The 115,343-nt window shown below is 63.9% G+C and carries 106 protein-coding genes and 4 pseudogenes (2 of these 110 only partly in view); 59 read left to right on the forward strand and 51 right to left on the reverse strand.

Annotation, left to right across the window (positions count from 1 at the left end):
* The 11 genes from FZI91_RS06775 to FZI91_RS06825 all read right to left on the reverse strand — a co-directional run.
* Positions 1–892: the 5' portion of an MCE family protein gene (locus tag FZI91_RS06775; RefSeq protein ID WP_166548237.1), read on the reverse strand. It extends 209 nt beyond the left edge of the window; the window shows 892 of its 1,101 coding nt (coding positions 1–892); the start codon lies at positions 890–892; its stop codon lies off the left edge, out of view.
* Positions 889–1,932: an MCE family protein gene (locus FZI91_RS06780; RefSeq protein WP_155938074.1), complete on the reverse strand. Its 1,044-nt coding sequence runs from the start codon at positions 1,930–1,932 to the stop codon at positions 889–891. The genes FZI91_RS06775 and FZI91_RS06780 overlap by 4 nt, the downstream gene beginning before the upstream one ends.
* 10 nt (positions 1,933–1,942) lie before the next feature.
* Complete coding sequence (locus FZI91_RS06785; RefSeq protein ID WP_166548238.1) at positions 1,943–2,986, reverse strand: MlaD family protein; 1,044 nt, start codon at positions 2,984–2,986, stop codon at positions 1,943–1,945.
* 4 nt (positions 2,987–2,990) lie between these two features.
* Complete coding sequence (locus FZI91_RS06790; protein WP_155938075.1) at positions 2,991–4,448, reverse strand: MlaD family protein; 1,458 nt, start codon at positions 4,446–4,448, stop codon at positions 2,991–2,993.
* Position 4,449: 1 nt separating this feature from the next.
* Positions 4,450–5,310, reverse strand: a complete 861-nt coding sequence (locus tag FZI91_RS06795) for an ABC transporter permease (protein WP_155938076.1) — start codon at positions 5,308–5,310, stop codon at positions 4,450–4,452.
* Between the two features lie 3 nt (positions 5,311–5,313).
* Positions 5,314–6,183: an ABC transporter permease gene (locus FZI91_RS06800; RefSeq protein ID WP_155938077.1), complete on the reverse strand. Its 870-nt coding sequence runs from the start codon at positions 6,181–6,183 to the stop codon at positions 5,314–5,316.
* Positions 6,180–7,055: a hypothetical protein gene (locus FZI91_RS06805; protein WP_155938078.1), complete on the reverse strand. Its 876-nt coding sequence runs from the start codon at positions 7,053–7,055 to the stop codon at positions 6,180–6,182. The genes FZI91_RS06800 and FZI91_RS06805 overlap by 4 nt, the downstream gene beginning before the upstream one ends.
* Positions 7,056–7,227: 172 nt before the next feature.
* On the reverse strand, positions 7,228–7,848 hold the full coding sequence (locus tag FZI91_RS06810) for a TetR/AcrR family transcriptional regulator (protein WP_155938079.1): 621 nt from the start codon (positions 7,846–7,848) through the stop codon (positions 7,228–7,230).
* A gap of 97 nt (positions 7,849–7,945) precedes the next feature.
* Positions 7,946–8,221 (reverse strand): cytochrome C oxidase subunit IV family protein, encoded by a 276-nt coding sequence (locus FZI91_RS06815; RefSeq protein ID WP_155938080.1) that lies wholly within the window; start codon positions 8,219–8,221, stop codon positions 7,946–7,948.
* A gap of 6 nt (positions 8,222–8,227) precedes the next feature.
* Complete coding sequence (locus FZI91_RS06820) at positions 8,228–8,839, reverse strand: cytochrome c oxidase subunit 3 (protein WP_155938081.1); 612 nt, start codon at positions 8,837–8,839, stop codon at positions 8,228–8,230.
* A 97-nt stretch (positions 8,840–8,936) separates the two neighbouring features.
* On the reverse strand, positions 8,937–9,812 hold the full coding sequence (locus FZI91_RS06825; protein WP_162526579.1) for a LysR family transcriptional regulator ArgP: 876 nt from the start codon (positions 9,810–9,812) through the stop codon (positions 8,937–8,939).
* A 71-nt stretch (positions 9,813–9,883) separates the two neighbouring features.
* Here FZI91_RS06825 and FZI91_RS06830 point away from each other — a divergent pair, with 71 nt between their 5' ends.
* From FZI91_RS06830 to FZI91_RS06870, 9 genes are all read left to right on the forward strand, one after another.
* On the forward strand, positions 9,884–10,477 hold the full coding sequence (locus FZI91_RS06830) for a LysE/ArgO family amino acid transporter (RefSeq protein WP_162526580.1): 594 nt from the start codon (positions 9,884–9,886) through the stop codon (positions 10,475–10,477).
* Positions 10,478–10,544: 67 nt separating this feature from the next.
* The gene (locus tag FZI91_RS06835) at positions 10,545–11,012 is read left to right on the forward strand and encodes a DUF4334 domain-containing protein (RefSeq protein ID WP_155938082.1); all 468 of its coding nucleotides are present in this window, start codon (positions 10,545–10,547) and stop codon (positions 11,010–11,012) included.
* Positions 11,009–12,076: an NAD(P)-dependent alcohol dehydrogenase gene (locus tag FZI91_RS06840; protein WP_162526581.1), complete on the forward strand. Its 1,068-nt coding sequence runs from the start codon at positions 11,009–11,011 to the stop codon at positions 12,074–12,076. The genes FZI91_RS06835 and FZI91_RS06840 overlap by 4 nt, the downstream gene beginning before the upstream one ends.
* Before the next feature lie 41 nt (positions 12,077–12,117).
* The gene (locus FZI91_RS06845; RefSeq protein ID WP_203448874.1) at positions 12,118–12,663 is read left to right on the forward strand and encodes a TetR family transcriptional regulator; all 546 of its coding nucleotides are present in this window, start codon (positions 12,118–12,120) and stop codon (positions 12,661–12,663) included.
* 68 nt (positions 12,664–12,731) lie between these two features.
* On the forward strand, positions 12,732–13,706 hold the full coding sequence (locus tag FZI91_RS06850) for an ABC transporter substrate-binding protein (RefSeq protein ID WP_162526592.1): 975 nt from the start codon (positions 12,732–12,734) through the stop codon (positions 13,704–13,706).
* Between the two features lie 147 nt (positions 13,707–13,853).
* Positions 13,854–14,570: a queuosine precursor transporter gene (locus FZI91_RS06855; protein WP_155938083.1), complete on the forward strand. Its 717-nt coding sequence runs from the start codon at positions 13,854–13,856 to the stop codon at positions 14,568–14,570.
* A 63-nt stretch (positions 14,571–14,633) separates the two neighbouring features.
* Positions 14,634–15,245, forward strand: a complete 612-nt coding sequence (locus FZI91_RS06860; protein ID WP_162526593.1) for an allophanate hydrolase subunit 1 — start codon at positions 14,634–14,636, stop codon at positions 15,243–15,245.
* Entirely contained in the window at positions 15,242–16,117 is an 876-nt protein-coding gene (locus FZI91_RS06865; protein ID WP_155938085.1) for a biotin-dependent carboxyltransferase family protein, read from the forward strand. Before FZI91_RS06860 ends, FZI91_RS06865 begins: the two co-directional genes overlap by 4 nt.
* Positions 16,118–16,138: 21 nt before the next feature.
* Positions 16,139–16,690 (forward strand): GNAT family N-acetyltransferase, encoded by a 552-nt coding sequence (locus FZI91_RS06870; RefSeq protein ID WP_162526594.1) that lies wholly within the window; start codon positions 16,139–16,141, stop codon positions 16,688–16,690.
* Between the two features lie 56 nt (positions 16,691–16,746).
* Here FZI91_RS06870 and FZI91_RS24185 read toward each other — a convergent pair.
* The 4 genes and pseudogenes from FZI91_RS24185 to FZI91_RS06885 form a co-directional block, all read right to left on the reverse strand.
* Positions 16,747–17,355 (reverse strand): annotated as a pseudogene (locus FZI91_RS24185) (VC0807 family protein); the annotation flags it as partial.
* A 15-nt stretch (positions 17,356–17,370) separates the two neighbouring features.
* The gene (locus FZI91_RS06875) at positions 17,371–18,039 is read right to left on the reverse strand and encodes a VC0807 family protein (protein WP_162526582.1); all 669 of its coding nucleotides are present in this window, start codon (positions 18,037–18,039) and stop codon (positions 17,371–17,373) included.
* A gap of 20 nt (positions 18,040–18,059) precedes the next feature.
* Entirely contained in the window at positions 18,060–18,716 is a 657-nt protein-coding gene (locus tag FZI91_RS06880) for a VC0807 family protein (protein WP_162526583.1), read from the reverse strand.
* A 136-nt stretch (positions 18,717–18,852) separates the two neighbouring features.
* Positions 18,853–19,821, reverse strand: a complete 969-nt coding sequence (locus tag FZI91_RS06885; RefSeq protein ID WP_155938087.1) for an acyl-ACP desaturase — start codon at positions 19,819–19,821, stop codon at positions 18,853–18,855.
* A 408-nt stretch (positions 19,822–20,229) separates the two neighbouring features.
* Here FZI91_RS06885 and FZI91_RS06890 point away from each other — a divergent pair, with 408 nt between their 5' ends.
* From FZI91_RS06890 to FZI91_RS06900, 3 genes are all read left to right on the forward strand, one after another.
* A complete protein-coding gene (locus tag FZI91_RS06890; RefSeq protein ID WP_375234391.1) occupies positions 20,230–20,967 on the forward strand; it encodes a cutinase family protein in 738 nt (245 codons plus the stop codon).
* Between the two features lie 185 nt (positions 20,968–21,152).
* Positions 21,153–24,338 carry a cytochrome P450 gene (locus tag FZI91_RS06895; protein WP_155938089.1) on the forward strand — a complete coding sequence of 1,062 codons (3,186 nt, stop codon included), beginning with the start codon at positions 21,153–21,155 and terminating at the stop codon, positions 24,336–24,338.
* 84 nt (positions 24,339–24,422) lie between these two features.
* Positions 24,423–25,157, forward strand: coding sequence for an isochorismatase family protein (locus FZI91_RS06900; protein ID WP_155938090.1), 735 nt, complete (start codon positions 24,423–24,425; stop codon positions 25,155–25,157).
* 67 nt (positions 25,158–25,224) lie between these two features.
* Here FZI91_RS06900 and FZI91_RS06905 read toward each other — a convergent pair whose 3' ends face one another.
* Together FZI91_RS06905 and FZI91_RS06910 are read right to left on the reverse strand one after the other, a co-directional pair.
* Positions 25,225–25,752, reverse strand: a complete 528-nt coding sequence (locus FZI91_RS06905; RefSeq protein ID WP_155938091.1) for a carboxymuconolactone decarboxylase family protein — start codon at positions 25,750–25,752, stop codon at positions 25,225–25,227.
* A 1-nt stretch (position 25,753) separates the two neighbouring features.
* Positions 25,754–26,341 carry a peroxiredoxin gene (locus FZI91_RS06910; protein ID WP_162526478.1) on the reverse strand — a complete coding sequence of 196 codons (588 nt, stop codon included), beginning with the start codon at positions 26,339–26,341 and terminating at the stop codon, positions 25,754–25,756.
* 94 nt (positions 26,342–26,435) lie between these two features.
* On the opposite strand from FZI91_RS06910, the gene FZI91_RS06915 reads away from it, so the two are divergent.
* Positions 26,436–27,374, forward strand: coding sequence for a hydrogen peroxide-inducible genes activator (locus FZI91_RS06915; protein ID WP_155938092.1), 939 nt, complete (start codon positions 26,436–26,438; stop codon positions 27,372–27,374).
* Here FZI91_RS06915 and FZI91_RS06920 read toward each other — a convergent pair.
* A complete protein-coding gene (locus FZI91_RS06920) occupies positions 27,371–28,135 on the reverse strand; it encodes an isocitrate lyase/phosphoenolpyruvate mutase family protein (protein ID WP_155938093.1) in 765 nt (254 codons plus the stop codon). The two genes, FZI91_RS06915 and FZI91_RS06920, sit on opposite strands and share 4 nt — an antisense overlap.
* 107 nt (positions 28,136–28,242) lie before the next feature.
* Here FZI91_RS06920 and FZI91_RS23920 point away from each other — a divergent pair.
* The 10 genes and pseudogenes from FZI91_RS23920 to FZI91_RS06970 form a co-directional block, all read left to right on the forward strand.
* Positions 28,243–28,705: pseudogene (locus tag FZI91_RS23920) on the forward strand (tartrate dehydrogenase); the annotation flags it as partial.
* A gap of 109 nt (positions 28,706–28,814) precedes the next feature.
* Complete coding sequence (locus FZI91_RS06930; RefSeq protein WP_155938095.1) at positions 28,815–29,087, forward strand: hypothetical protein; 273 nt, start codon at positions 28,815–28,817, stop codon at positions 29,085–29,087.
* Between the two features lie 61 nt (positions 29,088–29,148).
* Complete coding sequence (locus tag FZI91_RS06935; protein ID WP_155938096.1) at positions 29,149–29,958, forward strand: hypothetical protein; 810 nt, start codon at positions 29,149–29,151, stop codon at positions 29,956–29,958.
* A gap of 45 nt (positions 29,959–30,003) precedes the next feature.
* On the forward strand, positions 30,004–31,929 hold the full coding sequence (locus FZI91_RS06940) for a fumarate reductase/succinate dehydrogenase flavoprotein subunit (RefSeq protein WP_155938097.1): 1,926 nt from the start codon (positions 30,004–30,006) through the stop codon (positions 31,927–31,929).
* A gap of 1 nt (position 31,930) precedes the next feature.
* Positions 31,931–32,680, forward strand: coding sequence for a succinate dehydrogenase/fumarate reductase iron-sulfur subunit (locus FZI91_RS06945; RefSeq protein ID WP_162526479.1), 750 nt, complete (start codon positions 31,931–31,933; stop codon positions 32,678–32,680).
* A gap of 41 nt (positions 32,681–32,721) precedes the next feature.
* Positions 32,722–33,330 carry an SRPBCC family protein gene (locus FZI91_RS06950; protein ID WP_155938098.1) on the forward strand — a complete coding sequence of 203 codons (609 nt, stop codon included), beginning with the start codon at positions 32,722–32,724 and terminating at the stop codon, positions 33,328–33,330.
* 95 nt (positions 33,331–33,425) lie between these two features.
* Positions 33,426–33,581 carry a hypothetical protein gene (locus tag FZI91_RS06955; RefSeq protein WP_155938099.1) on the forward strand — a complete coding sequence of 52 codons (156 nt, stop codon included), beginning with the start codon at positions 33,426–33,428 and terminating at the stop codon, positions 33,579–33,581.
* A gap of 83 nt (positions 33,582–33,664) precedes the next feature.
* Positions 33,665–33,982 carry a helix-turn-helix transcriptional regulator gene (locus FZI91_RS06960; RefSeq protein ID WP_155938100.1) on the forward strand — a complete coding sequence of 106 codons (318 nt, stop codon included), beginning with the start codon at positions 33,665–33,667 and terminating at the stop codon, positions 33,980–33,982.
* Positions 33,979–34,518, forward strand: a complete 540-nt coding sequence (locus FZI91_RS06965; RefSeq protein WP_162526480.1) for an SRPBCC family protein — start codon at positions 33,979–33,981, stop codon at positions 34,516–34,518. Before FZI91_RS06960 ends, FZI91_RS06965 begins: the two co-directional genes overlap by 4 nt.
* A gap of 11 nt (positions 34,519–34,529) precedes the next feature.
* Positions 34,530–35,132, forward strand: coding sequence for a flavodoxin family protein (locus FZI91_RS06970; RefSeq protein ID WP_155938101.1), 603 nt, complete (start codon positions 34,530–34,532; stop codon positions 35,130–35,132).
* On the opposite strand, the gene FZI91_RS06975 is transcribed toward FZI91_RS06970, so the two are convergent.
* On the reverse strand, positions 35,129–35,596 hold the full coding sequence (locus tag FZI91_RS06975; RefSeq protein ID WP_155938572.1) for a helix-turn-helix domain-containing protein: 468 nt from the start codon (positions 35,594–35,596) through the stop codon (positions 35,129–35,131). The two genes, FZI91_RS06970 and FZI91_RS06975, sit on opposite strands and share 4 nt — an antisense overlap.
* 89 nt (positions 35,597–35,685) lie before the next feature.
* On the opposite strand from FZI91_RS06975, the gene FZI91_RS06980 reads away from it, so the two are divergent.
* Positions 35,686–36,384, forward strand: coding sequence for an SDR family oxidoreductase (locus FZI91_RS06980; protein ID WP_155938102.1), 699 nt, complete (start codon positions 35,686–35,688; stop codon positions 36,382–36,384).
* 1 nt (position 36,385) lies between these two features.
* On the forward strand, positions 36,386–36,820 hold the full coding sequence (locus FZI91_RS06985) for a tautomerase family protein (RefSeq protein WP_155938103.1): 435 nt from the start codon (positions 36,386–36,388) through the stop codon (positions 36,818–36,820).
* Here FZI91_RS06985 and FZI91_RS06990 read toward each other — a convergent pair whose 3' ends face one another.
* A complete protein-coding gene (locus FZI91_RS06990) occupies positions 36,821–37,309 on the reverse strand; it encodes a flavin reductase family protein (protein WP_155938104.1) in 489 nt (162 codons plus the stop codon). It abuts the gene before it with no gap.
* Positions 37,310–37,337: 28 nt separating this feature from the next.
* Between FZI91_RS06990 and FZI91_RS06995 the strand changes: the two genes are divergently transcribed.
* Entirely contained in the window at positions 37,338–38,135 is a 798-nt protein-coding gene (locus FZI91_RS06995) for a crotonase/enoyl-CoA hydratase family protein (protein WP_155938105.1), read from the forward strand.
* 74 nt (positions 38,136–38,209) lie between these two features.
* Here the strand turns inward: FZI91_RS06995 and FZI91_RS07000 are convergent, their stop codons facing one another.
* Positions 38,210–38,521 (reverse strand): hypothetical protein, encoded by a 312-nt coding sequence (locus tag FZI91_RS07000; protein ID WP_155938106.1) that lies wholly within the window; start codon positions 38,519–38,521, stop codon positions 38,210–38,212.
* Positions 38,522–38,717: 196 nt separating this feature from the next.
* Between FZI91_RS07000 and FZI91_RS07005 the strand changes: the two genes are divergently transcribed.
* Positions 38,718–40,508, forward strand: coding sequence for a serine/threonine-protein kinase (locus FZI91_RS07005; RefSeq protein WP_155938107.1), 1,791 nt, complete (start codon positions 38,718–38,720; stop codon positions 40,506–40,508).
* Here the strand turns inward: FZI91_RS07005 and FZI91_RS07010 are convergent.
* Positions 40,505–41,077 carry a DinB family protein gene (locus tag FZI91_RS07010; protein WP_162526481.1) on the reverse strand — a complete coding sequence of 191 codons (573 nt, stop codon included), beginning with the start codon at positions 41,075–41,077 and terminating at the stop codon, positions 40,505–40,507. The two genes, FZI91_RS07005 and FZI91_RS07010, sit on opposite strands and share 4 nt — an antisense overlap.
* A 268-nt stretch (positions 41,078–41,345) precedes the next feature.
* On the opposite strand from FZI91_RS07010, the gene FZI91_RS07015 reads away from it, so the two are divergent.
* From FZI91_RS07015 to FZI91_RS07025, 3 genes are all read left to right on the forward strand, one after another.
* Complete coding sequence (locus FZI91_RS07015) at positions 41,346–43,181, forward strand: acyl-CoA dehydrogenase (protein ID WP_155938573.1); 1,836 nt, start codon at positions 41,346–41,348, stop codon at positions 43,179–43,181.
* A 95-nt stretch (positions 43,182–43,276) separates the two neighbouring features.
* On the forward strand, positions 43,277–44,230 hold the full coding sequence (locus tag FZI91_RS07020; RefSeq protein WP_155938109.1) for an alpha/beta fold hydrolase: 954 nt from the start codon (positions 43,277–43,279) through the stop codon (positions 44,228–44,230).
* A 22-nt stretch (positions 44,231–44,252) separates the two neighbouring features.
* Positions 44,253–44,936, forward strand: a complete 684-nt coding sequence (locus FZI91_RS07025) for a DUF1361 domain-containing protein (RefSeq protein ID WP_155938110.1) — start codon at positions 44,253–44,255, stop codon at positions 44,934–44,936.
* 160 nt (positions 44,937–45,096) lie between these two features.
* Here FZI91_RS07025 and FZI91_RS23925 read toward each other — a convergent pair.
* Together FZI91_RS23925 and FZI91_RS07035 are read right to left on the reverse strand one after the other, a co-directional pair.
* Positions 45,097–46,371, reverse strand: a pseudogene (locus FZI91_RS23925) (aminotransferase class V-fold PLP-dependent enzyme); the annotation flags it as partial.
* Between the two features lie 33 nt (positions 46,372–46,404).
* A complete protein-coding gene (locus FZI91_RS07035) occupies positions 46,405–46,845 on the reverse strand; it encodes a shikimate kinase (protein ID WP_162526482.1) in 441 nt (146 codons plus the stop codon).
* 66 nt (positions 46,846–46,911) lie between these two features.
* Between FZI91_RS07035 and FZI91_RS07040 the strand changes: the two genes are divergently transcribed.
* Positions 46,912–48,393 (forward strand): molybdopterin-dependent oxidoreductase, encoded by a 1,482-nt coding sequence (locus FZI91_RS07040; RefSeq protein ID WP_155938111.1) that lies wholly within the window; start codon positions 46,912–46,914, stop codon positions 48,391–48,393.
* Between the two features lie 198 nt (positions 48,394–48,591).
* On the opposite strand, the gene FZI91_RS07045 is transcribed toward FZI91_RS07040, so the two are convergent.
* Positions 48,592–49,986 carry an acetyl-CoA C-acetyltransferase gene (locus tag FZI91_RS07045; RefSeq protein ID WP_155938112.1) on the reverse strand — a complete coding sequence of 465 codons (1,395 nt, stop codon included), beginning with the start codon at positions 49,984–49,986 and terminating at the stop codon, positions 48,592–48,594.
* 74 nt (positions 49,987–50,060) lie between these two features.
* Here FZI91_RS07045 and FZI91_RS07050 point away from each other — a divergent pair, with 74 nt between their 5' ends.
* From FZI91_RS07050 to FZI91_RS07070, 5 genes are all read left to right on the forward strand, one after another.
* On the forward strand, positions 50,061–51,419 hold the full coding sequence (locus FZI91_RS07050; protein ID WP_155938113.1) for a 3-oxoacyl-ACP reductase: 1,359 nt from the start codon (positions 50,061–50,063) through the stop codon (positions 51,417–51,419).
* A gap of 4 nt (positions 51,420–51,423) precedes the next feature.
* Positions 51,424–52,278, forward strand: a complete 855-nt coding sequence (locus FZI91_RS07055; RefSeq protein ID WP_155938114.1) for a MaoC/PaaZ C-terminal domain-containing protein — start codon at positions 51,424–51,426, stop codon at positions 52,276–52,278.
* 195 nt (positions 52,279–52,473) lie between these two features.
* Positions 52,474–53,040, forward strand: a complete 567-nt coding sequence (locus FZI91_RS07060) for a TIGR03086 family metal-binding protein (protein WP_155938115.1) — start codon at positions 52,474–52,476, stop codon at positions 53,038–53,040.
* Positions 53,041–53,138: 98 nt separating this feature from the next.
* Entirely contained in the window at positions 53,139–54,257 is a 1,119-nt protein-coding gene (locus FZI91_RS07065; protein WP_162526484.1) for a sulfate ABC transporter substrate-binding protein, read from the forward strand.
* Positions 54,258–56,033, forward strand: a complete 1,776-nt coding sequence (locus FZI91_RS07070) for a SulP family inorganic anion transporter (RefSeq protein ID WP_155938116.1) — start codon at positions 54,258–54,260, stop codon at positions 56,031–56,033. It abuts the gene before it with no gap.
* A gap of 4 nt (positions 56,034–56,037) precedes the next feature.
* Here FZI91_RS07070 and FZI91_RS07075 read toward each other — a convergent pair whose 3' ends face one another.
* Positions 56,038–56,661: a TetR/AcrR family transcriptional regulator gene (locus FZI91_RS07075; protein ID WP_155938117.1), complete on the reverse strand. Its 624-nt coding sequence runs from the start codon at positions 56,659–56,661 to the stop codon at positions 56,038–56,040.
* Between the two features lie 175 nt (positions 56,662–56,836).
* Here FZI91_RS07075 and FZI91_RS07080 point away from each other — a divergent pair, with 175 nt between their 5' ends.
* On the forward strand, positions 56,837–57,724 hold the full coding sequence (locus FZI91_RS07080) for a TerC family protein (RefSeq protein WP_162526485.1): 888 nt from the start codon (positions 56,837–56,839) through the stop codon (positions 57,722–57,724).
* Here the strand turns inward: FZI91_RS07080 and FZI91_RS07085 are convergent.
* A complete protein-coding gene (locus tag FZI91_RS07085) occupies positions 57,721–59,016 on the reverse strand; it encodes a cytochrome P450 (RefSeq protein WP_239001891.1) in 1,296 nt (431 codons plus the stop codon). The genes FZI91_RS07080 and FZI91_RS07085 overlap by 4 nt on opposite strands.
* Positions 59,013–59,903, reverse strand: a complete 891-nt coding sequence (locus tag FZI91_RS07090) for a metal-dependent hydrolase (protein ID WP_155938119.1) — start codon at positions 59,901–59,903, stop codon at positions 59,013–59,015. The genes FZI91_RS07085 and FZI91_RS07090 overlap by 4 nt, the downstream gene beginning before the upstream one ends.
* 81 nt (positions 59,904–59,984) lie before the next feature.
* Between FZI91_RS07090 and FZI91_RS07095 the strand changes: the two genes are divergently transcribed.
* On the forward strand, positions 59,985–60,725 hold the full coding sequence (locus FZI91_RS07095; RefSeq protein WP_155938120.1) for a MerR family transcriptional regulator: 741 nt from the start codon (positions 59,985–59,987) through the stop codon (positions 60,723–60,725).
* A 2-nt stretch (positions 60,726–60,727) separates the two neighbouring features.
* Here FZI91_RS07095 and FZI91_RS07100 read toward each other — a convergent pair whose 3' ends face one another.
* The 3 genes from FZI91_RS07100 to FZI91_RS07110 all read right to left on the reverse strand — a co-directional run bounded on the left by FZI91_RS07100 (position 60,728) and on the right by FZI91_RS07110 (position 63,453).
* Positions 60,728–61,090: a YciI family protein gene (locus FZI91_RS07100; RefSeq protein WP_155938121.1), complete on the reverse strand. Its 363-nt coding sequence runs from the start codon at positions 61,088–61,090 to the stop codon at positions 60,728–60,730.
* Position 61,091: 1 nt separating this feature from the next.
* Positions 61,092–61,451: a YciI family protein gene (locus FZI91_RS07105; protein ID WP_155938577.1), complete on the reverse strand. Its 360-nt coding sequence runs from the start codon at positions 61,449–61,451 to the stop codon at positions 61,092–61,094.
* A 151-nt stretch (positions 61,452–61,602) separates the two neighbouring features.
* A complete protein-coding gene (locus tag FZI91_RS07110; RefSeq protein ID WP_155938122.1) occupies positions 61,603–63,453 on the reverse strand; it encodes a fatty acyl-AMP ligase in 1,851 nt (616 codons plus the stop codon).
* A gap of 304 nt (positions 63,454–63,757) precedes the next feature.
* Between FZI91_RS07110 and FZI91_RS07115 the strand changes: the two genes are divergently transcribed.
* Both FZI91_RS07115 and FZI91_RS07120 read left to right on the forward strand, forming a co-directional pair.
* Positions 63,758–65,098, forward strand: a complete 1,341-nt coding sequence (locus FZI91_RS07115; protein WP_155938123.1) for a cytochrome P450 — start codon at positions 63,758–63,760, stop codon at positions 65,096–65,098.
* Between the two features lie 58 nt (positions 65,099–65,156).
* A complete protein-coding gene (locus FZI91_RS07120; RefSeq protein WP_155938124.1) occupies positions 65,157–66,446 on the forward strand; it encodes a cytochrome P450 in 1,290 nt (429 codons plus the stop codon).
* Here the strand turns inward: FZI91_RS07120 and FZI91_RS07125 are convergent.
* Complete coding sequence (locus tag FZI91_RS07125) at positions 66,443–67,573, reverse strand: glycoside hydrolase family 3 N-terminal domain-containing protein (protein ID WP_155938578.1); 1,131 nt, start codon at positions 67,571–67,573, stop codon at positions 66,443–66,445. The genes FZI91_RS07120 and FZI91_RS07125 overlap by 4 nt on opposite strands.
* Before the next feature lie 18 nt (positions 67,574–67,591).
* Positions 67,592–68,818 (reverse strand): RNA polymerase sigma factor, encoded by a 1,227-nt coding sequence (locus FZI91_RS07130; RefSeq protein ID WP_162526486.1) that lies wholly within the window; start codon positions 68,816–68,818, stop codon positions 67,592–67,594.
* An 87-nt stretch (positions 68,819–68,905) separates the two neighbouring features.
* On the opposite strand from FZI91_RS07130, the gene FZI91_RS07135 reads away from it, so the two are divergent.
* Positions 68,906–69,238, forward strand: coding sequence for a TfoX/Sxy family protein (locus FZI91_RS07135; protein ID WP_155938125.1), 333 nt, complete (start codon positions 68,906–68,908; stop codon positions 69,236–69,238).
* A gap of 78 nt (positions 69,239–69,316) precedes the next feature.
* Here FZI91_RS07135 and FZI91_RS07140 read toward each other — a convergent pair whose 3' ends face one another.
* Together FZI91_RS07140 and FZI91_RS07145 are read right to left on the reverse strand one after the other, a co-directional pair.
* On the reverse strand, positions 69,317–70,993 hold the full coding sequence (locus tag FZI91_RS07140) for a sulfatase-like hydrolase/transferase (protein WP_155938126.1): 1,677 nt from the start codon (positions 70,991–70,993) through the stop codon (positions 69,317–69,319).
* Positions 70,994–71,050: 57 nt separating this feature from the next.
* Positions 71,051–72,121: an NADase-type glycan-binding domain-containing protein gene (locus FZI91_RS07145; RefSeq protein ID WP_155938127.1), complete on the reverse strand. Its 1,071-nt coding sequence runs from the start codon at positions 72,119–72,121 to the stop codon at positions 71,051–71,053.
* Positions 72,122–72,462: 341 nt separating this feature from the next.
* On the opposite strand from FZI91_RS07145, the gene FZI91_RS07150 reads away from it, so the two are divergent.
* Both FZI91_RS07150 and FZI91_RS07155 read left to right on the forward strand, forming a co-directional pair.
* Entirely contained in the window at positions 72,463–72,636 is a 174-nt protein-coding gene (locus tag FZI91_RS07150; RefSeq protein WP_155938128.1) for a DUF2613 domain-containing protein, read from the forward strand.
* A 50-nt stretch (positions 72,637–72,686) separates the two neighbouring features.
* Entirely contained in the window at positions 72,687–76,967 is a 4,281-nt protein-coding gene (locus FZI91_RS07155) for an alpha-(1->3)-arabinofuranosyltransferase (RefSeq protein ID WP_155938129.1), read from the forward strand.
* On the opposite strand, the gene FZI91_RS07160 is transcribed toward FZI91_RS07155, so the two are convergent.
* Positions 76,850–77,971, reverse strand: coding sequence for an acyltransferase (locus tag FZI91_RS07160; RefSeq protein WP_155938580.1), 1,122 nt, complete (start codon positions 77,969–77,971; stop codon positions 76,850–76,852). The two genes, FZI91_RS07155 and FZI91_RS07160, sit on opposite strands and share 118 nt — an antisense overlap.
* Positions 77,972–78,241: 270 nt before the next feature.
* Between FZI91_RS07160 and FZI91_RS07165 the strand changes: the two genes are divergently transcribed.
* Together FZI91_RS07165 and FZI91_RS07170 are read left to right on the forward strand one after the other, a co-directional pair.
* On the forward strand, positions 78,242–79,423 hold the full coding sequence (locus tag FZI91_RS07165) for a DUF3068 domain-containing protein (protein ID WP_162526487.1): 1,182 nt from the start codon (positions 78,242–78,244) through the stop codon (positions 79,421–79,423).
* A 49-nt stretch (positions 79,424–79,472) separates the two neighbouring features.
* Entirely contained in the window at positions 79,473–81,131 is a 1,659-nt protein-coding gene (locus tag FZI91_RS07170; protein WP_162526546.1) for a hypothetical protein, read from the forward strand.
* On the opposite strand, the gene FZI91_RS07175 is transcribed toward FZI91_RS07170, so the two are convergent.
* Positions 81,118–82,380: a glycosyltransferase family 4 protein gene (locus FZI91_RS07175; RefSeq protein ID WP_155938131.1), complete on the reverse strand. Its 1,263-nt coding sequence runs from the start codon at positions 82,378–82,380 to the stop codon at positions 81,118–81,120. The two genes, FZI91_RS07170 and FZI91_RS07175, sit on opposite strands and share 14 nt — an antisense overlap.
* 70 nt (positions 82,381–82,450) lie before the next feature.
* Here FZI91_RS07175 and FZI91_RS07180 point away from each other — a divergent pair, with 70 nt between their 5' ends.
* From FZI91_RS07180 to mmsB, 6 genes are all read left to right on the forward strand, one after another.
* Positions 82,451–83,221 carry a class I SAM-dependent methyltransferase gene (locus FZI91_RS07180; RefSeq protein WP_162526488.1) on the forward strand — a complete coding sequence of 257 codons (771 nt, stop codon included), beginning with the start codon at positions 82,451–82,453 and terminating at the stop codon, positions 83,219–83,221.
* Between the two features lie 126 nt (positions 83,222–83,347).
* Positions 83,348–84,532 (forward strand): phosphotransferase family protein, encoded by a 1,185-nt coding sequence (locus FZI91_RS07185; RefSeq protein WP_155938133.1) that lies wholly within the window; start codon positions 83,348–83,350, stop codon positions 84,530–84,532.
* On the forward strand, positions 84,529–85,656 hold the full coding sequence (locus tag FZI91_RS07190; RefSeq protein ID WP_155938134.1) for a hypothetical protein: 1,128 nt from the start codon (positions 84,529–84,531) through the stop codon (positions 85,654–85,656). The genes FZI91_RS07185 and FZI91_RS07190 overlap by 4 nt, the downstream gene beginning before the upstream one ends.
* Positions 85,653–87,113, forward strand: coding sequence for an aldehyde dehydrogenase (locus FZI91_RS07195; RefSeq protein ID WP_155938135.1), 1,461 nt, complete (start codon positions 85,653–85,655; stop codon positions 87,111–87,113). Before FZI91_RS07190 ends, FZI91_RS07195 begins: the two co-directional genes overlap by 4 nt.
* 92 nt (positions 87,114–87,205) lie before the next feature.
* Complete coding sequence (locus tag FZI91_RS07200) at positions 87,206–88,585, forward strand: MFS transporter (protein ID WP_155938136.1); 1,380 nt, start codon at positions 87,206–87,208, stop codon at positions 88,583–88,585.
* Between the two features lie 15 nt (positions 88,586–88,600).
* Entirely contained in the window at positions 88,601–89,512 is a 912-nt protein-coding gene (gene mmsB, locus FZI91_RS07205) for a 3-hydroxyisobutyrate dehydrogenase (RefSeq protein WP_155938137.1), read from the forward strand.
* On the opposite strand, the gene FZI91_RS07210 is transcribed toward mmsB, so the two are convergent.
* Positions 89,500–90,483: a cytochrome c oxidase assembly protein gene (locus FZI91_RS07210; protein WP_239001892.1), complete on the reverse strand. Its 984-nt coding sequence runs from the start codon at positions 90,481–90,483 to the stop codon at positions 89,500–89,502. The two genes, mmsB and FZI91_RS07210, sit on opposite strands and share 13 nt — an antisense overlap.
* Positions 90,484–90,638: 155 nt before the next feature.
* Between FZI91_RS07210 and FZI91_RS07215 the strand changes: the two genes are divergently transcribed.
* Positions 90,639–90,863, forward strand: coding sequence for a hypothetical protein (locus tag FZI91_RS07215; protein WP_155938138.1), 225 nt, complete (start codon positions 90,639–90,641; stop codon positions 90,861–90,863).
* Positions 90,864–90,932: 69 nt separating this feature from the next.
* On the opposite strand, the gene FZI91_RS07220 is transcribed toward FZI91_RS07215, so the two are convergent.
* Complete coding sequence (locus FZI91_RS07220) at positions 90,933–91,766, reverse strand: LLM class F420-dependent oxidoreductase (protein ID WP_155938139.1); 834 nt, start codon at positions 91,764–91,766, stop codon at positions 90,933–90,935.
* Between the two features lie 60 nt (positions 91,767–91,826).
* A complete protein-coding gene (locus tag FZI91_RS07225) occupies positions 91,827–92,480 on the reverse strand; it encodes a response regulator transcription factor (RefSeq protein ID WP_155938140.1) in 654 nt (217 codons plus the stop codon).
* 177 nt (positions 92,481–92,657) lie between these two features.
* Here FZI91_RS07225 and FZI91_RS07230 point away from each other — a divergent pair, with 177 nt between their 5' ends.
* Positions 92,658–94,055, forward strand: coding sequence for a sensor histidine kinase (locus FZI91_RS07230; RefSeq protein WP_239001897.1), 1,398 nt, complete (start codon positions 92,658–92,660; stop codon positions 94,053–94,055).
* 6 nt (positions 94,056–94,061) lie between these two features.
* Here FZI91_RS07230 and FZI91_RS07235 read toward each other — a convergent pair.
* The 4 genes and pseudogenes from FZI91_RS07235 to FZI91_RS07250 all read right to left on the reverse strand — a co-directional run.
* Positions 94,062–94,274, reverse strand: a pseudogene (locus tag FZI91_RS07235) (WhiB family transcriptional regulator); the annotation flags it as partial.
* Between the two features lie 110 nt (positions 94,275–94,384).
* Positions 94,385–94,954 (reverse strand): hypothetical protein, encoded by a 570-nt coding sequence (locus tag FZI91_RS07240; RefSeq protein ID WP_162526489.1) that lies wholly within the window; start codon positions 94,952–94,954, stop codon positions 94,385–94,387.
* Between the two features lie 17 nt (positions 94,955–94,971).
* Entirely contained in the window at positions 94,972–95,535 is a 564-nt protein-coding gene (locus FZI91_RS07245; RefSeq protein WP_155938142.1) for a hypothetical protein, read from the reverse strand.
* An 18-nt stretch (positions 95,536–95,553) separates the two neighbouring features.
* Complete coding sequence (locus FZI91_RS07250) at positions 95,554–96,210, reverse strand: MspA family porin (RefSeq protein ID WP_155938143.1); 657 nt, start codon at positions 96,208–96,210, stop codon at positions 95,554–95,556.
* 728 nt (positions 96,211–96,938) lie between these two features.
* Between FZI91_RS07250 and FZI91_RS07255 the strand changes: the two genes are divergently transcribed.
* Positions 96,939–98,288: an MFS transporter gene (locus FZI91_RS07255; protein ID WP_155938144.1), complete on the forward strand. Its 1,350-nt coding sequence runs from the start codon at positions 96,939–96,941 to the stop codon at positions 98,286–98,288.
* Positions 98,289–98,350: 62 nt separating this feature from the next.
* On the opposite strand, the gene FZI91_RS23645 is transcribed toward FZI91_RS07255, so the two are convergent.
* The 5 genes from FZI91_RS23645 to FZI91_RS07275 all read right to left on the reverse strand — a co-directional run bounded on the left by FZI91_RS23645 (position 98,351) and on the right by FZI91_RS07275 (position 103,907).
* Complete coding sequence (locus tag FZI91_RS23645) at positions 98,351–98,710, reverse strand: hypothetical protein (protein ID WP_166548240.1); 360 nt, start codon at positions 98,708–98,710, stop codon at positions 98,351–98,353.
* A 300-nt stretch (positions 98,711–99,010) separates the two neighbouring features.
* Entirely contained in the window at positions 99,011–100,831 is a 1,821-nt protein-coding gene (locus tag FZI91_RS07260) for a phosphoenolpyruvate carboxykinase (GTP) (RefSeq protein ID WP_155938145.1), read from the reverse strand.
* A gap of 180 nt (positions 100,832–101,011) precedes the next feature.
* Positions 101,012–101,359: a DUF6802 family protein gene (locus FZI91_RS07265; protein ID WP_155938584.1), complete on the reverse strand. Its 348-nt coding sequence runs from the start codon at positions 101,357–101,359 to the stop codon at positions 101,012–101,014.
* A gap of 8 nt (positions 101,360–101,367) precedes the next feature.
* Positions 101,368–102,834, reverse strand: a complete 1,467-nt coding sequence (locus FZI91_RS07270) for a hypothetical protein (protein WP_155938146.1) — start codon at positions 102,832–102,834, stop codon at positions 101,368–101,370.
* Positions 102,831–103,907: a hypothetical protein gene (locus FZI91_RS07275; protein ID WP_155938147.1), complete on the reverse strand. Its 1,077-nt coding sequence runs from the start codon at positions 103,905–103,907 to the stop codon at positions 102,831–102,833. Before FZI91_RS07275 ends, FZI91_RS07270 begins: the two co-directional genes overlap by 4 nt.
* A 129-nt stretch (positions 103,908–104,036) precedes the next feature.
* Between FZI91_RS07275 and trmB the strand changes: the two genes are divergently transcribed.
* The 4 genes from trmB to FZI91_RS07295 are packed head-to-tail and all read left to right on the forward strand — an operon-like array spanning position 104,037 to position 109,151.
* A complete protein-coding gene (gene trmB, locus FZI91_RS07280; RefSeq protein WP_203448864.1) occupies positions 104,037–104,828 on the forward strand; it encodes a tRNA (guanosine(46)-N7)-methyltransferase TrmB in 792 nt (263 codons plus the stop codon).
* 14 nt (positions 104,829–104,842) lie between these two features.
* Positions 104,843–105,508, forward strand: a complete 666-nt coding sequence (locus FZI91_RS07285) for an NYN domain-containing protein (RefSeq protein ID WP_155938586.1) — start codon at positions 104,843–104,845, stop codon at positions 105,506–105,508.
* Between the two features lie 37 nt (positions 105,509–105,545).
* Positions 105,546–108,548: an MMPL family transporter gene (locus tag FZI91_RS07290; RefSeq protein ID WP_162526490.1), complete on the forward strand. Its 3,003-nt coding sequence runs from the start codon at positions 105,546–105,548 to the stop codon at positions 108,546–108,548.
* Positions 108,549–108,557: 9 nt separating this feature from the next.
* A complete protein-coding gene (locus FZI91_RS07295; RefSeq protein WP_155938148.1) occupies positions 108,558–109,151 on the forward strand; it encodes a hypothetical protein in 594 nt (197 codons plus the stop codon).
* Here the strand turns inward: FZI91_RS07295 and FZI91_RS07300 are convergent.
* Both FZI91_RS07300 and FZI91_RS07305 read right to left on the reverse strand, forming a co-directional pair.
* A complete protein-coding gene (locus FZI91_RS07300; protein WP_155938149.1) occupies positions 109,148–110,974 on the reverse strand; it encodes a DUF2339 domain-containing protein in 1,827 nt (608 codons plus the stop codon). The genes FZI91_RS07295 and FZI91_RS07300 overlap by 4 nt on opposite strands.
* Before the next feature lie 86 nt (positions 110,975–111,060).
* Entirely contained in the window at positions 111,061–111,723 is a 663-nt protein-coding gene (locus tag FZI91_RS07305; protein WP_309224173.1) for a TetR/AcrR family transcriptional regulator, read from the reverse strand.
* 609 nt (positions 111,724–112,332) lie between these two features.
* Between FZI91_RS07305 and FZI91_RS07310 the strand changes: the two genes are divergently transcribed.
* Positions 112,333–115,343: the 5' portion of an MMPL family transporter gene (locus tag FZI91_RS07310; RefSeq protein ID WP_155938589.1), read on the forward strand. Its footprint extends 40 nt past the window's final position; only the first 3,011 of its 3,051 coding nucleotides appear in the window; the start codon lies at positions 112,333–112,335; its stop codon lies beyond the right edge, outside the window.

Consider the following 115,343-nt stretch of genomic DNA (forward strand, 5'->3'; position numbering starts at 1 on the left):
TGTCCAGGGTCAATGGGGCGAGGTCGAAGAACTCGGCCGTTTCGCGGCGATAGTCGACGAGAGCTTGGGTAATCGTTCGTGCGTCTTTTGTCGTGGATGTCAGTCCGTCTCGGTTCATTTCGAGCACCGATGCCACCCTCATGAGAATCTGGTTGATCTTCGCGCCGGTCGTTCCAGCGCCGAGGCTCTCATCGGCGAGGATTGTGCTGAGCTGGTGGATATTTGACCCAAACTCGCGAATCGTCTGCTCGTTCTCCGCCGCTGATTGACTGAGAACGTCGAGGCCGGATGCGATTCGGCTGATGTTCTCCTTAGTACGTGCGCCATGATCCGATCCCAGTCGCAGGGCCGAGGACAGCTCACTCAGGGTGCCCTTGATGTCATCGCCGCTTTTGGTAGCGATCTGCGCCCCGACGTTCACCAGGCCAGACAGTGGGCCGGCACCGGCTCCGTCGCCGCGTAGTGCCACCGCCAGCCGGTCGATCATCGCCAACGTCTTTTCGAACTCCACGGGCGTGCGGGTCCGGCCGAGGCCGATGATGTCTCCGTCGCGTAGCCTCGGTCCGCTGCGGTAAGGGGGCGTGAGTTCCACATGCCGGTCGGTGAGGATGGACGTGGAGACGGTGACAGCCTGGACATCGGCAGGTAAGTCGACTGCCTCGTCGAGCACCAATGTGGCCTCGACGGAGTCGCCCTGCGGTGTGATGCGGGAAACGTGGCCCACCGTCATGCCCAACACCGCCACGGTATTGCCCTCGTATAGCCCGATGGCATCCTGGAAATGCGCGGTGATCGTCATCGTTTTGGCCTCGGCGCGGGTGATCATCATGGTCACCGCGACGGCGACAGCGATGACCGTCGCTGTCAGTGAGATAGCCGCTCTTTTACTCATGCGCAATCCTCGAAGTACTCGACTAAACCGAACTGTTTGGCGCGTCCACTTATCGCGCACATCCACGAATCGATCAGGGGGCCCGATGTGAATGTTCCGTCCACCGCGGTGCCGCTACCAGAGGCGTTGGCGGCATTCCGCAAGGCAATCGGCAAGACCTGCAACGTATTGCGGAACAATGCGTCATGTTCGGCGATCATCCGAGAGAAGTCGCGAACGCTTGCCAGCATGTCGTTGAGGGCGGGTGCGTCGTCGAGGATTCGGGACAGCGTGGCCACCATGGCGGTGGTGCCAGCGAACAATCGTTCAACCGCTGCACGGCGCGAGGTGATTTCCTTGAGCAGGTCGCGGCCTTGCGTCACCAGCAGCCCGAGGTTGGCCTTTTGGTTCAGGATCGTTGTGGTGAGCGTGTCGGTGCTGGCCAGCAGGGTGCCGAGCTGATCTCGCCGATCCGAGACAACTTTAGATAGCGACCGCAGGTTGCGCAGAGCGTCCGGGAGCGCTTCGGGCAGGCCCTGGAGACTGCGGGAGGCGGTGGTCATGGACTCGGCGATTTGATCGGCGTCTATTTGATCGAATGTTGTTGTGGCATCGGCTAAAGCAGTTTGCAGGTTGTAGGGTGCCGCGGTGTTCTGCAAGGGGATCGTGCGGTCTGTGAGGTCCCCCGCGCGCCCGGGAGTCACCTCGATGTAGCGGGACCCTAGGAGGGTCGTCAGCCTGATGTCCGCCCTGGTGTCGCTGCCAAGGAGGACGTTGTTGTTGATCGACAACCAGATATCGACGCGATCACCGGCGAGTTTCAGGGATTCGACCTTGCCTACCGGGATGCCCGCGATCGTGACTTGATCGCCCTTACGAACGGAGGCTGCCTGCAAGAACTCGGCCCGGTAGATGGTTTTCCCAATATTGACGGCGCCGACTAGGCTGATTGCACCAACCACAACAGCGATGCTGGCTAGGGCGACCAGACCCAGTTTGACCCTGTTGTAGTCCTCAAGGGCGCCTCTGAGCTTCAGGCCGGCGAATGCGCGTTTGATCATAACGTGTGACCTACCTGCATATCGGTGTGTTTTTCATGGTGTTCCCGGGTGTCGCTGCCCGCACGATGTCGGGAATCAGTCGGCCGAGGAAGTCGAAAATGGTGACGTTGATATCGCAGGGATACACATCGGCATAGGTCCCGGATTGCATCGCGCGGGCCACACCCTTGAGCATGGCCGGTAGGTTGGCGCCGAAGTACGCGAACCGGTCGCGCGCATCGGCGGTGAGATAGCGGGTGAGACCGGGTTCGCGGGCCATCAGTTCGTTGATATCCGGCTGGATGCTTCCGGCGATCGTGGACAGTCGGTTCACGGTGGAGTTAATGGAGCCGACCGATGCGACGAGTTCGGAACGCCGAGTTCCCAACGCCACCATCAACTCTCGGGTGCGTGAAATGACTAGCTGCAGATTCGTGTTCTGGTTCGCCAGGATGCTTACCGTGTCGTTCAGGTTGGTGATGACATCCCCGAGGATCTGATCGGGGCCGGCGAATAGTTCTGCCAGTGCCGAGGTCTGTGTGATGAGCGTCAGTACCGAACTGCTATCTCCTTGCAGCGCTTGGACAATTCCTTTGGTGAGGTTGTCGACTTGCTGTGGGTCCAACAACGCGAAGAGCGGTTCAAATCCACGCAGAAGCTTCGTGATGTCGAAGGAGGGCTCCGTACGCTCGACGGGTATCTGGCCGCGATCGGTCAGAATCAGTCTCTTCTCATCTCGCCCGGGCGCCAAGCCGAGATAGCGCTGTCCCACTATGTTTTGGTACGTCACCGATGCCACGGTGTCGGTGTAGAGGGTCTGTTCCCGATGTACCTGAAATGTCACATTTGCCAGTGCGCCATCCCCCAAGACGATCTTCTCCACCCTGCCGACGCGCACTCCGGCGACCCGGACGTCATCACCGGCATGCAGTCCCGCCACGTTGGTGAACACCGCCGAATAGGTATTCACCGGCCCGGTGACCGTGCGCAGCAAGGTCACCGATACCAGCCAGGTAACCGATACACACAGCACTAGGAAAAGGGCCAGGCCGATGGATGCTCTGCGAATGTTCACCGCGTTACCTCTCCAAGTCTGGTGCGATATGCACCGCAGTGCCACGTACCACGGGTCCCAGCAGCAGGCGATCTGAGGAACTTGCTTGGTGGCCGACGATCTGACTCAATTGGGCACCCTCGGTCGGCCCGCCGACCGGGCCGACCGTGCCGCCGAACTTCGCAGGCTGGGGTTGGGCTTCGGCGTGGTCAGCCGTATCCGGACTCGGGGGTGGGATCGGTGCGGGAGACGCGGTCGCGCCGACCCCGCCTGGTACCTCGCCGGCATGCCGAACGGAATCGCGTGGCGGCGCCCGGTTGGGGCGGTTCTCGTTGGCTCCCGGCGGAGGTGGAATGCCCATCGAGGCCAGGGCCGGGAATAGATCCGGAGCAGTTGGTACCTCTGGGGCCGTTTGGCAGCTGGGGCCCTCAAGCTTGCCGTAGCGGGGGCAGTCGGCGCGGACATACTGCCGGTAAGGAGCCAGGGTCACGATAACTTTGATGACGTAGTTGTGCCGGTCCGTGTCGTAGGTGTCCTCGACGCGTTCGGCCATCCGACTCATGCGGGTGGCAATTGGCGCGAACTTGTCAGCGTTGTCGGCAAGGACCCCGACGACGGGCGTTAGTTGGGTGGTGATGGCGATGAGTCGATCTGTTTGGTTGTCGAATGCGTCGCCAAGCGTTCCGGTCGTGCGCACGCCGGCCGATAGCAGGCCGGTCAGCTCAGATCGTGTCTCGGCGAGGGCTCGCATCGGTGCGACAGCGTTCTGCAACGCGTCACTCAAGCCTGGTTCGGCCTGCCGCAGTGCTTGGGTAGCGGCAGCCAGAGCGGATAGGGAGCTCGGCTCGTCGTTTCCTCCTACGACCGTATTCAGTTGACTGACAATATCTTTCAGGTCAGCTCCGGCGGCCCGCAACATACTGCCGCGACTCTCGGTAGCGCCACTCAGCGCCGCTAGCACTCCGACGGTGTTGTCGGCGGGTTCTCGGCTCACAGACTTGAGTAGCTGTCGAATCTTCGTCAGAAGCGACTGAAATAGAACGGTCGGCAAGCTGGTGTCTTCGTGAATCACCGAGCCCGAGCGCAGCGGCAAGACGCGCGGCCCATTCGAGACGAGCTGTACCGAAGAAACCGCGAAAACATTCGATGGGACAACGCGCGCAGTGACGGTGTCGGGAATCCGGGATGCGTAGCGCGGCTTGAGGTTTATTCTTACCGTGTTCGGTTGGCCGTTTCCGTGCAGCTGCACCTCGGCCACCTCACCCACCAACAGGCCGCGGAACTTCACATCCGATTTGGCCGGCAGACCGTCGCCCACGTTGACCAACTCAGCGCTTACACGCACGATATCATCAAGTCTACCTTTGGATTTCATCAGACACAGCTGGATGACGCCGGCGACGATGGCGCAAAAGCACACGCCAGCGACAAACAGGCGCCGGTTAGACGGTCCACGAAAGTCTGAGTCGAATGAGTTTGGCATGCTATCCGCCGAACCTTGCGCCCGAGTCGACGCTCCACAGCGCCATAGTGAGCAGCATGTTCACCACAATCACGACAGTGATGCTGGCGCGCATCGCACGCCCGGCCGCCACCCCCACACCCGCAGGACCGCCGCTGGCGTAGTAGCCGTAGTAGCACTGCATCGTAGAGGCGGTGAACACGAAGACGACGGCCTTGATGACCGCGAAGAACACGTCGCGTCCGCTGGTGGCCAGGTTGAAGTAGTGAAGGTAGGTGCCCACAGACTGGTCCCCGACGACACCCGCCACGACCTGAGCAGTCAGATACGCGGCGGCAAGACAGATCAGGAACAGCGGGATGGCGGCCGCGACCGCCGCCGCTACGCGGGTGGTGACAAGGTACGCAATGGAATTGATGGCAAGGGCATCCAGGGCGTCAATCTCCTCATTGATGCGCATCGCGCCCAGCTGCGCCGTGAAGCGGCAACCGGCCTGGGTTGCGAACGCCAGAGCGATCATGACCGGCGCGAGTTCACGCGTCCCAACGAATGAGGAAATCAATCCGGTGGCCGGCCCCAGCCCGAGCAGGTTGAGGGCGTTGTAACCCTCCACGCTGATGAGTGCACCGGCGGTGGCGCCCAGCACGATCGAGACCCCGATCGTACCGCCGCCTACCACGATCGCCCCGTTGCCCCACGAGATGTCGGCCAGTACTCGGATGAATTCCTTGGAGTATCGCCGTGCCACGAAGGGTATGGAAATTAGAATGTTCCGAAAGAAGTAACTGATGTGGCCGCTCTTGGCTACCAGCATTCCCGCGGCCCGCGCGGTGGTGACTACCGGCCGCAATATGGGAAACGGGTGATGAGTCGATGCAGTCATGTCTCAGAAACTCGCTCGGGGAAAGATGACGATGTAGAGCTGGGTCATCACGACGTTGACGATCATCAGCAGCAGAATCGATTCGACCACCGCGGCGTTGACGGAGTTGGCCACTCCCGCTGGCCCACCACGAGTACTTAATCCCTTGTGGCAGCTCACAATTGCCACGATGCAGCCAAACACCACAGCTTTAGCCAGTGCCAGCATGAGATCCCCGAGCGTTGCGAACGAGGAGAAGGTCGCCACGAATGATCCCGGGGTGCCGTTTTGCATGTAGACGTTGAACGTATAGCCAGCGAGAAAGCCGACAAAACTAGTTAGACCGGTCAGTGCCATCCCCACGACGATGACCGCCACAAAGCGCGGGACGACCAGGCGGTGAATCGGGGACACACCCATCACCGTCATGGCATCGATTTCTTCACGCATTGTCCGGGAGCCCAAATCCGCGCATACCGCCGAACCGACAGCGGCCGCCAGCAGCACGGCTGCCACCAGTGGCGCACCCTGTCGGATGACCGCAAGGCCGGTCGCAGCACCCGCGAGAGATGTCGCGCCGACCTGTCCGGCCAGCAGGCTGAACTGGATAGCCAATGTGACGCCAATCGGTATCGTCACGAAAATTGTTGGTACGAAAGCAGTTGAGGCCATAAACGCCGCTTGTTGCACGAACTCTCGGAACTGCAGGCGTCCGGCGACAATATCTGCGAATAGGCACTGCACCGTCCGAATTGCCAGCACGACCTGCCCCCCTACGGTGTCCAGGGACATGACTGGATGCGAAGCGATGTACCGCCGTCCCCAGCCGATCACCTCACTGCTGACGTCACGCTCCAGGGGTGGTCGAGCGTCGTAGTCGCTCTGCGTAGTCATCGGCACCTTCTGAACTCACGCGAGACGGATCTGGGCATTGCCTGTGCCTCCTTTTGCTCAAGCTGTACTGAATCTCCTTGCGCCGCCATGCGACTCTGTGCGCTATGCGGCGTATCGACTGTGCCTACGGTTGGTGTGCACGAACCGAAGGGCTGAGCTGCCCGATCGACCGTTACCCCACCGATCCGACCGGCGCTCGACCACAGCACCCTGGCCGTGATGCAAACCCAGATGAAGAACATCGGGACGATGAAATAGAACGAGACTCCTCCGTTCCATCCGAACATCCCCCCTTTCGGCATGAAGAACACCACCCCCGCGGGGGCCGTAATGAACGCTTGCCATAGCGAGTACCACGCATACCAGCGGGGAAAGACAGTCTGCGATCGATCCCGGAACGCGGCAACGGCGACGACGACCATTTGGACATCACCCAGAAACGGAACGCCAATGAGCAACAGCCACAACACATCCATCCAGAACTGATATGTCTCGGGTGCCCTATCCCGAAGAGCCACGGCACCGACGACCGCCATCAGTACGCCTGCGAACGTGTAGTTGATGGCACCCAACTGCACCTGAAAGTAGGTCAGCGGACTGTTCTGCCCTTCGCACCTGCGGACAAGGGCCGAAAGCACCGCCGGATATCCAGTGCTCAAGGTGGTGCCAATCACCGCCAAGACCACCCCCATCCGAATGTTGGAGCTATTCGATTGCCACAGATGTGCGATCTCCGCCGTCGACGCGCTCGGGGAGGGCGGCGGAATGAATCCCATGATGACCAGGCCGCCCGCGAACATCGCAATACCGAGGAGCGCGACCACGATGCACCCGCGCATCACTCTTCGGTCGACCGTCGCCTCGATGTTCACCGTTGGGGCCCTTCATGATCCATACAAAAATACGTTATCGTTCTTTTATTACGGATGATAGTAAGGGTGCTTGCGGCTGCCGTCAATAGCGGTGCCAAACTATTACAAAGAGGCTTGAAAGCTCGGCGTCCGCGACTTAAACACGTTGCGGCGCAGGGAGTTCAGATATCGATCAGATGTCGGTGCGGTAGAGCGCGCGCACGATGAAAACGATGTCGTCCTCGAGCTCGAGCATCTGCTCGATCCGCCCGCTAAACATGTTGGCGACGACCAACTCGGTTAGTGCGGCGATGACCGCACGGTCAATCGATCTGAGTTCAATGGGTTCGAGGTCACTGCCAACCGCAGTGCCGTTCACCAAAGCCCGCAGCAACGCTGCATATCGCTTGTAGGCTTCCTGCCGGAGTCGCAGTCCGTCGTCACCCACCGCGTACAGCTCGATACCGAAGCATCGGATGAACTCCGACTCTTCCGTGACCAACTGCAGGTAGGCGCGCATGGCGCCGCGCAGTTCTTCTCCCGGCTCTGCGCCCTGGGCGCCAGCAACGATCCTCTCGAAGATCAACTCAGCGCCGTCCTGCGCCGTTGCCAAAAAGCAGTCTTTCTTATGGCTGAAGTGCTCGTAGAAGACCTTCCGCGAGACGCGCGCGCGGGTGACGATGTCCGCGACAGTGACTTCGGCATAACCTTTTTCAGCAATCGCCGATACCGCGGCACGCAGCATCCGGCGGTACTGCGCTTCTTTTATGACACTCTCAGGCAGCTTCCCTCGACCACGCGGGAGGGCCGGCATGTCGGCACCGTGCGTTCCCGACAACACGGAACGGCGTGAGGAGGCCACAAGCCCGTAGTATATCGATACCGCCGGACCTCACCGATTACCCGCTTGCTCACGCCATGGCTAGGACCACCGCCGAGAGCGCGATCAATGCCAACATCGCATATATTTCCAGCATTCGCCGAAGCCAGCGCGGGGCATCCGCGACTTCCATGAAGTAGCGACCTATTAGGAACGCCTTGAGAAGACCCACCGTAATAATCAAGATGTTCGGAATAGTCGCGTCGATCATCGACAGTCCGGGCGCACGACCGAGCCACCAATTGGCCGCTGTGGCGACCACGAGAGCTAGCCAAACAACCATGATTCGGTCGCGAACGAGCGTCATATCGCATCACCTCATGAAGTAGAGCAACGGGAAGATCAGGACCCACAGCAGGTCCACCATGTGCCAGAAAAGTGCCGAGCACTCGATATAGTTCATGCGCGAAGGTGCCTCTTGGGGACGAAGCGACTCCCATTGCATGTAGCCGAGCAGTGCCATCCCCAGCAATACGTGTAGTAGATGCAATCCGGTGAGGACGAAGTACCAAGACCAAAATCCGTCGCTGCCCAACGAATCGCCGGAACTCACATGCGAATACCATTCGACGGCCTTGAGTGACACGAATGCGGCAGCACACACCTGTGCCCCCGCGAATACTCGTGCGCCCCCACGTTTTTCACGAACCCCTTGAACCCCTCGCACCACCAGCAATGAGCTGGCCAGCAGCAGGAGCGTCATTACCGCCCCGTACCCGACCGCAAGTTTGCGTTCGCCCGCGACGAAGATGTCGTGATCATGCGCGCGTTGCCCCAGATACAGGGCGAAAAACAGGGTGAACGCGCTGAGGTCACCGAAGATGATCACCCAGAAGCCCGGTTCACCGGGCACATGCCCTGCAGAACCCGCTTGGACCGGCCTCTCCTGTGGAGTCGAACGATTCCAGAACACGGTGGACGTCATGCGAACCCTTTCCCGCACAGCGCTGTACGATTAAAGAACGCATACGTTCTTTTGAGTGACCTTATACGACGCTTGCTCCAGGCGTCAACGCAGTGGGTCAGCCTTGGCGGCGCAGCACCACGGCCGCATCGCGGACCGCCGACGTGATCGCGTTGAGCGTGGCCGACTCGAATTTCCAATGCTGCCAGTACAGCGGCACATCGAGATACCGCCCGGGAGCCACGTCGACGAGGCCGTCCCGATCCAACTGCTCGGGCATCATTCCCCAGCCCAGACCTACCCGCAGCGCGTCGGTGTTTCCGGCAGTCGTCGGCACGTAGTGTTCGGGAACGACGATATCTCGACGGAAAAGCTTGCGCAGGAACTGATCCTGCAGTGCGTCACGCCTGTCCCATCGGATCATCGGCGCCCGTCGCACCGCATCAAGGCCCGCCTCCAGAATCCCACCCGGTAGGTGTCGCTGGACATACGCCGGTGACGCCATCCCGACGTAGCGCATGGAGCCCAACGATTCAGAACGACATCCGGCGATGGGTTTCGGCTCGGTGGTCACCGCCGCCATCACGACACCCGCACGCAAGAGCGCGGCCGAATGGTCCTGGTCCTCGATACGGATATCGACAAGCACTCCATCGGGAACTCGTGACAACACCGACCGCATCCAGGTGCCGAACGAGTCGGCATTCACCGCGATCGCAACACGTATCGGCGCGCCGTCACCGCCCATCTCCCGCAGTGCCTCGCGTTCCAGCGTGCCGACCTGCGCCGCCAATCGCATCAACGAGGCACCGGCATCGGTTGCCATACAAGGCTTTTCTCGACGAACGAGCACCTGACCCACCGCCTGCTCCAGCGCCTTGACGCGTTGACTGACCGCCGACGGGGTGATGATCAGCCGCCTCGCGGCAGCATCAAAGCTGCCTTCCTCGATGACGGCGGCGAAGGCAACAAGCTGCTGCGAGTCCAGACTCACATTAGCGATTCTAATGCAACCTAAGAATCATTAGCTGTACCGCATCACCCAGGGACCCTAACGTCGCAGTCGTGACCGTTGTCTTCCTGGGTTTCCTCACCGGAATGTCCCTCATCGCCGCCATCGGCGCTCAAAACGCCTTCGTGCTCCGTCAAGGGATTCGCAGTGAGCACGTGCTGCCGGTAGTCGCCGTGTGCATCACCGGTGATTTCCTGCTCATCGTTGCGGGCATCGGTGGCCTCGGCGGCCTGATCGCCGCTACTCCGAGTCTGCTCACCGTGACCAAAGTGGGCGGTGCCGCGTTTCTGATCGGCTACGGATTGCTGGCCGCCCGCCGCGCATTACGTCCCGGAATTCTGGTGCCGGCCAACTCCACTCCGGCCCGCCTCGGCGCGGTGCTGTTGACCGCGCTGGCCATCACCTTTCTGAACCCGCATGTCTACCTCGACACCGTGGTGCTGCTCGGCTCACTCGCCAACGCACACCAGGACGCACGCTGGCTCTTCGGTGCGGGCGCCCTGATCGCAAGTGTCATCTGGTTTGTCGGACTCGGTTTCGGCGCGCGGTACCTCGCCGGGGTGTTCCAACGTCCGGGAACCTGGCGCGTACTCGATGCCGTCATCGCCGTCGTGATGACCGCGCTGGGCCTCTCACTGATCATCTGATCACCCTTGCCGAACCATTTGGTTCGGTGTTAGCGTCCTTCCCGAACCAACTGACTTGGGAGAGACAATGGATGCCGACAAGGCCCGCACCCGTTTCGCCGAACTTCGCAGCCAACGGGACGTCAGCCCCACCGACCTCGACGAGATCTGGGCCGCCCTCGACACCGTCCGCCCCGAAGACATGCTGGGCAGCTGGAAGGGCGACGAGTTCCACACCGGGCACAAGATGAACGGCCAACTGGCCGCCGCACGCTGGTACGGCAAGGTCTTCACGTCCATCAACGATGTCGAACCCATCGTCTGCTACGACGACGACGGAAACCTGTTCTCCAACAATGCACTGAGTCTCGGCGGCGCGACCCTGTGGGATATCGAGTTCCGGGGCGAGGTCACCGGAACCATGGTGTACGACGGACAGCCCACCTTCGATCACTTCAAATGGGTCGACACGAACACACTGATGGGCATCATGAACGGCAAGCGCCAGCGTGCCAGCGGAAACTACCTCTACTTCATCCTCGAACGTGATCAGTGAAAGTCACCGCAGCACTTAGTCGCTCAGCCGATTCGCCCTTCACACTGGAGGAAGTCGAACTTGACGAGCCACGCGCCGATGAGGTGCTCGTCAAGATGCACGCCACCGGCCTGTGCCACACAGACCTGACGTTCAAGTCGCAGGCCCCGATTCCGGCAGTGCTGGGCCATGAGGGCGCGGGAGTCGTTGAAGCGGTCGGCGATCAGGTGCCCGATATCCGACCAGGCGATCATGTGGTCTTGAGCTACCGCAGCTGCGGCGAATGCCGGCAATGCGGTTCGGGTGAACGGGCCTACTGTTCGCGCAACGCCCGGCTGAATCTCTCCGGGGCTCGACTAGACGGCTCGTCGACGTTGTCCCAGAACGGAGATCGCCTCTTCGGCTCGTTCTTCGGGCAATCCAGCTTCGCCCAGTTCGCGCTCACCGCCGCCGACAACACCGTCGTGGTGGACTCCTCGACCGATCTCGCCACCGCGGCACCGCTCGGGTGCGGTCTCCAAACTGGCGCCGGTGCGGTCCTCAATGTGCTGGCACCCCAGCCGGACTCGCGCCTGGTGATACTCGGCGCGGGAGGCGTCGGCCTGGCTGCGGTAATGGCCGCCAAGGCGATCGCCGTGCAGACAATCATCGCCGTCGACCCGGTGGCCTCACGCCGCGACAAGGCCGTCGAACTGGGCGCGACCCACACCGTCGACCCGAAGACCGAGGACGTGACCTCCGTTGCGCGCGGCGCCAGCCATGCGCTCGACACCACGGCGAACCCCGATGTCATCTCCACGGCGCTCGGGCTGCTGCGGCGGCGCGGCGTGCTGGTCCTGGTCGGACTGGGCGCTTCCCGCGGAACGATCGATCTCACCGACCTGATGTTCGGCGGCAAGGTGATTCGCGGGTGCATCGAGGGGGACGCGAACCCGCAAGAGTTCATTCCCGAACTGTTGCGGATGCACGCACAGGGTCGCTTTCCCATCGAATCGCTGATCAGTCGGTACCCGGCACGCGATATCGATCAGGCCGTCGCGGATGCGCGATCCGGCAGGGCGATCAAACCAGTGCTGCTCTGGTGAGTGCCATGCGCGCTGCGGGCCAGGCCACCCACGACCGGATCATGGCCGCGGCCAAAGCCGAGTTCACCGAGTACGGCTTCGCCGGCGCTCGGTTAAACCGAATTGCCACCAACGCGAACGCCAGCAAGGAAAGACTGTACAGCTACTTTGAGAGCAAGGAGCAGCTGTTCGAAGCCGTTGTAGCGCAATGGATCAATGACGCGCCGTACAAGATGCCATTCAGCGCCGGGGACGTACCGGGTTACGTCGCGGGACTATTCGACAATATCGTCGCCGACCCGCAGGGCGCACGGCTGCAGCGCTGGATCGAGCTGGAGGCCCCTGACGGGATGTTCGACAACCACGTGCTGCGCAGGATCTTCCAGGCGAAGCTCGACGAGGTACGCCACGGACAGCAGTCCGGGCTCATCGACCCGGCCTGGGACCCGATGAGCCTGCTCATGATGTTGATCGATATCGCCTACTCGATGGCAGCGAGTGGTTTCGGCATCCACCGGATCGTAGGTGAGCCGTTGAGTGACGACACGCTCGCGGATCGCCGCGCAGCGGCCGCCGAGGCGGCACGACGACTTGTGGGCCGTTCGTAGGACACCCACGCGAATTGCGAAGCCCCCGGGTTGACCTCGACAGCTAAGCTCGGGATGTGCCGACCGCGATACTGACCCGCCGCGGATTCCTTGCCGCCACCGCCGCCCTGGCCACGGGCGCTGCGCTGGCCGCCTGTTCCGACAACTCGGCCTCCACCTCGGAAAGCAACGGCGCCGTCGTCATCAAGCACGCGTTCGGTAAGACCGAGATCAAGGCCCCGCCGCAGCGCATCGTCAGCGCGGGATACACCGAACACGACTATCTACTGGCCCTCGGGATCATCCCGATCGCGGTCACCGAGTGGTACGGCGGCTTTCCCTTCGCGACCTGGCCGTGGGCCACCGACCGGCTCGGCACCGCCGCCCCCGAGGTACTCACCCTCACCGATGGGCTGATGGTCGACAAGATCGCATCGCTGAAACCCGATCTGATCCTTGCGGCCAATGCCGGGCTGGACCAGGACACCTACAACAAGCTCGCAGGCATCGCGCCGACCATCGCGCAGTCGGGCAAGTATGCATTCTTCGAACCCTGGAAGGACCAGGCCAAGGCTATCGGCCAGGCGGTGTTCAAGCCGGCCGAGATGGATGCGGCGGTGCGGGCCGTCGACGCCAAGTTCAGCACCGCCGCGACCGCGCACACCGGCTTCAAAGACAAGAAGGCCATCTACCTACAAGGAACTCTCCAAGACGGCCAGGCCGCGGCCTACCGCTCCGGCCCCAGCACCGCCTTCCTGACATCCCTCGGATTGATCGTGCCCATCGACGGCGCCGTGCAGAGCGTCGAGCCCCAGAACATTCCTGCCGATCAGCTCGCCTCCGTGCTCGGGCAGGCCGACGTACTGATCTGGGGAACCGAGTCCGATGAGCAGACGACCGCCCTCAAGGCCGATCCTGCCTTCGCGAAATTGAGCTCCTCGCTGCTGAATCGCAGCATCTTCGCCGGTAACGAGCTGACCGGCGCCGTCAACTTCAGCTCGCCACTGAGCCTGACGTACGTGGCGGACACCCTGGTCCCCCAGCTCGCGCGCATCCTGGGCTAACGGCCTCATCGGACTTGCGGTCGTCCTGTACCTGGCCGCGGTGACGATCCCGATCTATTCGGCTGTCACCATGCCCCAACGCCCACCGCCCCTGTGCGATGAATCCACCCGCACCCCAGTGTGTAAAGGCGCCCTAGACTTCGCGGAATGACGACGAGCGACGAGGTCCAAGAACGTCCCCAGGATCAGGTGGTCTTCGCGCAGGTGGGACGCAGCTATTACCCATTGCTGTCGGCCGTCTTCGTCAGCGTGGTGCTCATTTCGAATGTGGCTGCCACCAAGGCAATTGGATTCGGCCCGGTCGTCGGCGATTGGTCGCTGATTACCGACGGTGCGTTTCTGTTGTTCCCACTGAGCTATGTGATCGGCGATGTGCTCAGCGAGGTCTACGGGTATCGCGCCACCAACCGGGTGATCCTGCTGGGGTTCGCGATGGAAGTGCTGGCGTGCCTGGTGTTGTGGACCGCCAAGGTGCTCCCCCCCGCTGACTTTTATCCCAACCAGGAGGCCTTCGCGACCATCGTAGCGAGCATCACCACGCTGATGGTCGCCGGCCTGGCCGGATACCTTGTCGGACAAACACTTAACTCACTTGTCGTGGTGTGGATGAAGAAGCGCACCAAGGAACGCCACCTGTGGGCGCGTCTCATCGGCTCGACGGTCGTCGGCGAGTTCGCCGATTCGCTGGTGTTCTGCTCGATTGCGGCCACCGCACTGGGTATCCATACGTTCGGTCAGCTGGCGACCTACACGGCGCTGGGCTGGATCTTCAAATCTGTCGTCGAGATCGTGATGCTGCCCGTTACCTATCGCGTGATCGCGTACATCAAGAAGCACGAGCCGACTTATACACAGGCGGGATAAATGCGCCCCTAGGCGGGGCCTCGGGAGTACCGTCGAAATATGAGTACCGCAACGGATTTGAAGATGCGGGATCACGGGGACCGGGCATTGTTACTGGAGTGCACATCCGTGCAAGAAGTGCTGGCCTGGACATCGGCGTTACAGGCCGATCCGATCGACGGCGTCACCGACATCGTTCCAGCCTCCTGCACGATCCTGCTGAAACTAGACAGCCCGGGAGACCAGGCCATAGTCCGTCACCGGCTGAGGCAGCGCACGGTGACTGCCGGGGCGCTGCCTGCCACCGAGTCGCCCCTGATCACGATCCCCGTCCAGTACGACGGTCTTGATCTCGAAGAGGTCGCTGAATACACCGACCTGGGTGTCGACGGCGTCATCGCGGCACACACCGGAACGGTCTGGACGGTCGGATTCTGTGGATTTTCACCGGGTTTCGCGTATCTCGTGGACGGTGACCCACGACTCGCCATCCCCCGCCGGGCCGAGCCGCGCACCAAGGTACCCGCAGGTTCCGTCGCCCTCGCCGGGGAATTTAGCGGGATCTACCCACGCGAATCCCCCGGCGGCTGGCAGCTCATCGGCACCACGGAGGCCGTCATCTGGGATCTCGATCGCAACCCACCGGCACTACTCACCCCCGGTACCCGCATCCAGTTCCGGGAGGTGATCACATGAGACCCACCCTAGAAGTCATGCGCACCGGCCCGATGGCCCTGGTCCAGGACCTCGGTCGTATCGGCAAGGCGGCTATGGGTGTCGGACGGTCGGGCGCCGCCGACCGCAGATCCCATTCCCTGGCCAACCGGCTAGTAGCCAACCCCGACAATCTGGCCACCGTCGAGGTCACCCTGGGCGGCATGTCTTTCCGGGTTCTCGGCGGCGATGTCGTGGTGGCCGTCACGGGCGCCGATACCGATCCATCGGTCAACGGAATCCCCTTCGGCACCAACAGCATTGCGCAGGTTCAGGACGGCGACATGGTGTCACTAGGCGCGCCCCGCAGCGGGCTGCGCAGCTACGTGGCGGTGCGCGGCGGCATCAGCGTGGCGCCGGTGATGGGCTCACGCAGCTTCGACATCATGTCCGGTATTGGCCCTAGGCCGCTGCAGGCCGGGGACAGGCTGCCGGTCGGACCGCGATCCCCGTCGTTCCCGGAGGTCGAACAGGCACCGGTCGCGACGATCTCCGATGACATCGTCGAGCTCAAGGTGGTGCCGGGCCCGCGCGACGACTGGTTCACCGACCCGGATGCGCTCACCCACGGGGACTGGATCGTCTCGGACCGCAGCGATCGGGTCGGCACCCGGCTGATCGGCAAGCCCCTGGAGCTGCGCGACCCGGCCAGGCAGCTGCCCAGCGAGGGTGTGGTGCGCGGCGCAATCCAGGTGCCACCGGGTGGTCAACCGGTTATTCTGGGGCCTGACCACCCGGTGACCGGCGGCTATCCGGTCATTGGAGTGATCACCGATCACGATGTCGATCTGGCTGCACAAGTCCGGCCGGGACAGACCGTTCGGTTCCATTGGTCAAGACCGCGGATAAATTAGGAGATGTCGGCTGTGTCCAATATGCCAACCGTCCCCGTCATCCGCACCCATACCGCGCGGCTCATCCACACCGCCGATTTGGATAGCGAAACACGCTGCACCGCTAGGGAATTGATCGTCGAAGCATTCGAAGGCGACTTTACCGAGGACGACTGGGAGCACTGCCTGGGCGGGATGCACGCACTCATCTGGTATCACGGAACGCTCATCGCGCACGCCGCCGTGATACAGCGCCGGCTGCTGCATCACGGGCACGCGCTCCGTACAGGATATGTAGAAGGTGTTGCAGTAGATAGTGATTGGCGCGGCCACGGGCTCGGCCGGGCGATCATGGACGCTGCCGAGCAGGTGCTGCGTGGGGCCTACGAGCTGGGGGCGCTCAGTGCCGGCGAAGACGTCGCGCCGTTCTATCGGGCCCGCGGCTGGGTGCCCTGGCTTGGAACCACCCCCGTCATGACCGCGGACGGGATCGTCCCGGCCGAGGATGAGGGTGTGCACGTGCTGCCGATGAGCTCCGGGGTGGACCCTTCCGGCTCGCTGACCTGTGATTGGCGCGGCGGCGATGCCTGGTGATGGCCGCGGCGGCGCAGGAAGATCCAGATCACCGCGATCACGAACGCCAACCGTGCGGCGCTGCCCACGGTCGCCAATAGCCCGTTGATCACCTGGGCGTAATCGACCGGGTAGCGCAGGATGATGCCCGCCATCGCGGCGGCCTGCATAAGCTCCAGCGCGCCGACGATCAGACATAACTGCACATGCATCCGGTGATAGGCACGTAGGTCCGCCTCACCCCAGTGGTGTCGCGCCACCCAGCCGGGGCGGATCATGTCGACCACGAGCTCGGTGAGCGGTCGCTTCGTCAGACAGCTGCCGATGTAGAACGAACCGAACAGCACCACCGGGACCACGTGGGTGAGCTGGGCAAGCTGCGGTGAGCTGGTCAGCAGGGCGACCACCAACGTCGCGCCGTGCATCAGCATGATGAATCCCGCGACGATATCGAAGCGCTTGTCGCGCACGCCGGTGTAGATGACGCGCAGCGCCGACACCACCGCCGCGGCCATCAACGCATGCAACTCCGAGGCACCCAGCAGGCGCATCCCGTAGTACGTTCCCAGGCCGAGCGCGGCGCTCACCAGCGCATGTTTGAGTGTGAATTTCCCTGCGCCGAATTCTTTTGGACCCGTACCCAACCCACTCACCACAGCGACGGTACCGACGCTATCTGAGAGCACCTGAGAAAACGGGACCTACCGGCTCGCCAACGCCCGTTCCTTGCGGCGCAGGTACATCCGGATCGCGACGACGACGCCCACGATGAGGCCGCCCGTGGTCAGCATCGATACCACCGGGTTCACCGCCTGAACGACATCCACCGAGAAGGTGTAGATGATCACCACCATCAAGGCGCAGAACAGCAGGCTGAAGATGCCGCACCAGAGACTGACACGCACATGTAGCCGGTGGTACGACCGTTGGTCGTCGTCGGTCCAGCCCTGTTCGTCCGCGAGCTTCTCCACGCCACCGGGCCACAGCTTGGTGACCAGCAGCTCCGTCAGCGGTTTCCCGATGAGCGCGCTGACCAGAAAATAGGTCGCCAACAGCATGCCGGGCACCTCGTTGGTGACCTGCGACAGGCGCGGGTCACGGGTCAGCCACGCCATGATGAGGCTGAGTCCGAAGATCGGCACCACCAGCAGCGAGACCGGATCGAGGCAGCGCTTCCACGCCATCTTGACCAACGCCTGGGTGGCCGACACCGCCGTCGCAGCCATCAACGCATGCAGCTCCGAGAATCCGAGCAGGCGCAGCCCGAAGTAGGCGCAGAGCGCAGGCCCGACGTTGAGAAGTCCCTCGATCAACAGCTGCCGGGGCGAGAACCCGTTCTCGGTCTCGGCCTGCTCGGTGGTGAGGGACACCGCGCGACCCTATCCCGTCGTCAGGCCGCGGGCGAGTCGTACGTCATGCGCCGCAGGTAGCGACGGATGACCACAATCATGCCGATGATCAGGCCAATTGTGGTGACCAGAGAGAAGATTTGGTTCACTGCCTGCGCGATATCCACCGAGAAGCTGTAGATGATGACGATCGACATCGCCGAGAGCAGCAGGCTGATGACACCGCACCAGAAGCTGACGTGCACGTGCATCCGGTGATACTCGCGAAAATTGGCTTCGGTCCAATGGTGCTCGGCCGCAATCTCATCCACACGTCCGGGCCGGGCCTTGGCAATGAAGATCTCAGTGAGCGGCCTGCCGATCAGCGCGCTGCCGATAAGAAACAGCGAGAGCAGAATGCCGGGAATGGTGTTGGACACCTGCGCCATGCGGGCGTCTTCGGTGACGAGGGCAATCACCAGGCTGAGCCCGAAATTGAACATCAGGAAGCCCGAGAGCACATCGAACTTGCGATTCTGAATCACTTTGACCAGCACCTGAATACCGGAGACCACGGTGGCGGCGATCAATGCATGGATTTCGGACTGGCCTGCGGCGCGCATGACGTAGAAGGTGCCGAGCGACGGACCGACGCTGAGAAGGACCTGCCTGAGCACTTCGCGCGCGGACGCCTTGTGGGTTTCGGGCTGTTCGGGCACGCCGCGAGGCTACCCGGCGAACCTGGAAATGCGGGTGAGGCGCAGAGGATCGAGATCACCAAGACCCGCCAAACCCGAAAAGGCACTCACGTACGTTCTGAGGCCAGAATCCGTACGTGAGTGCCTTTTCGTCGAATCAGACGGCGCGGGATTCCCGCTTCTTCTCCTCACGGGCCAGCAGACGATCGCGCTGCTCCTCGAACTTGACTACCTGACCCTTGAGGTCTTCGACGTAGGCGGCCAGCTGCTCGCGGCGTGCTTCACCCTTGGCACTGAAGTCGTTGCGCTCGAAAATCCGCCATTTACGCAGACTCGGAGTCACAACCTCTTCGAGGTGCTGCCGCGGATCGTAGATGCCGTGCTTGGCCATCAGCACACCATTGCGCCGGAAGTTGGGCATGCCCTGACCGGGCATCCGGAAGTTCTCGATCATCGAGCCGATCGCTTCCAGCGCCTGATCGGGCACGAGATCCAGTGCGGCACTGCACATGTTCCGGTAGAAGATCATGTGCAGGTTCTCGTCGGCGGCGACACGCTGCAGCATCCGGTCCGCGATCGGGTCGTTGCACACCTTGCCGGTATTGCGATGGCTGACGCGGGTCGCGAGTTCCTGCAACGTGGTGTACGCGACCGACAGCAGGAAGTCGGTCTGGTACCGCTCCTCCTCTTCCGCGGTAGGGCCGAACCCGGCGGTCATGTGTTCCATGCGCGCCTGCTCAAGCGCCACCGGATCCACACCGCGAGTGACGACGAGGTAGTCGCGGATGACGATGCCGTGCCGGTTCTCCTCGGCGGTCCAACGGCCCACCCAAGTACCCCAGGCGCCGTCGAGACCGAAGTACTTGGCAGCCTGCCGGTGATACGAGGGCAGGTTGTCCTCGGTGAGGAGATTCGTAATCATCGCCGCCTTGGCGAGCTCACTGAGCTGAGACTGCTCAGGATCCCAGTCCACGCCGCCCATCTGAGCAAAGTTACGGCCGAGATCCCAGGGAACGTAGTCGTGCGGGTGCCAATCCGTCGTTACCGACAAGTGCCGGTTGAGGTTGGCTTCAGCAATCGGTTCCAACTCGCTGAGCATCTCCAGATCGGTCAGCTCTCTGGACATTTCACCTTGTCTTTCGCGTTGGAACAACCCCGAACCTACGGTTAGGGTAACTTATCTGAGCAATGTCTTAGCCAGTCCTTTTACCGCGAGCAACTGCAGGCAACCTCAACCCGACAGCGCAACCGGACATCCGGACAACCGGCTGTACATCCGTTTCCGCCCCGCAACTGGGCAACAACTCGCTACGGACTCGATACTCGAACCCACCACGCAGCACCCTAACCCGGTGACGGCAACATGAGGAACCTGGCCGTGTCGCCATGCTTTCGCTGAACAGCTCCCTCGCGACGCTTCATGCCACGTAATCCACTGAGCGAGCCGATCGAATGGTCGGTACCTTGGATCATCGAACCAGATCGGGACACCATGACCTCAACATCACGAAGGGTGCGGCGGGTGCCAGCTGCAATCTGTCGCGCAGCAGGAGCCGCCCTTACACTCCTTTGCTTGCTCGGCGGCTTTGGCCTGCGCCCACCGCAAACGGCTCACGCGGCGAGTTGCGCCGATATCGACCTGGCCTTCGCCCGCGGCACGAACGAGCCCGCCGGCCTCGGCGATGTCGGCAAGTCATTCACCGACGCGGTGAAGAAACGGCTGCAAGGCGCCAAGGGCATGAGCATCACCACCTACGGGGTCAACTACCCCGCAAGCGTCGACTTTATCCAGGCGGGCAAGGGCTCAGATGACCTAAGCAAGCATATCCAGAAGACAGCCGCCGACTGCCCGAAGATGAAGTTCGTCGTGGGCGGGTACGCGCAGGGCGCCGCGGTGGTGGATGTGCTGTTGGGCGACACTCCACCGGGGACCTACACGTTCACGAATCCGCTGCCCGCCGGGCTTGAGCAGCGCATCGTCTCCATCGTGCTCTTCGGGGATCCTAAAAACATTCGGCCACCCGGTGTAGACGCGAATCTCGCGATCCGGGAAGACCTGCTGCACAAGGTCGTCGACGTGTGCAATCAGGGCGACTTCTTCTGCGACCCGCAAGGCGGAGACATCGTGTCTCACACCACCTACGCCAGGGACAAACTCACCGACGGCGTGGCGGAAACCGTAGTCGAGCGGCTGGTCGCCGAGCTCGGAAACGGCTGCCAGGGCATCAACAGCACCGCGGACACGTCCACGAGCTGCTCACCCACCGCGTAACCCCGGCCCGAGGAATCGGCGGGTACCCCATTTCACTGGTTTCGGCGCGCACTGACGACCCAACGCAGAACAATCGAAGCACCCCAACCATGACATTGCTTGCGCTGTAGTCGCGTGTGTACAGTCGTGGATGACCATGTTGTAGTCGATCGACTACAACTGCGGGAACGAAGGGTGGAGCGCATATGAGCGGTGATGTTCGCGTGGTAGAGCCGGGCGAATACACGTCACCCGCCCGCCCCCCGGAAATCGATGGCATTCCCTGCGCCGACGGACATCCACTGCCACCCGGTCCGCTGCCCGGCCGCCCTTACGCCCTGCCCGCAGATCTGCTTGTCGAAGAGCTCGGGCCACTCTTCTACGCGGATTTCGGGGTTTCGCGGCGGCTCTATGCCTGCTCATTGGACCTGATCGAGGAGCTATGCGACGAGAGCCGGTTCATCAAGGGCATCACCGACCGGCTGGACCGGTTCCGCCCCCTTGCGGGGGACGGATTGTTCACCGCCTACCCGGACGAGCCGAACTGGCAGAAAGCCCACGATGTTCTGCTGCCCGGCTTCAGCTTTAGCGGTCTACGCAATTACCACCCCGCCATGCTCGATATCAACCGTCAGCTCCTTACCCGGTGGGACGAGAGGGCCGGCGAGCATCTTGTGGACGTGGTCGAAGATCTGGGCAAGCTCGCCATGGATACCGTCGGGCTGGCCGGGTTCGGGACAAGGTTCGACTCCTACCTGCGGGAGGGACTTGCGGCCATCCCGGCGAGCTTCGCCGCTGCGCTGCAGCAGATGTTGGCTCCGGGAGGTGGCAATCATGATCTGTTCACGGCCGAGCAACGCAAGCTGCACACGTTCATCGACGAGCTCATCGCCCGGCACCGCGACGGTGCGGATGAGCATGCGAACCTCCTCGGCCTCATGCTTGCGCCCGGTACCCCGCAGACCCCGGCACTGGAGCTGAGCAGCGTTCATTCTCAGGTCCTTACATTCTTGATCGCTGGCCAGGACACCACCTCCACGGTGATGCCGACCGCGCTCTACAGCCTGGTCAAGAACCCTGCCGTGCTCCACCGGGCTCAGGCCGAGGTCGACGCGCTGTTCGGGCCGGGAGACGAACACACACCCACGTTCGACGAGATCGGCAAGCTCCGCTACATCCGCCAGATCGTGGACGAGACGCTGAGGCTCTCGCCCCCGGTCCGCGAATTCGACCGAATGGCAATAGAAGACACCCTGCTCGCCGGGCGTTACCCGGTGCAGAAGGGCGAGGTTGTCACCGTCCTGACCACCGCGCTGCACCGGCAGTCGCAATGGGGCGACAACGTGGAGACCTTCGACCCGGACCGGTTCTCGCCGGAACGATCGGCGGCGCGACCGGTAAACCTGTTCAAACCTTTCGGCACCGGCGCCCGGTCCTGCATCGGGCGGCAGTTCGCACTACACGAGGCGACCATGGCGATAGCGACGCTGGTACACAGATACCGCTTCATCGACTCCGAGCATTACCAGCTGCGCACCCAAAGTGATCTCATCCGGAAACCGGCGGGCTTTCGGATTGGCTTGGTGCGGCGCACTTCCCAGGACCGTCAGCATGACCCGGCCGCTACAACCAACGTCACACCACAAGAGACGCGGCCACCGGCGGTCACCGCCGCACCCGGATCGGCGCTGACCGTCTTCCATGGCTCAAACCTGGGCACCTGTCGAGCACTGGCACACCAACTGGCGGAGGAAGCTGCCGACCTCGGTTACCGGACGACCGTCGCCCCGCTGAACGAAGCGACACAAGCCCTGCCCAGCGAGGGCGCAATGGTCGTCGTCGCCGCGTCCTACAACGGTCAACCGACTGACGACGCACGGCAGTTTCTCGCCTGGCTCGATGGCACGGACGCGCACGCGGACAGCGGGCTGCGCTACGCGGTACTCGGCGTCGGTGACCGAAACTGGGCCGAGACCTACCAGGCGATACCTCGGAGAATCGATGAACGCCTCGCCTCGATCGGCGGTACGCCGATTGTTTCCCGTTGCGAGGCAGACACTTCCGGTGATTTCGCGGGCAGCGTCGAGTCCTTCTCGCAAGCCCTCTGGACTTCATTGGGCACAGTAACCGGTGCCGATACTTCTACCGGCCCCGTAGAGGGGCCCCTCTACGAACTACGCGCCATCGACGGGCCCGTGACGGCGGCAATCGATACCCGGTTCGAGGTGATACCCATGACCGTTCTGGAGAATCGGGAATTGGTCGGCGCCAACAACCCACTGGGACAGGCCAAGCGGCTGGTACGTGTGGCATTGCCCGGCGACGTCGAGTACCGCACCGGGGACCACCTCACAGTCCTCGCGGATAACCAGCCCGAAATAGTGGACAAAGCCGGAGAACTGCTCGGTCTTATCCTGGACCGGCGTATCTCCGTCAACACCCGACGCAACAGCCGCCGAGCCATTGCGCTGGACCGCGAGGTAAGCGTGCGGGAGCTACTCACCCATTTCCTCGAACTGCGCAAGCCCGCCACCAGAACGCAGCTACTCCGGCTAGCAGCGGCGAACCCCTGCCCACCGGAGCGATCTGCGCTGGAGGCGCTCGCCGAGCATCCGGAGACGCGCTCACTCGGTATCGCGGGGTGCCTCATGGAGTTTCCCGCCACCACGCTGTCCCGCGCCGAGCTTCTCGAACTGTTCGAGCCGATGACGCCGCGGCACTACTCGATAGCGTCCTCGGCCCGGCAAAGTCCGGGGATCGTCGAGCTGGTCATCAGCGTGCTCGATGCCCCCGCACGATCCGGGTTCGGCGATTTTCAAGGAGTGGCGTCCAACTACCTCGCCAACATCACACCAGGACAACAGATCCGGGCACGGGTAGACCAGGCCCGGCAAGCATTCCGCGCTGGGGCTGACCCCGCCCGGAAGGTCATCCTCGTCAGCGCCGGTACCGGAGTCGCACCGTTCCGAGGATTCGTCGGTGACCGGCTAGCCGCACAGCGCGCAGGCGAGCCGTTCGCTCCGGCACTCTGCTTCTTCGGCATCCGGCACCCGGACGTCGACTACCTGTTCCGGGACGATTTCGAGACGGCGGAACAGTCGGGCGTGGTCCACATGCGCCCCGCGTTCTCTCGCGCATCCGAGAACGGCATCAGGTACGTACAAGACCGGATTGCCGCCGACGCAAATGACATCTGGGATCTGCTAGGCGATCCGGCCAAGCAGACGCATGTGTACGTCTGTGGCGATGGCGGCAAAATGGCCCCCGCCGTCCGAGAGGCATTCTTGGATATCTACCGAAAGCACACCGGCGCCACCGAACCTCAGGCGCGGGACTGGCTTACCGGCCTAGTCGAGGCCGATCGCTACGTGGAGGATGTCTGGACGGAGTAAGGATTACCAGGCCCGTGGCGCTGGCCGGTGCACGTAGTGTTTTCCTTGCGGTTCCCCGACCTATTACAAGGGAGAGTGCATCGAATGCGTAGACGCACGTTTCTTCGTTCTTCCGTTGCGTTGCCTACCGCGGCGCTGGGTCTCACGGCTCCCGGATCCGCCCACGCCGACGTTCGACCTACTGGTTCAATTGCCTACCCGCTCAGCGCAATCGCAGTGCCGGCCACGAGCGCACCATGGACTCTCGAGTCGGGCCGCGCCATGCTCTTGGTCCACGACATGCAGCACTACTTCGTGAAGGCTTACAAGGCGCACGCCGATCCCATCGCGACCGTACTGACTAACATCAAGGCGCTACTCGACACCGCGCACGCGCGCGGTGTGCCCGTGCTCTACTCCGCGCAACCCGGGGGCATGACCGCGGACCAGCGTGGGCTCTTCGGCCAGCTCTACGGACCCGGCATGCCCGACGATGACACCGAACGGGCCATTGTCGACCCTCTCGCGCCGACGGCGCCGGATACCGTTCTCACCAAATGGAAGTACAGCGAATTCTTCCATTCAGAGCTCCTGGAGATCATGCGCACGGCCAACCGGGACCAACTGATCATCGTGGGGGTCTACGCCTTCTCGGGGATAACCGCTACCTCCACCGACGCGGTCCAGAACGATATCCAGGCATTCATCGTTTCCGACGCCGTGGCGGACTACACCCTGGCACTGCACAACCAGGCTCTGGCCTGGTGTGCGGAACGGACAGCGCGAATTATGACCTCGGAATCAGTGCTTGCGGCACTGGACAATTCGCAACACAGCTGACCACCAGGACGACAAAGGCCACCTACGCGCAGACGAACACGCGTAAGTGGCCTTCAGACGTGGTGAGTTAGACGAGCGCGGGCACGGTGGCCAGGGCCTGGGCGACCCCGGCGATGATCGCCGCGATCTTCAACGCCTCGAGCACCTGCTCACGAGTGAGTCCTGCCTCGCGAAGCACCTGCTCGTGCGATCCGACGCAGTAGTGGCAGCCGTTGATGGTCGACACCGCGAAGGACCACAGTTCGAAGTCGGCCTTCTCGACGCCAGGGTTGGCCATGATGTTCATCCGCAATCCGGGGCGCAGATCGTCGTACGCGCCGCCGAGGAACCCGCGACCTCGGTAGAAGACGTTGGTCATCGCCATGATGGAGGCCGCACCCAACGCCGCATCGAGTGCCTCGGGGGTCAAGATGCCCGCAGCCTCCTCGCGAATCTCCTTGAACACCTGATCGTTTCGGGTTGCGGCGGCCGATGCCAGGAGGGTGCCCCAGAGCTGACTCGGCGACAGCACCGTGGTGCGGGCCACCGAACCGAGATTGAGCTTAAGGTCCTTGGCGTACTCGGGCAGTGCCTCTTTGAGGTTGTCGATGCCCATGTCAGACGCCCGCGCTCATCAGCTCGCCCGCGTCGATGGTCGGGTCACCCTTGCGCCAGTTGCAGGCGCACAGCTCATCTGACTGCAGCGCGTCGAGGACGCGAAGCACCTCTTCGACATTACGGCCCACGGAACCCGCCGTGACGGAGACGAACTGGATGATGTTGTCGGGGTCGACGATGAAGGTGGCGCGGTCGGCCACACCGTCAGAGTTCAGTACACCGGCGGCCTCGGCCAGTTCACGCTTGAGGTCGCTGAGCATCGGGAACGGCAGGGTCTTGAGGTCCTCGTGCTGGGCACGCCACTGGAAGTGCACGAATTCGTTGTCCACCGAAGCGCCCAGCACCTGGGTGTCACGATCGGCGAACTCGTCGTTCAGACGGCCGAAAGCAGCGATCTCGGTGGGGCACACGAAGGTGAAGTCCTTGGGCCAGAAGAAGATCACACGCCACTGGCCCGGGTGGTCATCGCTGGTGATGGTGGTGAAGTAGTCGTCCGGCTGTTGCGCGTTCACCTTCGACAGATCGCCGCCGATCACCGCGGTCAGGTTGTAGGCCGGGAATTCATCGCCGATGGTGCGCAGAGTCACGATTCTCCTTCATATTCGCTAGATGCTTACTGGCACCATCGTGCCGGAAACCCGGCCAAAATGAAACGTGATTGTTCGCACTATATTGATAGGTATGTCCGATCGTAGCTATCAGCCCACCCTCGTCGGCCTGCGCGCTTTTGTGGCTATCGCCCGTAAACGCCACTTCGGGAGTGCCGCGGCCGAGCTCGGCGTCAGCCAGCCCTCGCTCTCGCAGGCCCTGTCCATGCTCGAAGAGGGATTGGGTGTGCGGCTGATCGAACGCAACACCCGCAAGGTGTTGCTCACGCCCGAGGGCGAGGCACTGCTGGAGAGGGCAACCGCTGCGCTGCATTCTGTCGACGAATTCACCTCCGCGGCAAGTGGTGTCCGTGACCCCTTCGCCCAGACCTTGCGGCTCGGACTGATCCCGACGGTGGCCCCCTACGTGCTGCCCATGGTGCTCAGCGGCCTGTCCCGTGAGTTCCCGGAGATGTCGTTGCGGGTCACCGAGGACCAGACCGCGCGGTTGCTGCGATCCCTTGCCGACGGGTCCTTGGACGTGGCGGTGATGGCCTTGCCCGCGCAAACCGCTGGCGTGGCAGAGATTCCGATGTACCGGGAGGACTTCGTGCTCGCGCTGCCTGCGGGACACCCACTCGCCGGCAGCACGGACGTCGAGCCGGCCGACCTTGCCGAGATGCCGCTGCTGTTGCTGGACGAAGGGCATTGCCTACGCGATCAGGCCCTCGAAGTGTGCCAACTCGCTGGGGTGCGACCCGATCTCGGGCACACACGCGCGGCCTCGTTGGCCACCGCCGTGCAATGCGTCGAGGGCGGCCTCGGCGTCACTCTTATCCCCGGCACTGCCGTCACCGCCGAAACCGCGAGCGGCGGACTGGCCACCGCGACCTTCGCCGCGCCAGTGCCGGGTCGCCGGGTCGGTCTGGTGTACCGCGCGACCAGCGGACGAGAGGATGCGTATCGAAGACTGGCGGACCTGCTGACTCGGTTGGTTTCGGCGGTGCACCCGGTGACGGCGGAAGCTGTCTAACGCCAGCGCGCCAGGATCTCCTCGGTCCGTGTCGACAATGCCCGCTGCAGGAACGGCCCGAAGCTGATCCGCCCGACACCCAGCGGTCCGAATGACGTTGGGTCGTCTACATCGGGCACCGCGATGGCATTGACCGGCAGTGGCAGCTCAGAGGTCAAGCGGCGCTGCACATCCGGATCGTGCCGCCCCACCGGATACAGCGAGTCGGCACCCGCCTCCGCAGCGAGCTTCAATCTAGCAACGGCCCGATCGACCAGATCGGATTCGTCCCCGATCTGCCGCAGAATGACATCCGTGCGCGCGTTGATCACGACCGGCACACCGGATTCATCGGCGGCAACTCGCAGGGCACCAACAAGATCCGCGTGTTCCTGCGGCTCACGAATCCGGCCGCCCTCGCTGTGCACGGTGTCTTCGATGTTCAGGCCGACAGCGCCTGCTTCCAGCAGCCCTTCGATAATGCGTTGTGGCGTCTGCGCATAACCCGATTCGATATCCACTGAAATCGGCACATCCGCCGCCGCGGCGATCTGCGCGACGCGCGCGAGTACATCCTCGAAGCTCATGCCTTCGCCGTCAGGCTTACCCACCGAATCGGCCAAGGGATGCGATCCCACCGTCAGCGCCACGAAGCCCGCATCCACGGCAAGTCGTGCCGACCATGCATCCCACACCGTCGGCAGAAACACCGGATCGCCGGGGATGTGCAGCGACTTCAGCAGGGTGGCCTTGGCCGTCAAATCAACACTGAGTTCGGTCATGCCTACATCCAACCCTGCTTCGGTTGGATTTACTCCACCGATCCGCGGCAGGCTTGTCGCCAGCACCGATCGCCGCAGCGGACTTCGGTCTCGCGGGCTCGGGAGAGGTGCTCGTGCGCGAGAATTCCGAGGGCAATCACTCGACGATCGGCGGGTTCATGATCGCGGCAGTCAGAGCGAATTCGCTTTACCGGAGTCGGTTTTCACCCGGATCGGATGCGAACGGATCATCCGATACGCGTTTGAGCTACCCGCATCGACCGCTCGACCACCCAAATCGAATGACACCATTCATTCAATGCCGTACTGGGACAGTATCTTTCATCAGGTCGCGGCCCGATTTCCGCAGGTAGCGATCTCGCGGCGGCGGTCACCGGGGGCTCGCATTCGCCGCGCAGATACTCCGCCGGAGTAATGCTCCTGGATCATCTGCATGAAGCCAAACCGGCGAACGCGATCCGACGTGCGGTCGACCACCGGCTGACGGAAGGTCGCGTCCGCACCCCCGATCTCGGCGGTAGCTCCACCAACGAACCGCTCGGCACCGCAATCGCCGTGTCCCCGCGGTGATCGAGAATTAACTAAGACATCAGTGACTTGTGTCACTTCTCGTTCGCCCCTCCTGGCAAGATGGGTGTCGTAGCCTGTGATCCACGACACCTTCAGCCCAAGGAGTCCGATGTCGACGAAGACGGAGCTCACCGAGCTCAACCAAGCACTTGGCAGCCTGCGCCGCTGTGTCCATTCCCTGGAGTCGCGGTACGGCGATCTGCCGGCTGTGCGCCGCATTGTCAACGACGTGGAGCGTCTGGATATCGACGCCGCCGAGTTGGACCTCGCGCCGCATGAACACCGCCATGCGAGCAACGAAAAGATTCAGATCCCCGACACCGAGTACGACCGGGAGTTCTGGGGCGATATCGACGACGAAGGCGTGGGGGGCTATCGATGAGCCGCTTGCGCGAAGAGCGACAAGCCTCGATGAGCCGCTTGCGCGAGGAGCAAGGAATCAGATGAGTCAAGCCACCGGGGTCTTCTCGCCTTCGCGTGCCCAAATTCGGCAGCGCACCCTGCGCACCGACAAATGGTGGCTCGCACCATTACTCACCAACCTCGGACTGGCGACCTTCGTCATCTACGCCACCGTGCGCGCATTCTGGGGTAGCGCGTACTGGGTGCCGCAGTACCACTACCTGACGCCGTTCTATTCGCCCTGCGTAAGCACCGCCTGCGCGCCGGGGGCCAGCCATTTCGGCCACTGGGTGGGTGAGCTGCCGTGGTTCATCCCGATGGCGTTCATCTCGCTGCCATTCCTGCTGGCCTTCCGGCTGACCTGCTACTACTACCGCAAGGCCTATTACCGGTCGGTCTGGCAGTCGCCGACGGCCTGCGCGGTGGCCGAACCCCACGCGAAGTACTCCGGCGAGACCAAGCTGCCACTGATCATGCAGAACCTGCACCGGTACTTCTTCTACGCGGCGGCACTCATCTCGATCGTCAACACCTATGACGCCGTTGTCGCCTTTCATTCCGAGAAGACCGGCGGCTTCGGATTCGGTCTGGGCAACGTGATCCTGGTGACCAATGTCGTCCTGCTGTGGGTGTACACAGTGTCGTGCCACTCATGCCGACACGTCACCGGCGGGCGCCTCAAGCACTTCTCTAAACACCCTGTCCGGTACTGGATCTGGACACAGGTCAGCAAGCTGAACACCAGGCACATGTTGTATGCCTGGATCACGTTGAGCACGCTGATCCTCACCGACCTGTACATCATGTTGGTCGCCAGCGGAACCATCTCTGACCTGAGATTCGTTGGTTAGCAACCAAATCCGTGTCCACATTCGCAAACAAACTGAGGTTACTTAATGGCTGAACTCGAACGGCACCAATACGACGTTGTCGTGATCGGTGCCGGTGGCGCCGGCTTGCGCGCCGTCATCGAGGCACGTGAACAGGGCTTCAAGGTCGCGGTGGTCTGCAAGTCCCTATTCGGTAAGGCGCACACCGTGATGGCCGAGGGAGGCTGCGCGGCATCGATGGGTAACGCCAACTCCAAGGACAGCTGGGAGGTGCACTTCGGCGACACCATGCGCGGCGGCAAGTTCCTCAACAACTGGCGGATGGCGGAGTTGCACGCCAGGGAGGCCCCGGACCGCGTCTGGGAGCTAGAGACCTACGGCGCGTTGTTCGACCGCACCAAGGACGGCCGAATCAGCCAGCGTAACTTCGGCGGCCACACCTACCCCCGGCTGGCACACGTCGGTGACCGCACCGGCCTGGAGATCATCCGCACCATGCAGCAGAAGATCGTTTCGCTGCAGCAGGAGGATTTCGCCGAAACCGGCGACTACGAGGCGCGCATCAAGATCTTCCACGAATGCACCATCACCGACCTTCTCCTGGACAGCACCGATGGCGTCTCCCGGATCTCGGGCGCCTTCGGGTACTGGCGCGAGACCGGGCGATTCATCCTGTTCGAGGCCCCCGCAGTGGTTTTAGCAACGGGCGGTATCGGCAAGTCGTTCAAGGTGTCATCGAACTCTTGGGAATACACCGGAGACGGGCATGCCCTGGCATTACGCGCCGGCGCGACATTGATCAACATGGAGTTCATCCAGTTTCACCCGACCGGCATGGTCTGGCCGCCCTCGGTCAAGGGCATCTTGGTCACCGAGGGTGTGCGCGGCGACGGTGGCGTGCTGAAGAACTCCGAAGGCAAGCGGTTCATGTTCGACTACATCCCCTCGGTCTTCAAGGGCCAGTACGCCGAGACCGAGGAAGAAGCCGACCAGTGGCTCAAGGACAACGATTCCGCGCGCCGCACCCCGGACCTGCTACCCCGTGATGAGGTAGCCCGGGCCATCAACGCCGAGGTCAAGGCGGGACGGGGCACCCCGCACGGCGGTGTGTATCTGGACATCGCTTCGCGTATCCCCACCGAGGAGATCAAGAAGCGGCTGCCCTCGATGTACCACCAGTTCAAAGAGCTCGCCGAGGTCGACATCACCAAGGACGATATGGAGGTCGGACCGACCTGCCACTACGTGATGGGCGGGATCGAGGTCGATCCCGATTCCGGCGCCGCAACGGTGCCCGGCGTCTTCGCGGCCGGTGAATGCTCCGGAGGCATGCACGGCTCAAACCGGTTGGGCGGCAACTCCCTTTCCGACTTACTGGTCTTCGGCAGGCGCGCGGGACTGGGTGCCGCCGAATACGTCAAGGGGCTCGCATCTCGCCCACAGGTCTCCGAGGCCGATATCGACAAGGCCGCCGCTCTTGCGCTGGCGCCCTTCGGCGACCCCGCGGCCCAGGGCGCTGAAAATCCGTACACCCTGCACACCGATTTGCAGCAGGCGATGAACGACCTGGTCGGCATCATCCGCAAGGAGGAAGAAGTCGAGCAGGCCCTGGTCAAACTGAACGAGCTCAAAGAGCGATTCAAACATGTTGCGGTGGAAGGGCACCGGCAGTTCAATCCGGGTTGGCACCTGGCGATCGACATGCGCAACATGCTGATCGTCAGCGAATGCGTGGCCAAGGCGGCGCTGCTGCGCACCGAGAGCCGCGGTGGGCACACCCGTGACGACCACCCGAACATGGATGCCACCTGGCGCAAGACACTGCTGGTGTGCAGCACCACCGGTGGCGATCCAGCAGTGCCGGACGTGCTCGTCACCCCGGAGCCGCAAACCCCGCTGCGCCCAGACCTTTTAGAGATTTTCGAGATCGATGAGTTGGAGAAGTACTTCACGCCCGAAGAACTGACGGACCATCCGGGAAGGAAATCCTGACGTGACGACTTACGACGCACATCTGCGGGTCTGGCGAGGCGACGACACCGGCGGTCAGCTCGTCGATTACACCGTGCCGGTGAGCGAGGGTGAGGTGGTGCTCGACATCGTCCACCGAATCCAGGCGACCCAAGCCGGCGACTTGGCGGTGCGGTGGAACTGCAAAGCGGGCAAGTGCGGTTCCTGCTCGGCGGAGATCAACGGCCGGCCCCGGCTGCTGTGCATGACCCGGATGTCGACATTCGATGAGTCCGAGACCGTCACGATCACCCCGTTGCGTGCGTTCCCCGTAATGCGGGATCTCGTCACCGATGTGTCCTTCAACTACCAAAAGGCCAGGGAAGTACAGTCGTTCACCCCGCCCAAGGACTTGAAGCCCGGCGAGTACCGGATGCAGCAGGAGGATGTGGAGCGCTCGCAGGAGTTCCGCAAGTGCATCGAATGCTTCCTGTGCCAGAACACCTGCCACGCAGTGCGTGATCACGAGGAGAACAAGAAGGCCTTCGCCGGCCCGCGCTATCTGATGCGCGTGGCCGAGCTGGAGATGCACCCGCTGGACGTCGCCGACCGCCGCGAGGTGGCGCAGGAGGAGCTCGGCCTCGGCTACTGCAACATCACCAAGTGCTGCACCGACGTGTGTCCCGAAGGTATCCACATCACCGACAACGCGCTGATCCCGCTCAAGGAACGTGTCGCCGACCGTAAGTACGACCCGATCGTGTGGTTGGGCAACAAACTGTTCCGCCGCTAGAAACGGCGCATAACCACACGCACGTTCGCTAGGTTGTCGCCATGGAAACCTGGCTGATCATCATCATCGTGGTCGCATGTCTGGCTGCCGCCGGAGCAATTGCGGGCTTGATCCTGTTGGCAGTCCTGGCCGCGGGCGGACTCACCGCGGCACGGTTCAACCTCACCCCGGTGGCCGCCGATCAGCTCACCGAATACCTCGACACCGAGGCCTCATTCGCGATCTCCGTGCATCGAGACTTCCCCAACCCGCCCGATGACGTGTTCAAGGCCCTGCTCGACGAGCGGTTCATGCGCTGGGTCCCGTTCACCAAGGGCGTCGACTACGCCGGCACGGCGTTGCGCGACGTCGGCACCAAGCGGGCCTTTGTCAACACCTTCGGTGTGCTGGCCGAACAGATCGTCATCAACGAACCCAACCAGCGCCTGGGTGTCACCATCACCGCGTTTTCCGTTCCGCTGGTTCTGGATTCGGCGGCCGAGATCTTCGATGTGACCAGCACCGGTGAGGGCTGGACGCGGCTCACTTGGAACGTTGGCGGCACCCCGAAGTGGGTGGGTTGGCTGCCGCTACGTCTGGCCGCGCCCCTGGTGCGCCCGGTGGCCAGGTGGCAGCTCGGCAAGCTCCGCTCGATCATGGGCGGCCGCTAACCCGGTTCGCCCGGCCGCCGAACTCCAAGTACTGGCGCGGGACTTTGTGGCCCGTCGCCAATGCCACCCGCGGGCGATACGAGCAGCATCGGACTATGGGTGACATCGTGAGCGTCGCGGATATCCGCACTGCCATCAAAGAGCTCGATTTGCGCGCCGATCTGGCCGATCGCGAAGGTCGCGCCGATGACGCACGCGAGCTCCGCGATCGCCTTCGCGGATACCAGGAAGAACTCTCCAAGCGTCCCTAGGCCGTAGTTGCCGTCTGGGACGCCATCGCGCAGATCTTTTATATGTGCTTGTGTCTATATAGACAATCTGCGATACTCGGATCATGGACGTCTTTGAAGCGGTCGCAGAGCCAAGCAGACGCGTGCTGCTTGATGCCCTGGCCGGCGGTGATTGGGCCGCCGGGGATCTCGTCGCGACACTGCCCGGACTGACCCAACCCACCGTCTCTCGGCATCTACGCGTGCTGCGCGAGGTGGGTCTGGTCGAAGTAAGACCGGACGCACAACGCCGGATCTACGCTTTGCGCGCCGACGGCCTGGTCCAGATCGACCAGTGGATCGACCCATATCGACACTTCTGGAATGACCATCTGGACGCGCTGGAACGCCACCTTTTCCGCTCACACGAGGAGCCCAGGTGAACAAGCGCCTGGGCCGACTCGTTGTGGACGGCGATCGTGCCACCCTCATCTTCGAGCGACGCCTACCCTTCCCGGTGCAGACGGTGTGGTCGGCGATCGCGGACCCCGAGCAGCGCCGCGCCTGGATCGGTGAAACCACCTTGGAAACCCACACCGGCGGACATTTCGAAATGGTGCCGTCCGGGCCGCCGCTGCCGCCCGAGGCGAAACGAGTGACCGGTCGCGTTCTCGTCTGGGAACCACCGCACGTGCTCGAACACGAATGGAAACAGGCGATCCTCGATGAGCCGCTTGCGCAAAGAGGATCGGAGCCCGCGCACAGCGTGGTTCGGTATGAGTTGAGCGCCGACGGGGACGGAACCCTGCTGCGCTTCACACACCGTGGCCTGAGCGTCCAGCACGCCAACGGTTTCCGTCCAGGCACCCACGCCTTCCTCGACCGCCTCATCGCCCACCTCCTCGGCGAACCCCTGCCGGAATGGCCACAGCGTTACCAAGAAATTGCCAAACTGATTGCCGCCGAAGCGGCGAGCTGAGAGGAATCACCATGTCTCTGAACGGATCCGGACCGAGCATCGTTATTGTCTTCCACTCCGGCTTTGGCCACACCGCCGCTCTCGCCCAGGCCGTCGCCGACGGTGTCCGCGAGACCGGCGCGGAGGTGACGCTGATCTCTGCCGGTGATATGACCGATACCGAGTGGGACATCGTGGACGATGCCGACGCGCTGATCTTCGGCAGCGCCGTCTACATGGGCAACGTGGCCGCGGGATTCCAAGCCTTCGCGGAAAAGACAGGCCGACGGTGCATGGAAGGAGCATGGCGCGACAAGGTGGCCGCGGGATTCGTGAACTCCGGCGCCAAGGCCGGAGACAAGCTGCATGCGTTGACCTCGATGGCCGTCTTCGCCGCGCAGCACCACATGCATTGGGTGAGCCTCGGCCTCGGCGCCGGGTGGAACAGCGCCGCCGGTAGCGAGCACGACCTCAACCGGCTCGGCTTCTGGCTGGGCGCGGGTACACAGACCGATGTCGACGCCAATCCGGATCAGGTACATCCCGCCGATCTGCAGACCTGCCGCCACCTGGGTGAACGAGTCGCCACCGTGACGAGGCAGCTGGTCGCGGGACGCCTTGCCGTAGCCGTCTAGCGCCCCGTCCGCCGAATCTCTATACCGTCCGCGGTAACCGTCTGGGCCGGCCGAGAGGTCACCTGAACCTCAATTTCTCTGCCGGTCTTCTTGTCGATCAACGCCAGCGGTTTGCGCCCGTCCTGCAGGTACTCATCCCCCCACTTGAGCAGGGCGAGCAGGACCGGCAGGAGATCTTGACCCATCTGCGTCAGGACGTACCCGTCGCGCTCGCGCTGCCCAGGTTCGCGGTAAGGGACCTTGGCGATGACGCCTTCGGTCTCCAGTTGTTTGAGGGCCCGAGAAACCGCGGGTGCCGACACTCCGATTCTGTCGGCGAACTCGTCGAATCGCGTTGATCCGTATAAACATTCGCGGACGATCAAAAAGGCTGTCTTGGTGCCGAGGAGATCCAGGGCCTTCCCGATCGAACACGCGTCGGTGTTCCACCGGGAGCGATCCTGTAGCAGTCGCTCGAACTCCATGGTCACCACCACATATTAACTAACGCTTGCGTTATTCAGCTAGTGCCGCTACGTTTCTGACTAACGACAACGTTAGTTAGGAGCTTGTGATGATCGACGGCAAGGTAGTTCTGGTCACCGGAGGGCGACGCGGTTTGGGTGCAGCGATCGTCGATGAGGTCCTCAGCCGCGGAGCACGCAAGGTGTACAGCACCGCCCGCGAACCGTTCGAGGACACGCGCCAACAGGTGGCGACCAAGCAGCTCGAGGTGACCTCCGAGGCTTCCGTCACCGAGCTCGCCCGCGAGCTGACCGATGTGGACATCGTGGTCAACAATGCCGGTGTGCTCTATCCCGATTCGCTGCTGACCGGCGACTTCGACCGCATCGACGCGACATTTCAGACCAACGTGTTCGGGCCGCTGCGCGTGGCCCGGGCATTCGCGCCGATCCTCAAGGCCAACGGCGGCGGCGCCATTGTGAACATCCACTCCGTGCTCTCGTGGCTGGGCGGATCCGGCGCCTACGGAGCGTCGAAGGCCGCCATCTGGTCGGTGTCCAACTCGCTGCGCCTGGAATTGGAATCGCAGCAGACCCAAGTGCTCGGTGTTCATGCCGGATTCATCGACACCGACATGGTGTCGGCACTCGAGGTCCCCAAGACACCGCCACGCGTTATCGCCGAACGCATCATCGACGCCTTGGAGAAAGGCGACAACGAGGTGCTGACCGACGATCTCACCGCCGGAATCAAGACGCTGCTGTCGGGCCCCGTCGAGAACCTGGCCTACCGGCCCGGGGGCAACTGACATGCCCCTCTGGAACATCTACCACACACCAGATGTGTTCTCCGACAATGAGAAATCCGAACTCTCTAGGAGTATCACGGACATCTACACCGCCGCGGGACTACCCCGGTTCTACGTGGTGACGCTGTTCACGGAAGTTCGGCCGGGAAACTTCTACGTCGGCGGCGAGCAGACCACGGCAGGCGTCCGGATCCACGTCGACCACATCGCCCGCACCCTGCCCGATAAATCCAGTCGGGAGCGCGTCACCGCGCGGATCGGCCAGGTCCTCGCTCCCTACCTGACCAAAGACGGCCTGCATTGGGAGTTCCACATCGACGAGACCAGCGAGGAGCTCTGGATGATCAACGGGCAGGTGCCGCCCCCGATGAACTCGGACGCCGAACGAGAGTGGGCGCGGACCAACAGCTCCGGACCCTATCTGGCCAGCGCCTGATCAGCTGAGCAGCTTGCGGAACTTGCTGCGGTGGAACACGATCGGCGCCACCGCGGAATGCACGGTGAGCGCGTGGATATTCAAGATGACGATCGCGTGATCACCGGCGGGCACTTCCGACTCGATGGATGTCTCAATCCAGGCGGTGGTGCCGCCGATGAACACCGCTCCCGTCTCGCTGGTCGAGGTGTCCAGCCCGGCGAACCTGTCACCGGTCTTGGCAGCCAGCGTGCGGGCGGCGGCGTCGTGTGCCTCACCCAGCACGCTGATACCCAGGCGCGGAGCCACCCGCAGGTTGGGCCAGGTGGTCGAGGTGTTCTGCACACAGAACGCCACCAACGGCGGCTCCAGAGACACCGGCACAAACGTGCTGGCCGCCAAACCGGTTCGCGTTCCGCCGATCTCCGCGGCAATCGCGACCACGCCGGTCGGGAAGTGCCCGAACGCCTCACGCAGCGTGGCCGCGTCCAAAGTGGTGTTGCTCGTCATAAGTGGTTGTCACCTCTAGTCTTGCTTCATGACGTCTCATGTGACCCTACGCGTCGAGGGCCAGGTGGCTCGCGTGACCTTGGCTCGACCCGAGAAGCTCAACGGACTCACCTTGGACATGCTGAACGGCCTCACCGCCGCCGCCCGCCATATTGCCTCGGACGCCTCCATCCGCGCAGTCGTACTGTCCGGTGAGGGGGAGGCTTTTTCCACGGGTCTCGATTTCGCCGCCGCCGGGAAGGACACGGCCCGCGTGGTCGCGAACTTCATCCCGCTACCGTGGTTGGGCACCAACGGTTTTCAGGAAGCGTGCTGGGCATGGCGACGGCTACGCGTCCCCGTCATCACCGTGATCCACGGTCGCTGCTACGGGGGTGGACTACAGCTGGCGCTAGCCACCGACTTCCGGTTCACCACACCCGATGCCGAGTTCTCCATCCTGGAAGCCAAGTGGGGCCTCATCCCCGATATGTCAGGAAGCGTCACGCTGAGTCAATTGATCGGGATCGACACGGCCAAGCGACTCACCATGACCGGTGAGATGTTCGACGGCTTCTACGCCAAGGAGATCGGACTAGTCACCCAGGTCAGCGCCGACCCCGAAGCCGACGCGCAGGAACTCATCGACCAGATCCTCACCCGCTCCCCCGATTCGGTGGCGGCCGCCAAGACGCTCTTCGACAGGGCCTGGTCAATGGTGCCGCGGCGCGCCTTCGGGCTGGAGCGTCGCCTGCAGCTGCGCCTCATGCGAGGCGCCAACTTCGCCATCGCGCGCAGGGCGGGCATCGAGAAGACCGAGCCGGAATTCAAGGCCCGCAGCATCTAGCGTGGGCGACAGGAACGCCACTGCGTTGACGCGTTGCCCCTGACGTTAGCTCACGTGTGATCTTGATTCGCTTGTCACGCCGCAGGTACACAGTCGCGGAGCTCGGGGGCCATGCCATACGGACCCCACATCTGCCGCTCCGCATCTTGACGCGCCTCGGGCTCGTTACTTCCGCGGCCGATCACCGAGCCTGCCCACTGCTTCATGCCGAACCCCATGCCTGGCATGCTGCCCGGGCCAAATCCAGGTGGACCGAAGTTGTTGTTGGCGTACACCTGGCATTGGACCGCAACGGACCCCTCCCCGGGTAGCGCCGAAGCAATCGGCGCAGCGAACACCGCGACTGCTAATCCGACCCCTACCGCCACCGAACAAATCGCCCGCATGGTTCCTCCTCCTCGGTATCTGACAATAGTTTGCCACAGCTCAAGTATTGCGCGCACTGACGGTTCGCGAGCGAGATCCGAAGGATCGCTGAGCGCGGATCACCCAAGGCTTCGCGCCGGCCGCGGTCTTCGCCGCCATGAGGAAACAACCCAAGTACGATGGCCAAACCGTCGGGTGAGAGGGACGCACAGGGGAATGACGTCATCGGAAAGGCCCCCATCGGGTCCGGGTGGCCAGCGCGAGCACGCTGGCGACCTGCCATCGGGAACGGTGGTATCCGGATATCGCGTCGAGCGCGTCCTCGGCCGCGGCGGCATGGGAACCGTCTACCTGGCAGCGAATCCGAATCTGGAACGGCCCGAGGCACTGAAGATCCTCAGCGGCCAGGCCTCTCGCGATCCATCGTTCCGCGCACGATTCATGCGAGAAGCCTCAATTGCCGCCGCCCTGGACCACCCGAACATCGTCACCGTGCACAACCGCGGTGAGACGTCGGAGGGTGATCTGTGGATCGCCATGCAGTACATCAAGGGCAGCGATGCACACTCCGAATCCGTCAACGGCCGCATGTCGCTGACCCGAGCCATCCACGTCGTCAGCGAGGTGGCCAAGGCTCTCGACTACCTGCACGCCCGCGGCCTGGTGCACCGCGATGTGAAGCCGGCCAACATCCTGCTGTCCGAGGGAGATCGCCGAATCATGTTGGGCGACTTCGGCGTCACCCGCGCGCTCGACGACAGCAATACCGTCACCTCAGCGGGAAACGTGACCGCGACTATCGGGTATGCCGCACCCGAGGTACTGTCCGGCGCAGCCGTCGACGGCCGTGCCGATGTCTACGCCCTGGGCTGCACGCTCTTTCGGATGCTCACCGGCCAGCCGCCATTCGGGTCCGCCGGCTCGCTGCCCGCGATCATCAACGCACACCTCTCGACGCCGCCACCCCGAATCTCGCAGTTCGCCGCCGTGCCTGCGGCAATGGACGCCTTGATCGCCAAGGCGATGGCCAAGAATCCCGCCGACCGATATCAAAGCGCCGGAGAGTTCGCCCTTGCCGCGCAACAGATCCTGGCCGATCCGACCCAGCACCGGCAGGCAGTGACCCAATCCGTGCCCACCACGACACCCCAGGCAGTTCACACCACGACATCTCACCTTGTGCAGACCGTCGCACCCCCCGCAGCAGGTGACTCGACACGAACGCTCGGTAAGCACAAGCGAATTGCCGCCATCGTCGGTGCCGTCGTCCTGGTGGTCGCATCGGCCACCGTCGCCGTCATGATCTGGCCCCGCCATGACCCCGACGCCAAGCCCACGCCGCAGTCCGGGCCCAACGCCGCCAAGGTGAAGCCCGGCGAAGCGCTGGCGGGCCAGTCAAACGACATCCTCGACACCTTGCTGCCCGGACAATTCGACTATCCCGACGGTTGGGAGAAAAACCCGGCGCCCAATTACAAGTCGGGCGAGTTCAATCCGGCGACGCCCCCGGGCACGGCCACCAACATCGGCGGAACGCCCGCGGGCTGCAACACCATGGATCCGGTGTGGATGTTGCGCTCCAAGGGCCGGGAGACCTCTACCCTCTACCTGCGCGACCGCAAGAAGCCCGAGCGGGAGATCTTGATTCGGGTCGTCCCGGCATCCGAGGCCCTCTCAGCCGATGGCGCATCGGACACGCTCAAGAAGTGTGACGCCATCGCGTACTCCATCCCCGGTGCGGCCTCCACCTGGCGATGCTCATTCGAGTTCGACGAGCCGCCACCTGTCCAGAATGACCAAAAGGAGCTCACCGGAACGGAATCGTGCTTGACGTATCCGTCAGGGGCGAACAGCATTCGGCAGCACGTCTCATTCAACGTCGTGCGCGGCCTGCTCGTGTACACCCTGGCCAGCGGTGCGACCAACCGCAGCGACGCGGCAGGAACCCTCAGCGCGACCGCCCTGAGTTTCGCGACCACCCTGAGGATCCTGCGCTACGGCCGCTAGCCCTTAGGCGTCCACGGCTTGAGCCAATCCGTAGGCTCCCAACCCTCCGCGGCAGCCAGGAGCTCGTACATCGTTGCCCCGTCAATGGATTCGCGAACGATGTCGGCGTGACCGGCATGCCGGGCGAGTTCCTCAATGACGTGCAGCGCCACCCAGCGCACGTTCCATGCATCGATGTCCCGGGGGAACCATGGCGCCGACCGCGGGACCGGCACCGCGGTGTCCAGTCCCTTCTCCTTGATGGCGGCGAGCGTCGCGTCGCTCTGCGCGGTGAATGCTGCCAACGCTTCGGCGAGCGTCTCGTCCTCACGCAGGGTGAATTCGTCCGCGCCGCGCTGACGGTCGGGTCCTGGGCTGGGGGCGGCGACAATCATGTCGGTCCATCCCCCCTGCATGTTGGTGACGTGCTTGATCAACCCACCCACGGACAGCGTGCCCACCGTCGGCGTCAACCGGGCCTGTTCGTCCGTGAGCCCAAAGGCCACGATTCGGAAGGCGTCTTGCTGTTGCGCGATGTATTCGATCAGACCGTCCAACTCGGTGGGGACGGGCGGGGACATGGCAGGCACGGGTGTTCCTCTCATGGGCTGTGAGCTGGCACCCATAAGCCAACACCACACCACCGACATCACTCATCTCCAGCGCCCGGAAACGGCCCCTGACCTGCGATGTCAAATTGTGACAACGGCCACAAGATCAGGACTTTTGCCATTCGCCACTCGACGGTATAGTTCAGTTGTTACCGGTGGGTAACTTAATCACAAGTAAGAACCCAACCGAACATCAGTACAGCCCCCCGAGACACAGTTAGACCCACGAGAAAAGGCAATGACGCACATGGGCCACTACAAGTCGAACGTCCGCGACCTGGAGTTCAACCTCTTCGAGCTCTACAACATTCAGCAGGTATTCGGCGGCGAGGAATTCCCCGAGCTGGACGAAGACACCGCTCGCACGTTCCTTTCCGAGATGCGGACTCTCGCCGAGGGGCCACTGGCCGATTCGTTCGTCGAGGGCGACCGCAACCCGCCGGTCTTCGACCCGGAGACCCATTCGGTGTCCATCCCCGCGGCGTTCAAGAAGTCGGTCAAGGCGATCACCGACGCCGGCTGGGACCGCCTCGGCCTGATCGAGGAGCTGGGCGGAAGCCCCGTTCCCCGCTCATTGATGTGGGCCATCCAGGAGATGATCCTGGGCGCCAACCCCGCAGTCTGGATGTACAGCGGCGGTGCAGGTTTCGCCCAGATCTTCTACAACGTGGCCACCGATGAGCAGAAGGAGTGGGCCAAGTTCGCCGCCGAGCGCGGCTGGGGCGCCACCATGGTGCTCACCGAGCCCGACGCGGGTTCGGACGTGGGCGCCGGACGCACCAAGGCCGTCAAGCAGGACGACGGCTCCTGGCACATCGACGGTGTGAAGCGCTTCATCACCTCGGGTGACTCCGACGACATGTTCGAGAACATCCTGCACCTGGTGCTGGCTCGCCCCGAGGGAGCCGGCCCCGGCACCAAGGGTCTGTCGCTGTTCTTCGTGCCCAAGTTCATCCCGGACTTCACCACCGGCGAGCCGGGCGAGCGCAACGGCGTCTTCGTCACCAACGTCGAGCACAAGATGGGCCTGAAGGTTTCCGCCACCTGCGAGCTGAGCCTGGGCCAGCACGGCGTTCCCGCCAAGGGCTGGCTCGTGGGCGAGGTGCACAACGGCATTGCGCAGATGTTCGACGTCATCGAGCAGGCCCGCATGATGGTTGGCACCAAGGCCATCGCGACCCTGTCGACCGGCTACCTGAATGCGTTGGAGTACGCCAAGACTCGCGTACAGGGTGCGGACATGACGCAGTTGACCGACAAGACCGCTCCGCGCGTCACCATCACGCACCACCCGGACGTGCGCCGCTCGCTGATGACCCAGAAGGCGTACGCCGAGGGCCTGCGTGCGCTGTACCTCTACGCCACCACCTTCCAGGACGCCGTGGCCGCCAAGACCCTCAACGGTGTCGAGGCTGAGGATGCGGTCAAGCTCAACGACCTGCTGCTGCCGATCATCAAGGGTGTGGGCTCGGAGCGCGCCTACGAGAAGCTCACCGAAAGCCTGCAGACCTTCGGCGGTTCCGGCTTCCTGCAGGACTACCCGATTGAGCAGTACATCCGTGACGCGAAGATCGACTCGCTGTACGAGGGCACCACGGCGATCCAGGCTCAGGACTTCTTCTTCCGCAAGATCGTCAAGGACCAGGGCAAGTCGCTGGCCTACGTGTCCGGGCAGATCGAGGAGTTCATCAAGAGTGAGACCGGCAACGGCCGTCTGAAGGCCGAACGTGCGCTGCTCGCAACGGCTCTGGAGGACGTGCAGGGCATGGCCGCGACCATGACCACCAACCTGATGGCCGCCCAGCAGGAAATCACTCAGGTCTACAAGGTCGGCACGGCCTCCGTGCGCTTCCTGATGAGCGTCGGCGACCTGCTGATCGGCTGGCTGTTGCAGCGTCAGGCCGCCGTGGCAATCGCCGCCCTGGATGCCGGCGCCACCGGCGCCGATAAGTCCTTCTACGAGGGCAAGATCGCGGTTGCCTCGTTCTTCGCGAAGAACATGCTGCCGGTGCTGACCTCGACCCGGGCCATCCTGGACAACGTCGACAACGACATCATGGAGCTTGACGAAGCCGCCTTCTGATTCGCTGATCACGAAGCCCCCGTTTCCCGCTGGGAGACGGGGGCTTCGTGCATTCCGGGGTATCGCCGTACCCAGACGACACATAGGGTTGGCGCATGCCTCGCTACTACCGCGACCAACAGTCCTGGAAAGACCTGCAGATGTTCCTTCCCGAGCGGCTGCGCCTCGACGAATCGACGGCACCGTCCGAGGAGTTCTGGGAATGGCGAGGCAACCAGGTACACCTGGATCGCTACGCCAACCCCGCGGCCCCGGTCAAGGTGGTACTGCTGCACGGCGTCGGCACCAACGGCCGTCAGATGTCGCTGATTCTCGGTGCACCGTTGGCGCAAAGGGGCTTCGAGACGGTGGCGATAGACAACCTGGGCTACGGCCTCACCGATACGGCGCCGGGGACGGTTCCGGGATACGGCGACTGGGTTGATCTGGTGGTCGACTACCTGGAGTACGAGCGGCGCCGCGACGTGCGACCCATCGTGCTGTACGGGCTCAGCGCCGGCGGCATGCTCGCCTATCACGTCGCCGCGAAGGCACCGCGAGACACGGTGCGCGGGATCATCGGCATGACGTTCCTGGACCAGCGCGTACGCGAGGTGGCCGACGGCACCGCGCACGACCTGCTGACCGCGCGGGTCGGCGTGCCCTTCCTGCGGCTCGCGGCGAAGACGCCCGCGCGGCGGGTCCGGTACCCGATGTGGCTGGCCGCGAAGATGAGCACGCTCGCGAACAGCCGCGCGGCGATGAAGGTCTTGATGAAAGACCGCACCTCCGCGGCGAACTGGGTCAGCGTGAAATTTCTGGCCGAGTACATGAGCTATGCGCCCGCCGTCGAGCCCGCCGATTTCGACGTGTGTCCGGTCATGCTCACCCAGCCCGACGAAGACCGCTGGACCCCATACGAATTCAGCAAGCCGGTGCTCGACCCCATCACCAAGGTGCCGGTGACGGTGGTGCCGCTGGAGCTGGCAGGCCACTATCCGCTCGAGGATCCGGGGCTGAAGCAACTGGAGGATGCGGCGGTTGGGTTCATCCGCGCCGTCGCCGGCTGACAACTTCGGGCAAACTGGTCGCATGACTGAAGCCCGACGTGCCGTGCTGGTTCTCTCGCTGGTCGCAACCAGCGTGTTGACCGTCCTGCTCGGCATCACCGACCCCGCGGCGCCGATGTTCTACCCCACCCGGTTCCTCATCTGGAATCTGTTCCTCGCCTGGCTTCCCGTCTTCGCCGCCCTGGCGTTTTCGGCTGTGCGACAGCGCATTTGGCTGGTTCCAATCGGGCTGTTATGGCTCATCTTCCTACCGAATGCGCCGTATCTCGTCACTGACCTGGTGCACCTGATCGACGGGATCGCCTTCTGGCGTCACGTCCTGCAGTACGGCGTCGCGGCCTGGACCGGAATCATCCTCGGTGTGGTGTCACTGCGGTTGGTACACAGACGGATCCAGCGCGACTACGGCGCGGTCACCGGATGGACAGTCGTCGTCATCTCGGTGGGTCTGTGCGCCGTCGGTGTGGTGATCGGACGCTTCCAGCGCTGGAATTCATGGGACCTGATTCACCGTCCCGGCGCGGTGGCCGCGAGCACCCTGGAGTGGGTCAGCTCCCCGTTCGCCTTCGTCGCACATACCGGTGTGGCGCTGGCAGTCGCCGCGTTCTTCGGGCTGGCGTATCTGACGGTGTGGTCGTTGGCCTCTCCCGACGAGGCCATATCCACGCCGAGTACGCAGCGAGACCTCGAGAAGGCACCAGCGTGAGGCGTTTGAGCATCAGAATCAATGCGCGAAGCCATCTGCGACCGCGGGGAGTGCCGCCGCGAGTCGGTCCACGTCCTCCAACTGACGTGAACTGTGCCGGAGTGACGCGCACGCAATCGCCCCGTGCCGGTCCACCGCGCCGGACCGTGAAGATCCCGTGTTGGTCCTTCAGGTACTGCGCGATGGCCTCGTTGTCCGCCTGCGAAACGCGGCCCCGGATACGGAACGACGTGATCGCCCCGTGCATTGCCCGATCATCCGGGGTCAAGATCTCGATAGCGTCGAGATGGCGCACCCGCTGAACCCAGTAGTCGCGCAAATACTGCAGGCGCGCCTGCTTCACCGATGCCCCGAGCGCCACATGGCAGTCCAGGGCGGTCTTGATCGTCAGGAACGCCGCGGCGTTCAGCGTGCCGGAATGCACGCGCGAGCGGATGTCATCGGCGGGATAGATCCGGTCGCCGAACGCGATGTCGATATCGTTCAAACGCTCTCTTCGGATGTACAAAAAGCCGGTACCGAGCGGGGCGTTCACCCATTTGTGTAGCGAGAAACCGATGAAATCGGCGCCCAAGTCGGCCACGGTGAAATCGAGCTGACCCCACGAATGCGCCACATCCACGATCACGTCCACACCCCGCTGCCGGGCCATGGCAACGATCTCCCGAACCGGTAGGACCAGCCCGGTGAGATTGTTCAAGTGACTGAGCAGTAACAACTTCACTCTGGGGTGGTCACGCAACGCCGCGGTATAGAGGTCGAGGACGGCTTCGCGGGTTGCCGGTTCGGGGATGGTGATCGGTACGACATCGACACCGCGCCGGCTTCGGAGCGAATCGAAAGCGTATTGGCAACTGTGGTAATCCAAGTCGGCGTACATCACGGCGTCGCCTGGCCGCAGGTTCTTGTATCCGGTGATGAGATTCTGCAGGGCCTCGGTGCCACCGCGTGTCAGGGCGATCTCGTCCACCGCCGTACCGGCGGTGGCGGCGAGCTGTTGCCGAATCTCCTCCAACTCGGCCTTGTAGGTGGTTCTCAACAGGAACGAGCTGGACTCGTTGAGCCGGTCGGTAGCGGCCAGATACACCTGCCGTACGGGTGCCGACATGATGCCGTAGTAACCGTTCTCCAGGTTCACGATCTGCGGAGTCCTCGGGAACTGGCGTGCGACCCCGGCCCAGAATTTCTCGTCACCGGCAAGGTCGTCGGGGGTACGGCCCGCGGGTGCCGCGATCGGGGCTACGCCGGATCGATCGGCCTCCGAGCGGTCGGCACGGAGCAGGCCGGCCGCCAGCAGGCCCGCGCCGGCTCCGGCCCCTACCCCGGCCAATAGGCCGCGTCTCGAGGTCGCCATGTCGAAATCCTTTCGCTCACGTTCCGACCGCCACGGTGGCACGGGGCGCGCGCCACTTCGGCGGCCGTTGTCACCCACCATCCGCAACTTGGTGGCGTCACTGTCAGACCAGCACTACCGTGCCAGAGCTCCGACGCGATCCGCCAGTTCGGACACGGGGAGACGTCCGTCCAGTTCCACCGTGGCGCTCTCGCGCAGCAGCGGCTCCACTTCCGCTGTGTACCGCGCGATCTCGTTGCGCTCACCTGCGGTTCGGCCGTAGGGATTGTTGGCGCGGGTGCTGACCCGGTGCAGGGCTGTCGCCAACGGCACGCTGAGCAGCACCACGTGTCCGAACCTCGCGTAGAAGTCCACCTGGTTGTCCACGGTGCCCGACACAATGACATCGGGATACCGATCCAATAGCGCCGCCATCCGGGTGGCATCCCAGGTTCCGTCCGCGAGCGTCCACCCCTCGTCATCGGTGTCGACGGTGCGAAGGCCGCGGCGCGCTAGCTCCTTCAGCAGCGTGGTCTTCCCCGTTCCCGACATGCCCGTTACCAAGACACTCGCCACAGCTGAACCTTATGCGGTGGCCCCTCGTTGACAGCAGGAGAAGAGTGAACACAACGGGAGGTGACGATGGAGCACGCAGCACGACGGATCATCGCCGGTTTGATCGCCGCCGGAGCGGCGCTCGCGGCCGGACAGCTCACGGCGGCAGCCATCGCGCCGGGATCTGCGCCCTACTTCGCTGTCGGAAACATGGTCGTCGACCACACCCCGGCTGCCGTGCGCGAATGGGTCATCGGGGCTTTCGGCACCTCCGACAAGGTGTTCCTATTCGCCTGCCTTGGTGCAGTGATCGCGCTATTGGCTGTGGTGGCGGCGTTCATAGAACACGGCTCGATGCTCATCGCGGCGCTCGGATTAGTCGGAGCAATAGCCGCCGCAACCCGACCGACGGCGGGATGGAGCTGGATTTGGCCCTCCGTGCTCGCTGCCGTGGTCGGAGTTCTCGCCCTGCGCGTCCTGATCGGCCGATCGAACGACGAGGACGCATCGGATCGGCGCAAGTTCTTCAGTGCGGCGGGGATTTTGGCGGTTGCCTCGGCAGGCACCTATTGGCTGGGCAGCCGGTGGAGCAAAGGCGCCGTCGTCGCCGAGGAACGTCGGGAGGCCACCCTGCCCGCGCCCGTCGTCCCCGCCCCGCCCCTACCCGTCGGCATCGACGTCAAGGGCGCGGTGCCCTACATCACCGACAACGCGGACTTCTACCGCATCGACACGGCCCTGCAGGTACCTCAGCTCACCACCGCGGAATGGCAACTCAACATTCACGGCATGGTGGACCGCCCACGGACCCTGACCTGGGCGCAGCTCACAGCGATGGCGGCGACCGAACGTGCCGTCACCTTGACCTGCGTCTCCAACGAGATCGGCGGCGACCTGATCGGCAATGCGATGTGGACCGGCTTCCCGATCAAGACGATCCTGGAATCCGTTGGGGTTCACGGTGATGCGGACATGTTGATGTCGAAGAGCGCGGACGGCTGGACCGCGGGCACACCGTTGGACGTGCTCACCGACGGCCGTGACGCCATCCTGGCCATCGCGATGAACGGGACACCGTTGCCTGTTGAGCACGGCTACCCGGTGCGGCAGGTGGTGCCCGGGCTGTACGGCTATGTGTCGGCGACCAAATGGGTTGTCGACTGGGAGCTCACCCGTTTCGACAGGGCGCGCGCGTATTGGACCGTCCGGGGCTGGTCGGCGCGCGGGCCCATCAAGACCGGCTGCCGCATCGACACACCCCGGGCCGGAGGGCGGCTGGGCACGGACACTCAGATCATCGCCGGGACGGCTTGGGCCCAACATCGCGGAATCACGAAGGTGGAAGTGCGCATCGACCAGGGACCGTGGCAGGAGGCGCGACTGGCGCCTGAGTACTCGATCGACACCTGGCGTCAGTGGTGGTTCCCGTGGGAGTCCACGCCCGGGGAGCATGTGGTGACCGCCCGGGCCACCGACGGGAGCGGCGCGGTTCAGACCGAGGAGAGTGCTCCGCCGGCACCCGATGGGGCGACCGGCTGGCCGAGCACGTTGATCAGAGTCGGCGGGTAATCCACCCCAAAAATTAGGTAGCCTCGCGCCGCCGTCGGGTCGGGGGGTCGGACGGTGGCGCGAGGCTACCCATGTATCGACACCTACTCCGGGAGCGTTACACGCATTTCAAAAGTTTTTTTCAGCGCGTCACCAGAACGGGAAAAACCCCGGTCACGGGAAAATTCCCGTGCCGGGGGTCCCGACAGCTGAACGAAATTAGGCTTCCAGGATCGCGGTCACACCCTGGCCGCCTGCGGCGCAAACCGAGATCAGGCCGCGGTACGTACCGGTGCCGCCGTTTTCCTTCTTCTTCTCGGCGAGCTGCTTGGCCAGCTGGGCCACGATGCGACCACCGGTCGCCGCGAACGGGTGCCCGGCCGCCAACGACGAGCCGTTGACGTTGAGCTTCGACCGGTCGATCGCACCGAGCGGTGCGTCGAGGCCGAGGCGCTCCTTGCAGTAGTCCGCCGACTCCCACGCCTGCAGCGTCGCGAGCACCACAGAGGCGAAGGCCTCGTGGATCTCGTAGAAGTCAAAGTCCTGCAGGGTCAGGCCGTTGCGGGCCAGCAGGCGCGGTACCGCGTAGGTCGGCGCCATCAGCAGACCATCCGGACCGTTGATGTAGTCCACCGCAGCGGTCTCGCCGTCGACGAAATAGGCCAGCACCGGGATGTTGTGCTCGGCCGCCCACTCCTCGCTGGAGAGCAGCGCCACCGAGGCGCCGTCGGTCAGCGGGGTGGAGTTGCCGGCGGTCATGGTGGCGTCGCCGTGCTTCACACCGAATACCGGCTTCAGGGTCGCGAGCTTCTCCACGCTCGACTTCGGGCGCAGGTTGTCATCGCGGTACAGGCCCAGGAACGGGCTGATCAGGTCATCAAAGAAACCGCGGTCGTAGGCGGCGGCCATCTTCTGGTGGCTGGCAGCAGCCAAGGCGTCCTGGTCGGTGCGCTTGACGCCGGCCTGCTTGGCGGTGATGGCGGCGTGCTCGCCCATCGACAGCCCGGTGCGGGGCTCGCCGTTCTGCGGAATGTCCACGCCGAGAGCGGCCGGCAGCTTGCCGAGCAGCTTGAGCCGGGTCACGTTGTCCTTGGCACGACGAATTGCGAGCAGGGTGTGGCGAAGATCATCACCGAAGTTGATCGGCGCGTCGGAGGTGGTGTCCACCCCGCCGGCCAGCACTGACTCGTAACGGCCGAACGCGATGCCATCGGCACCGACGATGGCGGCCTGCAGGCCGGTACCGCAGGCCTGCTGAAGGTCGAAGGCCTGTGTGTAGGGCGACAGCGGGCTGCCCAGCACCGACTCACGGGTGAGATTGAAATCACGGCTCAGCTTGAGAACAGCGCCGGCGATGACGGCGCCCAAACGCTCACCCTTGAGGTTGAAGCGGTCGGATGCGCCGGTGATGGCGGCGGTCAACATGTCCTGGTTGGAGGCGTTCGCGTAGGCGCCGTCCGAACGTGCGAACGGGATGCGGTTACCGCCGAGAACAGCGACGCGGCGCCGACCGTTGTTGTTGTCGGCAGACTTGGCGCGAGACGCGGAAGTCTTGCCGGTAGAGCTAGTTGCCACTTGTCTCTCCACTGTTAAGGGGGCAGGATTACCGAGCATTCTTACTCTGGAGTAAGTTCTTTGTCGAGTTCACCCTAGACCAATCACTTTGGACCACCACTAAGGAACGGCACATGTCCCCCAAGCTCACTGACGACCTCTACGCGCTGCTGGTCAACTCCGGGCCAGGCAACCTGCTCGCCGGCCGCCTGGGTATCCCGCAGCCCGAGAAGCTGCGCCGGTACAAGCAGGGCCAGCCCGCGCTGGCCGGTCCCGTGCTGATCGGCGGCGAGGGCCGTCTCGTCGAACCGCTGCGCGCCGCGCTGGCCGATGACTACGACCTGGTCTCCAATAACGTCGGCGGACGTTGGGCCGATAAGTTCGGCGCCCTGGTCTTCGACGCCACCGGCATCACCACCCCGGTCGAGCTCAAGCAGCTTCACGAGTTCTTCACCCCACTGCTGCGCAATGTCGGCAAGTCGGGCCGCCTGCTGGTCATCGGCACCACCCCGGACAAGGCCGCCACCACCGACGAGCGCATCGCCCAGCGCGCACTGGAGGGCTTCACCCGGTCGCTGGCCAAGGAGTTCGGCAACGGCGCCACCGTGCAGCTGGTGTACGTGCACCCCGATGCCAAGGCCGGTGCCACGGGCCTGGAGTCGACCGTCCGCTTCATCCTCTCGGCCAAGTCCACCTACGTGGACGGCCAGGCGTTCGTCGTCGGCGCCGACGACTCCACCCCGCCCGCCGACTGGGACAAGCCGCTGGCCGGCAAGGTCGCCATCGTCACGGGTGCCGCCCGCGGCATCGGTGAGACCATCGCAGAGGTGTTCGCCCGAGACGGGGCCGCCGTCGTCGCGATCGATATGCCCTCCAATGAACTCAGCGATCTGGCGACACGAGTTGGCGGAACGTCCTTGGCGTTGGACGTCACCGCAGCAGACGCCGTCGACCAGATCACCGCGCACCTCAAGGAGCACCACGGCGGCAAGGCCGACATCCTGGTGAACAACGCCGGTATCACCCGCGACAAGCTGCTCGCCAACATGGACGACGCCCGCTGGGATTCCGTGATCGCCGTGAACCTGCTTGCCCCGCAACGTCTTACCGAGGGACTCATCGAGAACGGCACCATCGGCAACGGCGGTCGCGTCATCGGCCTGGCCTCCATCGCCGGCATCGCCGGTAACCGTGGCCAGACCAACTACGGCGCCACCAAGGCCGGCATGATCGGCATCACCCAGGGGCTGGCCCCGTCGCTGGCCGAGAAGGGCATCACGATCAACGCCGTCGCGCCGGGCTTCATCGAAACCAAGATGACGGCAGCGATCCCGTTGGCCAACCGCGAGGTAGGTCGCCGCATCAACTCGCTAAACCAGGGCGGCGAGCCGGTGGATGTCGCCGAGACCATCGCCTACTTCGCCAGCCCCGCATCAAATGCGGTGACCGGCAACGTGGTTCGAGTGTGCGGCCAGTCCTGGCTGGGGGCGTAACGCCATGACGCAACCTTCCGGGCTTCGCAACATGGCCATGGCGGCCGTCGGGGCATTGCCCTTTATTCCACGTCCAGATGTGTTGCCGTCCAGGGTTGTTCGCACCCACGGCGTGCAGATCGATCCGGCCCACGTGGCGGCCTACGCACAGGTGACGGGCCTAAGTTTCTCCGACAAGGTGCCCGTCACGTACCCGTTCGCGCTGCAGTTCCCGTCGGTGATGGAGCTGGTGACGGGACTGGACTTCCCGTTCCCCGCGATCGGCACGGTGCACCTGGAAAACCACATCACTCAGCATCGCGCCATCACCGCGACCGATGTCGTCGACATCGAGGTGCGCGCGGAGAACCTGCGCGAGCACCGCAAGGGACTGTTGGTCGACATCGTCACCGACGTCTCCATCGGCACCGAGGTGGTCTGGCAGCAGACCATGACGTTCCTGCGGCAGCAACGCACCAGCCTGTCGGACGGTGTTAAGCCGGAGCCGCCCAAGGCCGTCAAGCTACCGCCGCCGAACTCGACGCTGCGGATCAGTGGCGGGCAGATTCGTCGGTACGCGTCGGTGGGCGGGGACCACAATCCGATCCACACCTCGTCGATCGGCGCCAAGGTGCTGGGCTTCCCGAAGGCGATCGCTCACGGAATGTTCACTGCCGCGGCCGTTCTCGGGAACATTCAGGGCGAGATCCCCGATGCGGTGCGCTACGACGTCAAGTTCGGCAAGCCGATCCTGCTGCCCGCCTCCGTGGGTGTGTGGATCGACAAGGACGGCACGGGCTCGTCGGCTGGCTGGGATATCGCCGTGCGTAATCCGAAGAAGGGTGACCCCCACCTGACCGGGACCATCAGCCCGCTCTGACATGCAACTCCCGAGGGCCCGCGACCGGTAATCCGGTCGCGGGCCCTTTCATTTTCGGAGCGGGAGCACGCCACGAAGTACCCGGCTTTAGGGAGACTGTTTTCAGCGCGCGCCCGCGTTATCGCCGATGAGTTGTCGGATCCGGCACGGTCATTACGTCTGATGGGTAGAGGACCCGACTAGATAGGAGCCATCATGACCACAACACTCAGCCCCCTTGAGACGGTCGCCGATGCCCGTGCCGCCCTGCACGAGGTTATCGGCCAACTGACCGAGGCCGATAACGACAAGCAGACACCCAATGCCAAGTTCACGGTCGCGCAACTCACCGAGCACCTGCAGAACTCGATCAAGCTATTGGGCGGCGCCGCCGGTGCCGATATCGCAATCATCTCCCAGGGCTCCATCGCGGACCGACTGCTCCCGCAGTCACAAGCGGCGGTCGACGCCTGGCAGCGTCGCGGCGTCGACGGGACGGTGACCCTGCCCATCGGCGAGTTCCCGGCCGAGGTGGCCGTTCGCATACTCGCCTCGGAATTCCTCGTCCACGCCTGGGACTACGCCGTCTCCACCGGCCAAAAATTCGCACCTCCGGAAGCCCTCGCGGCCAGTGCACTCGCATCAGCGCAGATGATCATCCAGCCCGAGCGGCGCGACGGTGACTTCTTCGCCGAGGAGGTATCGGTGCCCGCGGGCTCCTCGAACCTGGTGAGGCTCATCGCCTTCACGGGCCGCGACCCCGGGTGGTCACCGGCAAGCTAGCCCGGGTATTACTCACACTGATTACGACGGCTGCACTTCGGCGAATCGCTCGTTACGATCGCTCGTCATTGTGATGCAGCAAATCCAAGGAGTGAGTCGTGTCAGCGGACGAGGATCATCAGAAAACACCGTCCGTCGACTGGAGGGCGTTGCTGCGACAGCTCCCCTTGTTGAGCATCCTCGGTGTGGTCGCCGTCCTCTCGGCGGCCACCCTGGTAGTGGTCAAGAACCTTCCGGACCACAACACCAATCAGCTGCTCAACGTCTCATACGACCCGACGCGCGAGCTCTATAACGTCCTCGACGGCACTTTCACCAAGCGTTACAAAGACAAGACTGGCAAGACAATCGACATCAAACGCTCCAACGGTGGCTCGTCGCGGCAGGCACGCAGCGTTCTCGACGGCAGTCAGCGGGCAGACGTGGTGTCTTTGGCATCGGTCAGCGATGTGAACTCACTGAGCCTGCGCGGGCTCATCGCACCGAATTGGCAACAGCGGCTGCCCAACAATTCGGTGCCCTACACCTCGACGATCGTGTTCGTGGTCCGCAAGGGCAACCCGCACGGCATCCACGACTGGCCGGACCTGGCGAAAGAGGATGTCTCCATCGTCACCCCCAATCCACGCACCTCTGGCAATGGACAGCTCTCGGTGCTGGCGGCCTGGGGCTCGGTCGTGACGCGCGGAGGCACCGAAGCCGAGGCGCGCGCCTACCTGACGGCGCTGTTCCACAATGTCGCGGCGCTCGACAGCGGGGCCCGCGGGGCCACCAATACGTTCTCGGTCCAGAGGCTCGGTGATGTCCATTTGACGTGGGAGAACGAGGCGATCAACGAGGTCGATGCCAACAAAAATGAACTGGAAATCGTGTATCCGCCGGTCAGCATCCGCGCCGAACCAGCGGTCGCGTGGGTGGACGCCAATTTGGGCGACCCCAAGCGAACCGCGCTAGCCAAGGCGTATCTGGAGTACCTATTCACCGATGAGTCCCAGGAGGTCGCCGCGCAGCGAGGCTATCGACCATTCAAACCGGAAATCCTGGCCCGCCACCGCAATACGCTGCCCGAGATCACCTTGTTCTCCATCACGGCGATCGCCACCAGCTGGGACGACGCGCGTCAGAAGTTCTTCTCGGACAATGGAATCTACGAGACCATCCCGCGCACCACCAGCCGCGCATCCACCACTTTCGCCTCCGACAGACTAGGACGTTAGATGCCTTCGGCACTGCGCAGATTCGAGAACTACGACGCAAGCAAGGCCCGCCGCGATGTGGTCGCCGGCCTGACAGTTGCGGCGATATCGCTGCCACAGGGCATGGCCTACGCACTCATCGCGGGTGTCGACCCCAAGTACGGCGTCTACTCCGCGATCGTGGTCACCGCCGTCGCGTCGATCTTCGGGTCCTCGTCCCATCTGATCAACGGCCCCACCAGTGCCATATCGCTGCTGGTGTTCAGCTCACTGGCCTTCCTCGACCCGGAGAACCGCACCGGTCTGTTCGAAGCACTGTTCCTGCTGGGCCTACTGGTGGGCGCCATCCAGATCCTCATCGCCGTGTTCAAACTCGGTGACCTCACTCGCTACATCTCCGAATCCGTGATCATCGGGTTCATGGCGAGCGCGGCCCTGTTGTTGGCCATCGGCCAGCTGGCCAATGCGATTGGCGTGCGAGACAAGGGAAACGGGCACATGCAGGTACTGCACCGCGCCTGGCTCACCTTGTTGCACGGTGACGCCGTGAACTATCGCGCGCTGATTCTGAGCGTCTCGGCGGTGGTGCTGGCGGTGTTGTTGCGGCGAGTGGTTCAGCGCTATTCCCTACCGCAGATCGACATGCTGCTGGTGCTCATCGTCACCGCCATCATCGCGTACGCCTACGGATGGACGGTGCCGGACAGTACCGGACACACCGGAGTGAAGATCTCCGGCACCATCCCCGCGAGCCTCCCCGAATTCCATATCCCCGAGGTACAGATCGGCACGCTGGCCGAGTTGTCACACGGTGCACTCACCATCGCCTTCATCGGACTCATCGAGGCGTTGTCGATCGCCAAAGCCATTGCGCACCACACCGGGCAGCAGATCGACTACAACCGCCAGATCATGGCCGAGGGACTGGCCAATCTCGCTGGCGGTTTCTTCCAGAGCCTGCCCGGCTCCGGCTCACTGTCTCGTTCGGCCATCAATCACCAGTCCGGCGCGGCAACCCGATTCTCCGGAATCGTCAGCGCCGCAACGGTTGCCATTGCCCTCCTGCTGTTCGCACCCCTGCTGCGCTACATCCCCCAGGCGGCGCTGGCGGGTCTGCTGCTCGTGACGGCAGTACGCCTCGTCGATTTCCGGCGTCTCGCATACGCGATCAAGGCATCTCGATACGACGCCGGACTGGTTCTCATCACGGCGGTGACCGGCGTGGCTATCGACCTGGACACCGCGGTGGTGGTCGGCGTGGTGCTGTCGATTCTGCTGTTCGTGCCGCGGGCCGCCAAGCTCAAGGCCGCAGAGCTCATCGTCACCAAAGAGGGCGTCATCCGGGAGCGGGCCCCCGAAGAGTCCCCGGATGACGTCACCTCTGCTGTCGTCATCTACGACCTGGAGGGTGAGCTGTTCTTCGGTGCGGCACCCGAACTCGACCACTACCTCGAGACGCTGGAGGCCCGGATACGGGACGAAAATCTGAAGGTGGTAGTCCTGCGATTGAAACGAGTGCGCCACCCCGATGTCGTCTGCATCGAGCGTCTCGAACACTTCATCAGGGGGCAGCAGGGGCGCGGCGTGACGGTGCTGCTGGCCGGTGTACGCCCAGATTCACTTGCACTGCTACAGAACGTCGGGTTCACGCACTGGCTTTCGGCCGATCAGGTTTTCCCGGAAGAGGACCGCGAGTTCTCGGCGACGCTGAAAGCCGTTCGGTACGCGCAGGCCAGGTTGGCCGAAGCACCCTCAGATAGCGAAGCGAACCGGGAAAAGCTCTACTACCTGGTGTGACGCCCTAGGCGCGTTTGGCGGCTTGGGGGGCATCGTCCCGCGGGCGACCGCGCAGACCGCGCCAGCCGAGGTTGAGCAGGGTCTCCTTGGCGTCCGCGACCTTGATATCGCCGGTGGCCACCCGGGACGCGACGGCCTCGCCGCCACCGACAAGGGCCACGGCCATGGCGTCGTAGTCGGTATCGGGGTCGATCTCCGGCGAGGCGGCCTTGATGAGGCGAGCCACCAGTTCGATGATGCGGTCGCGCCCCTCGCGCACCTGCTTGGCGAACAGCTGGGTGCTGGTGGCCTGACCATAAATCACGATCCAGGATGCCCGGTGCATGTCGACGTAGTTGAGGAACGATACGACGGTGGCGCTCAACACATCTCGGGGTGTGCGTGTCAGGTCGATATCGCCGCGCACCGCCTCCACAAAGCGGCCGAGCTCGCGGCGCAGGCACGCGACGAAGAGGTCTTCCTTGGAGCCGTAGTACAGGTACAGCATCGGCTTGGAAATCTTGGCTGCCGCGGCGATGGCATCCATCGAGGTGTCCCGGAACCCGGTGATCGCGAACTCCTCGACCGCGGCGTCCAGCATCTGCTGTTCCCGGACGGCACGGGGCAGCCGCTTGGTACCACCGGCCATGCATGCCTCCGAGGTTGGGACGTCGACGCGAACTTACTCCAGAGTAAGCTACCGCGTGGTTCGACTATGGCACACCGTCCGTTGACCGCGGACCAGAAGAGAGTTTTTCCTCTGGACCGCAGGGTAGCGCGCAAACGTCACCCTCCTGATACCCCCACCCCGTACGATCCAGCGCGTGGACTTCACCCTCGCGCTGACCCCGGACCTCGTGGCCGTCTTCCTCACCTTGTTCGTCCTCGAGGTGGTCCTCGGCATCGACAACGTCATCTTCATCTCAATCCTCGCCAGCAAGCTGCCTAGCAGCCAGCAAGCGCGGGCACGCAATTTGGGGCTCACGCTGGCCATGGTCATGCGCGTGGGTCTGGTGTTCCTGGCGGGCTGGATCATCACACTCAAGGAGGACGTTCTCGAAGTGCTCGGCCACGGGTTCTCGGTCAAGGACTTCATCCTGATCGCCGGCGGACTATTCCTGGTGTACAAGGCTGTTCACGAGATACATCTCAAGCTTGAAGGAACCGGCGAGGAGACCGAATCCTCCACGGGGGCAGCCACGTTCAAATCCGTGCTGGTACAGATCCTCCTACTGGACCTCGTGTTCTCGCTCGACTCGGTGATCACCGCGGTGGGCATGACAAGCAACATGCTCGTCATCGTCACCGTCGTCGTGCTCTCGTTCGCGATCATGCTGTTCGCGTCGCGCTTTGTCTTCGCGTTCGTGAACCGGCACCCCACGGTCAAGATGCTTGCACTGTCCTTCCTGTTGCTCATCGGGGTGTTCCTCATCGCCGATGGGTTCGGCGTCAAGATCGACAAGGCAATGATCTACGGGCCGATGGCATTCGCCATCTTGGTCGAGGCACTCAACCTGTTGGCCGCGGCGAGAAAAGCCCGACAGCACAACACAACCCACGAGCCCGTCGCCCTGAAGCCCAGCTATCCGGGCGTGGATGAGTCCGTGGCCATCGCGGCAGCCACCTCCAATAGCCCCGATGCGGGTTCGGTGGGCCTGTCCCGAAAGCCGGTAAACGGCAAGGGCGGCGACACCCGCGCCGGTCTGGGCTAGCGCGGCGTCAGACGAACCCGCAGCTGTTCCAGGCCACGCAGCGAGCTGTTGGTCGTCCACGTGGGCGCGCCGTCGATGTCGATGCGATCGACACGATTGACCAGCTCGCGCAGCACCGCCTGACCCTCCATCCGGGCCAACCCCGCACCCAGGCACAGGTGCACACCCGAACCGAATGCCACGTGCTGACTGATCGGCCGGGAGGCGAGAAAACGGTCAGGATCGGCGAATTCGCGCGGATCACGGTTCGCGGCACCCCACAGCAGTGCGACCCGAGCGCCCGCAGGTATCACAGCATCGCCCACCACATAGTCTGCCGCCGCGGTCCGGTAGAAGTTCTGTATCGGCGAGGAGTAGCGCAGCTGCTCTTCCACCGCGCCGGGTATCAGGTCCGGGTCGGACCTGACGAGCTCGAGCTGATCCGGGTTCTCCGACATTGTCAGAAACATCGTGCTCAGTAGGTTGGTGGTGGTCTCGTTGCCGGCAAGCAGCAGCAACAATGCGAAGTAAAACAATTCGTCGTGGCTGATCTCCCCTTCACCGGCATCGGCAACAAGCTTGCCCAGCACGGTATCCGAGCCCAGCAGATTTCCCTTGCCGAGCTGAGTCATGAAGTAGTCGTGCAGGTGCCGGACGCCATTGAGAGTCCCTGGAACCTGCATGAGCCCCTTGGCGCTGAACTCGACATTGGCCACGCGCACCGACTCGTTGGACCAATGCCGAAAGAACGCCTCGTCTTCCGATGGTATGCCGAGGATGTGCGCGATCATCTGCATGGGCAGCGGAATAGCAAGGTGTTCAACGCTATCCACGCCAGGACTGTTGAGCAACCCGGTCATCAATTCGCCGGCGATCCGGTCCACCGTCGGCGCCCAGCCCTCCAAGGACCCACGCGTGAATCCGGGTAGTGCCTTGCGGCGCAGCTCAGTGTGCCGCGGCCGGTCCATGTTGAGCAGGACGGGCACCTCAAACCGGGCCCGTACCACGCCATCCCGATTGGACAGCAGCGCATCGTTACGGGCCGCCGCCCGCACATCCTCGTATCGGCACAAGATGAAGATGTTGCGTTTTCGGTTGTAGTGCACACGCCCGCCGGCAAGCAGCTCGCGATATCCCGGGTAAGGGTTGGCCGCCGTCTCCGGATCCATGGGGTCGAAGGCCGTCTCCTGCACCGCCGGGAACACGCGCCTCTGTACCTTGGCCCGCAGTTCGTTCGACGCATTGGTCATCAGGGATCGCACCACGGGCCTTGTGGTGGTGCAGACCAGCCGGACGTCGTGTTTGATCGTCATTTCAGATGGTCGACGAGTTCACCCTCGGCACCGAACAGCCGCTCCTGCCACTGCGTCAGGAGCGCGCTGGTATCGATGTCATCGGGATGAAATCCCTTGCGCATGAACGGCTTCATCTCTCGATAGAACCCCCGCAACAGGGGGCCCCGAACCACACCGATGGTCTCGCGCAGCACGCGCAGCGGCTGCCTTCTGCCCACCGGGTCGGTGGTCGCGATGGACACCCACGATGCGAGGACGCCGACCGGGAGCACGATATTCGACAGCACACGCATCATGTTGATACGCAACGTCTCCGATCCGCCGACCGCGCGGTAGACGTCGAAGGCGACCGACTTGTGCTCCAGCTCCTCGATGGCGTGCCAATTGAGCAGATTCTTGATCTCCGGGTCGGTCATCATGACCTGCAGCTCCGGGCGGCTCAGCACGTTCTCGGCCAGCACGGCGGTGAAGTGCTCAGCACCGACGGTGAAGGCTAGCAACAGATGCCGGAATCTGCGGCACCGGTCGGGATCCGGGTACTGCTCGTCGAGAAACTTCTCCATGCGTTCGGTGCCGTTCAGGATGTACTCGAACCACGCTGTGGGATACCCCATTTCGGCAAGTTGTTTGTTGAGATCCCGATGATGCAACCCGTGCGTCATTTCCTGTCCGATGAAGCCGGCGACACGCTTCTTGAGATCGGGATCGGCAATCTTGTCGCGATAGCGACGCACCGACCGGACGAAAATGTCCTCCCCTGGAGGGAATACGGCCGACAAGAACGCCACCGTGTGACTGAAGGCGATGTCGTTATCTGCGAAGTATCGCTCCGCGGACTCTGAATCCTCGAAGCGGAAGGCGATCCGCCGGGTCTTCGGGTAGCTCATCTGCGCCATAGCAGTCATGGGAATCCTCTCCGTTGACGTTCCACACACAAACGTAACGGAAGTTTCCGTAACGGACAAGGGTGTAGCCTTTAAGGCCTGATGGAACTGACGATCGACCAGCTGGCGCAGCGGGTGGCCATGACGGCGCGCAACATCCGCGAGTGGCAGACGCTTGGGCTGGTACCCCCGCCCGAGAAGCGGGGCCGCGTCGGCATCTACTCCGACGATCACATGGCGATCATCAACCACGTCAAAAACCTGAAATTGCAGGGCTTTCCCCTTGATGTCATCCGCCGCATCATCGATACGGGCGGTGGCTCGGAGGACAGCGTCCGCAAGATGGTCACCGAGGCGCTGAGCCCCTTCTCCACCGGCGAGCCGGTGGTCATGGCACGTGCGGAGCTGATTGCACGGATCGGAGAGGGCGCCGATGTCGCGCTCACCGGCGTGGGACTGGTTTCCGACGTCGACGACACGACCGTCCTGGTCCGGGATCCGGAGACTCTCGACTCGATCGGGCTGCTGATCTCCTCGGGCATGACCCTGGCCCGCGTCGCCGAGACGCTGCGCGAGGTCGACCGGTTGCAGCATCAGATTGCACAGCTGCTTCTCGGCGCCTACGTGGCCGACGTGTGGCAGCCCTTCGCAGCGTCCGGCTACACCTCCGAGAACTGGGACAGATTTGCCGAAAATGCCTCACAGGCAAAGCAATTGACAGTCAAGCTGGCGTCGCGGCTGTTGACACGTGCCCTGGACGACACCGTCGACCCCATTCTCCTGGAACAGGCCAACGAGGCCGAAGCGGTGCTAAAACGCGACCGCCCGGCCTCGTCGGCCTAGCATCAGTCGACCTCGCCGCAGCCTCGATCCAGGCCGCGCACCTCGATGGGACACCACACGGCACGGGACACCTCGGCCGCCCACTGCTGGGCCTCGGCCAGCGTAGGAACATCAATGATGCTGAATCCGCCGAGCTGTTCCTTGGTCTCGGTGTACGGCCCGTCGGTGGCGGTATGTCCGCCCGCACTGGCGGTCACGATGGTGGCGGTGTCGGCGGGTTGCAGTCCGGCCGCGAACAGCCACACCCCGGCCTCCTGCATGCGGCGGGTGACGGCCTGCACGTCAGCACCGATGGTTTCCAGCGCCGCGGCGTCGGGCTGAACAGCGCCGGGCGCATAGACAATCGACAACAGGTAGCGGCTCATGTCAGGCCTCCTCGCCCTGGAAGGGACGTACCTCGACGGGCCCTTCGCAGGCCGCGGAGGCTCCGGTTGCCCAGGTGAGCGCGGCGTCGAGGTCGGGGACGTTGATGATCCAGAAGCCGCCGAGGTGCTCCTTGGTCTCCAGGTACGGCCCGTCGGTGGTGGTGACCTTGCCGCCCTCGTTGCGCACCACTGTCGCATCGGAGGGTTCGGTCAGCCCATTGGCGTACACCCAGATACCGGCCTCTTTCATTGTCTCGTTGAACGCGCCCACCTGCGCCATCATCCGCTCGGCATCTTCGTCGCTCATGATGGGCGAGTTCGCGCAGTAGCCGTGGACCGCGAGCAGGTATTGCTTCGTCATTGATGAGCCGCTCGCGCGAAGACCTTCGGTCATGGTGGTTCCTCCTGTGTGGCGGGCCGCCCGTCTGGCTTCCCTTCAACCTCACCACGAATAGACATCTTCGGAATCGACATCTCATCGAATAGTCAACAAGAAATCACCGACAGCCGTTCTAGGAGCCGTGTGCTCCGAGCTTGTTGTTGAGGTACTCCTGGCGACCGGCTCGGCGCGCGATTTTTCCGCTGCTGGTGCGCGGGATTGCGCCGGCTTGAACCAGTTGGACATCGGCGATGGGCAGGGCATGCCGACGGGAAACGGCGGCGCGGATCGCCGCAACGATGGGGCCGGGTTCAGCTCGTCCGGCTCCGGCTGCCCGTTCTGCGACGATGACCAATCGCTCTCCGATGCCATCGCCCGCGTCGACACCCGTGGGCAGCTCGCTCGCCGGCACCGAGAAGGCCGCCACGAAACCGCGCCGAACCACCGGGGACGCCTCTTCAACAGTGGCTTCAATGTCGTGGGGGTAGTGGTTACGGCCGTCCACGATCACCAGATCTTTGACGCGGCCGGTGATGTACAGCTCGCCATCGACATAGACACCGAGGTCGCCCGTGCGGAACCAGATGGCGCCCGGTTCGGTGCCTGCGGCGTGGCTGCCCTCGTCGAGGCGGGCTCGCAGCTTGTTACGGAAGGAATGCTCGGTCTCCTGGGACCGTCCCCAGTACCCCCGCCCGATGTTGTTGCCGTGCAACCAGATCTCGCCAATCTGCTCGTCGGGCAGCTCCGCCTCGGAGCCGGGGTTGACGATGACCGCCCACTGGCTGCGTGCGATCTGCCCACAGGACACCTGCGGCATCGCATTCTCATGACCAGCATCCACGCGCGCGATGTACCCGGCGCCCAACTGCTCACGATCCACATAGATGACGGAGGGCTCCGCGTCCGGAGCAATGGAGGAGACAAACAGCGTCGCCTCGGCCATACCGTAGGAGGGCTTGATCGCGTTGGGCGGCAATCCATATGGGCCGAAGGCCTCGTTGAACTTGCGGATCGAGGCGATGCTGACCGGCTCGGAGCCGTTGATTAGTCCGGCCACCTTGCTCAGGTCCAGGGTTTCACCCTCCTTCGGCATGCCGCGCTCGGCCGCAAGCTCGAAGGCGAAATTGGGGGCCGCGCCGAAGGTGCGCCCAACATGAGATACGGCCGCGAGTTCCTTGATCCAACGGCCCGGCCTGCGCACAAACGACATCGGCGACATCAACGTCATCCGGCCACCACACAGCGGGAACATGAGCATGAGCAGGCCCATATCGTGGTAAAGCGGCAACCAGCTCGCTCCCCGGACGTCCACGTCCAGGCCAACCGAGATGACCATCTGGATCACGTTGGTCATCACCGCACGATGGGTGATCTCCACACCGGCAGGCACTCGAGTCGAGCCCGATGTGTACTGCAAGTAGGCAATGTCGTCGGTGTCCGGGGTTACCCGAACGTACGTCGCGCCCACGGAGTCCGGCACACCATCGACGGCCAGCACCCTGGGGCGACGCTCACGCGGAAGCCTGCGGATGAAACTGCTGACGGATTCGGCGGCCGCCTCGTTGGTAAGGACAACGGTCGGTTGGGCGTCTGCGAGCACCGCGTCGAGCCGTTCGGCGTGCCCGGGAAGCTCCGGGGCGAACAAGGGCACCGCGATACTGCCGGCCTCGATAGCGGCGAAGAAGCCGATGACGTAATCGATGCCCTGTGGGGCCAGAATCGCGACCCGATCCCCCGGCTTGGTCACCTGCTGAAGCCTGGCTGCAACCGCACGAGAACGGGCACGAAGCTGTGGCCAGTTCAGGTCGATCGGTTCGCCGTCCGGGTTAGTGCTGAAGTCCACGTAGCGATAGGCAAAAGTGTCGTGCTCCCCGTCGACGGCGCACTCCAGATAGTGGTTGACGGTATAGCCGTCCGGTAAGGAAATGGCGCCCGCCTCGTCCAGATACTCCTGGACATGCAACCCCGACACAAGTGACTTCATCGCAAACCTCCGCGTAGCGGTAACCACGACAGCCGGTCAACAAGCAGCAATGAATAAGCCATCACGCTTTGCTACGGTCCCGACCGAACGTAGGTGGTACGTGACGTACCAGTAGCAAATGGTACTCGATGTCCCACTAAGACGCCGCGTCTAAAAAGGCCCAAGCGCACATTGTTCGCTGTGCGATGTGGCACCCCGACATGGCGATGTGACGGGTACAACCACCACGAACGTTTTCAGCATTCCCTTCCCGCCGCCACGCTATTAGACTCGTGACAAATAGCATCCAACGTCGGAGGCAGATATGCGGGCCAGGGATCGATTCAAGTACTGGTCGCGATGGGTGACGATGCATGGCATCAGTCGCGCCGCGCTACTCACCCAGGTACGCAAAATGCCGCTGGCGGACTTCCTACTCGGTCCGGACCGGGCCGAGAATCACTACCGATACATCGAGGCGATCCGGGCACGCGGACCAATCGCTCCCACCCGCGCGACCGGCCTCGTGTTCACCGGGCTGGAACTGACCCGGGAGATCCTGCGGGACAACCGCTACGTCACGGCCGCACCGAACAACCTTCCCTCCCCCGTACTCCCTCCCCGCCTCTCCCGATGGATTTACGCCAAGACCGAGCCCGGCCTGCCCAACCCGGTGGAGCCGCCCGCCATGTTGGCCGTGGACCCGCCGGAGCACACCCGGTTCCGCAAGCTGGTATCCAAGGCATTCACGCCACGTGCGGTGAGCAAGTTGGAGGACCGCGTCCGCGAGGTCACCGTCGAACTGCTGGACGGCCTGGAACAGGGCGCGAGCGCCGATCTCCTCGAGGACTACGCCTCACAACTTCCCGTTGCCATCATCGCCGAAATGCTGGGCGTGCCGCGCACCGACGCCCCCTTCCTGCTCCAGTGGGGCAACCACGGCGCCACGCTGCTGGATGTCGGAATGCCTTGGACGGCATACCGAGACGCTACTCAAGCACTGACCGAGATCGACTCATACTTCGACGCCCACCTGATCCGGCTACGTAAGGAACTCGCCCAAGACCCCACGATCGACGGCATCCTGGCCAGCATCGTGCGCGACGGCGGCCTGGACGATCGCGAGCTCAAGGCCACCATGGCACTGCTGCTGGGCGCCGGCTTCGAGACCACGGTCAATCTGATCGGCAACGGCATCGTGGCCCTGCTGCGTCACCCCGAGCAGCTCGCATTCCTCCGCGAGAACCCGGACGGATGGCCCAACGCCATCGAGGAGATCCTGCGGTACGACTCCCCCGTGCAGCTCACTGCCCGCGTGGCCACCCAGACCATTCAGTTCCCCGGCCATACCCTCGAAGCCGGAGCCATGGCGGTGTTGCTGCTCGGCGGAGCCAACCGCGATCCGGCGGTGTTCGACCAGCCCGATGTCTTCGACGTGTGCCGCACCAACGCGCGTGAGCATGTCGCCTTCGGCAGCGGCATCCACGTCTGTCTGGGGGCGAGTCTTGCCCGGATGGAAGGGGTCGTGGCGTTGCAGTCGCTCTTCGAACGCTTCCCTGACCTCGCCCTCGCCGCCGATCCAACCCCCGGCGAACACGTCAACCTGCACGGCTTCGGAAGCCTGCCGGTGAACCTCGGGCGCGCCCGGGTGCGCGCTAGCAGCTAATCTCGATACTGCCCGGTGTCATTCGGCACCGAGCGAACCGACACGGGGATCGGACGGGATGTACGACCGGATCAAACAGCGCACCCATTGGACGGTGACGCACGGGATAGCCCGCGCGTACCTGAAAACGGCTGTGCGCAGCGGCGAACCCGTTGCCCGGCTGGGCATCGATACCGCTCATGCCGCGGACATCTATTCGTTTATCGACACGATCCGTAGCCGCGGACGGATGTCGCAGTTCGGGGATGGGTGGGTCACCGCGGACGCACAGATCGTCCGAACGATCTTCCGCGACAACCGGTTCGTGACGTTCAAACCCGAGCACCGGTCCTTGTCGCCGATCGCGCAGCGACTGGCCGCGTGGAGCGATCCCCGGCTGCTCAACCCCGCCGAGCCCCCATCGATTCTGATCACCGATCCGCCCGACCACGGGCGACTGCGGCGTCTGGTCGCCGCCCCGTTCACGCCGCGCGCCATCGAGGGTCTGCGCGGGCGCATTCAAGACGTCACCGATGCTCACCTTGACGAACTCCAGCAGCGTCCGCATCCGGACCTGATACCCGACTACACCGCAAAGATCCCGATTGCCGTGATCGGCGAGATGATTGCCGTACCGCCGAAGGATGACTCGCAGCTCTACGCGGCCATGAATCGCGCAATCAAGCTGATCGCGACCACCGCACCGCCCTGGCGTGAATATCAAGACGGTACAAAGGCGTTACGTGAGATCGATGAATACCTGGAGCAGCACGTCGCTCGACTGCACCGTGATGGAACCGAAAGCGAACTCGCCGCAGCACTTCTCGGCAGCGACCTGAGCCACTTCGAACTCAAGATGTTCTTCGCGGTGTTCCTGGGGGCAGGCTTCGTCACCACCACACACCTGATGGGCAAGGCGATCGTCACCCTGCTGCGCCATCCCGACCAGCTGGCCGTGCTGCGCACGCAACCGGACCTGTGGCCCAACGCCGTCGAGGAACTCATGCGCTACGACACGTCGAATCAGTGGTCGGCCCGCGTCGCCACCGAGACCGTCGAGATCGAGGGGCACACCATCGAGGCGGGCCAGTCCGCGCTGCTGCTCCTCGGCGGGGCCAACCGCGATCCCGCGGCCTTCGAGAACCCCGACGTGTTCGACATCACCCGGTCGAACGCACGCGAAAACATCACGCTCGGCACGGGAATTCACGTATGCCTGGGCCAGGTGCTGGCGCGCGTCGAACTACAGATCGCTCTGCGCTCGCTCTTCGAGCGGTTCCCGAAGCTGGCACTGGCCGGCGAGCCCCAGTACTTCGACGGGATGGGCATTCACGGGTTGCGCAGCCTGCCCGTGACACTGGGGATCTAGCCGCAGGCGGGGACGCCCTTGTAAGCCAGCACCCGGCGCACCGAGGCGTTGATCGAGTCGGCGTTCAATTCACCTGCGTTATAGGCCGATTCGAGCCGATCCAAGACCGCACCAACCTTCTCGGTGCTCACCCACAGCGCCCAGTCGACGCCCGCCTTGATCGACTTAAGCACCGCCTCCTCAATGGGGAAGCGATCAGTGATCGCGGCCATCGAGGAGAGGTCGTCGGTAAAGATGACACCGTCGTACGCTGGCGCGCCATATCCGGTTCCCTTGCGCAGCAGGTCCACTACGGCGGGGCTCAGGCTGGAGGGTTCGTCACCAGTGAGCCCGGGCACCTGCATGTGACCGATCATCACGGCAGCACCGCTGGTCACCAACGAGCGATACGGCACCAAATCGTTGTCCTGCAACTGATCCAGCGGCGGGGTCACCACGCCACCGGTATGCGAGTCGCCAGATGCGTGGCCGTGGCCCGGAAAGTGCTTGACCACGGTCCGCACGCCGCCGGCCTGATATCCACGCACGGCGGCCTCGGCGTATTCGGTGACCTTCTGCGGATCGCCACTGTACGAGCGATCTCCGATCGCGCCGTCGGGATCGCCGTCGGTCACGTCGGCATCGGGGGCGAAATCGATGGTGACGCCCAAGTCCTTCATCTTTTGGCCACGTTCCTGGCTGAGCGCCTGCACCTGCTCCGGTGTCTGGGTCGCGGCCAACTCTCGGGCGGACGGGGCGGGGCCGATGAGGTCCTTAAGCCGCGACACCCGGCCGCCTTCCTCGTCGACACTCACCGCGGCCGGGATCGGGCCCGCAGTGACGACGTCGTGCAGGGAGCCATCGGTCAGCATGCCCTTGGTGGTCCAGCTACCGATGAAGATCCCGCCCACATGGTGATCACGTACCAGCGCGCGGGCGTCGTCGGCGTCCTTGACACCCACCATGAGCAGTTGAGCCAGCCTGTCGCGGGTGCTCAGGCAGGCCAGATCGGCGGCGGGTGCCGCCGTGACCGGGGCCTGTGCCTTCGACGAGGGTGCAGGCGACTCCTTGGCCGGCTCCGGCGTACTGCCACTACACGCGGTGAGCGCCGTGACGACGAGGCCGGTCAGCACTGTCCCTGCACGCATTCTCATGAGGCCATGGTGTCATGAACCGGTGTCGAGCCGGGCCAGCCGGTCACCGAGGTACCCGCGGAAAACCTCATTATCAGTGAGTTCCAAAGCTTTTCGATAGGCATCGGCCGCTTCCACGTCTCGGCTCAGTCGCGAGAGCAGATCGGCGCGGGCCGCGTGCAGCGGGTAATAGCCGTCGAGGTCGTCTCGCAGCGATTCGATGGCGTCCAGCCCGGCCTGTGCACCGTCGCGTTCGGCGACGGCCACCGCGCGGTTCAGCGCGACAACAGGCGTCGGGGTAACCACCATCAGCTGGTCGTACAGCGCAACGATCTGGCGCCAGTCCGTGGACGGCGCAGTGGGCGCGTCATCATGCACGGCATTGATGGCGGCCTGGATTTGGTAGGGACCCGGGGCGTTGCGCCGCAGGCAGCGGCGCACCAGTTGATGGCCCTCGTCGATCATTGGGTGGTTCCAGCGGGAGCGATCCTGATCGGCAAGCAGCACCAGCGCATCGTCGTCGTCGGTGCGCGCGGGGCGGCGCGCCTCCGTTAGCAGGAGCAATGCCAGCAGGCCCAGCGCCTCAGGTTCATCGGGCATCAGGTCCGCCAGCACGCGTGTCAGCCGAATCGCCTCGGCGGACAGGTCTGTGTGCGTCAGCGAGGCACCCGAGGACGCCGCATAGCCTTCGTTGTAGACGAGGTAGAGCGCGGCCAACACCGACGACAGCCGCTCCGGAAGTTCGTGATCCGCGGGTATCCGGTACGGAATTCCCGCCGACGCGATTTTCTTCTTGGCACGTGTAATACGTGCCGCCATCGTCGATTCGGACACCAGGTAGGCATTGGCGATCTCCGGCGTGGTGAGCCCACCCAGGAGGCGCAGTGTCAGCGCGACCTGCGCCTCGGGGGACAGCGCCGGATGACAGCAGGTGAAGATGAGCCGCAGCCGGTCATCCTGCACCGGACCGACCTCTTTTGGTTCCGGCTGTTCCTCGTCGAGAAGCGTTGCCTCGCGGGTGAGTTCGTCGCGCCGCTGGTCGCGGCGAAGTTTGTCGATGCCACGGTTGCGAGCAGTGGTGGTGATCCACGCGCCGGGATTGGGTGGCACTCCGTCCCGCGGCCACTTCGCGATGGCCACCTCGAACGCCTCCTGCACGGCGTCCTCCGCGAGGTCGATGCTGCCGAAGTAGCGGATCAACGTCGCCACCGTGCGGCCGTACTCCTCGCGGAAGATACGACCGATCTCCTCTTGCGCCACGGGTCAATGGTGCTCCTCCGGTCTCGTGTGCCCCGCAGAAACCACGAACGGGAGACATCCAAATCGACAGCGCGCGACAATTGGCTCATGGCCTACGACGAAGACCTGGTTGAGCGCATCCGCGAAGTGATCGCCACGACCAAGGGCGTCACCGAGAAACGGATGTTTGGCGGGCTGGCGTTCCTGGTGGACGGGCACATGACCGTGGCCGCCAAGAACGGGGACGGGCTGCTGGCGCGCTGCGATCCCCACGACACCGAGGCACTGGTCACCAAGAACCACGTCAACCGGATGGTGATGGGCGGGCGCGAAATGAACGGCTGGCTGAGCGTCGACGCCGAGGGCGTGCGCACCAAGCGACAGCTGGAGCCATGGGTGAAGCGCGCGCTGGCCTACACGGCCTCTCTGCCGCCCAAGTAGCCGACGCCGAGAGTGAAGTTATTGCGGGAAAACCGCCGAAATCCCGCAGTAGCTTCACGCTCGGCGAAAGGGAGCGACTCAACCGCCGCGCAGCACCATCAGTTTCTGCATGTCGGCCAGCCCCTGCTCTTGCGCCTGGCCCAGGAAGGTCGGCAGCGGTGCCCGTACCTCGGGTAGCACCTCGTTGTCGATGAGCCCCTGCAGCTCGGCTTCTTTTCCGCCGCGGCCTGCCTGGTTCTCAACCTCCTGCAAACCGGAAGATGTTGCATAGTCATAGAATTCGCGGTCGATCGGCCGCGAGGTGTCGATCTGGATGCCGCCGGGTTTCCAGTACGAGTAGGTGGCCAGCTTGGCCTCCGCGGTACGGACCGCGACGATGTGGCTCGGCGCCGAGGTGGGGATCTCGGTGGGCGCGTCCTCACCCATCACCGCACCGATCCGGGGATCCTTGAGGAGGGTGACCATCTCCTCCACGGACATGTCGTCGGTGACGTGCGCGATCCACTTACGCCCTGCCGCATTGTTTTTGGCGATATCCGCGATATCGGCGCGCGCGGCGAGATACGAGTACCGCGAATCCGAACGCCACCCATTGCCGCCGGCGCCGATAGTCAGCAGCAGGGGCGCGAGGTCGACACTGGAGGTCAGCTGGGTGCGCGTTTCCCCCGGTTTCGGAGTCAGCACACCGTGCGGATCGCGAATGTACAGCGGAACCCGGATGGATTCCTCATACGCCGCGGCCCCTTTCCCGCGCAGCCCATGCGAGCCGGCGTACTCCCCGTGATCGGAGGTGAAGACGACGACCGTGTTGCGCTCAACCTCCGGACGTGACGCCAGCTTGTCGAGCACCCGGCCGATCTGCGCATCCACCTGCTGTTGCAGCCACAGGTACATATCCAGGCAGCGCGCCCACTGCCGGGCGACATCGGGTCCGGAGTACGTCACGGCGCCCGTCATGATCGGCGACATGAAGTTGGCGTAGTCGATCTGCAGCTGCGGCTTGCCGCGCCGCAGCAACTCGTCTGGTGTCTCGAAGTTGACGGGTGTGGCATCGAACCACTGCGGAACATCCTCGGGGAGCGGATTTTTCGGCCACCAGCAGATGTCATGCGGGTTCACCAGGGATACGGTGGTGCACCACGGACCCTTGCCGCCGTCGGTGTCGAACCATCCGGCGAACTGGTCGACGATGCCCGGATCCTTCTGCAGTCCTTGATTCGGCATGCCGTTGGGCGAGGGGAACGTTCCACCGGAGAAGCCGTGCGCGTCAAGCCCTTCGGGCGTGTTGTCGCTCCAGTTGCCCAGGTGCCACTTACCCCACCACCAGGTTCGGTAGCCCTGCTGGCGCAGCATGGTGCCCCAGGTCGGAAACTGCGGAGCCAGGCTGGACTCACTCGGCCCCTCACCAGTGAACAGGCATCCGGTCTGATGTGAGTACAGCCCCGTCGTCATGGCGCCCCGTGACGGAGTGCACATGTTAGACGCCGTGTAATGCGACGCGAAAGTGACACTGTCCCTTTGTAGTCGGCTGAGGTTCGGCAAGATATTGGCGAGCTTCTGGACATCGGGGAACCATTGCGGGGCGCGCATCTGATCGACCACGATCACCAGGATGTTCGGCTTGTCTCCACCGGATGCCGAGGAATCACTGCGTCCGGGCCTTCGGAGCAATTCATATCCGCCGAAACCGGCCGCGGCGGCACCCGCCGCGATCGCACCCGAAGTAAGTACAGTCCTGCGGTTGAGCTCGGCCATGCGTCCAACGTAGCCGCGATTCCTGGGAATTGACCGGCGAGCTTTGGTGACGGGGAACTACGGATGCACCGGTGCCGAAGGGGGCGTGGGCACCGCGGGAACGGCTGACGACCCGGGCGGTGGGGCAAGGGGTGCCTGTCCCGGAGCCGGTGGCACCATCGGGGGCGGGGCCCCCACCGGAGGCGCCGGCGACGGAGCCGGTGGTTGAGCTGGCGCCGGGGCAGCCGGGGGCTGCGTGCCCATGACCTCGATCTCGCTCACCGACACCAGGCCGTTGAACGCATCCTGACGCTGACCGCTCTTGTTCACGATCGACACACCAGGTTCGGTGGCCTCAATGACCATGGTCACCGAATCGGTCACCACGTTCACCTTGATGCTGGCCAGCGCACGGCTCACCGGCACCTGCTGCTTGACCGAGCTTCCGTCACTGAATTCCCAACGCACCCTGGTGATCTTGCGATTCTGGGCAAAGCGGTCGGACCCGTCGATATCGGTCTTGGCGTATCCGGGGATCAATCCGACCGAGGTGACGAGCATCGGGTGCTCGAATTTCGTCGTGATCGACTGGCCGTCTTGTTCCTTCCACTGGCACCGCCATGCGGTGAGTGGGTCGTTGTCGAACGCCTTAGCGGGGTCGTAAACATACTTCGCCCCATTACTGTCGGTACCGTCCTCGGCCTGAACGCAATTGGTAGTGATGTCCACCGGTTTGAGGGGGCCCGACGGCGGCGGTAGCGGCGCCGTGGTGGTCGACGCGGAGCTGCTGGTGGTCTTCGGGTCGTTCGCGGGGAGCATCCCCTGCGTCTGTTCGGGGGAGCCGTTGGGACGCACCGCCATGTATCCGACATAGCCGAGTCCCACGATCACGAGCAGACCGGCCAACGTCGCGAAGGCCATGATGATCCCGCGATGGGATCGGGCGTTCGGGTCACGCCACGGATCGGAGAATTGCACCTGCGCCGCTAGATGCGGCGGGCAGCCGGGCAGCTGAGCCAGTGCCTCACGCAGATCCGGGCGCGTGTGCCAGAGACGCAACAGCTGATCCTGCGGTAGCGCGGGGTTGTGCGCGGCGGCGAACTCCGCGTCGTAGTCCGGCGCCGGTCCGTAGTTGTAGGGACCGGTCATGGGCGGCCATTATTCCGCACGAATGGGCTCGTGCGACCACTTGTGGCCACCCGCCATGCCGGGCTCTTAACTGTTCAACACGATCGGGACAGCTCGCAGCAACGCCCGACATGACCGAGGGGCTCCTCGCTGTCCGCCCGCCGATCCCCCCGGCGATAGTCGTCGAATACCGCGGAGGCGCCCCCACCAGCGCACGGAGTGGCCGCCTGCCGCCGTTCTGTGCGCGCCGGTGATACCGATTCCGTCCTTGCGGTCTGACTGCGGGTTATCACGGCCGAATAGAACGAACAGCAGGCGTGCTAGTTTGGCCGCTGATACCTGCGTGACCTAGAGGAGCTCCGATGACCAGATTTGTGGTGCCAGCCGCCGCGAGCGTGCTGATCGGTCTGCTACTGGGCGCCGCCGCCGTCTTCGGTCTGACGTTGTCGGTCGAGCAGGACAAGAAGCCGGCCGTAACTGGGATCGATCCGGCGACGGCAATCCTCAACCGGCCCGATTACGGCAACCGGAGCTGATCTTCTCCCAGCCGCCCGGCGGCGGTTGGCGGCACACCGCCGCGCACGTCATGACCTCACCCCGCCTTGACTCCACCCCGCTGAGCCGACGATGGCTGGCGGTGGCGTCCGCACTGTTCCTACTGCTGACCTTTGCCCAATCACCTGGGCAGATTTCCCCGGACACCAAGCTTGATCTGGCGATCAATCCGCTGCGGTTCGCCGCGCGCGCGCTAAACCTGTGGAGCAGCGAGCTGCCCTTCGGACAGGCACAGAACCAGGCGTACGGGTACCTCTTTCCGCACGGCGCGGTCTTCTCCCTGGGGCACCTTCTCGGGGTACCGGCCTGGGTGACACAGCGACTGTGGTGGGCGCTGCTCGTGGCAGCCGGGTTCTGGGGCATCATCCGCGTTGCCGAGGCGCTCGGCATCGGTACCCGCGGCTCACGGATCATCGCCGCGGTGGCGTTCGCGCTGTCACCGCGGGTGCTGACGACTCTGGGCGCCATCTCCTCCGAGACGCTGCCCATGATGTTGGCCCCGTGGGTCCTGTTGCCGATAATCCTGACGTTCCAGGGCCGCATATCGCCGCGGCGGGCCGCGGCACTGTCGGCCGTCGCAGTCGCGTTGATGGGCGCGGTCAATGCCGTCGCCACGGCCCTCGCGTGTGGAGTTGCCGTCATTTGGTGGCTGGCACACCGGCCGAACCGGACCTGGTGGCGATTCACGGCATGGTGGATTCCCTGCCTGGCGCTGGCCACTTCGTGGTGGATCATCGCGCTGCTTATCTTCGGCAAGATCAGCCCACCGTTCCTGGACTTCATCGAGTCCTCCGGCGTCACCACGCAATGGACGTCGCTGACCGAAGTACTGCGCGGAACCGACAGCTGGACACCATTCGTGGCCCCGACTGCGACGGCGGGTTCCTCGCTGGTCACCCAGTCGGCCGTCGTAATTGCCACCGCCATGGTGGCCGCCGCCGGCATGGCGGGACTGGCGATGCGGGGCATGCCGGCGCGCGGACGGCTTGTCGCGATACTGCTGGTGGGACTGGTGCTGCTGACCGCCGGCTACACCGGTGCACTCGGTTCACCGGTGGCCCAACAGATTCAATTCTTTCTGGACGCCAACGGCACCCCGTTACGCAATGTGCACAAGCTTGAGCCATTGATCCGCCTACCGTTGATTCTCGGCCTGGCACATGCGTTGGCGCGGATACCGCTACCAGCGAGTGTCCCTGTGCGCGAATGGCTTGCGGCATTAGCGCGCCCGGAACGCAACCGGGCCGTGGCCGTCGGGATCGCGCTACTGATGGCGCTTGCGGCAAGCACATCGCTGGCCTGGACGGGCCGGCTGGTGCCCCGCGGCGGATTCGACGCGATTCCCAACTACTGGCAAGACACGGCGCGCTGGCTCGCCGACCACGACGATGGCGGGCGGGCGTTGGTAGTGCCGGGCGCCCCGTTCGCGATCCAGACCTGGGGCCTCACCCGCGACGAGCCTCTACAGGCCTTGGGTAAAACGCCATGGGGGGTACGTGATTCCATCCCGTTGACGCCCCCCGAGACCATCCGCGCCATCGATTCGGTGCAACAGTTGTTCGCCGCCGGGCGCCCGTCCGACGGGCTGGCCGACACCCTGGCTCAGCAGGGCATCTCCTACCTGGTGGTGCGCAACGATCTTGATCCTGATACCTCCCGTTCCGCGCGGCCGATCCTGGTGCACAACACCATCGAGGGCTCTCGCGGGCTGACCAAGGTCGCCGAGTTCGGCGATCCGGTCGGTGCTGGAACGGTGGAAGGCTTTGTCGCCGATAGCGACCTGCGACCACAGTATCCGGCGGTCGAGATCTATGCCGTCTTCCAGCACGAGAAGCATTACGGTGATCCATATTTCGCGGATGTCGATGCTATGCCGCGGGTGGCGGGTGGACCCGAGGCCCTGCTGCGCCTGGGTGAGCGGCGCCGCCAACTCGGCCAGCCACCGTTGGGTCCGGCCCTGCTGGCCACCGATGCCACGAGGGCCGGCCTGCGTCCTGGGCCCGCGATGGTCACCGACAGTCCACTGGCTCGCGAAACCGACTACGGGCGCGTCGACGACCATTCCTCGGCCATCCGCGCCCCCGGAGATAAACGCCGCACCTTCAACCGTGTCCCTGACTACCCGGCCAGCGGGGTTCCACTCGTGAACGGCAGCTGGACGGGCGGAACCATCACCGCGTCCAGCTCCGCGTCGGATTCCACGGCGCTGCCCAATGTGGCACCGGGTACCAGCACCGCCGCCGTCATCGACCGCGACAATGCCACGAGTTGGGTCAGCAGCTCACTGGAATCAGCTCTTGGACAATGGATTCGGGTGGACCTGGATCGACCGATCACCAACGCGATCGTCACCGTCACCCCAAGCGCCACTGCGCTCGGCGCCCAGGTGCGGCGGCTGGAGGTCGAGACGGACAACGGCACGTCGTCAGTGCGATTCGACGAGCCGGGCCAGCCCCTCAACGTCGCGCTGCGCCCCGGGGAAACCACCTGGGTGAAGGTCACCGCCACCGGAACCGACGACGGCACCGCCGGTGTGCAGTTCGGCGTCACCGAGTTGGCGCTGACGCAATACGACGCCGCCGGGTACGCCCACCCCGTCGAGCTCCGGCACAGCGCAACCATTCCCACACCACCTTCGGGTGCCGATCTACTCGGCTGGGATCTGGGATCACCCCTGGAGGGCCGATCGGGGTGCGCCCCCTCCCCACAACGGCTGCGCTGCGCGGCGACACTGTCGCTGGCTCCGGAGGAGCCCGGTACATTCATTCGGACATTAACCGTCCCCCAGCCTGTTTCGCTGGCCCCCAAGGTGTGGGTGCGGGCGCGCCCGGGCCCGCAACTGCGTGACCTGATTCAGCAGCCCGGCACCACCGTCGCATCCGGGGATTCCGATGTGATCGATCCTCGGGGCTCGTCATACGCGGCCACCGACGGCGATCCGGGAACCGTCTGGACGGCGCCACAGAATTCGGTGCAGCGTCAGCACCTACCCTCGCTCGTCATCACGCTGCCCAAACCCATTGCGGTGGGCGGCATCCGGCTGGCGCCCAGCAGAACAGAGGTGCCCGCGCATCCCACCCAGGTGGCGATCAATCTTGGTGACGGTCCGCAGGTGCGGTCGATCGACCCGAAGACCGACAACACCACGCTCACCCTGCACCCGCGCGTCACGGACACCATCACCGTCACGGTGACGGACTGGACCGACATCATCGACCGCACCGCGCTGGGATTCGATCAGCTCAAACCTCCCGGTATCGCCGAGATTGTCGCGCTGGACGCGAACGGCCGACCCATCGCCCCCACCAACGGCGAGGTGAACGGCAACCGCACCATCGCCATCGGCTGCGACCGCGGCCCGATACTGGCACTTGCCGGACGCTTCATACCCATGTCGATAACGGCAACTGTGCGCGACCTGTTGGGTGGCAACGTTATTCAAGCCATCCCCTGCGACAGTGCCCCGATCGCGACCAGCGCCGGCCAACAAGAGGTGACCGTCAATCCGCGTCAGCAGTTCATTGTCGACGGCGTACAGCTCACCGCACCCGACGCAGCACCGGCCGCCGCCATCGCGACAGCCGCGCCCAAGGGTGCCTGGGGACCCGACCGGCGTGAGGTCACCGCGGCGCCCGCATCGCACGACCGAGTGCTGGTCGTCCCCGAAAGCATCAATTCGGGATGGGTGGCCCGCGATGCGGGCGGGCACACGCTCACACCGGTGCGCGTCAACGGCTGGCAGCAAGGCTGGGTGATTCCAGCCGCTACTGGCGGGCAGATCACCGTCACGTTCGGCCTGAACACCTGGTACCGCGCGGGGCTTTTCGGCGGACTGGCACTGCTTCCCCTCCTCGCACTGCTGGCCTTCCTGCCGGTGCCCGGTCGCTCTCGGAAAGTCAATCTCCCCCATGTGATTCCCTGGCGCTCCGGTCCCGCCGCAGGTGTCGCGGTGCTGACGGCCCTCACCGCCATCAGCGGTGTTACCGGCGCCGCGGTGGGCTTGGCGGCGCTGGCGATAAGAGCACGGGGACCCGCGCTGTCTCACGCTCTTCGCGCAAGCGGCTCATCGCCGTTACGCACACTCACCGCGGCGGGGGCCTACATCTCCGGCGGATCGCTGCTACTGGCCGGGGCGGCTCTCTCGCGTCATCCCTGGCGTTCGGTGGGCGGCTACACCGGACACTCGTGGTGGATTCAGCTGCTGGCACTCATTTCCGTAACGGCAGTGGCCGTGGCGGCCGTACGGTTGCCGTCACGACGTTTCTGGAAGCGCCGCAACGCTTCCCGTGACGGGGATTCGACCAGCGCGTAACTGACCGCGGCCATCGCGAAGCCGAAGATCAGGGTGAGGGTCAGCACCAACGGGAAGTGACCGCTGAACGGAAACCTCCCGGTGACGGTGAAGACCATGTTCAGCGCGGCCAAGTGCCAGATAAACAGGCCGTAGGACCAACGTCCCAAAGTCACCATGAGCGGACTGCCCAGCACCCGATGTGCAGTACCGGAGGCATCCAGGGTCAGCGGCATGAGCAGCGCCCAGGCCAGCGTCGCGCCCATCGCTATCTTGACGGCGTATTGGTGCGGCGGCGCCTGGGTCAGCCCCTCCGGTCCGGCCAGCGGGGACGCGGCCACTCCGAACGCGACGAGGGCCACTACCGCGAGCAGCACCCGGCGGCGGGCCAGGTTCAGCGTCCAGGCCGGCGGTGCCGCGCTCCACTCGGCCAGCAGCATGCCCGCGATGAACCACGAGAAGAAGGCGGGCGGCCACGTCAACGGATTGATGCCGACGGTGGTGTGGAAGGGGATGAAGGACCAGCCCAGGCTGGCCACCCCCGCGAACACGAGCAACGGGGCACGCCATCGAAGTGCCACGCGCCGCATCACGAGCGCGATGACCGGCAGCGCCACGTAGAACGCGACCTCCACCGCCAGGCTCCACATCTGCGTCAGGCCCGCCGTGAGGGTTAGCGGGATATAGAGCTGAGTGAGCGTCAGATTGGCCAGCCAAACGATCCATCGGGCCCCCGCGGCATCCGGTAACAGCAACAAGACGACGAAGACCGCGGCCAGGTAGGCGGGGACGATGCGGACGAACCGCGACGCGAAGTAGCGTCCGGTCGTCGGTGGACTCGCCCCCTGTGCCCCCGGCTGCGCAACCATCGCGTGGGGTCGCCACAGCAGAAATCCCGAGAGCGCGAAGAACACGGCCACAGCCAGGTCGAAACGGCCCAGGATGCGGCCGTCGACGCCACTGGTATGGCCGGTTTGGAACGCGGCGTGAGTGACCACCACCCCCATCGCTGCGCAGGCGCGCATGCCCTCCAGCGCCGGGACGAAGCCCCTCGCGTGCTCGGCTGGAGCTGCCGGATGGACTGCGGTCTCTGCTCCCTTCACGCTGCCGAGAGTACGGTTCCAGGTCGATCCGGCGGCGTTTGACCAGAACTATCGACCGCGATCAGTAACATCGCCGAATGACCACCTAACGGTGACGACTGTTAGGGTCAGTCAGATTTGCCCTGGGCATTCTGTGTCATCCGGCTGCCGCCGGAAACGGGGTTACCGCACGTTGAGGAGGGTCCAGCAGCCGTGAACCGCGGAGTCATGATGCGTATTGCAGCGTGCGGGTTGCTGGGCCTCGGCTCCGCACTCATCATCGCTGCGGTGTTGCTGAGCACATACACCAGCAACCGGCTTGCGAAGATTCCGCTCGACTGGGACGCCACATTGGTGAGTGAGGGCAAGGGACGCGCCCTGGATCCCGCGTCGCTGTCCGGGGTGAAGTTCGTGACCGACCCCGACAAGCCGCTGGTGCTGCAGGAGCAGATCACCACCGTCAGCCCCGCCGACGCCCGAAAGGTCGGCCTGCAGGCCGGCATCACGCTGAAGCGGACCGACAAGCAGGGCGACGCCGGACTGATCCTTGCCACCGTCGACACCGTCACCGTGGACCGTCATTCCGCCGAGGCCATCTCAAGCGACGACAACCCGGGCGGCAGTGTGCAGAAGCCACGGGCCATCGAGGACGAGACGCCGCCGACCACCATTGCGCTCAAGCACGAGGGGCTGAGCTACCGGTTCCCCTTCGATACTGAGAAGAAGACGTACCAATACTTCGACGTGATCGCGCAGCGGGCGTTCGACGCCAACTACACGGGCGAAGAGGACGTCAACGGACTCACCGCCTACCACTTCACCCAAAACGTGGGCTACGACGCCAACGGCAAGCTGGTAGAGCCGGTCTCGTACCCATCGCTGTACGACAAGGACGAGGACAGCAAGGTGACGGCCCGCGCGGTGCAGTGGGGCGTCGAAGCGGAGCACGAAGACGAAGAGATCACCATGACCCGCTACTACGCGGCGCAACGTGAGTTCTGGGTCGACCCGGTCAGCGGCATCATCGTTAAGAGCAAAGAGCATGCGCTGCAGTACTACGCGCGTGACGCGCTCAAGCCCGAGGTCCCGATGGTCGACTACACGGTGCTATCTAACGACGAGACCGTCGAGAAGCAGGTAAACGCGGCGCGCGACACCCGTGACAGCCTCGCCATCTGGTCAAACATCCTGCCGATCACCTTCGCGGCCCTGGGCATCGTGGCGCTGGTCGGTGGCGGCCTGCTGGGCTCGTTCAGCCTGCGCGCCGAATCGGCGCTGATCGATCCGGGACTCGATACGGTCGACCATGGCTTCTTCGGCCGGCGCGGCCCGGAGAAACCACCTGCCAGCGAAGCAGATACCGACAAGTTCCCGTCGCCTCGAAACCACCTCTAGTCGGGAACTCTTGCGCCGCAACTGGGTTGCGCCTCTCTACGCGCTGTTTCTGACGGCCGCGATCTGTGCGCCGCTGGCAGCACCGGGATACCTGCTCATCCGTGATGCCGTCTCGACGCCGCGGTCGTATCTGACCGACGCGGCGCTGGGGGTTGGCGAAGCGGCACCACGCGCCGTTCCGCAGGACTTCTTCATCGCGGTGATGACGGTGTTTGTCGACGGCGGAGTCCTCGTCAAGGCCCTTCTCGCGGCGGGCCTGTGGCTTGCCGGATGGGGAGCCGCACGCCTGGCGGCTCATCTGGTTCCGACCGCGGGGCTGCCCGGCGAGCTGGTGGCAGCCACCATCGCGATCTGGAATCCCTATGTGGCCGAGCGCCTTTTACAGGGGCACTGGAGTCTGCTAGTCGGCTACGGCTGTCTGCCGTGGATCGCGTTGACGGTCACCCGATTGCGTGCAACGGCGGACGTCGGGACATGGTGCGCACTCGCGTTCTGGATCGCGCTGGCCGGGTTGACACCTACCGGTGCAGTGCTCGCACTGATCGTCGGCCTGGCCGCGGCGGCGCCGCAACGCCGGATAACCCTTGGCGTCGCGGGAATCTCGCTGCTCGCCGCGATGCCGTGGCTGGTGGCTTCCGGGCTCGGGACCGCGATACCCGCCGGCGACGCGGCAGGTGTCCATGCCTTTGCGGCCCGTGCCGAACCAGGTCTGGGCACGCTCGGCAGCCTGGCCTCGTTGGGCGGCATGTGGAACGCCGAGGCGGTGCCCGCCTCACGTACAACGCTATTCGCGCTGGCATTCTCGGCGGTGCTGATCGTCGCGGTGGTGGTCGGAGTAGTGGTGCTGCGGCGTACCCGGGCGGCGCTCGGACTGCTCAGCATTGCCGTTGCAGCCGTGGTTTTTCCGGCTCTGCTGGCGACAGGTCCTGGTTTGACACTGACCACCTGGCTCATCACCGAGGTGCCCGGGCTGGGCATTCTGCGCGACGGCCAGAAATGGGTAGCGTTGGCGATGCCGGGTTACGCGGTGGCCGGCGCCGCCGCGATCACCGCGGTGCGTCAACAATCCTCGCAGTGGCTGGCGGCAGGATTATCTTGTGCGGCACTGGTTCTCACGTTGCCCGATCTGGCATGGGGAGTGGGCGGCCGGGTTGAGTCGGTGACGTATCCCGGCGGATGGAGCGCGATCGCCAACCGCATCAACGCCGAACCACATCCGGTGGCCGTGCTACCGCCGGAGACCCTGCGGCAATATCCCTGGGCCCCCTCATCGATCCCGGTCCTGGATCCATTCCCCCGCTGGGTCCGCGCGGACGTGGTCACCAGCGGCGACCTGTGGGTCGACGGGCAGAATGTGCGCGGGGACGGCAGGCGTGGACGCCGCGCCGAGGAGCTGCTGCGGGCCGGGGCCGGACCGCGTGAGTTAGCCGACGAAGGCGTCGGCTGGGTCGTAGTGCAAGCGGGAACCCCTGGAGATCAAGGGCTTTCATCGAAAACTCTCGCACAGTTGGAACCGACCTACCGCGATGGCGATATCACCCTGTACCGGGTGCCTGGTCCGTGGACACCTATCGGAGCCTCGCCGGGCCGCCGCGCCGCGGCAATCGCCGCACACCTGGTGTGGGCAGCGCTGCTCGCCGCGGGTGCGGTCGCAGCGGGGCTGCGGCTACGCCACATTCGGCATGGGTTGAGGACTACGCAGGGGTAGGAGTCGAGGTGGGGACCGGACCCGCTGGCACCGCATCACCCACCGGATCGGCGCCAATGATCCCCGAAACCGGGGTGCCGATCACTGCCGCCTTGAGCACGGTCGACACGCCCGCCGCGCTTCGCCGCCAGGAGAGGTCGGCACAGCGGGCCCGCGCGGCCTCGCCCATTCGATAACGAAGCTTGTTGTCCGCCAACAGCGTCGCGGTATGCCTGACGAACTCATCCTGATCGCGACACAGCAGCCCGGTGATGCCGTCGGTGACCGAGTCGGTGAGTCCGCCGGAGGATCGGTAGCCGATCGTGGGCACCCCATGCTGCGCGGCCTCGGTGACCGCCAGGCCCCAGCCCTCCTTGCGCGAGGGCATCAGGTGCACCCATGCGCGCTGCAGCACTCGATGCTTGGCGTCCTCGTCGAGATATCCGTGGAAGGTAACCACATCGGAAACACCAAGTCGAGCAGCGTGTTCCACCAAACGATCCATCCACCAACCGTCGCCGACGACGTCCAGGTGTACGTCCTGCACGTGGTCACGCAGTGCCGCGATGGTGGTGAGCGCATGCTCAATCTGCTTGTGCGGCACCAGCCGCGACAACACCACCGCGCGCGGAGTCTCGCTGCGCACCCCGTCGAGCGCGTCGCCGGGCGCATGGTCGAAGCCATTGCGCACCACCGCGATCCGGTCGGGATCAACCCCAAGCGCCACCAGGTCTAACGCGGACGGCTGCGACACGGTCAGGTACTGGTTGCCTCGATGCATCCGGGGAGACAGCTGCGATTCCAGCCACCAGCCGAGCCGCCCGATGAGAGGTCCGGCCACTGGCCACTGCTCCCGATGGCAGTGGTGCACCAGAACCACCACGGGCGCCTTCGTGACAATGCCTGCGAAGAAGGGCATGCCGTTCTGGGTATCGATGACCACATCGGGCCGGGCATCGCGCAGGGCGCCGACACCCAGTCGGCTGGCGAGCAGCGACAGCAGCGCACGTGGGTACACCGTGAAGCGCCCACCGCCGCGCGAGATCTGTACGCCGTCGACCACCTCGCGCCGGGCCGCGCCCGGGTATGCGGCACACCGCAGGGTCACCTTCACCCCAGAGGCGGCCAGCTCGGCGCCAATGCGCTGCAGATACGTTTCGCTGCCGCCACCCTGCGGATGGTCGGTATCCCGCCAACACAGCATCAGCACCGATCGCGGGGACTCAAAGGCCACCGCGCCGCTGGGCTGGTCTGACAGTTCGCTGAACATCGTTAAGCACCCTAGGCCGTTAGGGTTGGCCCCCAGAAATCAATGCGAACCTCCAGAAGAACGAGAATCCGTGCCCGGTATCACCGATTTATTCGCTCAGCGAGCCACTCTGCGCCGTTCGGCCAGCCTGTTGGCATCATTTCGCTTCGAGCAGAGTGCGCCGGAACGGTTCTACGGCACCGTGGCGGACGACACAGTTCACCTGGTCGCAGACCTATGGCAACAGGCGACCGGCGCCGGGTTGCGCGACCGCACCGTGGTGGACGTCGGCGGTGGACCGGGCTACTTCGCCTCTGCGTTCGCCAATGCCGGCGCGCGGTACATCGGCGTCGAACCCGATCCTCGGGAGATGCATGCGGCACCCGAGGGAACCAGAGACCCCCGTGCGGCCTATCTACGGGCATCCGGCATGGCCCTGCCGCTCGCCGACGCCAGCGTCGATATCTGCCTGTCCTCCAACGTCGCCGAGCACGTGCCCGAACCCTGGCGCCTGGGCGACGAGATGTTGCGGGTCACCCGACCCGGTGGGTTGGCGGTGTTGTCGTACACCGTCTGGCTGGGACCGTTCGGCGGCCACGAAATGGGCTTGACTCACTATTTCGGCGGTGCCCGTGCTGCCCGCTGGTACACCCGCAAGCACGGCCATCCACCCAAAAACAACTACGGGTCGTCGCTTTTCCCGGTGTCGGTACGCGAGGGGCTCAGATGGGCTCACGGAACGGGTGCGCTGGTCGCCGCTTTCCCCCGCTACCACCCCAAATGGGCGTGGCCGATTACCAAAGTTCCCGCTGTGCGGGAGGTTCTGGTGAGCAATCTCGTGCTCGTCCTGCGCCCCCGCTGACTACTGAATTGGAACAGGTTCCACTTCCCCCTGCTGCCCGGTAGTGTTGCGTGCGTCACGCAATGAGGCGTGCCGCACGATGAGCCGCCTGCATAAATAGCACGCGGCCCAGAGGGAGTTCCCACCTTGACTGAGCAGACCGCCACCGCCGAACGCGATAACAGCGACGAGGTGGCCCGTCCCTCGGGGTCGCAGCGCGACCCGGAAACCCTGCGCGAGGATCTGGCCGCCTGGCTGGCCGCCCAACTGCCGGCCGACGCCGCGCTCAGCGTCGATCATGTGGAGCTGCCGAGCGCCAACGGCATGTCCAGCGAGACGATCCTGGCCGATGCGCAGTGGACCGAGAACGGTCAGCGCGAGGCGCACCGACTGGTGATCAGGACTGCGCCCCAGCCCGACTCCAGCCCGGTGTTCCAGCACTACGACATGCGGCGCCAATTCGATGTGATGCGTCTACTCGGCGAGCACACCACTGCGGTGGTGCCCCCAGTGCTCTGGTACTGCGACGACACGTCGGTACTCGGCGGCGAGTTCTTCGTCATGAAGCGCGTCGACGGCGATGTGCCCCCCGATCGCATGCCCTACACCTTCGGCTCCTGGGTGACCGAGGCGTCCGAGGCCGACCGCAGCAAGATGGAGCGGCTCACCGTCGACCAGATCGCCCGGGTGCACTCCGCACCCGTCGAGGAGTTCGCATTCCTCGACGACGCCCGCGACAGCGAGAATGGGCTGGATGCGCATGTGCGCCGCACCCAGGAGTTCTACGCGTGGGTGCGCGGCAATGCCGGCCCTGGCACGACGATCCCGCTGATCGATCGAGGCTTCGAATGGCTGCGAAAGAACTGGCCAACCGAATCGCTGCGCGCGAAAGATGCAGTCAGCTGGGGTGATTCACGCCCAGGCAACGTCATCTACCAAGACTTTGAGCCGGTGGCATTGCTGGACTGGGAGATGGCGACCATCGGCCCCCGCGAACTGGACCTGGGCTGGATCATCTTCTTGCACCGATTCTTCCAGGACCTGACCGAGGTGGCGACGCTGCCGGGGCTTCCGGACTTCTGCCGGCGTGAGGACATCATCGCCGAGTACGCCGCACTCACCGGTCACCACGCCGCCGACATGGACTTCTACACCGCGTATGCGGCGCTGCAGCACGCCGTCATCATGGTACGAATCCAGATGCGCGCCATAGCCTTCGGTCAGGCGCAGATGCCCGATGATCCCGACGACCTGATCCTGCACCGGCCGGCACTGCAAAAGATGCTCGACGGCACGTACTGGTCCCAGCTCGCGAGCGGGGCGAGCGCATGAGCCTCTCCCCCTTCGACGATTACCCGATCCACCAGATCGCCGACGTGGTACGACACGTCGGTACGTCGGATCGGAACTTCTACGACCGCTATTACTTTGGCTGCCATGGCGGGCGGGCCGACCTGCCGTACCTGATCACCGGGCTGGGCGTGTATCCCAACCTCGGCGTGACGGACGCGTTCGCCTCGGTGCGCTACGGCGACGACATCGTGGTGTTCCGAGCCTCGCGCGCGCTCGGCGACGACCGCGCGGATCTGTCGGTGGGCCCGTATCGCGTCGAGGTCCTCGAAGGCCTCAAGAAGATCCGGGTGATCCTAGAGCCGGGTGAGGATTACGATCTCTCCTTCGACATCACCTACACCGGCGAAATACCGGCCTCCCTGGAGCCGGGGCACTACCAGCGCCAAATGGGTCGCGTCTTGTTCGACACCGCTCGTTTTGCCCAAACCGGCACCTGGACAGGGCAATTGACGGTCGATGGCACTACCCATGAGCTGGACGGGGTCAACTGGTCCGGGAACCGGGACCGCTCCTGGGGCATCCGGCCCGTCGGCGAGGGAGAACCCGCGGGTCGCCGCGCCACCCTGGCCGGTGGCTTCTTCTGGCTCTACAACGTGATCTCGTTCCCCGAGTACTCGATCGTGTTCATCAACCAGGAGGACGAGCACGGCAACAAGGTGGTTAGCGGTGCCCGCCGCGTGTGGCGCGACCCCGCCAAGGGCATCGATGAGCTCGGCCCCATCACCCACGACATCACCCTGATTCCCGGCACCCGCGAAGCAAGTTCGGCCGTCATCACGCTCGGCGATATCACGATCAAGGCCGAGGTCGTGCTGCCGCACTACTTCGGATTCGGCACCGGCTACGGACTGGACTCCGACTGGCGCCACGGCATGTGGCAGGGCGATCTCGTCGTACAAGGCAAGCGGTACAAGACCAACGAGCTAGATGCGACACTCAAGCTGCTCTGCCCCGTTGACAATCTAGCAACGTTCCGTCTCATCGAGAACGGCATCGAAACCCACGGCAGCGGGCTCTTCGAATTCGGGCCGATCGGCCCTCATGCACCTTCCGGCCTCACTGGATTTGTTGATACCCACCAAGAAAGAGACAGCGATTCATGACGCACAACTTTGACAAGCTCTTCATCGGCGGCGCGTGGGCGGAGCCGGCCACCGACCAGGTGATCGAGGTCTTCTCCCCCGCCACCGGCGAAAAGGTGGGCCAGTGTCCGCTGGCCACTGCCGCCGACGTAGACAGCGCGGTCGCCGCGGCCCGCAGGGCCTTCGAGGACGGCCCGTGGCCACGAATGACCCCGCCGGAGCGGCAGGCTGTGCTGCAGAAGGTGGTGCAGCTACTAGAGGCCCGCAAGGACGAGGTATGCGCCGTCATCTCCGATGAAACCGGCGCTCCCCCACCGGTTGTCGAGACGCTGCAGTGGATGGGCGGATTTGGCGCCCTGCAGTACTACGCAAACGCCGCCGACGCGGTGAAGTGGAAGGAACTGCGTAGCGGCGCCTACGGGCAGACCCTGGTGACCCGCGAGGCGGCCGGAGTGGTGGCCGCCATCGCCGCGTGGAACGTTCCACTGTTCTTGGCACTCAACAAAATTGGCCCGGCATTCCTGGCCGGCTGCCCGGTGGTGCTCAAGCCCGCCGCCGAGACCCCGCTGTCGAGCTTCATCCTGGCCGAGGTGTTCGAAGAGGCCGGCCTGCCCGATGGTGTGCTGTCGGTGGTGCCCGGTGGCGCCGAGACCGGCCGTGCCCTCACCAACCACCCCGGCATCGACGTGTTCAGCTTCACCGGCAGCACCGCGGTGGGCAAGGAGATCGCGGGGATCGCCGCCCAGAGCCTCAAGAAGGTGACTCTGGAGTTGGGCGGTAAGTCCGCGGCCATCGTGCTCGAGGATGCCGATCTGGCCTCCAGCCTGCCGATGCTGGTGTTCGCCGGCCTGATGAACGCCGGACAGGGCTGCGTCAACCAGACCCGCATCCTGGCGCCGCGGTCGCGGTACGACGAGGTGTTGGAGGGGATAGTCGGTGTCGTCGCCGCGATGGGCGTCGGATTACCCACCGACCCGACCACCCAGGTCGGCCCGCTGATTACCGCCAAGCAGCGTGATCGGGTCGAGGGCTACATCGCCAAGGGCATCGAGGAAGGTGCTCGGCTGGCGTACGGCGGCAAGCGCCCCGAGGGCCTAGACTCCGGATACTTCGTCCAGCCAACGATTTTCGCCGATGTCGATAACTCGATGACCATCGCGCAGGAGGAGATCTTTGGCCCGGTGCTGTGCATCATCGCCTACGACTCCGTCGACGAGGCCGTCAAGATCGCCAACGACTCCAACTACGGGCTCGCGGGGAGTGTGTGGACTTCGGATGTACACAAGGGCCTCGAGGTCGCCGCGCAGATCCGCACCGGCACCTATGGCATCAACTGGTACGCCTTCGATCCCAGCTGCCCGTTCGGTGGCTACAAGCAGTCGGGCATCGGCCGCGAGAACGGCCCCGAGGGCATCGAGGAGTACTGCGAGCTCAAGAGCGTGCTGCTGCCCATGGGCGTCACACTCGAGAGCGTTTAGGTTCCACCGTCCTTCCGCCGAGTGTGAGCACCAGTGCTCACACTCGGCGGAAATCGCACCCTGAGGCTCACACTCGACGCTAGGTTGGCGCCATGTCGCTGACCGCAGCCTCGGAAGACGGTGCCGCCCCGCCGACGGGACTGCGCAAGGTCGTCGCCGCATCCATGGCAGGCACCGTCGTCGAGTGGTACGAGTTCTTCCTCTACGCCAGCGCAGCGACTCTCGTCTTCAATACGGTCTTCTTCCCCGCCGCAGGCAACGACCTCGACAACATCATCAAGGCGTTTCTCACCTACGCGGTCGGCTTCGTCGCCCGACCCATCGGCGGAATCGTGTTCGGGCACTTCGGAGATCGCTACGGGCGTAAGCACCTATTGCAGATCGCGATCGTGCTGGTCGGCGTCGCGACCTTCCTGATGGGCTGTCTACCGACCTTTGCCCAGGTTGGCTACGCCGCACCGATCCTGCTGGTGACCCTGCGGTTCCTGCAGGGTTTCGCTGTCGGCGGCGAATGGGGCGGCGCCGTATTGCTGGTGGCCGAGCACTCTCCAGACTCGCAACGCGGGTTCTGGGCGAGCTGGCCCCAGGCGGCGGTTCCGTTGGGCAATCTGCTGGCCACCCTGGTGCTGCTCATACTGTCGTGGACCCTCTCCGATGCCGCCTTCCTGTCCTGGGGTTGGCGCGTCGGCTTCTGGCTGTCCGTCGTCATCGTCGCGATCGGGTACTACATCCGCACCCGAATCACCGATGCGCCGATCTTCCACGAGGCCCGCCGAGAACTGGAAGAGAACAAGGCTCAGGCGAATTCTCGTCACTCAAGCGGCTCACCGACCTCCTACGGCGTCGTCGAGGTGTTCCGCCGGTACCCGCGCGGAGTGTTCACCGCCATGGGGCTACGGGTGGCCGAAAACATCCTGTACTACATGGTGGTCACCTTCTCGATCACCTACCTCAAGATCCAGCTGCACATGGACACTAAACGAATTCTGTTGCTGCTCTTGATCGCTCATATCGTTCAGGCGATCGCATTGCCGATCGTCGGCCGGTACACCGATATCGTCGGGCGACGCGCCCCGTATGCGCTCGGTGCCACACTCGCCGCGGGTTGGGGCTTCGTCGCCTTCCCGATGTTCGACACCCGCAACGAGTGGATAATCCTGGTGGCCATCGTGATCGGCCTGCTGGTGCATTCATTGATGTTCGCCGGTCAGCCCGCAATCATGGCCGAGATGTTCCCCACCCGGATGAGGTACTCGGGGGTGTCGGTGGGTTACCAAGTCACCTCGATCTTCGCCGGATCGCTGGCTCCGGTCATCGGCGCCGCACTGCTGAGCAGGTACCACAGTTGGGTGCCGGTGGCGATCTATCTGGCAGCCGTCGCCCCCATCACGTTGATCGCGGTGTGGGCGCTGCCCGAAACCAAGGGCAGCTCACTGCATGAGCTGGATGCGGCCGACAGGGCGCGCGGCTGACGCTAGGTTGAACCTATGGCGACTTACGGCTGGATCGGTTTGGGAAACATGGGCGGCCCGATGGCCGCCAACCTGGTAGCGGCCGGACACACGGTGCGCGGTTTCGACCTCTCGGGTGAGGCGCTCGCCGCCGCGGAGGCCAACGGCGTGACCGCGGTGGAGGACATCGCCTTGGCGCTCGCCGGTGCCGAGGTCGTATTCACCATGCTGCCCAAGGGCGAGCACGTCCGCTCGGTCTTCGAAGGCCCCTACGGGATCTGGGAAAATGCCTCGCCATCAACACTTTTAGTCGACAGCTCGACCGTCGACATCGACACCTCCCGGTACTGTCATGCCGAATCGGCACGCCGCGGGTTCCGATTCGTCGACGCGCCGGTGTCCGGCGGGATCAGCGGCGCGCATGCCGCCACGCTGTGCTTCATGCTCGGCGGCGATCTGGAAAGTGTTGGCGCGGCAACCGATTACATCAAACCGATGTCCGGGCGCGTGATTCACGCCGGTGACGGCGGCGCCGGGGTGGCGGCGAAGATCTGCAACAACATGATGCTGTTCATCGATATGATGGCCAATTCGGAAGGCTCCCAGCTCGCCGAGCGACTTGGCCTGGACCCCAAGGTGTTCTGGGAAATCTGCTCGGTGTCCTCGGCACGCTCATGGGCGCAGCAGACCTGGTACCCGGTGCCGGAGATCGTCGACTCTGCGGCCGCCAACCGCAACTTCGACGCCACCTTCACCGTCGACCTCGCACACAAGGACGCACGTCTGGCCCTGGCCGCCGGCGAAGCAACAGGGGTGAAGCTACCCGCGGCGACCATGGTCACCGAGCAGTTTCAGCAGCTCATTGACGAAGGACTGGGCGGCAAGGACTGCTCACTGATCGTCAAGCACGTGACACCCGACGGGTCGGCGCGCGGCTACACCTCCTGATCCGATCGCTCCCCGTGTAACTGCCGCAGAAAGCGGTTGTACGAAGCCAATTCGTCGTCCTGACCAGCCTCGTCGGCCTCGCGGGCCTCGGTCTCGACCAGCTCCTCGCGCCGCCACCGGATGGCGAAAATCAGGGTGGTCGCCAACGCGATCGGCTCACCGTAGGACCAAGCGAGCGCGCCGGCCACCGCCTGATCCTTCACCGGGTCGACGCCCCACTCGGCGGGCGGGTTCGCAAAGATCCCGATCAGCGGCCGGGGCGCCATCATCAGAATGACGCCGATGAACACGTGCAACGGCATCTCCACGAAGATGTCGAACATCCTCCCGAGATTGGTCTGCCGAATCGGCATCGGATCGGTCGACAGGATCGGTATCACGAACAGCACCCCGGTGACTAAGAAGAAGATCTCTAAACCTGTGTGCCCCAACCAGGTAGCAGCGATCGTGTCAAACAGTTGCGACAAGTACAGGCCGTAATAACTGAAGAGGAACAACGGGATGGTGACGGCCGGATGCAGCAGGAAAGCGGCAGTCCGGCTACGTAATCCGGCGAGCGCGGCGGCCAGCACCCACTTGCCCAACCCGCGATGCGGCGTCGACCGCAGGAGTAGTCGCCCCGGCGAGCCCAGTACCAACAACGGCGGCACCAGGATCGACAGCGTCAGCTGCTGAAACATGAACGCGCTGAACAACCGGAATCCGTAGCGTTCTATCGACAGGCCCATGACCGCCGCCAGGATCAGGCAGCCGGACAGGAAACACGCCGTGGACCACCACGGCCAACCCCGCCCCATCCGGCGCAACCGAATGACGCCCAGCACATACCACCCCGCCAGCAGCACCGCGAGGACCGGCAGCACGGGGATAGCCGGCGGATCCCAACCCAGCAGGGACCAGACCGTCGGTGGATCCGCCGGAGCGGACGTCATCTCGTCGAAGAACGCCCCAACCCGGCTCGCCTCATTCATTGATTACATTATGCGCATATTTGAATGAACCTAGCTATTCGGGGGCCGTCCCGCGCCTTCACCGACAATTCGGATCGCCGCTAGCCAAACGGCGTTGGTTCACAGCTTCGGTAACTAGGGTCGCGACGGGGCCGGGGCTAACCAGAGGAGGAACGATGGCCGTATCCGTCAATCTTGAGAAGGCACTCGACAAGGCCTACGAGAACAAGGACCTCAAGGACATCCTCGACGCACCGCCGTCGGCGCTCGCCGGACTGACCGAGAAGCATGACGCGGCACTCAAGGAAGCCCTGCACATCACGACGGTCCGTGAGCTGGGCACCAACAAGTACATCGCGGTAGCCGCTGCCCTCGCCGCACTGGAGAGCAAGACCGGCTAAAGCTGCCCGCCGAGAAGGCAATCAGGTACGCGAAACTGCCATTCTGCGTACCTGATTGCCTTCTCGCGGTTAAGAACGAAGCGCCTCGGCCAACGGCTCCAGCACGGCCGGGTCATACGGCGGGGGCAGGTAGATGATCGCCAGGTCCAGACCCTCCGCGCCGAGCGCAGCGGCCTCGTCGACCACCCTGGCGTAGTCGCGATCCTCACCCAGCCGGATATGCGCCGAGAGGGTGATCTCGCTGGGGTCGCGGCCGATATCGGCGCAGTGCGCGGCCAGCACATCACGCTTACGCGCAAACTCCTCGGGCGGTCCACCGACAAAATTCCAGTGCTGGGCGTACTTGGCGGTGATCCGCAACGTCCGCTTCTCACCGCTACCACCGATGCAAATCGGCGGGTGCGGTCGCTGCGGCCCCTTGGGCTCGTTGCGCGCATCTTTCAACTGGTAAAACTTGCCGTCAAAGCTCGTCGTCTCCTGGCTCAGCAGACCGGTGAGCACCTCACAGGCCTCTTCGAACCGATCGAAACGCTCCTTGATGCTGCCCAACTCGATGCCGTAGGCGCCGGACTCTTCCTCATTCCAGCCCGCGCCGATGCCGAGTTCCAGCCGACCACCGGACACGATGTCCAACGCCGAGGCCATGTTGGCCAGCACGGCCGGATGCCGATAGTGAATGCCCGTCACCAGTACTCCGACGCGTAGCCGGCGGGTAGCCTGCGCGAGCGCGGTGAGAGTTATCCAGCCTTCCAGGCACGGCCCGGTGGAGTCCGAAAAGATCGGGTAGAAGTGATCGAAGGTCCAGCCGGACTCGAAGACCTCGATCTCGTCGGCCACCTTCCAGATGGCCAGCATGTCGTCCCAGGTGGTGTTCTGCGGAGATGTCTTGAACGCGAAGCGCATTCCATAACCCTATGCGTCGACCACCTGGAGCGTCGACCAGCTCGCGATCCGGCCCCTCGTTCAGTGGTGGGTGAGGAACGCCAACACGGCCAACACCCTCCGGTGGTACTCCTGAGCATGATTCAGATCCAGCCTGCGCATGACACCGTGCACGTGTTTCTCCACCGTGCTCTCCGTGATCCACAGGTGGCGTGCGATACCGGAATTCGACAATCCCTGAGCCATCAGCTCCAACACCTCAAGCTCCCGCTGCGAGAGAGCAGACAGCGGATCGTCCTTTCTTCGCGCTAAAAGCAACTCGCGCACCAGCTCTGGGTCTAGGGCTGACCCGCCGGCAGCGACGCGCTTGCAGGCATCCGCGAACTCCGTCACGTCTCCCACTCGACTTTTCAGCAGATAACCCACCCCGTTGCCGGAGGTGATCAACTCGGCGGCGTACTCGACCTCCACATGAGCGGACAACACAAGCACCCCGATTGCCGGGTGCTCGGCTCGGATCTTGCGGGCGGCCTCTAATCCCTCGGTGGTATGGGTGGGCGGCATACGGATATCGACGACAACAAGGTCGGGGCGGTCGGAGCCGACGAACTCCAACAGTTCAGTTGCGGTTCCCACTCGTCGAACAACATCGAAACCCGCCCTCTCCAGCAGGCTTGCCACTCCCTCGCGCAGCAACGTGTCATCATCGGCAACAAGAACTCTGATCGCGCCCATCTCGCCAGATTACCGCGGCTGGTATCGGCCAGAAGGCTCGTCGCAGCCGATACGATGGAGCGTGCGGTCGGCCGTTCGTGGCGCATTCAGCCGCAGCGCATTCAGGTAGCGGACAGGCACGAAATTCAGATGCAGGAATTATCCGAGACGACCTCGGTGGGTAATCGACACTTCAACATGCAATCTGGGCACCACGGCACCAGATGGGTGGCACGGCTCTTCGGTTCGACACCGCCCACCGCAATCACCGGCATCCTGGTCTGCACGGTTCTGCTGGTGATCGAGTCCGCAATTACGGTTCTCTTGCGCAGGATGGTGCCCACCGAACATCTCGCGGCGATCTACCTACTCGGAATCCTTGTCGTGTCGGCGATATGGCGGTTCCGTCTAGCTCTCGTCATGTCGATCGCCAGCGCGGCCGTTTTCGACTGCGTCAGGCACTGGCCAACAGTGCATCTGCTGTCCACCGAGCAACCTAACTTGATCACGCACATCAGTTTCCTGGTGGTGACCCTCACCGCAAGTGCCCTGGCAGGGCTCGCTCGTGCCGGCACTACCGAAGCCGATCGACGCCGGCGCGAGGCCGCCGCTATCGCACACCAACAAGCCGCGCTGCGGCGAATAGCGACGTTGATGGCAAGCAATGCCCAGTCCACCGCGCTGCACTCCGCGGTCATCGACGAGGTCGCGGGCTGCTTTAGCGCGAGGACGGCGGTGTTAAGTCAGCTCCATCCCGGTGGCGAGGATGTCGTCCTGGCGTCGCGTGGCGAAGCCGTCCCGCATGATCTCGACCTCTGGGTGACGGCACCGATCCTCGTCAACGGGACCCAGTGGGGCGCCCTCACCGTCTCCAGCAGCGCATCGACGACACCTGTCACGGATATGCAGGCGGGGGTTCGCGACTTCGCAGATCTGGTAGCCACCGCTCTTACCAACACTGCCGCTCGGCAAGAGCTCGCCACGTCACGTGCGCGCATTGTGACGGCCGCCGACACCGCTCGACGCAAGCTCGAACGCGACCTTCACGACGGCGCTCAACAACGACTCGCGTATCTGCGACTCAAACTCGGTATGGTCCGCGCGTCACTACCTTTCGAACTCGTTGATCTTCGCCATGAGCTCAACGACCTCGACGCCAATCTGGCGGAAGCCACCCGGGAATTGCAAGAATTCTCCAGGGGAATACATCCCGCTATATTGGGCCAAGGGTTGGGCCCGGCCATACGCACGCTTGCACGGCGCTCAACCACACCGGTACACACGGAACTAAATCTGAGTGCAAAACACCCCGATTCCGTCGAGATTGCCGCCTATTACATCGTCGCCGAGGCGCTCGCGAATTCTGCAAAGCATTCACACGCAACAGAAGTCCGCATCACCGCCCAGGAAACCGCCGCCCGAATCCTTATTACCATCGACGACGACGGAGTCGGAGGAGCTGAGCCCTCAGACGGCACGGGATTGATTGGGCTCATCGACCGGGTAGAAGCGCTCGGCGGCCGACTCGATATCCGCAGTTCCGTCGGTCGGGGCACATCGATGACCGCCACCATCCCCCTGCAGCAACCCACCTAGGTTGTCTCGTTCCCGCGGTGTGAGGGCACCCCACACACCGTGACGTTCACCTGCGGTCAGGGCATAGATGCCGCAAGGTTCCGACACCGGGCATGACCGGCAGATACTCTTTGCCCGCATCTCTCGAACCATTCGCGATCGGCCAACTTCGTAGTCAGCGATGAAGAAGGTCTCGGTTGGCATTCCTCGACATCGCGCTTGACTCCACCACTCGGGGCAGTAGTCGGTAGATGATGTGCCGCGAGAGGCCGAGGACGCGGGAACCTCCATTCCCGTAGGACCGGCAGTCCCACGATCAAACGGTCCCGGCAGATGGGTTCGAGTCCGCTTCAATTCGCGGTGTCCGGTAGCGCCAGGGAGCTCCGGGCGGGCTGCCTGGCCTCAAGACCGGGCATGGGTTGCGCAGGCATGCGCCCGGACGGAGCGGGATCTTCGAGCCCGACGGATTGCCCGGTGGCAGGGTTTTGCCGACCGATTGCGGATGTCGCTCCCGGCAGCACGCCGCCGGCCGCATCGGGCGCCGAGGTCGCTTGCATGGGTGAACCGGTACGCACGCCCAACACCTGCCCACGCGGACCGGCCTCTTGTGGTTTCACGACGACATGCTTCAACTGAACGCCGAGACGGTCATCCGGTAGGCCGATGTGCGAGGACTCGGGGTCTGCATTGGTCATGGCCCCGACGCCGCCAGCGTCAAGGACCCGAGGCGGCGGGGTCAAGGAGAAGACTGTCTGAAACCCGTAGGCGCCCGGGAAATAGCCGATATAGCCGGGCGGGTTGTAAATCTGGCCTGTTGGGTCACCCGGAACCGAGGGGTCGGCCGCTGCGCTCGGCGCCCCGGCTAGGGCTGCGGCGATGAGCGCGAGGAACATTGCGGTTCGCGTTAGGTGTGCTCTCATGCTGTGGGTCCTTTGTGTCACTTCGATGCGGTGGGGCCCAGGTCCGGGCCACTGTTCAGGGAACTCGGTCCCACGGTTCCGTTCGCCTCGGGCTGGAGTGACTCGCCACCGACGGGCAGCTGCTTCGCTTTCCCGGCGTAGGGGTCTTCGAGGCCGCCACCGGGACTCCCCGCCGGCATCGTGGACCCTGGCGTCACGCCACCGGCAGGGTCGGGCGCACCGGTCGCTTCCATCGGCGACTCCGGGCGAACCCCGAAGGCGTTCCCCACCATCGAGCGCCGCTGGGGTTCGATACCGAGCTGGGAGCCCGGTAGCCCAAATGCCGCAGACTCCGCGTCGGTGTTGGTCATGGCGGCGACCCCAGCCGTGTCGAGTACGCGTCGTGGCCGCATCCAGAAGCCAAGGATCCAGGTGTAGGCACCCGGTTGATGGCCGATCCTGCCCGGCATGTTGTGGTACGGAAGCCCGTCGTAACCGGGCGGAGGCCCGGGGGGTACCGGATCGGCGGACGCGTTGGGCGCGAGGAAGAGGCCTGCGCCGATGATCGAGATGACTGCGCCCATGGTGACGCGTGATGTCATGGCTTGTATGTCCTTGCTTCAGATCTTGGTGGGTTCGCCATAGATGGCGTAGGACGAATGCGCCGACGTGGTCGAGATCCGCAGGTACGCATATGACCGGATGGTGACGTCGCCGCCGCAAGCGTCTGCCTTGACATGCAGATTCGTGACATCGAGAGTGGCGTGCCCCGACGGGTCGAGCCCCATATTCGACATGGGCAGGTCGACTATGACCCCGGGTTCGAGGACTGTCTGCGCATAGCCGGTCACACCGCCGCCCACCGATCCGCCCACCGAGCTGCTTGTCCCGAGGCTCCCGGTTCCGCTCACCCCGCCGGAGGCCGCGCCACCGAATTGGAGGCCGCTGGAAACATCGGATTGGCAGCCAAGCTGGTATCCCATGATGAACAGACTGTCGAGGATCGATCCTTGGCCGCCCTCGACTCGCGCTGAGGCATAAAGGGAAACGAAAGCCTCGCGGGAGTTCTGTGCAGCGGCGAGATTCGGGATCGAGTTGACGACCTCGTTGTAACTAGAGAGGTGAATATGCCACCCATCCGGAGTCACCTGGTCGATGCCTTCCGGAGCCATATCCACAGGTTCCGCAAAAGCTGCGGGCGCCTCGGTTGCGGCCAAACAGCACACCACCGACGCGATGCAGGCAGTGCGGATCCATCGAACGAACATTCCTGCCATGTTGGCCCTCCAGGTGATTAATGAAATCTGCTATGCCCTGATTCATTGAGCGAGAACATTCGATACAGAAGGGGTTGAATATCGCCCCAAATGGATAGAGAGCCGTTCAATGTGGAGATACAAGGAACTATTCCCCATTAGCGATTACATGCCAGAACGCCAGTTACTCAACCCTTCAAATCAGATTCACTCAATTTCCCAAGCCGAATCGGACCCTACCCAAGCAATGGTTAACATCATTACGACTAATGGTTAACTTTGATCGAACCGGGTATATATGCAGGACATCCTCTATTCCCATTTAGGGCTCCCTTCAATTTCCCTATGCGGAATGCTGCTATTCGACATGGAGGCTGTCCCCCATACGGCCGATGGCGGGAGAATCCAGCAACCTGCGGCCTCGTAGCAGCTATACCGGCTAGCCGGTATAGCTGCGTGAAGCCAGCCCGACACCGCTACGGGCGTCAACCCCGACGACAAACAGCGGGGCGCACGGGGACTCTAGAGAGAACAGATCGCACAACCCCGGCCACAACTGAAATCTGCAGATCCAGTAGTCGACTGGCATACGCGCCAGCCGACCAATCAGACGGTGCTCACGTAGGACACGAAACACTCTGGTAGACAGGAATGTACCGATATCCACAGTAAACATGCTGCGCCGCAAGGAAATCCATACTGACCAGCGCTATCGGTGGTGGATTCTCGCCATAGCATGTGCCGTAGAGATGATGCTGGTGATCAACAGCAGTATCGTGTCCGCGGCCCTGCCGGCGACACAGGCCGAACTAGGTTTCAGCGACGATGGCCGCCAGTGGCTGGTCACCGCTTACGTGTTGACCCTTGGCGGACTTCTCCTGTTCGGCAGTCGAGTCGCAGATCTGTGTGGTCTGCGCCGCGCCCTGTTGATCGGGTTAGCGGGATTCGCGGCGGTATCTGTCCTGGGAGGCACTGCTGGCAGCCTTTCCGAACTAGTGGCGGCTCGCATAGGACAGGGATTGTTTGGTGCGCTCTTGGCCCCAGCCTCAATGTCCTTGGTTACTAACAGCTTCCGCGATTCGCCCCATCAGCGGCACGCCTTTGGGGCCTTCGGGGCAGTAATCGGTGCCGCGAGCACCGCCGGCTTGTTTGTTGGGGGAGCTCTGACCGAGCTGATCGGTTGGCGCTCGGTGATGTATGTCAACGTCATCATGACTGCGGTCTCGTTTGCCGGAGTCCTCTTCTTCGTGCGCGGAGGTACCGAAGAGCGGCGACCTAAACTCAGCCCAGTGGGGACTCTCCTGGTCACCGGTGGCCTGTTTACGATCGTGTTCGGGTTCTCACGCGCAGAAGTACGCGGATGGGCCGCCCCTATCACCCTTACGTCGTTTGCCGTAGGGCTGACATTGGTCATCCTCTTCTTCTGGCAAGAATATCGCAGCACGAATCCTCTTCTGCCGTTGCGATTTTGGTGCAACCGTGCGCGAGGGGCCGCTCTGCTAGCGATGTTTTTCGCCAGTGCGGGGCTGTTTGGTGTGGTCCTTTCCCTGATGTGCTACCTGCAGCTGTCGCTGCATCTCGATCCGTTGTGGGCCGGACTAGCGTTCCTACCGTTCTCCGCTGCGGTCATACTTGCCTCGATAGTCGGCAACAGCCTTATTCTGCCCAGATTCAGTGGCCGGACGGTACTCGTTGTCGGGTCTCTCACCGCCGCAATGGGATTGGTCATCCTAAGCCATATCGGACTACATACCCGGTACGACTTGGTCGTGCTACCCGGACTGATCATCGGCGGGCTGGGTAAGGGACTACTGTTCGGAGCCTCTACCCACGGCGCCACCGTCGGAATCCATCCCGATGATTCCGGAATCGCCTCTGCCACTCTGAATATCATGCATCATGTGGGCGGTTCCATGGGAGCAGCGTTGTTGAGCACAGTCGTCGCATCCACCACTGCCGCATCTATCAACAAGCATGGGCCCGGCGACCCGGGTGCTGTTGCGGGATACTCAGCGGCGTTCCTGGTAGCGGCCGGAAGTTGCCTCGCCGCTGCCGCCATAACTCTGATTGTCTGCCCCGCCAGTCGGGAGCGTGGTTGATGTCGAGCAGGGATGCCTGCCACACGGCGTAGACACTGCGGCCGTGACCGAGATCGGGCTAACTAGGACGCGGTGTTCCCGCAAACGACACCCTCGTTTTCGCACTCCGCACCCGTCTCGTCGGGCATCTGGACCCATTCGGATTGGCCATGTTGGCTCTGGACCCGATCGGGATACCAGATGCCCGTTCTACAGACGACCCCCCTGTCCATACACTGCGGACCCGTGCCTCCCGGATGATCGACCCACCCGCCACCCTCATCGCGTGGCTGCTGCGCCTCCGACGGTGCCTCACCGCCTTGCAACAATTGCCCATCATGCGTACCCCCCGGCGCCGGCTTCGGTGTGGGGGCCAGTGGTACAGCATTTGCGACGCCAGGGGCAAGTATGCAGAACGCAGCACTCAACGCGGCGGCGGCCATTACCCGAGGGATTCGACCTGTTCTCAACACTTCTTGATTCCGCTCTTTTCTCAGGTACTCGCTTCGGAGCTGGGCGCTTAGCGCCCACTGAGATAGTGCGACTATTCGGATGGGCCAGCATCCCTGCGAGCATCCGTCGAGTGTGGGGGTCCGCCTCCAAATTGGGTCTCACCGAAACCACTTGAGGCGACCCGATGACAGGCGGACGGGTCCCCTCACACGGAAACCAGGACACTCTTCACCGCAGAGACCGCGGCCCGGTATTACGTCACGAAAAGTCGACGCTCGGCGAAAGGTCTATTACCCCAACCGCTGCTTGAGCGCGTCGAACTCGTCCTTGACGCCGGTCGGCAGCTTGTCGCCGATGAACTCGAACCACTCCTCGATGAGCGGCAGCTCCGCCTGCCATTCGTCGTTGTGCACCGCAAGCGCCTCGGCGACATCGGCTTCGTCGACGTCCAGACCCGCCAGATCCAGATCCTCGACGGCGGGGACGGTACCGATCGGGGTGGAAACACCGTTGGCACGGTGCTCGATCCGGTCCACGATCCACTTGAGCACGCGGCTGTTCTCGCCGAATCCTGGCCACAGGAACCGGCCGTCATCGCCACGACGGAACCAGTTGACGAAGAAAACCTTGGGCAGCTTGGACTCGTCGGCCTGCTTGCCGATGTTGATCCAGTGGTTCAGGTAGTCGCCCACGTGGTATCCCATGAACGGCAGCATCGCCATTGGGTCGCGGCGCACCGCGCCGACCTTGCCCTCGGCGGCCGCGGTCTGCTCCGAACCCAGTGTGCCGCCGATGAACACGCCGTGCTGCCAGTCGCGAGCCTCGGTCACCAACGGCACAGTCGTCTTGCGGCGGCCACCGAACAGGATCGCCGAGATCGGCACACCCTGCGGGTCATCCCATTCGGGGGCGAGGATGGGGCACTGCGACATCGGTGTGCAGTAACGCGAGTTCGGGTGCGCCGCTTTGGTTTCGGTTTCCCGCAGGACCCAGTCCTGACCCTTCCAGTCGATCAGGTGCTCGGGCTCGCCCTCCAAGCCTTCCCACCACACGTCGTTGTCGTCGGTGCGCGCGACGTTGGTGAAGACGGTGTTACCGGCCTCAATAGTCTTCATGGCGTTGGGGTTTGAGCTCCAGTTGGTGCCCGGTGCGACACCGAAGAACCCGAACTCCGGGTTGACGGCGTACAGGCGGCCGTCCTTGCCAAAGCGCATCCAGGCAATGTCATCGCCCAAAGTCTCTGCGCGCCAACCGGGAATAGTCGGCTGGATCATCGCGAGGTTGGTCTTGCCACACGCCGACGGGAAGGCCGCGGCCACGTAGTACGCCTTATTCTCCGGCGAGATGAGCTTGAGGATCAACATGTGCTCGGCAAGCCAGCCCTCGTCGTGCGCCATCGCCGAGGCGATGCGCAGCGAGTAGCACTTCTTGCCCAGCAGCGCATTGCCACCGTAACCCGAACCGTAGGACCAGATTTCACGTGACTCGGGGAAGTGAGTGATGTACTTGGTGTCGTTGCAGGGCCACGGCACGTCGTCCTGGCCTGACTCCAGCGGCGCGCCGATCGAATGCAGTGCCTTGACGAAGAAACCGTCCTCACCCAGCTTCTCCAGTGCCGCGGCACCCATCCGGGTCATCACGCGCATGGAGGCGACGACGTACTCCGAGTCGGTGATCTCCACGCCCAGCTTCGGATCTTCCGCGCCCAGCGGACCCATGCAAAACGGCACCACCCACATGGTGCGTCCGCGCATACTGCCGCGGAACAGCTCGGTCATGGTCGCCCGCATCTCGGCGGGTTCCACCCAGTTGTTGGTGGGGCCGGCATCCTCTTCGCGCTCCGAGCAGATGTAGGTGCGCGATTCCACCCGTGCCACGTCAGAAGGGTCGGACAACGCCAGGAACGAGTTGGGGTGCTTCTCGGAGTTCAGCCGCTGAAACGTGCCGGCCGCAACCAGCTGCTCGGAAACGCGCGCAAACTCCTCATCGGAACCGTCAGCGAACGCCACTCGGTCAGGTTGGGTCAGCTCAGCGATTTCGCGAACCCAGGCGAGCAATCCCGCATGCTTTGTGGGAGCGTTGTCAAGACCGGGAATGGTCGCTGCTGTCATCGAGAGCATCTCCTAGTTGATACCGAGCACGGTACGCAGTTGCCGCACCGGCGCTGGCCGGGACCTTGGTATATGAGGTTAGCGCCGACGATGTTCTTGGTGAAATGGGGTCACTGACAGTTAGTCATAGGCTCGACGATGCACGAGCCAAGGTGAGACCCGCCGAAGGTGAACCACGTACTACTTTTCGCCGACGCGGCCGTGCTCGATGAGTTCCCAGTGGGCACCCGATCCGCGAACCCAGGTCTCATAGGTGCCGTCCGAACCGAAGGTGGTCACCTTGTCGGCGATGCCGTCCTCGTTGAGATCGGAGACGACCGTAAGCCCCTCGGGTTCATGCAGGGCAATGGTGTCGCCGATGCCGTCGTGGTCGGTGTCGATGAGGTCCCTACCCAGGTCCACCAGCTCGCCGCCGTTGGGCAGATACATGTGGTGATCGAGGTGCAAGTCAGGGCTGAGAGCGTGCCCCGGTTCAGGCACTCCCTCGTCCAGTCCTCCAGGTAATCCCTGGTCGAATCCGTCGATCATCACCCCGCCTAATCCTCTTCGCGCAAGCGGCTCATCGACTTATTGTCAGCTTTCCCCACGATCCCGTCCAGCTGTTCTGTGACTTTCGTTAGCGCCTTGTGCACCGACGGCAGGTCGCGGTTGCGCAGTGCCGTTGCCCGCGCGGTATTCATGGCGGCCTCGCGCAGCTCGGTATCTATTTGTCCGACCCGGGCGGCCAGCTTGTCGTTCTCACGTTCATCGATCTCGACCAGGTCGGCGTTGAGTCTGGTCTCCAACTCCAACACCCGCGCGGCCACCCACTGCTCCAGGTATCCGCGCAGCTCGCCCATGGTGTCCCCAAGCCAGCGATCCAGCACCGTGCGGTCGTGCAAGAGTCCCCGCACCGCCACCAGCCACACCGCGATGCAGGCCCCGGCCACCAGGCCCACGACCAACCCGATCAGGGCCAGGCTCGGGCGCGCATACGCCACCAGTCGCGACACCGTCAATGCCGCGCCCAGGCCGAAGAACACCCCGAAGAGCGCCATCATCCGGGTTTCCAGACGGCGTGACCGCACCGACGGATCACTTACTTCGGGCGCCACCGGGCGGTTGGCGCTGGGCCGCGCGGCCACCCAGTGCTGAGTCACGTCGGAGGACACCTCGGCAAGGTGTTCCTCGGTGCCCTGTTCCACCTCGACGACCACCTCGGCCACGCGACGCCGCACTCGGTCGCCGAACCCGGGCACATCGCGCCGTTTCAGTTCGACGATGTCCTCACGCAATTCACCGCCCACCGAGGCGACCCGCTTGCGCGCGAAGTACAGCAGGGTCATGCGACCCTGCGCGATGCGGTTGCGCAGCGCCAACGTCCGCTCGGACTTGCTCGAACGGGTGCGCCGCACCGCGGCCTGCCGCTGATTGCGCAGCTCGTCGGCGCGGGCACCTTCCCCGGCTTCCGGCGGCATATGCAGCATGCCTTGTAGTCGAGTCGCCCAGGCGCGCAGACGATTTCGCTCACCCAGGGCAGGTATTCGACGGGCCTCACGGACGGCGTTCACCAGCTCGTCGAGCCCCGGTGCGGTACCGCGTGTCGATACCCCTAGCCAGGTGATGCCGGCGAACCGGGAATCGTGCCCCGCCAGGATCTCCCTGTTACGGTCCATCACCTCGCGCCAGGACTGGTGCACGTCGATCTTCGACACCACGGCTATGAGTGCATCGGTATTGGCGGCGGCCAGCTGAATCAATCCGCAGTCCGACGGAGTCAGTGGCGCGGTCCCACTGCATACGAAAACCACCGCCCCCGGCGCCTGTCCGTGCCGCAGATCGTCGGGCTCGACGATGCGTACCCCCGACATGCGCGCCGATAATTCGGCGGCCAAGGTGCTCGCGCCGGCCAGCCAGCTGCCGGTCACCATCACCACGTCCTGCAGATCCACCCCGAGGGGACCGAGCGCGGGGTCGATCGCCAGCACCAGCTCGTCGACCCGTTTGTCGGCAACCGTGTTCATGCGCGACCTCCGGCCAGCCGCCACAACCGCAGCGATCCGCGCACGATGTCGGTACCCATCGCGGCGTAAGTGGCGTTCACCGGTCCGGCCGCGAACCGCTGCCAACGCTCGGCGCGGTAACGGTGATCCTCGGGATGGTCGCTGAGCTCTACCCGCATACCCGCCGCCGTCGCGGCGTCCACCGCACACTGCATGGCGGCCACCACCAGGTCATCGCTGGTCAGGAAGGCATCGACCTGCATCGGCAACACACCCGTCACCCCGATCCTGCGAAGTTCGGTGAGCACCGTCCGCATCCGGCGGTACCAGCCTTGGGCGATGGCGGCCCTGATGGCGACCACCACCGCGTCGATACCCGAAAGGTCATGCAGGAGAGCGGTGAGTCCCGGAGGGGCAAGGGTGGGTACCTGCCGCAGCGCTCCGATGGCGCAGCCCATCGGATACAGATCGAGTTCCTGCAGCAGCCGTCGACGCGTCTCCACCGGCACCTCATGCGTGCAGGTGACGAAGGCGTCGACGGAGCTGGTGTCGGCCGGACTCTCGACCATAAGTTTGAGGGCTTCAAGAATGCCCTCGTCGAGGTCGGCAAGCGGGACGTGCGCAGATAACGGCAGCGTCGGAACGCGCATCTCGGCGCGGTACTGGGCGCAGCGCCCCACCGCGGCGGTCCATGGGCCGCGGGCAGAGCCCGGGTCGGTCAGATCGGCCTTGTTGAGGATCAGCACCTTGGGTGCGGCCGATGCCTGCAGGACGGCGCGGTCCTCGGGTTTGAGTGCCTCCGCGAACACCACGACGTCCACGTCGGCCACGAGGGGGTCTGCTCCGTCAACTTCGGGGATCGGAACCTCGATGAGCACGTGCCCCGGCCCGTCCTCGGCCGGCATGGTGCGCCCCAACCCGCCGATCACACTGGTGACTCCCACTCCGGCGCGACCCCGGACGCTGACCCGCAGCGGATCCCCCGCCCGCACCGCCAGGTCATGAATCCGTTGGCCACCGCGGACCTGGCGGATCTCCGGACGCGACGCGAACCGGTCCAGCGTTCCCCGGAAGATCTCGAACCCCCGCGTCATTGCTTTGCAGACCCAATCTGTTCGCGTGTACGGAAATGCTCACATTGTCACCTGCGCCGGCGGTGGGTTCCACCCTGGTAGGCAACTGTTGAGTATCAATCCGCACTGCGATTATGGGATCTGCCGCCGATGGGTGACCATGGAAAGATGCGTGGTGACGGCCAGGAGCAGGGCTGTGCGGTAGCTGAATCAGCCACCGACGAGCTCCCTGGCACCGTCAGCGCTCAGGACCACCACCCCCGCCGCGTATCCAGCTTCCGATCACGGGGGGCGTCGCTCTCCGAAGGTCAGCAGAAGGCCTGGGACAGATTCTGGTCGAGGTACGGCCGCGTGGCCCGTGAGACCGACGGCACCTGCCCACCGCTAGATCCCGCGGCATGGTTCGGTCGCACTGCACCCTTGATTCTCGAAATTGGTTGCGGCACAGGAACATCCACTGCGGCCATGGCACTGGAGGAACCTCAGTTCGACGTCCTCGCGGTGGAGGTTTACCGCAAGGGACTCGCACAGCTGCTCTCGGCGATCGACCGCGAGGGCATTGAGAACGTCCGGCTGATACGCGGCGACGCGCTGGACGTGCTCGAGCAACTGCTGCCGTCGGGGTCACTGACCGCGGCACGGGTGTTCTTCCCGGATCCCTGGCCTAAGACCCGCCACCACAAACGCCGGCTGCTGCAACCGGGCACGGTGGCGCTGCTCTCGGACAGGCTCCATCCGGGCGGCACCCTGCATGTGGCCACCGATCATGCCAATTACGCCGGACATATCGCCGAGGTCGGGGACTCGGAGCCAACACTGGCCCGCCTTGACCTCGACGATCCCCGTATTCCGGTCTCGGTGAAGCGGCCCACCACCAAGTTCGAGGGCAAGGCGCACACCGTCGGCAGCGCCATCAACGACTTCGTCTGGGTGCGCTTGTGAGCCTCGCCGAGGACCTGGAGCGTCCGAACACGGTGGATGAATCTGACCACCGCCGCAGGGTGCTTCGGGTGCTGCTGGTGTGGGACGCCCCGAACCTCGACATGGGCCTCGGCGCCATCATCGGCGGTCGCCCGTCGGCGGAGAACCGGCCGCGGTTCGACGCCCTGGGCCGCTGGCTGCTGGAGCGCACCGCCGCCTACTCGGCGGACCATCCCGACTGCCTCGTGGAACCCGAGGCCACCGTGTTTACCAATATTGCGTCGGGGAGTGCCGAAGTGGTGCGCCCGTGGGTCGAGGCGCTGCGCAACGTTGGGTTTGCCGTGTTCGCCAAACCCAAGATCGACGAAGACAGTGACGTCGACGTCGACATGCTTGCTCATATCGAGCAGCGGTGCCACGAAGGCCTGGCCGGGGTGCTCGTGGCCTCGGCAGATGGTCAGGCTTTCCGCGAACCGCTGGAAGAAATCGCCGGTGACGGGGTGCCCGTCAGTGTGCTGGGATTTCGCGAACATGCAAGTTGGGCACTAACCTCGGATACTCTGGAGTTTGTCGATCTCGAGGACATACCCGGAGTTTTCCCCCGAGCCTTGCCCCGGGTGGGTCTAGATTCGCTCCCCGACGAAGGCGCCTGGCTGCAGCCATTCCGACCGTTGTCGGCATTGCTGACGTCCAGGGCATGAAAACTTAGCGCGTGACAGACGCTAGTTAGGAGATTCTGTGTTCGCCTGGTGGGGCCGAATGGTGTACCGGTATCGGTTCATCGTTGTCGCCGTGTTCGTCGCGATCTGTCTAGGTTCCGGGCTCTTCGGGATCACGCTTGGCGACCACGTGACGCAGAGCGGGTTCTTCGACGACAAGAGCGAATCCGTCAAGGCCTCTCTGATGGCCGACGACGCTCTGGGCCGTGACCGGACCACGCACGTCGTCGCCGTCATCGCGGCGCCCGAGGGTAAGACCGTCGACGATCCAGCCTTCCAGAAGAAGCTGACCGACCACTTCGATCAGTTACAGAAGGACAACCCCGACCAGATCTACGGTTGGGCAGGCTGGCTTCGCGCGCCGACGACCACGGACCCCACCGTCATGCGGATGGTGACCCCGGATCGCAAACACACCTTCGTCTCGATCGCCCTCAAGGGTGATGACGACGACACCATCCTCAACAACTACAAGGCACTGGCGAACCCGAAAAAGGCCACAAAACCCGATCCCGCGGATAACAAGTTCCTGCTGAACGGTGTCGATATCCAGCTGGCCGGCCTACAGCCCGTCGCCAGCGAGCTGACCGGAACCATCGGCACAGATCAACAGCGCATGGAAATCCTGTCGCTGCCGGTCATGGCCGTCGTGCTGTTCTTCGTCTTCGGTGGTGTGATCGCGGCCGGGCTCCCCATGATGATCGGTGGTCTGACCATCGCCGGCGCCCTGGGCATCATGCGACTGATCACCCTCTTCGCTCCGGTGCACTTCTTCGCCCAACCGGTGGTGACGCTCATCGGTCTGGGTATTGCCATCGACTATTCGCTGTTCATCGTCAGCCGCTTCCGCGAGGAGATCGCCGAGGGGTACGACACCGAAACCGCGGTCCGCCGCACCGTCATCACCTCGGGCCGTACCGTCCTCTTCTCCGCCACCCTCATCGCCGGCGCACTGATGCCGATGCTGATCGTGCCCCAGCAGTTCCTCAAGTCCCTGACGTACGCAGGTATCACCACGGTGATGCTGGCTGCGGTCTTGTCGATCACCGTGTTGCCGGCCTGCCTGAGCGTGCTGGGTCGGCACGTCGATGCGCTGAGTATCAAGCGGTTCAGCCGAACCAAGTCACGCGAGGAGCTGGAGAACGGCTTCTGGGGCCGCACCGTGGTTTTCGTGATGAAGCGACCGCTGACGTTCGCGGTCCCGATCGTCATCGTGATGCTGCTGCTGATCGCCCCACTGAGCAATCTGAAACTCGGTGGCTTCAGCGAAAAGTACTTGCCACCAACCAATCCCACGCGCGAGGCGCAAGAGGACTTCGACACGCTCTTCCCCGGTTTCCGCACCGAGACCATCACCATCGTTACCAAGGGCGCCACCGACACGCAGCTCAACCAGATCCGTGCCGACGCCATGAAGGTCCCCGGATTCGTTGAACCCGATGGCGACAAGACCCAGATGTGGCAGCGACGTAAGGCCGTCACCCAAGACTCGGATACCAGCGTCAAGGTCATCCAGAACGCGCTGATCGATCGCAATACCGCCGGCGAAAAAGTCAAGGCACTGCGCGACATGCCCGTCCCCAAGGGCGTCACAATGTACGTCGGCGGCACGCCCGCGCTGGAGTACGACTCGATCGAAGGCGTGTTCAGCAAGCTGCCGATCGTGATCGTGATCCTGGTGTCTATCACAGCGATCTTGATGTTCCTGGCGTTCGGCTCGCTGGTGCTGCCGATCAAGGCCGCCGTCATGAGTGCCCTCGGTCTGGGCTCGACGATGGGCATCCTGACGTGGATATTCGTCGATGGACACTTCTCCAAGTGGCTCAATTTCACCCCGACACCACTGACCGCTCCCGTCATCGTCTTGATCATCACCGTCATATACGGCCTGTCGATGGACTACGAAGTGTTCCTGATGTCTCGAATGATCGAGGCCCGGCACCAGGGACTGTCGACCACCGAAGCCGTGCGCGTGGGTACCGCCAACACCGGCCGCATCATCACTGCGGCCGCGCTCATCCTCATCGTGGTGGCGGGCGGGTTCGCCTTCTCCGACCTGGTGATGATGAAGTACCTGGCATTCGGCCTCATCGCCGCACTGATCCTCGATGCCACCATCGTGCGCATGCTGCTCATCCCCGCGGTCATGAAGCTGCTAGGGGACGACTGCTGGTGGGCTCCGGCCTGGATGAAGCGCGTGCAGGTCAAGCTCGGCCTCGGCGAGGTCACCCTCCCCGACGAGCGCAAGCGTCCAACAGGCCGCGAGCAGGCCATCGCCGCCGCAACGTCGCCCGTCGGGTCCAACGCGCGCACCACCAAGCTGCAGATCCCTTCCGAGCGCACCCGATTGCCCTCGACACCCACACCACGCCAGCACGATCCGTCGGCTCCAGTGCGACCAACTCCTCCCCCGGCCGCTCCCCCGACCACACCGGTCAACCTGCCGCCGCAAGGCACTGCCGGTACGGGGGCCGGTAGCGATGCACCCGCGACGACGCGGATGTCGGTGCCCGGCAAGAACATTGCGCCTACCGATGCACCCACCACCCGCGTGCCCGGCGGGAACCCGGCAGGTCCCGACGCTCCGACCACCCGCAGCACTGCCGCCGGGACGCATCGTCCGGCCCGCAACGCCGACCGGGAGATCGAGTCGTGGCTCGGCGAGTTGCGTGGCCCCAAGCAGGCCGGACCCGCTCCCGCCGACCAGTCGGCGGATGCGACCACCGCGATCCCGGTGTCCAAGCCGCAGCCCAAGTCCCAACCGGCACAGCCGAACCAAGCGAATGCCGCACCGGGTGAGGACGCGACGACGGCCATGCCCATCGCCAAGCCGGATGCCACCCGGCAGGGCCCACCGCGGGCTCCCCGCCCCCGTCCTCAGCAGCCGGCGCCTGCCGACGCCACCGACGCGTTGCCCGCGCCCGGTGCCAAACAGCAGCAGTCCGACGACGAGACCCGCCGCAGCCGCGGAGGGAGCGTCAGCGCCCAGGACCTGCTGCGCCGCGAGGGACGCCGCATCTAACTTCGCGTCATGTTGTCATCTCGTCTCGGACAGATAGTTGGCCGCTACGTGGGCGGGGTCATCACCGCGCGCATCTATGCGTCCGAGTTCATGCTGTGGCGGTCAGACGAGATTCAGATTGGCGGAAGGCTGTCTGACCTACCCGTCGTGAGTGAACTTTTTACCGATATCAACGACTACTGCGCCGACTACATACCCTCACCGTGGGATCCGCTGTGGATCTCCGAGGCAGAGATGCGACACCGATTGATGACAGAGCGCATCCCTGCCCTAGAAGAATTGTTTGGCAAGGGCGTCGTCGAAGTCCAGTCGCCCGATGACGCTTACCTCGCAAGACGCGAACAGCTGGCCCGCCGCATCGGCAAGGCCCTCGTGGACTATGCAGGCGGCACGACCAGCAGCGGTACTTTCATCGCCGATATCTATGCGATTCAAGCCGACGGGGACCGCTGGCAGGTCTTCCATGAACTGTTCGATACCGCATACTCGGATGCGGCGGCATTAGAGATGGGGTCGCCGGATGTTGGCAGCGACTCCTATGGGCGTGACGCGAAAATGCTTGCAGCAGAGCGGGCACGCACCCTGCAGGGGACATTTCTCTAATACGGTTGGTCTTCGGATTTACCTGCGAGGGTGGCGTATTCACGCGCGTAAAGCGTTCCTCCGCCGAGCAGCAGCAGGCCGGTCACGATGAACGCACCGATCCGTGCGATGCCGTCAAGGGTGGCCAGGTCAAACAGAAACAGCTTGGCGACGGCCATCGAGGCGAGCACGAATCCCGTTCTGGTTACCCAGCTCTGGTCGCGGTAGTGCCGCAGACCGGCGAGCAGCAACGCCACCGACACCGCCATCCAGGACACCGTCGCCATACCGTGGCCCAGCAGGAACCCGTCGTTACTACCCAGCAGCGCCGTGCCCGACAGCACGACGGCTGCGGTCCCCGCATACAACATCGATGCCCCGGCCAGCACACCTCTGAGGGAAGCAGACTGCGGACTCGCCCAGCCGACTCGGTGCATGGCCGCCATCACCATGCCCACCGTCGCCACCGAGAGCACGCTCGCGACGATCAGCAGCGAGCCAGCCTCGCGCACGGCGCTATTCGAATCGGTCAGCAGCTCCGGGGGCACATAGGCGACATACGCCAACCCGCCCAGCGCGCCGAAAATCTGACCTAGTACCAACGAAATACGCTCCTGCAGCTGGTATCCAATGGCAGCGAAGGACAACGCGATAGTCAGCAGTACGACCGCAAGCAAGGCTTCCTTCGTGCCCTCGACCGAGGCCTGCATCAGCGCCAGACCTCCGATCGCGGCCATGGTGATGCGCGTATGCACCGGCAGACCACCGACCAGTAGCAGCACCGCGCCCATCACCGCGGCGACTCCGACAGGCACCAGCACGCCAAGCGGCCACACCGCAAAGGACAAGGCACTGTAGAGAACCGGAGCCGCGGCGACGCCGATCATGATCGACGAGGTGAGGTCTCCGTCATCACCGGTGAGCAGCCACAGCGAACCGACCAGGGTGACCAGCAGCGCCAGCACTGCCATGACGAGCAGCGCGTGCGGCTGTCCGCCGTGCGTGGCGCGAAGAGCGAGCAGCAGCGTCACAGCGACGCCCACGGTCCGGAAGGCGTGCAGCACAGGCCAATCCCGACCCATCTGGGCGGGCAAGCTGGCGATCAGCAGCACCAGCGCGAAGGCCGCCAGCTCCACGGTGAATCCACCGGTGAGGATCGGGGCCAGCACGGTGATCGCGGCGACCACACCGGCGGCAAACGGCTGCGAGTTCCACTGCCGCGCCAGTACTAACCCGGTACCGGCAATTGCCAACCCGAGAGCCAGGCCGATCGCCACCGGGATCTTGTCGTAGATCACTGTGAGCGCCAGCACATCGAAGAAGGCGGCGGCGAATCCTGTTGCTGCGGTGGCAATACCGCCGACCCTGCCGCCGGGGCGGGATTGCACACGAACACCCAGACCAACCAGCCCTGCCGCCAGGACGGCGCCAGACATCATGCGGGGTATCGGACCGAAGTATCCACTCTTGGCGGCCAGCACCAGGAGCATGACCACACCTGCGAGCGTCACCACTGCGCCCGCAAACGCCATCGCCTTGCTGGCGAATCCCTCGCGGGTCCAGAACCGTTCCTGCACCTGAGGTGCCATCCTGGGCACGTCCGACGCCGGCGCCAGCACTGGAGTCGAGACCAGTGACACCGGGGCGACGGCCTGCGGCATTATCGGAGAAACGCCCACACTGCGCCGGTAATCGTCCCAATACTGCTGCGCTCTAAGGTATTCGGCCTGGGTCCATTCGACCATCCGGCCGCGCAGCGCATCGAGCTCGGCACGCAACGCACGCTCTCGCCCATCGAGTTCAGCCAGCGCCGCGGTCAGCTGCTGCAGCTGCGGAGATGTCATGCCTCTCAGAGTGGCGTCTGCTCAATCCGAGGTGAAGGCGTAAACCTACCGTCGCACCTAGGGGTTTCTCACCGCGCTAAGTAGCACTACTCATCGAGAAATGGTCCGGCACGGCCGGGAGCACCTACCTGGACCTGCGCCAAGTAGGCGGCGTGCAGAGTTCGACTTACGAAGGATTCGCGCTCACCCCACGGTAGGTTCGGCCGTGTCACCAGCAGGGAGGCGATTCCGTGGGTGATCGCCCACAACTGTAGCGCCGAACGCACGGCACTACCGGGAGGAAACCGTTCTTCGTCGATAAGTTCTTGAACGATGCTTCTCAGTTGGAGAAATGCTGAGCTGTCCAGTATTTCAGAAGAATCACCGACGGCACGTGGTGAACCGGAAGTCGCGAATCGATACATGAGCGGATTTTCCGCGGCGAACCGCACATAGGCCACACCCAACGCATGTAGTCGTCCCGCCGCGCCAGGGACATTCGATGTCGCTCGCTGTAGCTCCTCCCCGAGCTGTTCGAAGTATGCCGCGCACACGGCATCTACCAACTCGTCCGTGCTTGAGAAGTGCCGGTAGAAGGAGGGTGCCGTGATGCCTAGTGCTCGCGTCAGTTCACGGGCGGACGGAGCCCGCGCCTCGCCGGACCTGTGGATAAGCTCCATCGCCGTGTCGATGATCTGCTGTCGCAGCAGCCACCCCTGCCCCCTGGGCAGACGCTGCCGAGGTGCGGTTGCGTTGTCTTCACCACCCACGTGTCACTCCAACCGCATGTTCCGGATCAGCGCGGGGGTTCAATCGGCAATGTCGGCCCGCCTTGCGAGCGTTGACGGCTAACAGTCGATCGCCAATTCCATAGACGGCCCTATCCCGCATCACACCGATCGGCCTACGGCACTCCAGTCCACTTCCCACCCGAACTGCGGACGCGCACAATCGCTTGCGCCCAGCTCAAGCACATGAAGTAAACATACGTTTACCACGATATTGACAGAATCGCAAACAATGTTGACCCGCGTATCGAATACCGCCACACCAGACGATGCCCGCGCAGCGCACCCACCCCTCCAGTGCGCACCAGCCTTGCGCCCCTCCATCCAACGTGATAAACAAATGCTTACCTTAATGCCGTTTATACAGCTAGGAGTCCTGGTGCCCGAAGGAAAACGGTTCCCTTGCGGGGTGCACACCGATGGCCCGGGCCGGCTCGCCGACCTCACCCAATTGCCGGGAGGAATCCGCAGATATACCGTCTTCGCCGCATCGGCAGACAGCATGGTGCCGTGGGCTCGCAAAGTAAGTAGCCATCCAAAATGCAACCCCGATCCGACGCCGATAGTCCCGCGCGGCGTGGTCGCGGTCTGATGGCCCACGCCGACAGCAAGACCTTTGGCAAGGTCAGCCGCTTCAGCGCGCGTAATGCGTGGCTGGTCATCGGCGGCTGGATCGTCCTACTCGGCGTGCTCAACGCAGCGATACCTCAGCTCGAAGTGACTGTGTCAAAATACTCGGCACCCTTCCTGCCCACTAATCTCGCTGCTACACAAACGCTTCGAGAGATGTCGACCGAATTCGGGGTACCACAATCAGCCTCAGTGGGCAGTGTCGTACTGGTTGATGAACACGGGCTCAGCGCCGATGACCACGCACTGTATCGGCAGCTCATTGAGTCCCTGCGCGCCGATCACGAGAACGTCGCTTACGTCCTGGACACCTACAGCAACGACCAACTCCGCGACATCGCGATCAGCCCTGACGGCAAGGCGATCAATCTCCTTGTCGCAGCGACCGGTGATGTTGGCTCGACACAAGCTCATCGAAACGTCACCGAAATTCGTAAGACGATCGAGTCCATGGCTAAGCCCCAGGGAGTGCAGATCTACTACACGGGGTTCGCGCCGACACTGGCCGACCTCTTCACCTCCATGGACCGGTCGCTCATGATCATCACCGGCGTTTCGATACTGCTGATCACCATGTTGCTACTGCTGGTCTACCGGTCGCTGGTCCTTGCCTGCATTCCGTTGCTGACGATCGGCGTATCTCTCGGGGTAACACGCCCAATCATCTCCCTCCTGGGTCTCAGCGGAACACTGACGGTCTCGAACTTCACCATCGCGCTGATGACCGCGATGGTGCTGGGCATCGGTACTGACTACGCGATCTTCATCCTGGCCAGTTACCACGAAGGTCGCCGAGCCAAGCTACCCGCGCCTGCCGCCCTGCAGCGGGCGGGAGAAAAAATTTCCGGAATCCTGATCGCGTCCGCGGTAACGGTAGCGGCGGCAGCATCGGCCATGGTCTTCACGAAGATCGGCATGTTCAAGGCCGCCGGTCCCCCCACGACCATCGGCGTGGTGATTACCCTAGCGGTCTCCATGACACTGCCCTACGCGTTGTTATCCGTTGCTGCACAACGTGGGTACGCCGAACCACGGATACTGAACGAACGCCGCTGGCGTCGTACCGGCGCCAGGGTAATTCGCCATTCCGGGGTGTTGGCAACCGCATCTCTGGTCGTGTTGATCGCCGCGGCCGCTGTCCTGGCCACACTACGGCTGAATTTCGACGAGAACGCCATGCAACTCGACAGCACCGACAGCACCCGCGGGTACGAAAAGGTTTACGCACACTGGGGAGTCAACGAAGCGGCACCCGAGTACCTGATCATCAAATCCGATCATGACATGCGCAACACCAATGACCTTGCGGCATTGGACATGATCGCGACGAATCTCGCCAAACTCCCCGAAGTCGCCGTCGTCCGCTCCATCACCCGCCCCAGCGGTAAACCGGTCGCCGAAACCACGATCGGCCATCAAGTCGGCATTGTCGGTGATCGTCTCACCGAAGCGCAGCAACGCATCCAGCAGTCCAACCCTGATTTGTCCCGCCTGACCGCGGGGGTCGACCAGCTTCGCGACGGTGCTAACTCCGCCAATACTCAATTGCCGCAATTGATCACCGGCATTGGCCAGGTTGTATCCCTGGCCAAGGGCGTGCTCAGTACCTATGACACCGCAAGCACCGCGCTGGCCACCGCGACCAGTAACCGTGTTGACGTACCTCGAGCCATCGCTGACCTCAGCTCGTCGGTAAATCTTCTCGACGCCGCACTGCAGGCCATCAGTCACAACGATCTCGTCGCCGCCACCGTCAGCACAGCCAACTCCGCCCTCGCTCCCCTGCTGAGCCCTGAACCCGCGCCCGACTGCATTGCCAATCCACTGTGCATGCGTGGCCGTGCCGCTCTGGCCGATCTGGACGCGAGCACCAATGGCTCAGCGGTCCGCTCACTGCGCGATCTGCAGGCCCTGACCGTGGAACCTCAAGCGGCAATCGACAATGCGCGCGCAGCGCTTCCCGGTCTCAAAGGCGCTCTGGTGCAAATGCAATCGCTGTCCAAACAACTTGACGGACGCCCTCCCACAGAAGTTTCAGCGCAATTGAACCAGTTGGTACGCGGCGCCGAGCACCTCGCCGGTGGGATGTCCCAGTTAGCTACCGGTTTGAATCGTGTCAAGACCGGTGTCGATCAAGTCGGCACCCTGACCGGGCCCCTTGGCGACGGACTCAAAAAGGCATCCGACTATCTCGACGCCGTCAGCATCCACACCTCCAGTGGTCCGGGCGCGGGATACTATCTGCCACCGCAAGCATTCTCCGACAAAAACTTCCAGGCCGGCGAGAAGTTGCTGTTCTCCGCAGATGGCAAGGTCACCCGCATGGTCGTGGTGTGGAAAGTGAACCCATTCAGCGCTGAGGCCCGGACCGGTGCAATGCAGCTTGTGAGCACGTCGACGATGGTTGCGACGGGCACAACACTAGAGGGCGCGCAGATCACCACTACCGGCGTTGCATCAATAACGACCGATATGCAACACCAAGTCTGGCGTGACTTCTTCACTTTCGGCGCCGTCGCAATCCTCGGCATCTTCCTGGTCATGGCACTCCTATTACGCAGCATCCTCGCCCCTGCCTTCATGGTGGTCATGGTCACGCTCTCGTTCGCGTCTGCTGCCGGCCTCAGCGTGCTGGTATGGCAACACATCGTCGGCATCGACCTCGACTTCTCGGTTCTGCCGGTGTCGTTCATGGCGCTGGTGGCGGTGGGAGCGGACTACAGCATGTTGTTCGCCTCCCGTATCCGCGACGAATCCCAGGACGGGATGGTCCGCGGAATTCTGCGAGGGTTTACCAGCACGGGCTCCGTCATCACCACAGCTGGAATTGTCTTCGCACTCACCATGTTCGCGCTCATGAGCGGCAGCGTTATCCATCTTCTTCAGATCGGATTCACCGTGGGCACTGGCCTGCTCCTCGACATCACCGTCGTCCGGACCATCCTGGTGCCGGCCGCCATGACACTCATCGG

It is taken from the genome of Mycobacteroides sp. CBMA 271 (assembly GCF_009729205.1).
Lineage (GTDB): Bacteria > Actinomycetota > Actinomycetes > Mycobacteriales > Mycobacteriaceae > Mycobacterium.

Bases quoted from the DNA above. Each gene is read 5' to 3' on its own strand.
- FZI91_RS06780 (WP_155938074.1), bottom strand. From the start codon at position 1,932: ATGATCAAACGCGCATTCGCCGGCCTGAAGCTCAGAGGCGCCCTTGAG.
- FZI91_RS06790 (WP_155938075.1), bottom strand. From the start codon at position 4,448: ATGCCAAACTCATTCGACTCAGACTTTCGTGGACCGTCTAACCGGCGC.
- FZI91_RS06795 (WP_155938076.1), bottom strand. From the start codon at position 5,310: ATGACTGCATCGACTCATCACCCGTTTCCCATATTGCGGCCGGTAGTC.
- FZI91_RS06800 (WP_155938077.1), bottom strand. From the start codon at position 6,183: ATGACTACGCAGAGCGACTACGACGCTCGACCACCCCTGGAGCGTGAC.
- FZI91_RS06810 (WP_155938079.1), bottom strand. From the start codon at position 7,848: ATGCCGGCCCTCCCGCGTGGTCGAGGGAAGCTGCCTGAGAGTGTCATA.
- FZI91_RS06815 (WP_155938080.1), bottom strand. From the start codon at position 8,221: ATGACGCTCGTTCGCGACCGAATCATGGTTGTTTGGCTAGCTCTCGTG.
- FZI91_RS06820 (WP_155938081.1), bottom strand. From the start codon at position 8,839: ATGACGTCCACCGTGTTCTGGAATCGTTCGACTCCACAGGAGAGGCCG.
- FZI91_RS06835 (WP_155938082.1), top strand. From the start codon at position 10,545: ATGGATGCCGACAAGGCCCGCACCCGTTTCGCCGAACTTCGCAGCCAA.
- FZI91_RS06845 (WP_203448874.1), top strand. From the start codon at position 12,118: ATGGCCGCGGCCAAAGCCGAGTTCACCGAGTACGGCTTCGCCGGCGCT.
- FZI91_RS06855 (WP_155938083.1), top strand. From the start codon at position 13,854: ATGACGACGAGCGACGAGGTCCAAGAACGTCCCCAGGATCAGGTGGTC.
- FZI91_RS06860 (WP_162526593.1), top strand. From the start codon at position 14,634: ATGCGGGATCACGGGGACCGGGCATTGTTACTGGAGTGCACATCCGTG.
- FZI91_RS06865 (WP_155938085.1), top strand. From the start codon at position 15,242: ATGAGACCCACCCTAGAAGTCATGCGCACCGGCCCGATGGCCCTGGTC.
- FZI91_RS06870 (WP_162526594.1), top strand. From the start codon at position 16,139: ATGCCAACCGTCCCCGTCATCCGCACCCATACCGCGCGGCTCATCCAC.
- FZI91_RS06885 (WP_155938087.1), bottom strand. From the start codon at position 19,821: ATGTCCAGAGAGCTGACCGATCTGGAGATGCTCAGCGAGTTGGAACCG.
- FZI91_RS06895 (WP_155938089.1), top strand. From the start codon at position 21,153: ATGAGCGGTGATGTTCGCGTGGTAGAGCCGGGCGAATACACGTCACCC.
- FZI91_RS06900 (WP_155938090.1), top strand. From the start codon at position 24,423: ATGCGTAGACGCACGTTTCTTCGTTCTTCCGTTGCGTTGCCTACCGCG.
- FZI91_RS06905 (WP_155938091.1), bottom strand. From the start codon at position 25,752: ATGGGCATCGACAACCTCAAAGAGGCACTGCCCGAGTACGCCAAGGAC.
- FZI91_RS06915 (WP_155938092.1), top strand. From the start codon at position 26,436: ATGTCCGATCGTAGCTATCAGCCCACCCTCGTCGGCCTGCGCGCTTTT.
- FZI91_RS06920 (WP_155938093.1), bottom strand. From the start codon at position 28,135: ATGACCGAACTCAGTGTTGATTTGACGGCCAAGGCCACCCTGCTGAAG.
- FZI91_RS06930 (WP_155938095.1), top strand. From the start codon at position 28,815: ATGTCGACGAAGACGGAGCTCACCGAGCTCAACCAAGCACTTGGCAGC.
- FZI91_RS06935 (WP_155938096.1), top strand. From the start codon at position 29,149: ATGAGTCAAGCCACCGGGGTCTTCTCGCCTTCGCGTGCCCAAATTCGG.
- FZI91_RS06940 (WP_155938097.1), top strand. From the start codon at position 30,004: ATGGCTGAACTCGAACGGCACCAATACGACGTTGTCGTGATCGGTGCC.
- FZI91_RS06950 (WP_155938098.1), top strand. From the start codon at position 32,722: ATGGAAACCTGGCTGATCATCATCATCGTGGTCGCATGTCTGGCTGCC.
- FZI91_RS06955 (WP_155938099.1), top strand. From the start codon at position 33,426: ATGGGTGACATCGTGAGCGTCGCGGATATCCGCACTGCCATCAAAGAG.
- FZI91_RS06960 (WP_155938100.1), top strand. From the start codon at position 33,665: ATGGACGTCTTTGAAGCGGTCGCAGAGCCAAGCAGACGCGTGCTGCTT.
- FZI91_RS06970 (WP_155938101.1), top strand. From the start codon at position 34,530: ATGTCTCTGAACGGATCCGGACCGAGCATCGTTATTGTCTTCCACTCC.
- FZI91_RS06975 (WP_155938572.1), bottom strand. From the start codon at position 35,596: ATGGAGTTCGAGCGACTGCTACAGGATCGCTCCCGGTGGAACACCGAC.
- FZI91_RS06980 (WP_155938102.1), top strand. From the start codon at position 35,686: ATGATCGACGGCAAGGTAGTTCTGGTCACCGGAGGGCGACGCGGTTTG.
- FZI91_RS06985 (WP_155938103.1), top strand. From the start codon at position 36,386: ATGCCCCTCTGGAACATCTACCACACACCAGATGTGTTCTCCGACAAT.
- FZI91_RS06990 (WP_155938104.1), bottom strand. From the start codon at position 37,309: ATGACGAGCAACACCACTTTGGACGCGGCCACGCTGCGTGAGGCGTTC.
- FZI91_RS06995 (WP_155938105.1), top strand. From the start codon at position 37,338: ATGACGTCTCATGTGACCCTACGCGTCGAGGGCCAGGTGGCTCGCGTG.
- FZI91_RS07000 (WP_155938106.1), bottom strand. From the start codon at position 38,521: ATGCGGGCGATTTGTTCGGTGGCGGTAGGGGTCGGATTAGCAGTCGCG.
- FZI91_RS07005 (WP_155938107.1), top strand. From the start codon at position 38,718: ATGACGTCATCGGAAAGGCCCCCATCGGGTCCGGGTGGCCAGCGCGAG.
- FZI91_RS07015 (WP_155938573.1), top strand. From the start codon at position 41,346: ATGGGCCACTACAAGTCGAACGTCCGCGACCTGGAGTTCAACCTCTTC.
- FZI91_RS07020 (WP_155938109.1), top strand. From the start codon at position 43,277: ATGCCTCGCTACTACCGCGACCAACAGTCCTGGAAAGACCTGCAGATG.
- FZI91_RS07025 (WP_155938110.1), top strand. From the start codon at position 44,253: ATGACTGAAGCCCGACGTGCCGTGCTGGTTCTCTCGCTGGTCGCAACC.
- FZI91_RS07040 (WP_155938111.1), top strand. From the start codon at position 46,912: ATGGAGCACGCAGCACGACGGATCATCGCCGGTTTGATCGCCGCCGGA.
- FZI91_RS07045 (WP_155938112.1), bottom strand. From the start codon at position 49,986: ATGCTCGGTAATCCTGCCCCCTTAACAGTGGAGAGACAAGTGGCAACT.
- FZI91_RS07050 (WP_155938113.1), top strand. From the start codon at position 50,061: ATGTCCCCCAAGCTCACTGACGACCTCTACGCGCTGCTGGTCAACTCC.
- FZI91_RS07055 (WP_155938114.1), top strand. From the start codon at position 51,424: ATGACGCAACCTTCCGGGCTTCGCAACATGGCCATGGCGGCCGTCGGG.
- FZI91_RS07060 (WP_155938115.1), top strand. From the start codon at position 52,474: ATGACCACAACACTCAGCCCCCTTGAGACGGTCGCCGATGCCCGTGCC.
- FZI91_RS07070 (WP_155938116.1), top strand. From the start codon at position 54,258: ATGCCTTCGGCACTGCGCAGATTCGAGAACTACGACGCAAGCAAGGCC.
- FZI91_RS07075 (WP_155938117.1), bottom strand. From the start codon at position 56,661: ATGGCCGGTGGTACCAAGCGGCTGCCCCGTGCCGTCCGGGAACAGCAG.
- FZI91_RS07085 (WP_239001891.1), bottom strand. From the start codon at position 59,016: ATGACGATCAAACACGACGTCCGGCTGGTCTGCACCACCACAAGGCCC.
- FZI91_RS07090 (WP_155938119.1), bottom strand. From the start codon at position 59,903: ATGACTGCTATGGCGCAGATGAGCTACCCGAAGACCCGGCGGATCGCC.
- FZI91_RS07095 (WP_155938120.1), top strand. From the start codon at position 59,985: ATGGAACTGACGATCGACCAGCTGGCGCAGCGGGTGGCCATGACGGCG.
- FZI91_RS07100 (WP_155938121.1), bottom strand. From the start codon at position 61,090: ATGAGCCGCTACCTGTTGTCGATTGTCTATGCGCCCGGCGCTGTTCAG.
- FZI91_RS07105 (WP_155938577.1), bottom strand. From the start codon at position 61,451: ATGACGAAGCAATACCTGCTCGCGGTCCACGGCTACTGCGCGAACTCG.
- FZI91_RS07110 (WP_155938122.1), bottom strand. From the start codon at position 63,453: ATGAAGTCACTTGTGTCGGGGTTGCATGTCCAGGAGTATCTGGACGAG.
- FZI91_RS07115 (WP_155938123.1), top strand. From the start codon at position 63,758: ATGCGGGCCAGGGATCGATTCAAGTACTGGTCGCGATGGGTGACGATG.
- FZI91_RS07120 (WP_155938124.1), top strand. From the start codon at position 65,157: ATGTACGACCGGATCAAACAGCGCACCCATTGGACGGTGACGCACGGG.
- FZI91_RS07125 (WP_155938578.1), bottom strand. From the start codon at position 67,573: ATGCGTGCAGGGACAGTGCTGACCGGCCTCGTCGTCACGGCGCTCACC.
- FZI91_RS07135 (WP_155938125.1), top strand. From the start codon at position 68,906: ATGGCCTACGACGAAGACCTGGTTGAGCGCATCCGCGAAGTGATCGCC.
- FZI91_RS07140 (WP_155938126.1), bottom strand. From the start codon at position 70,993: ATGGCCGAGCTCAACCGCAGGACTGTACTTACTTCGGGTGCGATCGCG.
- FZI91_RS07145 (WP_155938127.1), bottom strand. From the start codon at position 72,121: ATGACCGGTCCCTACAACTACGGACCGGCGCCGGACTACGACGCGGAG.
- FZI91_RS07150 (WP_155938128.1), top strand. From the start codon at position 72,463: ATGACCAGATTTGTGGTGCCAGCCGCCGCGAGCGTGCTGATCGGTCTG.
- FZI91_RS07155 (WP_155938129.1), top strand. From the start codon at position 72,687: ATGACCTCACCCCGCCTTGACTCCACCCCGCTGAGCCGACGATGGCTG.
- FZI91_RS07160 (WP_155938580.1), bottom strand. From the start codon at position 77,971: ATGCGCGCCTGCGCAGCGATGGGGGTGGTGGTCACTCACGCCGCGTTC.
- FZI91_RS07175 (WP_155938131.1), bottom strand. From the start codon at position 82,380: ATGTTCAGCGAACTGTCAGACCAGCCCAGCGGCGCGGTGGCCTTTGAG.
- FZI91_RS07190 (WP_155938134.1), top strand. From the start codon at position 84,529: ATGAGCCTCTCCCCCTTCGACGATTACCCGATCCACCAGATCGCCGAC.
- FZI91_RS07195 (WP_155938135.1), top strand. From the start codon at position 85,653: ATGACGCACAACTTTGACAAGCTCTTCATCGGCGGCGCGTGGGCGGAG.
- FZI91_RS07200 (WP_155938136.1), top strand. From the start codon at position 87,206: ATGTCGCTGACCGCAGCCTCGGAAGACGGTGCCGCCCCGCCGACGGGA.
- mmsB (WP_155938137.1), top strand. From the start codon at position 88,601: ATGGCGACTTACGGCTGGATCGGTTTGGGAAACATGGGCGGCCCGATG.
- FZI91_RS07210 (WP_239001892.1), bottom strand. From the start codon at position 90,483: ATGAATGAGGCGAGCCGGGTTGGGGCGTTCTTCGACGAGATGACGTCC.
- FZI91_RS07215 (WP_155938138.1), top strand. From the start codon at position 90,639: ATGGCCGTATCCGTCAATCTTGAGAAGGCACTCGACAAGGCCTACGAG.
- FZI91_RS07220 (WP_155938139.1), bottom strand. From the start codon at position 91,766: ATGCGCTTCGCGTTCAAGACATCTCCGCAGAACACCACCTGGGACGAC.
- FZI91_RS07225 (WP_155938140.1), bottom strand. From the start codon at position 92,480: ATGGGCGCGATCAGAGTTCTTGTTGCCGATGATGACACGTTGCTGCGC.
- FZI91_RS07230 (WP_239001897.1), top strand. From the start codon at position 92,658: ATGCAATCTGGGCACCACGGCACCAGATGGGTGGCACGGCTCTTCGGT.
- FZI91_RS07240 (WP_162526489.1), bottom strand. From the start codon at position 94,954: ATGAGAGCACACCTAACGCGAACCGCAATGTTCCTCGCGCTCATCGCC.
- FZI91_RS07245 (WP_155938142.1), bottom strand. From the start codon at position 95,535: ATGACATCACGCGTCACCATGGGCGCAGTCATCTCGATCATCGGCGCA.
- FZI91_RS07250 (WP_155938143.1), bottom strand. From the start codon at position 96,210: ATGGCAGGAATGTTCGTTCGATGGATCCGCACTGCCTGCATCGCGTCG.
- FZI91_RS07255 (WP_155938144.1), top strand. From the start codon at position 96,939: ATGATGCTGGTGATCAACAGCAGTATCGTGTCCGCGGCCCTGCCGGCG.
- FZI91_RS23645 (WP_166548240.1), bottom strand. From the start codon at position 98,710: ATGGCCGCCGCCGCGTTGAGTGCTGCGTTCTGCATACTTGCCCCTGGC.
- FZI91_RS07260 (WP_155938145.1), bottom strand. From the start codon at position 100,831: ATGACAGCAGCGACCATTCCCGGTCTTGACAACGCTCCCACAAAGCAT.
- FZI91_RS07265 (WP_155938584.1), bottom strand. From the start codon at position 101,359: ATGATCGACGGATTCGACCAGGGATTACCTGGAGGACTGGACGAGGGA.
- FZI91_RS07270 (WP_155938146.1), bottom strand. From the start codon at position 102,834: ATGAACACGGTTGCCGACAAACGGGTCGACGAGCTGGTGCTGGCGATC.
- FZI91_RS07275 (WP_155938147.1), bottom strand. From the start codon at position 103,907: ATGACGCGGGGGTTCGAGATCTTCCGGGGAACGCTGGACCGGTTCGCG.
- trmB (WP_203448864.1), top strand. From the start codon at position 104,037: ATGGGTGACCATGGAAAGATGCGTGGTGACGGCCAGGAGCAGGGCTGT.
- FZI91_RS07295 (WP_155938148.1), top strand. From the start codon at position 108,558: ATGTTGTCATCTCGTCTCGGACAGATAGTTGGCCGCTACGTGGGCGGG.
- FZI91_RS07300 (WP_155938149.1), bottom strand. From the start codon at position 110,974: ATGACATCTCCGCAGCTGCAGCAGCTGACCGCGGCGCTGGCTGAACTC.